The following is a 115343-nucleotide window of genomic DNA, read 5'->3' on the forward strand; positions in this document are numbered from 1 at the left end:
CAGTGCATCATCAAGCATGACGCCAAAACCGCCTCTAACCCGTTCATCAAAAAAACGGATAGGCCAGGGTTTTAAAATATCAAACAGGCGAAATAACAAAAAACCGGCAATAATCCAGTAAGTCCCCACAGGGACCGCGATCATGGTGAGTAAAAACCCAACGACCTCATCCCAGACGATGCCGCCAAAGTCCTTAACACCCAACTCTTTCGAGACGATATCGCTGACCCAGACGCCAAGAATAAAAGCGAGGACGGTAAACCCCAAATAAAACCCCAACGGTGATGCGGCGATAAGCAGGTAAACGGGAATGGCCGCCAACGTTCCCCAGGTTCCCGGAGCGACAGGCATAAGACCGCTACCGAAACCAAACGCGATAAAATAAGCGGGATTCTGCCAGACTTTATTGCCAAGTTCGATTCTATCCATGCGCTTTTCCTTAAAAGTGACTATAGCCGCGGGGCGTTAATTCCCTGAGTTGACCCTCGTCATTTGTGTAGAGGCCCTCACCTTCCTCAATGACACCAATGGGGAAGCAGGCAAGGCCCGCTTGTTTAAGGGCCTGGGTGAACTCCGTTTCATTCTTCCTGGGAATGGTGAAACAGAGTTCGTAATCGTCGCCGCCGCCAATAGCAAAATCAATGGCCTTGTCCTGTTGATACTTTACTACCAAAGGATGCACGGGTATAGCATCCAGATTAAGTAAGGCACGGACACCGCTTTGGACACAGATGTGATTTAAATCGGCACTTAAACCATCAGAAATATCAATGGCTGCCGACGCATGGGTTCGTAACAGGGGTGCCAGATCGACACGGGGTCGGGGGTGCATCAGGAGACGCATCATCGTCTGCTTATCCTGGCTATCGATGCCCTCATGATGTAAGAAGGCAACCGCCTGCGCGGCAGCACCAAGGGCGCCGCTGACAAAAATCCGATCGCCAGGTTTAGCCCCCGAGCGTTTAACCGCCTTGCCTTTTTCGACTAAACCGTGAATGGTTAAGGTCATGCTGAGCGGCCCATGGGTGGTATCGCCGCCAATCAGCATGATGTTGTATTGTTTTAATGAATCATGAAACCCTTGGGAAAAACGCGTCAACCACTGCTCATCCAGTGACGGCAACGTTAAGGCAAGACTCATCCAGCAGGGCTCTGCTCCCATGGCCGCCATGTCGCTGACATTGACCATCACCGCCTTGCAGGCGATATCATAAGCATCCCATTCGCTTAAAAAATGAACCTCGGCAACCAGGGTGTCAGTACTGACCAGCAACTGGCAATGATGAGGAATCTCCATGCAGGCGGCATCGTCGCCAATACCGATTATCACCTCTGGCCGCTGAATGGCTGGCTGTTTAAAATAGACATCGATGAGGGAAAATTCATTCATTGCCAGCGTTAATTTCAATGGCTCTGGCTTGCCGTGCCAGATTATTCAGCACGCCGTTGACATAACGGTGACCATCCTGGGAACCAAACTCCCTGGCTAGGGAAATGGCTTCATCCAGTACAACCTTGTAAGGAATTTCGAGGCAATACAGCAACTCAAAGGCGCCCAGACGCAAAACCGCGAGTTCAACCGGGTTTAGTGTGGTAATGGGCCTATCCAATAAAGGTTCAATCCCGGATTCTATCGCGGTGATTTTTTCAGGAATGCCGTATAAAAGACGGCAAAAATAATCACTGTCCACCTTGTCCATGTTATTCGCCACACGGAATTGAGTTTCTATTTCCGAGAGCTCATGACCCGACATGGACCATTGATACAAGGCCTGCACCGCTAATTTACGGGCACGCCGCTTACCGCTTATTGATTGTTTTTCCACAGCTACCTCATGACGAGTGGTCGTCTTTCATTTCATCAATGGTTTGTCTGAAATCACTGACGTCTTTAAAACGTTTGTACACGGAAGCAAATCGGACATAAGCAACATGATCAAGACGATACAGCTGTTTCATGACCCATTCACCGACCTGACGGGAGTCGATCTCCCGCTCCCCGCTGCGGCGGATATCCTGCATGATGCTTTCTACCGCCTCGTCCAGCGCATCAACACTGACTGGTCTTTTTTCCAGTGCCCTGAGCATTCCTGAGCGCAGATTATTGATATTGAAAGGTTCACGCCGCCCATCGCGCTTGACAATCAACGGCATAATTAATTCCGCCGTCTCAAAGGTCGTGAAGCGTTCGTGACACTCGAGACACTGACGCCGTCTTCGGACCTGAGCGCCTTCGGCGATCAGGCGCGAATCGATCACTTTGGTTTCTTCTGCCTGGCAAAATGGACAATACATGATTAACGATACACCGGGAATTCATGGCATAAATGAATCACTTTGGATTTCACCAGCGAAATTAAGTTTTCATTCTGAATGTCGTCGAGAATATCACAAATCCATTCTGACAATACTTTGATTTCCCTTTCTTTAAATCCTCGAGTCGTTACTGCCGGGGTGCCCAAACGCAGGCCGCTGGTCACAAACGGTGAGCGCGGATCATTGGGGACTGCGTTTTTGTTCACCGTGATGTTGGCACGACCCAACGCGGCATCGGCCTCCTTCCCTGTGATGCCCTTGTCAATCAGGTTCACAAGAAGCAAGTGGTTCTCCGTGCCGCCCGACACAATAGGGTAACCACGGCTCGTTAGTACTTCCGCCATGGCTCTGGCATTGGCTAAAACCTGTTCCTGATACGCTTTGAATTCAGGCTGCAAAGCCTCGGCAAATGCAACCGCCTTGGCCGAAATCACATGCATCAGGGGGCCACCCTGCATACCCGGGAAAACAGACGAATTCAGTTTCTTTTCAATGTCTTCATTGGCACGGGCTAAAATCATGCCACCGCGGGGACCGCGCAGGGTTTTATGGGTTGTCGTGGTCACCACGTCGGCAAAAGGAACAGGCGAGGGATAAAGACCTACCGCAATGAGTCCCGCCACGTGAGCGACATCGGCCATCAGGTAAGCACCGACTTTGTCAGCAATGGCTCTGAAACGAGCCCAATCAAGGATCCGTGAGTAAGCCGAAAAACCGGCTATGATCATTTTGGGTTTATGGGTCAGCGCGAGCTGTTCCAGCGCATCGTAATCAATTAAACCGGTATTGACATCAACACCGTAACCAATCGCTTCATAAAGTTTGCCGGAAAAATTGACTTTGGAGCCATGCGTCAAGTGGCCGCCATGAGGCAGGGACATGCCTAAAATCACATCGCCCGGGTTAAGCAGCGCCATCATTACGGCCGCATTGGCCTGAGAACCGGAATGAGGCTGCACGTTAACATAATCGGCGCCGAACAACTTCCTGGCTCGAGTAATAGCTAAATTTTCCGCCACGTCTACCCATTCACACCCGCCATAATACCGTTTGCCCGGATAACCTTCAGCGTATTTGTTAGTAAGCACAGAGCCTTGCGCTTCAAGAACACGCGGGCTGGCATAATTCTCCGAGGCAATCAGCTCAATGTGATCTTCCTGACGCTGCTTTTCCGCCTGGATGGCCTGCCACAGTTCGTCATCAAATCCTGCGATAGTAAACTGGTTATCAAACATTCGTTGTCCTCAATATTAATGATTAGACTATTATAGCCGCTGTTTTTTAAAGCACCTATGCCTCATCCACTGCATGAGTATTTTTACTCATTTGAGACTGAATTTACGACAAACCCTACTAACCGTTATCTGACGATGATATCGTTTCGTACATGCCTGACGCCATTTAAACTGTCAGCAATCTGGCCTGCGCGCAGTTTAATGCGCTGACTGTCAACGAACCCGCTCAGCTGCACTTCATCCTTAAAGGTTTTCACCTGAATCGAAAAGCCTTTGGTTCCCAATTCATCAATCAGGCTGGCCTTGACTTTGGCCGTCAATGCCGAGCTGTCCAAGTATTCGCCGGTGCTTTCACTGCCTGGTGTCGAAGAACAGGCGACAATCATTGCTGCAGAGAAAACCAGAACCAGTTGCTTTGCTGTCTTAAACATCCATTCCTCCATTGCTTTTACAATACAAAAGAGTACCACACGGCAATGAACTAGTCATGGCCGTAAATGGTATTTACCCGATTGTCATTTGCAGGGGTAACAACGGCCTCGCCAGCTTGCCCCTGAGCCGTGTTTGCGGCTTGCGGCTGGTAGCTTCCGTACGGATTCCACGCCCTGCCGCGGGAACTTCGCATACCGCCCTGAGCGGGGTGGCCGTGGGTATTGTCCGCCTGATTCTGGCTTGGGTGACCGTGCGTGTTGCCACCTTGATTTTCAGCAGGGTGGCCATGGGTGTTACCAGCCTGATTTTGGCTGGGATGGCCATGGGTATTGCCAGCCTGATTTTGGCTGGGATAACCATGGGTGTTACCGCCTGGCTGTCCCTGACTGGAATGACCATGCACATTGGCAGGTCCACTCGGACGGTAATTGCGCGGCGTTTGTACAATAACGGGATTATTATTGCCATAGTGTCCATGATAACGGCGATAACTGCTTTGATGACCGTGGTAATGGCCAGCCCCCGACTCGTAGGGAGCCGAATAATACGGTGTTTCCACACGGGCCTGCGGCGGATAACGATAATCATTCATGTAATAATCATCTTCTATGCCGCATGAGCTCAGCACGGGCAACGCCAGTAACAACCAAAATGAACGCTTCATAAAACCCCCTGCTTTAAAAAAAGAAAGGCACGATTGAATTAATCATGCCTTTCCGATACAACATCTGAACCTCAGCTTACTTGGCGCTGACTTCAGCTTTGATTTGATCCTTGAGATAAGGAACCACGTGGATTGTTCTGTTGACTGGCGTGTAGCCGGCGTAAACAGAATAGCCGCTGAATGTCTTGATATACAGGTTCATCCAGGCATGGCAGTAACCATAATAATACAGACTCACGTAGTGAGGCGCATCAAAACGGTAAATGTTGAAGCTGTTCATATAACTGCCATCATCGAACTGCCCAAACACAGAAAGATTGTCGTAACTGTCATTGATGATCTCAATTTCACAATAACCGGGAACCATCGCGTTTTTCGCGCCGGCAACGGCTTTTACATCAGCAGGCTTGGCTTGCGGATGAACATGGCGGTTTTGAGCAAAGGCAGAAGACAACAAACCCAAACAACAAACGAACAGCAATGACTTTAACTTCATGGTAACTCCATTCATGGATTGGAGAGCAAATGGTAACAAAGGATTCTATTTAGTCAACAGGTTTTTTAAATGTTCACGAGCCGCGCCGCTCAAACAGCAATAAACGCATTATAACGGCTTCTCTCTATTGCCATTTTTTCCCGACGGGGAGAGAATTGATCGTTTCCACAGGTAACGCCATGACTACAATCACAGGCTTCATCAACATCGAGCTTCAGGGGACACCGCATGAAAAAACGCATGACCATAATGATCACTGCCCTCGTCATTGTTTTCGGAGGCATCGTTGCGTTTAATCTGTTTAAAAATTTCATGATTAAACGCTTTTTCGCTACCTATGAACCCCCTGCAGTCAGCGTGTCCTCTGTCACGGCTGTTAAACGCGAATGGCGCCCCACTCTTCCTGCTGTCGGTAATTTTGTGGCGACCAACGGGGTGGAAGTCAACTCGGAAGCCTCAGGAAATGTGGTTAAAATCCATTTTGAATCGGGACAATACGTTTCGGAAGGCAGCAAACTTATTGATATTGATGACAGCGTCGACCAGGCAACCCTTAAATTCAACAAGGCGCAGCTGGCACTGCGGCAGCTCAGTTACCAACGTCAGGTGGATTTGAATAAAAAAGGGGCCGCTCCTGTTTCCAATGTGGATGAGGCAAAGGCCAATCTCGAGCAAAGTGAAGCCGACGTTGAAAAAACCGAGGCGCAAATCCGGCAGAAACACATCACCGCCCCCTTTGCCGGTAAACTCGGTATCCGCCAGGTTAATCTCGGCCAATACATCACACCAGGACAGACCTCGATCGTCACCTTGCAATCCCTGGATCCCCTTTATCTGCAATTCTATCTGCCTGAGCAATACTATAAACGGTTGCACATCAATCAGGGCATTGAGTTTAATGTGGAAGAATTCGAAGGACTGGCTTTCCAGGCCAAGATCACGGCCATCAACGCCAAAGTCGACCCCAACACCCACAATGTGCTGGTTCAGGCGACCTTGCCCAATTGCCCTTCCGAAGCATTAAGCGATTTGAAAAAGACCACGTTGGTAAAAACGTCAAAGGATATCGATACCGGGAAAACCATTGTCACCTGCAGCACAAAGGACAATTTAAAAAACCACATTTCGCATTTTGTCTTCATCCCCGGGATGTTCGCTTCCATCGCGGTTGAGCAACCGGCGATCTCAGAGGTGATTGTTCTCCCCTCCACTGCCATTTCTTACAGTCTGTATGGTCATTCTGTTTACCTCATTGAGAAAGGCACCAAAGGGGAAAAGGATGAAAACGGCAAAGATAAACTCTATGTCAAGCGAGTGTTTGTCAATACAGGAGAACAATCCGGTAATTTCACTGTCATTAATTCCGGCGTCAAGGAAGGTGATATTGTCGTCAGTTCCGGTGAGCTTAAACTGCAGAACGGGACGCGCGTGGTGATTAATAACAGCGTCAAGCTCAATGCCGTCAGCAATCCTGACACCATGGGACAATAATACTGGTTTTGTGTGAAGCGGCCTTCGTGCGGGCTTCACACGCATTGCAATCGTCAGCAGGTATATTATGAAATTTACTGATATTTTCATTAAGCGGCCCGTTTTGGCCACTGTCGTCAGTCTGTTAATTTTCCTCTTTGGTCTTAATTCCATAATGACCATGCAAATCCGGCAGTATCCTAAAATGGACAATACGGTGATTACCATCACCACGGCCTACCCCGGCGCGGATGCCAACCTGATTGCAGGATTTATCACCACCCCGCTTGAAGCCGCGGTGGCCAGTGCGGAAGGGATTGACTACATGACGTCGTCCAGTACGCAAAGTGTCAGTACCATTACCCTGACCATCAAACTCAATTTTGATCCGCAGGTCGCTTTTACCGATGTGATGAGCAAGGTTCAGCAAACATTAAACCAGTTGCCCCCGGAATCACAACAACCCGTGATTGTCAAAAGCTCAGACACTTCCACACCGTTGATGTACATCAGCCTCGACAGTACGGCCATGACACCGCAGCAGATCACCGACTACGCTGTGCGTGTCGTGCAGCCCCAGCTTGAAACCGTGGACGGCGTGGCCAAGGCCGAACTGTTGGGCGGGGCAACTTATTCCATGCGCATATTTCTAGATCCCATCAAAATGGCGGCATTGAAAATCACCCCGGCCGATGTGTCTGCCGTGCTGGCCCGTAACAACTTCTTAACAGCAGCAGGCAGCACCAAGAGTGAATACGTAGCCATCAACATGACAGCGAAAACGGATTTGAATAATGCCGAGGAATTCAGCCGCCTGATTGTTCGCAGCAACAACAATTCCATTATCCGCCTGCGCGACATTGGCAAGGTCATTTTAGGCTCCCAGGATTACAACACCACAGTCACCTTTAACGGAAAAAAGGCCGTTTTTCTGGCGATCACACCCACGCCAACCGCCAACCCGCTGACCGTGATCACCGACGTCAGAAAACTGTTTCCTTCAGTCCAGCGCGAATTCCCACCTTCCCTGACCGGCACCATTGTGTATGATGCCACCGACTTTATCCGCGCCTCCATTAATGAGGTCATTACCACCATCATTGAAGCGGCATTGATCGTTATTGTTGTCATTTTCCTTTTCCTGGGCTCTGTGCGGTCAGTCATTATTCCCGTGGTAACCATACCCTTGTCGTTGATCGGGGTCTGTACCCTGATGATGGCGCTGGGCTATTCTATCAATCTGCTGACCCTGCTTGCTTTTGTGCTTGCCATTGGCCTGGTGGTGGATGATGCCATCGTCGTGGTGGAGAATGTGCACCGGCATCTTGAGGAAGGCAAAACACCGTTTCAGGCAGCGCTTATCGGCGCGCGCGAAATTGCCCTGCCAGTTATCGCCATGACCATTACACTGGCGGCAGTGTATGCCCCCATTGGTTTCATGGGTGGACTCACCGGCGCCCTGTTTAAGGAATTCGCCTTTACTTTGGCGTCTGCCGTTATTATTTCGGGGATTATCGCGTTGACCTTAAGCCCCATGATGTGCTCCAAAATCCTGAGTGCAGACACCAACAGCAGCCGCTTTGTCCGATTTCTCGATGACAAATTCGCCAAGCTTAAGGATCGGTACAAACGAAGTCTCCACAGTTTGCTGAATACCCGCAGCATCATGCTTGTCTTTTCTGCCGTAGTTCTGTTGATGCTTCCTTACCTCTACAGCACGACACCCACCGAAACAGCGCCGGAAGAGGATCAGGGCTTTTTCTTTGTCATTGCAACAGCGCCTCAGTATGCCACCATCAACTACATTGAAGCATTTACCAATGAATTTAACAAAATTTATCGAAGTTTCCCGGAAACCGAATACTATTTTGCCATCAACGCCAGCACGCCAATGTCGGGGATGGTATTAAAGCCCTGGGATGAGCGCGAGGGAAGCCAATTTAAAATGAAAGAACCCTTGCAGAAAAAACTCGACATGGTCACAGGCCTTTCTGCTTTTGCAGTGATACCGCCGCCGCTACCGGGCGGAGGCTCAGGAACACCCATTCAATTCGTGGTCAAAACCACCAATGACTTCCAGACCCTGTTTGATGTTTCTAACCAGCTTATCGAAAAGGCCAGGCAAAGCGGGCTGTTTATTTTCCTCGACAACAGCCTTAAATTTAACCAACCGGAAGTGGAATTCCAAATTAACCGCTCCAAGGCATCCGACTTGGGCCTCGATATGCAAGCCATAGGCAGCAGCCTCACCAGCGCCTTGTCAGGCAATTATGTCAATTACTTTAACCTGCAGGGCCGAAGCTATGAAGTCATTCCGCAACTTGACCGGCGTTACCGCCTCACCCCGGAACAGCTCGGTGAAATTTATGTGCGAACCGCCAGTAACGACATGGTTCCTCTTTCCACTGTGGTGACTGCCAAAGAGGTGACGCAGCCGAATGCGGTCTCTCACTTCCAACAGCTCAATTCCGCCACCATTCAGGGAGTAATGATGCCTGGCGTAACCTTGGGACAAGGGATTGCTTACCTTCAGCAGCAGGCCGATGAATTGTTGCCGCGTGGCTTTACTTATGACTATGGCGGCCAGTCGCGTCAGTTTATTCAGGAAGGGAATGCGCTGATTTTTGCCTTCTTCCTGGCGGTTATCGTGATTTTCCTGGTGCTTGCCGCACAATATGAAAGTTTCAGGGATCCGCTCATCGTGTTAATCAGTGTGCCCATGTCGATTTGCGGTGCCTTGATTCCTTTAAATCTGGGAGCCGCTTCCATCAATATTTACACGCAGGTGGGGTTAATTACTTTAATTGGCTTAATCAGTAAACACGGCATTCTTATTGTGGACTTTGCCAATCAGTTGCAACGCGAAAAAGGGCTAGACCGACGAGCCGCGGTGGAGGAAGCCGCCTCCATTCGCCTTCGCCCCATTCTGATGACGACGGCTGCCATGGTGTTTGGGGTCTTTCCTCTCCTTATCGCTACCGGTGCCGGGGCTGTCAGCCGCTTTGATATCGGTTTGGTGATTTCAGCCGGTCTGCTCGTGGGGACCTGCTTTACCTTGTTCGTGGTACCAACAATGTACACCTACATTGCCGCGGACCATCGGCATGACCGGGACAATCAATTGGCTGAAGCAGACGAAGAAGAACAGGCATCCAGACCGCATTAGAAAAGGATCTCTTCAAGGCGGCCCATGCCGCCTTGAAATCAAAGCAGACTGGCTAAAGCCTTATCCAGGGCATCCACTAGCATATCCGCTTGTGCACAGCCAAACACCAACGGCGGTTTTATTTTTAATACATTGTGGTGAGGGCCGTCACGGCTTAATAACACGCCAAGATCTTTCATTCGGTTGACAAGTATTCCCGTGAATTCCCCGTCAGGTTCAACACCGCCGTTTTTTGTCAGTTCCACACCTAAAAACAGACCCAGGCCGCGCACATCGGCAATGCAATTATACCGCTTTTTAAGACCCAGCAATTGTTGTTTTAAGTACTGACCGGTTGACCAGGCCTTCACCTGCAGGGCTTCCTCCTCAAGCACATCAAGCACCGAAAGGCCAATGGCGCAAGAGACTGGATTACCGCCGAAGGTACTGAAATACTCCATGCCATTATTGAACGAGGCGGCAATCGCCCGCGTGGTGACCACCGCGCCCAGGGGATGACCATTGCCCAGGGGTTTTCCCATGGTCACAATATCCGGTACCACCCCCTGTGTTTCAAATCCCCAGACATGGGAACCAACCCGCCCCAACCCCACCTGAATCTCATCGGCGATGCACACGCCGCCTGTGGAGCGTATGGCTGTGTAAATCGAGTCGAGATAGCCGGGCGGCAACTCAATCTGTCCGCCGCAACTGAGCAGAGATTCGGCAATGAATACCGTGGGTTCTGCCGGCAGAGAAAACAGAGGATTCATGGGACCGCGCAAGGGATCGGGCATGGGGAGAACAGTGACCCAATCCGGTTTTCCCCCTCCTCCTCTCTGCTTGAATTTATAGGGACTGATGTTGATTAACGTGGTGGTATTGCCGTGATAAGCCTGATCAATCACCCAGGTTTTTTGGCTTCGGGTATGGGTATAGGCCAGCCGTAATGCCAGTTCATTGGCTTCACTCCCGGATGAGACAAAAAAGCAAACGTCAAGCGGCAAGGGCAAGGTGGCCAGCAGGCGTTGCGCGTAATCCAGCAGATACCGATGCAAGTAGCGGGTATTGGTATTCAATAACGCCATTTGCTGCTGGCCCGCCCGCACCACGCGGGGATGGCAATGGCCCACATGGCATACGTTATTAACACAATCGAGGTAGGGCCGCCCCGTCTCATCATAAAGGTAAGCCCCTTCACCGCGAACAATTTCCAGGGGTGGGCGATAAGACAGACCGACATTGTCGGCGATGACTTTTTTGCGAAGCAATAACAACGCTTCTTTATCGGATAAGTGCTTGTCGATAAAACCGCACGCCTGTCTGAAACACAGCAAAGCCCATTGAGGATCGATGCTCCGCCACTGTTTTAACAGGTGCCAGGCGGGTTGTTCTGAAACAGTCAGGTAAGTGTTGTCCGGGTGTTCCTTTTTGCGCAAAGCCGAATTCACCACACTGACACAAAGCCTCATGGCCACGAGAGAATAAAGAACGTCCATTTCCCGCTCTTCCAAAGGAAAGACGCGGTGATAGCTACGAATCATTTCCATGGCCGCCGCCAACGCATCGGCTCGATGCATCAGCGTGTAAGCCAGGGCAATCGCCAATTCGCAGACAGTGGCCGTTTGCAGTAAATCACCAAAATCAATAAAACCGATCTGACGAGGTTGAACAACGATGTTGTAATCGTTCAAATCGCCATGAATGATACTCTGACGTAAATCAGGTAACAGCGGCGCCGTATGCCGCTTAAACTCGGCCAGACAATCCAGGACAAGGCGCCGGTCATCCGGATGGTCAATGGCCTGCACGTCGCTTTCAATCCATTCAGCCTGCCTTAAATCCCATTTCAATCGCCGGACGGCGGCCGCATGCCTGAACCCCGCAAGTGCCTGGGTCAAATGCCCGGCCGCACGCCCCAACTGATGCAAAAGCGCCGTCGAACAGGGTGTATTTGCCAACAGCTGGCCTTGAACAAACGTAAACAGCCGAAGGTGGCAAAGTTCGCCCTGGGACGAAAACACACGGCCTGTCTCTTCACCTTCTGCCAAAGGCACGAGTTGCGGAAACCCAAAGGGCCGTGGACAACGCTGCAAGCACGCCAACGCGCTGTTCTGCAATGCGATGACCGCTTCCTGGTCCTTTGCTCTCGATATTTTTAAAAGGTACTCGTCCCCTGCATCGGTCTTGATATGAAAATTACAATCACTCTCACCGGGCAACGGGGTGGCGACGGCATGCAGGCGGTAGTACTCGAGGAGCAGCAGTTGAGCATCAGAGGGAGTAAACATGCTTTTCCTTTTTATCCTTAAAAGGCGTTTACGATACCACTGCCTTCTCAGCATGGGTAGCCTTAAGTCTTCATTTCCCGATGGACTATGTTAAAATCCATGATTTTATCAGTAACAGGCAAAAGCAATGGATAAGACGTATTCCCCCCAGGCGATCGAGCAGGCTTGCTATGAGAAATGGGAAAGCCACCATTATTTCAAACCCCAGGGAGACGGGAAGAGTTATTGCATCATGTTGCCTCCGCCCAATGTTACCGGCAGTTTGCACATGGGCCATGGCTTTCAACACACGTTGATGGATACCCTGACCCGCTATCAACGCATGCGGGGAGCAAAAACCCTGTGGCAACCGGGGACGGATCACGCTGGCATTTCCACCCAGTTGGTGGTAGAGCGGCAATTGGAAAGCCAGGGGCTTTCCCGCAAAGACATGACCCGGGAGCAATTCCTTGAAAAAGTCTGGCAATGGAAAGAAGAATCCGGCAGCCAGATTACCCGGCAAATGCGCCGCATCGGCTCCTCCGTGGATTGGACACGCGAACGTTTTACTATGGACGAAGGCTTGTCTGCCGCTGTGCAAAAAGTATTTATTCAATTGCATGACGAAGGATTGATTTATCGCGGCACCCGCTTGGTCAACTGGGATCCCAAACTGGGCACTGCCGTGTCGGATCTTGAAGTGCTTTCTGAAGAGGAAGATGGCTTTTTGTGGCATATCCGCTACCCTGTAGTCAACTCCAACGAATCCTTAGTCGTTGCCACAACCCGCCCGGAAACCCTGTTGGGAGATGCCGCCGTGGCTGTTCATCCTGACGATGAACGCTACCGTCACCTAATCGGTCAATCCGTGCATTTACCCCTGTGCGGTCGAGACATTCCTGTTATCGCCGACGACTACGTGGAAAAGGACTTTGGCAGCGGCTGTGTAAAAATCACCCCTGCTCATGATTTTAACGATCATGAAGTCGGCAAACGCCATGATCTGCCCTTAATTAACATTTTCACCCGCAAAGCGACCATTAATAAAAATGCACCGATCGCTTATCAGGGCATGGACCGTTTTGTCGCCCGCGAACAAATCATCAAGGACTTGCAGGAAGCGGGTTTATTAGTAAAAACAGAACCGCATAAACTCAAGGTTCCGCGCGGTGAGAAATCAGGCGTCATTATTGAACCCCTGCTAACCGATCAATGGTATGTCAAAACCAAACCCCTGGCTGAGCCCGCCATCGAAGTGGTGAAACGCGGTGAAATCCGTTTTGTGCCTGAGGCTTGGAATAAAACCTACTTCCAGTGGATGGAGAACATCGAAGACTGGTGCATCAGCCGCCAGCTTTGGTGGGGGCACCGTATTCCAGCCTGGTACGACAGCCATGGCCATGTGTATGTGGGTTACAGTGAGAATGATGTTCGTTTTAAATACAAAATCGATGAATCCATGCCCTTGAAACAGGATGAAGACGTCCTGGATACCTGGTTTTCATCCGCCCTTTGGCCTTTTTCAACCCTAGGCTGGCCGGAGCGCACGACCGAGTTTGAACAATTTTACCCCACCTCGGTCTTAGTCACCGGATTTGACATCATTTTCTTCTGGGTAGCCCGCATGATCATGATGGGCTTAAAGTTCACCGGCAAAGTTCCCTTTAAGGATGTCATCATCACCGGTTTAATTCGCGACAGCGAAGGCAAGAAAATGTCCAAATCCAAGGGTAATGTTCTCGATCCAATCGATATCATCGACGGCATCGATTTGGAAAGCCTGGTTGCCAAGCGCACGTCCAACATGATGCTCCCGTCCCTGCGCGATAAAATCGCCAGGGCGACCCGTAAGGAATTCCCGGAGGGCATAAGCGCCTACGGCACTGATGCGCTGCGCTTCACCTTCTGTTCACTGGCTTCTACGGGACGTAATGTGCGTTTTGATATGGGTCGCGTGGAAGGGTATCGTAATTTCTGCAATAAACTATGGAATGCCGCGCGCTACGTGCTGCTTAATACGGATGAAGATCAGATTGATCTCGGTGACGGCGCGTTTCAATACAGCCCGGCCGACTTATGGATTTTGTCCCGCCTGCAACGCACCATTGCAGAGACGAATCACTATTATGAAACCTTCCGTTTCGATTTGCTGGCCAATACCCTGTATGAATTTGTCTGGCACGAATACTGCGATTGGTATCTGGAATTATCCAAGCCCGTGCTCTATGCAGAACAGGCTTTGGCAGCCATGAAACGCGGCACCCGCCGTACCTTGATTCATGTTCTGGATCAGATCCTTCGATTGCTGCATCCCATCATGCCTTTTATTACTGAAGAAATATGGCAGCGCACCAGCAAATTAATCAGTCAAAACGGTGAAAATGGCGAAAGCCTGATGCTGAGCGCATACCCGCAGGTGGTAGAAAGCTACATCAACGACGAACTGGAAGCAGAACTGGACTGGCTTAAAGAAGTCATCCAATCGATTCGGACCATTCGCAGCGAAATGGCGATTTCACCGGCTAAATTAATTTCACTGCATTTAAAAAATGCGGATGAACAGGTCAAGGGCCGAATTGAAAAATACACCTCCATTCTTCTTTCTTTAGGTAAACTGACGAACATTCATTTTTTAAGTGACAAGGAACCGGTTCCTGCGTCTGCCTCCGCAGTCGTCGGTAACCTGGAATTGCTAATCCCCATGGCCGGGTTGATTGATAAAAACGCGGAATTGTCGCGCCTGCAAAAAGAAATCACCAAGCTGGACAAGGACATTCATCTTGCTGAGAGCAAGCTTAATAATCCCAATTTTGCAGACAAGGCACCAGCTGACATCATTGCCAAGGAAAAGGAAAAGCTCAGTCAGGCAAAAATGGCGAAAGACAAGCTGCTCGCTCATCAAAAGACAATAGAAACCTTATAGTGGATTCTTTCAGGTTCACGCCTTGAGACATACCTCTGCAAGGCGTGAACCCTAAAACCGTACAAAGGTAATTCGCCCACCGCCTTCAAGATAGGCACGTTTGATTTGATTAAGATCATCGGAATGGAGCTGGCTTCGCAATTCACTTAAGAGATCTTCTCTGGTGATGTGCATGCGCTGCAATTCTTTTTCACACAATTCGCCCTGCTCAATTAATAAGCGCGGTCTTCCCTTAAAGAAGCGTTCCAGGTTAGTGGAGTAACAAGTCACCACGGCAATGAGACGATGTAACAAAATGAGGGTGAATAACGCGGTCAATGTTGATATTAACGCCGGGGAACCATTAATGCCCCGGCTGATAATCCCTCCCAGGATAATGATTAGCAGATAATCAAACGTGGTGCGCAGGCTATATCGCCTGTTACCATAACGGATAATGAGAATGCCCGATAGGAATAAAATAATGGTTCGGCCTATCACATAAATAAACGCAGGATTGGTATTGAGGTTATCCATCAGCTGTGCAACTGTCATCCTTAATTCCTTTTAACGAAAAATCATCTTATTTTATAGTGAGTATTGAGCGTAATAAAAGCGAAAAGTTAGCTCATTTCACCGTGTCTTAACCCGTTTTTGACAAAAGTATTTGTACTTTTTTTGGACAAAATTAATCCCATAGGCTATACTTAAACTGAGGAATACGCGAGACTTCGTGTCTTGGCGAGACTCAACAAAAGCCACTCCGTGTGGCTTTTGTCTTATTAACAAAGGCTATTTATTCAAGCGCTTACCTGAAAGGTTGCTGTTATTTCACTAAAAATCTTAAAAGAAATAACAGAAAAAAACAGGAGATAATCATGGATAATTTTTTGGTGCTGATTGCCAATGCCTCGAAAGCCAATTTTTATGCACTGAAATTGCAGAATTCCGACACGACTTTTACATTAAGGGATGTGTTTGTGCATCCGGAAAGTCAGGAAAAACGAAGCGAATTAATTGCCGATCGCTCCGGGCAATATCAAAGCGAGCATGGGGTAGGAGGCGCGTATGAATTCAGAAGCGATCCCAAAAAGATAGAGAAAAATAAATTTGCTCAGGAATTGGGCCATTACATTAATGAAACGGTTCACAATGGCATAAAATTAATCATTATCGTCCCATCCACGTTCTGGGGCATGCTCGATAAAGTGTTAAATAAAACCGCCTTAAACGCCCTCTTTCGTCTGATACAAAAGGATTATACCCAATTCAGCGAACAGGAGCTTAAAGAACTTGTCCTTCATTCGGTCAAAACACCAGCCTTATAACAACAGGAGAAACACATGGATCAGTGTATTGTTTGCGGTAACCATTATCACAATTGCTTTGAGATTCGCCATAAAGGCACCAGTTACCTGTTTGACTCCTTTGAATGTGCCATTCAAAAACTAGCCCCGGTGTGTTCGCATTGTTCCTGCCGCATCATCGGCCATGGCATAGAAGCGGAAGGTGACTATTATTGTTGTGGCCATTGTGCGCATGAGAGCGGCGTGACCGAGGCCCAGGATCACGTGGCGGAACACGAAGACTCGCATTAATGGTCATTGAATTCTGCAAACGCATTGCGGGCTGAATGGCGTGGGGTTCAGCAGTAATTCTTCGCCCGTAAGCATTCAGCCAGCAATTGCCCGTCACAGGGCCTAAGGTCAGAAGAAGGATCCTTTCTCCGCGTTATGCATGGGTAGCCTCGTGTACCACAAGCGGCAATGAGTGCAAGGCGCAGCACAAACAATCAAACGCATCCGTTACGGACTATACAATCGCCATTTTTAAATTATAGGCTTTACCTTCAGCGTGAAGTCAACAAAGAGGACTTGCAGGCATTTTATTCATTCATGGTGAATTTAACGGGCAAATTGTTTAAAATACCGTCTTTTAAATCGAGTCCCTTATGCAAGACAAGCAAGAAGAAGAAACAGAAGGTCTATCACCCCTCGTTTATGCACCGGCTGCCTTTTTAACCTTTTCATTGGCCGCATACAGTTCCATGCGAAAAGGGAATTATCGTTTTGCGCTTGAGTTTTACAAACGCGGTGGCGGTGGCTTGAATTTTTATCAGGGCAGGAAACGCCTGGCGGGAGTGGATTACCATCCGTTCTGGGATAAAAAATCAGGCGAACTGGTGACCCGTTTGCATTATCATCGCGGCGAAGGGGACGAGATTAAAAAACACCGTCCCTTCGATGGCTGGTAAAGGGATTACCTGTCTCCACTGGCGATGTACCTCTGATTTAATTTAATCACCAGCGAACTGATGAGGATAAGGATTACGCCAATAAGGATTAAAGTGATTGGCCAACCCAGCGTGTCGGGGAAATGCTTGCCGGTAAAATAACCGATGTACAATAAAGTCACCAGGGTGGCAATGACCAACAGCGTGCGGTTTTTAGCGGCTATGGCCAGAAAAATCATGGCACAGGTTAGCCCCAAATAGAAAATTTCGTAGGGCTGATTTCTAACAATATCGAACGTCACCGTAAAAAAGGCCAGTGAAGCAATAAAAAACAGCAAGGACGCAATGGCCTGATACGGCGAGTGATTAATAACCCAGGTAACACAAAGCAGTGAAACACTGAGCACCACCCAGGCTGTTCGGTAAGGGACGTCCAGCAAGTCAAAAGCAGCTACGAAAAAACTCAGGGCGAATAACACGATAGTGAATAACAGCACGGTTTTTCTCGTGGCTAAAAAAACCAACCCCTGTTGCAGCATGAAAATCAGGCTGATAATCAACACCCCTTTGGATGGGTTATCCACCCTGGCGTATTCGCTTAAAAAAACGGCCATCCCGATGGGTTGAAGTAAAGCGGCAATTAAAAACAGGGGGGTAGACGCTCGTTCATAATGGGCGTAACGCGTGCAGGTAATGCCCATGATAAACAGGCAAAAACCAACCCCTAAGGTCAGCATGATGCGGCTTGGGACAGAGATGTCCGTCCATTTCATGGCGATAAAAATGCAAATCCCGGCAAAGATTAAAATCCCGCCTAAATAACCGAGCATGTTTTTAAGCAGTTGGCTGGATGCTTCTTCCCTTTGTTGAGTGGGCGGCGCGTTAAAGGCCGCGGCTATCTCATCTGGCGTTAAGTGATGGCGTTTGGCCATCGTTACAATTTCAACCAAGGCCTCGTCACGGTTCATGGTATGACCCACCCAATAAACTGCACATAGCCGGGGTAATAATACCCGCGGTTATCATTGCCCATGAGTTTAATGCACTGGCTGCCTTTACGAAGACAGGCCTGGTTATTGTAACTGCCTCCCCATAGTAGCTGCCCAAATAACCCGCCTGAATTGGAATAGCCGCGATAAGACAATTGATAACCGTCGGGTGATTCCAGAGTCGTATCCAGTTTCATTCCCCTTGTTGCTTCAACGGGTTGTTCCACCATGCCCTGCATGGTTCCTGAGTCACTGGGGAAAGCGAATGGCAGTTCGCGTACTTTCTGAGTTTTTGCCTCATACAGGTACAGTTTTTTCCAGCCATAGGCATTGACGTTAGGGTTTTTGGTGTATTGTGCTGTGAGAACCCCCTGCTTAACCACCAGGTTCACATTGACGGGTGCGGCAACACTGGAGGAATAATCCTGAATGGCGAAAACCATGTCGTAACGGGGCGGATTGCTGATAACCGTTGGAATCAGGGTTGACAGCATAAAGACCAGCATCAGCAAGACTGGCAACACCAGACCAATGATTAACAAAAGATTGTGTTTAACCCATTCGCCGCGGTTGGCCATGTCATTATCCTGGCTGTCCTTACCAAATTACTATCAGTATATGATCAAATCCCTTATTCTGCTTTTGCATCATGGTTTTTGCTGACAACCCGATGCTGTATCCACCAGGCCAACAGCAAGCTTGACACCATCCCAAGCAGCACGCCATAGCTTTGCCAACCGTCACTGACAACACTTAGAGCATCGGGCGTATGGAGTATGGAGAATGGAACGGCTAAAAGCACATCGACTAAAGCAGAACCGGCCACCAACCCGCAGGCAATCAGAACGCCCGTTTGTTTACGCTGACTTCGCTCTTCGCCGACAAAGGCCTTTCTGGTTAATTGCCAGCGTACAAAAAGTGCGATCATTCCGCCCAAAAACAGGGGAAACGACGAAGCAATGGGTAAATACATACCAATCGCCACGCCCAGAATGGAAATGCGGATAAACCGTTCCAGACGTAACACCCGGTTAATGACGATGAGGAACAGGATAATGGCGGCACCGACAAACATCATCGTCCATGGCAGCGTGTTACGAAACACCGCCTCGGTAATCGCGGCCATCAGTGCAGCAGTAGGTGCTGGCAAGGATTGACTGGGATCCATGCCTTCATGAGGCATCACCCCGGCAATGCCGTACACGTCAAAAAGGATTTGCATCACCGGCGGGATGACCAATGACGAAATGACCACCCCCAATAATAACATCACCTGTTGCCGCCAGGGCGTCGCACCAACCAGTTGGCCGACTTTTAAATCCTGCGTATTGTCATTGGCGATGGCTGCAATCCCTGTCACCACCGAACCAATAATGATGGTAATGGCTTCCGCCGCCCGAATTTGCCCATTAGTGAGCGGCAAAGGCAGTGTATGGTTGACGATGGTTAACAGCAACCAGGCTGCAAAAAGCATCCCCGCAATCACCACTGAACTCCCGGGACTCGCCGTCACACCGACCATGCCGGAAAAATACCCGGTAATCACTGAAAACAAAAAACCGATGACCAGGACATAAATCACCGCTGCAAAAACCAGTGTCGGAGCAAAATCACTGTCAAGACCCGCTTCTCCCAAAGGAAAAATAAACTGGAAAAACAAAAACAGCACAGCGGCCATAATGAGGATGCCGATTAAAATATAAGGCATGGGGATATCACGATCCGTTCGCGGCAATTGGGATTCCGCGTGACTTTTGGCCATGAAGGCACGGAAAGAAATGCGCATGCTTTTCGCCAAGGGCTTAATTAACTTAAGAAAAGTCCAGGTGCCTGCAAACAGCATGGCGCCAATACCCATGTAACGCATCTCGCTGTTCCACAACATAACAGCGGCCTTCTGCGCCGGGTAATGTGCCACGAATTGCGGATAAAACTGGCTGGCAATGGGTAAAGCCACCAGCCAGGAAATAATGGCGCCGAGGAAAATACAAATGGCCATTTCATGGCCTACCAGGTAGCCGGCACCAATCATTGTCGCTGAAAACCCGGCACCGAACCCAAACAGCGACCGCTTGGCGACGAACCAGAAACTCCAACTGCTGGCAATGATTTTGAACCCGATTTGCAAGAGCTCCAGCAAGCCGCCAATGGCCCCGCCTATAAAGATGTCTTTGATGCCTGAGCGCTCGGCGGATGATTTCAAGACTTCCGCAATGGCACGGCCTTCAGGAAATCGCAAGACGGGCTCATTGACCAATACCCGTCGAAGAGGAATTGAAAACAGCACACCGAGTATGCCGCCGCAGACAGCGATAAAAAAATTAGTCAGGTAATCAAACCCTTGCCAGTACTGGATAATAATCAACGCCGGAATCGTATAAACAATGCCGCCAGCCACCGCCTCGCCGGCCGAAGCGGCCGTTTGCACGGCATTGTTTTCCAGGATAGTGGCATTTTTAAACAGGCGCAAAATGCCCATGGAAATAATGGCCGCAGGAATGGATGCCGAAGTTAAAATACCCAATTTTAATGCAAGATAGGCATTTGACATCGCCAGAAGCACCGTTAGGACGATGGCCAGAATGACGCTGCGTAACGTCAATTCAGCAATTTTTTCATCAGCACGGATATACGGTCCATTTGTTGTCATTAATTACCCCACACCGCTTTAATTACATCCGAACGCAGGGCATCTTGAATAACCGCCCGAGGAATGGTAACTGTTTGTGGTCCATACACATAGGCGGCTACCTGATAGGGATCAAACACGATAGAAATACCCTTTGAACTGAAATACCAGTTTTTATAATTCTCTGCTGTCGCTTTGGTGCCCTCCCTTAGCCACTGCTCGTCGTCATTGATGGCCTTCTTTTTAATCGCTTCATAAGAAAAATCAGCCATCTTTTGCAAGGCATTGGTATTGTCTTTAAACAATTCAGCCACTGTCACAGGCTTGCCGTTAATGAAATTCAAGGTTTGAGCGGTATTGTTGGGGTGAGCCGCGCCACGACGATAGGCTGAAACATTGAACAGGACGCTAACAGCCTGTTGGTTGTCAAACATTACTTTATAGGTAATGGTTAATCCATCTTTGCCGGGAACATCCGCGGGCAGATTTTGTGCATCCGGATCGGCTTTGTCAAAGGATTGCCTGATGGATTGAATTAAATGTTCAATGGTCTGATTAATCTGTGGATTGGCGAACCCCTGAGGATACTGGATATCAATGACCTGTTTGGCATTTTCATTTTTTATAGTCACTGCTTTCAATGTTACTCCATGCAGGTGTTGGGAAGCAGCGCCTGCCGTGCCTGCGGCTAACAACGCAATAAGAATAAATTTTTTCATGCTTAAAGCTCCTGTGTCGTTGTTGAATCGGTCAGCCACGTTCCCGCAATCATGGTTCGTTGCGGTACAGGAAAACCAAAATGATAACATAAAACGGCGCTGTCATTGACGGACCATTGCACCAGATCTGCCTGCAAGCCGATTTGAATACTGCCAAGCTCATCGGCCAGGCCGAGAGCTCGGGCCGCCTGATACGTCACCCCGGCCAGCGCCTCCTGCACCGTCAGGGAAAAAAACCGGCAGGCCATGCTTAACATGAGCAGCAGCGACGTCGTCGGCGACGAGCCCGGGTTGCAATCAGTGGCCACGGCCAGGCCTACACCAGCCTGCCGCAGAAGGTCCACTGGCGGGGCCTTTTTTTCGCCGAGAAAATAGTAGGCTCCCGGCAGCAAAACCGCCACCGTACCCTGACGCGCCAGAGCCACCGCACCGTCCTTATCCAGGTATTCGAGATGATCACAGGACAACGCGCCCATGTTGGCCGCCAGTTGGCTGGCGCCAAGCCGGGACAATTGTTCGGCATGGCATTTAATGGGCAATGCCAATTGCTGAGCTTTTAAGTAAATCTGCTCGGTCTGTTGCAGCGTAAAGCCAATGGTTTCACAAAACACGTCGACGGCATCCACCAGACCCGACTCCACCGCCGCAGGCAATACGCGATTGATGAGGTAATCCACGTACCCCTGAGCATTCCCTTTGTATTCGACAGGAACGGCATGAGCGCCTAAAAACGTTGTCTTTACCCTCACGCCGGTCAATTGCCCAAGGCGGCGTGCCACCCGCAACATTTTCAGTTCATTGTCCAAATCAAGTCCATAACCGGACTTGATTTCCACCGTGGTTACTCCTTGCTGCTGCATGGCCAAAAGACGCGGCAGGGATTGCTCAAGCAATTCCATTTCAGAGACCGCGCGGGTTTGCCTAACCGTTGACACAATGCCGCCGCCGGCTGCCGCAATGTCGGCATAGGTTGCGCCCTGCAGGCGTTTTTTAAATTCATCCGCTCGATTTCCGGCGTAAACCAGATGAGTATGGCAATCGATTAAACCCGGCGTGATCAGTTGCCCCTGACAATCCTCAACCTGCCTTGCCTTAAGGTAGTGGGCAGGCAAGGTGTCTGCGGCACCGCACCAGCGTATGCGCCCATCGGCAATGGCAATGGCCTGAGCCGCCTGCTCTTCGCCGGCGGTGTTAATCGTTGTAGCATTCATTAACAGGGTATCGCAGGTCATTGGTTATTCCCACTCAGGCACATGATGCGGTGCAAACAGCCAGGACGGATGATGGGATTTATCGTAGATATCCCACTCCTGTGAAGCATACGTGCGGGGATTGACTTCAAGCAACAGCCAGGCGAGAAACGCAGCGGCTGTTTCCACAGAAACCAGCCGATTCTGCTGGTGCAGGTTTTTAAAGAATGCGACTTTGTCGCTTTCCATGAATTGCGATTCGCGAATGAGTCGCTGCATGTCCGTGTCAATGATGCCGGGCATGACACTTGCAAACGCCGTTTTTTCACATTCAAGCTGCCAGCAGCGCGTTAACATGGAAAGCCCGGCTTTGGAAACACAATACGCTGCCCAGCCGCTCACCGGAAAGTAAGCCACGCCTGAGCCAATGTGTAAAACCCGTCCGCCCTGAAGTTTATGCAGCAAGGCCTGACTTAGAAAAAGCGGCGCGTTGAGGTTAGTCGCCATGGTTTGCTCCCACGCGGCTTCATCAATGACCGACATCGGCATGATGGGATCAATAATACCGGCATTATGAACAAGGCCCTCAATCAGCGGCACCTGATTTAAAGCAGCGACAATACGGCCACGGCCCTCACGGGTTGACACATCAGCCGTACAACCGATAATCAGAGAGGAAAACTGCGCCGTTTCGGATAGCTGCTGCTCTCGCCGGCCTATCGCCAAAACCGATTTGCCACGACTGGCCAATTCCCAGGCCAGGGCACGACCAATGCCGCTGCTGGCCCCTGTTATGACAAACATGGTCCTCTCCAGAGGTAAGTAAATTGCAGATGATACCAGACCTGGTGTGGCTAAGCACGAATTCCCTCGTCTTTTAAAGCGGCAATTTAAAAAAAAAAACAGACCCGTTATGATGGGGGAAACACGGCGTTTAAGGAGAACGGATGTTAGCCGGCATTTCCCATTATCTACCCCCCAATCCATCCCTCTGGCGGGGACGTGAGGACAGTTTACCCAACGAACGCTTTTTTCAGCACGTGACCTGCATTGACATTCAGTCGCAACCGCTTTCCGACCAGGGGTCCGGTACGGTAATTACCGGTTTTGCCAGTGACGAAGGCATTCGCAGGAACCTTGGACGCACGGGAGCAGCCACCGGTCCTCAAGCACTTCGTCAGGAACTGGCTAAACTGGCCTGTCACTTTTCCGCCTCACTCATCGACATCGGCGACATTGTCCCCAATGACGCACTGGAACAGGGCCAGGAAGAATTGGCGACTGTGCTTGATCATTGCCATCAACGGGGTTTTAAAACCTTGGTTTTCGGGGGCGGCCATGAAATAGCCTGGGGACATTACCTTGGCTTGAGCCAGCGCTACCCCCGGCTGGGCATCATTAATTTCGACGCCCATTTTGATTTGCGCTTTCCCCACCAGGGCAGCACGTCCGGCACGCCCTTTCAGCAAATAGCAGAATTTTGTCAGCAAAAACAACGTTCATTTGATTATTGCTGTCTCGGCATTCAATCCTCCTCGAATACGGAAAGCTTGTTTAGCCTGGCCAATAAGTATAAAGTTTCCTATCTGACGGCGGCACAGATGAATCAAAACAGTTTCGCCTGGCAAACGGCTTTTCTGGATGACTTTATGCTGAATCATGAAGCGATTTATTTGACCGTTTGTCTTGATGTGTTTGCCGAAAGTTTTGCTCCCGGGGTCAGTGCGCCTCAGGCCCTGGGTTTAACCCCATGGCAAGTTTTACCCCTGTTGAAATACATTACGCAAACTGGCAAAGTGGTAAGTATCGACATAGCCGAATTATCGCCCCCGCTTGATCAGGGACAAAAAACGGCCCGATTGGCCGCAGCACTTGCGGCTCAGCTTCTCGAATTTAATTAATGCAAGGAGTGTTACGAATGAAAAAATCCATGCTGTGTGCAGGATTACTGACTATTTTAGGCGCCTCGGATTACGTGAATGCGGCCGATCCCGCTGCCGTCACCACGACGACGCCGGTCCAGGGCTCCAGTACACCCACTGAAGGGACAACTCAACCCAATACTAACATCACGCAACCCACAAGCTCCGGCGTCCCGCAACCGACTACTCCGGGCGCTACCCAGCCCACCACCTCGGGAACCCAACAGCCCCTGCCGACTCAGGCCACGCAACCAACCACATCAGGCACGCCACAACCCACAACCCCAGGTGCTACGCAACCGACCACCTCGGGTTATCCCCAATCCACGACTCAGCCAGCGGCCCAGCCCAACAATCAAAACACAACAACGCAGCCTGTGACAGTGACTCAACCGTCGGCCGCTGTAGCGCCAACCAATCTGGACTGCAATTATAAAATTCCAGCGACGACAACCACCATTGAAGAAGCGCTGGTATCCAAATGGGCTGAAAACGCGGCGGAACAGGCGTTTGATTTTGATTTCAATACCATTGACACGCAATTGTCAGCACTCAAAAACTGTTTCACTGACCAGGGATGGCAAAGTTTCAATGATGCCCTGCAAAAATCCGGCAACCTCAATGCCATCAAAACAGAAAAACTGACCGTCAGCAGCATGGTGGATGGAACCCCCACAGTGACTGCGATTAAAGACAATCAATGGAAGGTGACACTGCCTTTACAGGTCGTTTATCAAAATGAGAAAGAGAAGCTTAATCAACCGCTGACCTTGAGTCTCATCGTAGGCCGTAAAATCACCGGCGACCTTGGCATTATGCAGATGATTGCCATGCCGCGCCAGCCGATGACCAATGCACCAACCAACACGGCCACGGATGCCGCCACCCCGGCGCCTCAGCCTGCTCAAACCACTAATCCAAGCCCTAATCAATAAAGGTAATCTCGAGGCGCATTCCGGATGAATGCGCTTCCCTTTTTATGAGATCATTATGCGCTATCCAATCATTACTGTTTGTTGTTTAGCCAGTTTCAGTGCTCATGCCAACGTGTTGCAATATTTTGCCGGCATCAGCTACAGCAATCCTGCGGAATTGTTCAAAGTCAAAAAAAATGAGGTGATTATAGGCGGCAGCGGCTTTTATATCGATGCCCGCTTTTCAGGAAGCGTGTTAAATTTTAATACTTTTCAATATGGCAGTGGCAGCAGTGACTCCAAACGGGTCAGTCTTCTCCCCTATGGCCGTATTGCCAAGCGTGTCGACAGTAAAATGGTTTTTGCGGTGGATATCACCGAACCCTTCCATTCCAATCTGGTTTGGGGCGCCCGCGACTTTACCCGCTATGCCTCCACTGAAACACTGATGACCGATGTTGATGTCAGTCCCCGTTTTTCTTACAGCATTACCCCCAAACTGTATGCAGGCGGGGGCTTGAACTTCAATTTCCTGAAAAACAATGAAACCAACTGGGCACTGCCCATTAGCCCCACCCAATCCAGCACCCTGATTAACCGTACCGCCGGTTTTGGGGTCGGTTATAACACTGGCCTGTATTACATGATTAACCAGACCAATTTCTTTGGTCTTGCCTATTACGCATCGATTAAACAAAAAACCAAAGGCGAGAGTTTGCTGAATGGCATGGTTAATCCCAACCTGCAATTTAATTTCCGCATGCCGGCGACGACCATTATTAATTACGTGCACATTTTCAATCCCAAATGGCTGGTGAGTTTGCAGGCTTTTCGTACGGAATGGAATGCGAATCAGTTTGCGAAAATACGCAATACCGCCGCCCCGCCGCCGATAGGCCCTGATTTCACCTTTGTCATGAAATACGATCCCTCCTGGGCTTTTGCCGGTGCACTGCGTCGTCAGATGTCTGAAAAACTGGGTTTAACGTTCATTGCCATTCAGGATAACGGGCCCGAACAGGATCGCCTGCGGACCATTAATTTTCCCTCAGATACCATTTATTTTGGCGGATTAGCCGCCGATTACCGAATTGGTAAAAATGCAACGGTGGAATTGTTGTATGCCCGGGTCTTTTCCAAAACCCTGTTCAATAATACGGTCAACGTGAATAACCAACCCATCCCCTTTACGACCGGACGGGTCCGTATCCACGCTGACGTGCTGGATTTAAGACTGAAAATTCAGGCTTAATTTACTTTTTTCTCATCTTCATCGGCATACGGTAGAATAGTAACCTGTGTGCCGATGGTCATAAATTGCTCATTCAACCATTTGGCTGCACTGGGAAATACACGAACGCAACCATGGCTGGAGTTGCCATAGGGGACTTCATAAGCCGCATGCACAGTGTAACCCTGATAGAAGTACATGCAATAAGGCATTTTTGCCCCACCTTTGGTATCCACCGGGTATTCACCGGAACGGCATTCAAGACCGCGCTTATTGTAAACCCGGAAAGTTCCTGTCACCGTACGGCAAGGCTCACCCACATCTTCACAGAAATCCTGACCACCCGAAGCGGCTCCTGTCATCACCCGGTTGCCCTCTTCATCATAAGCAGCCCAGGCATACGCTTTTGGGTCAAAAATAAATTGTTTTTTGCCGGTAGCCGGCGCTTTTAAAGGAAAATAATCACGGCCGCGCTTATCCCTTAAATAATGAATGGTGCGATGCACATAGCCATTATCATCGGTGATCAAAGTGGACTCATCCATTTCCACGCACCCGGTGAGTGCCACAGAGGCAACAGACAAGCCTGCCCAAAACAACTTATTCATGGTAAACGACTCCCGCTTGGAATCGGGCCTGCTTTTCAGGCCCGGTTAGACTAATTTTTATTATTTCACTGTCAGGCACTTAAACGACGGTACTTGATACGGGTGGGTCTGGCAGCCTCATCACCCAGGCGACGCTTTCTATCCGCTTCGTAGTCACTGTAATTGCCTTCAAAAAAGACAACCTGGGAATCCCCTTCGAATGCCATCAGGTGAGTGCAGATCCTGTCCAGGAACCAGCGATCGTGAGACACGACAATCGCACATCCCGGGAAATTTAAAATGGCTTCTTCCAGCGAACGCAGGGTTTCCACATCCAAATCGTTACTGGGCTCGTCAAGCAGGAGCACATTGCCGCCGCTCTTGAGCAATTTAGCCAAATGCACCCGATTTCGTTCCCCTCCGGAAAGCTGGAACATTTTTTTCTGCTGATCGGCGCCTTTGAAATTAAAGCGCCCCACGTAGGCTCGTGACGGCATCTGGAAACTGCCAATCTGCATGATGTCGTGACCATTGGAGATCTCTTCCCAGACTGTCTTGTTGTCATCCAGGTGATCACGCATCTGATCGACGTAAGCAAGATTCACCGTTTCACCTACGATGATTTCACCGCTGTCGGGGCTTTCTCTGCCGGTGAGCATTTTTAAAAAGGTGGATTTACCGGCGCCATTGGGACCGATGATACCTAAAATACCGCCTTTGGGCAGTTTGAAATTCAAATCGTCAATCAACAACCGATCGCCAAAGGCTTTACGAACGTGGCTCGCTTCGATAACCAGTTCGCCCAAGCGTTCCCCCGGGGGAATATACAACTCGTTGGTTTCGTTACGCTTCTGAAATTCCTTGGAATTCATTTCCTCAAATCGGGCCAGTCGCGCTTTGTTTTTGGCATGGCGGCCTTTGGGTGAGGTACGAACCCATTTCAGTTCGGCTTTGATGGCGCGCTCATGAGCTGCCTGCTGTTTTTCTTCCATGGCCAGACGGGCTTCTTTCTGCTCAAGCCAGGCGGTGTAATTGCCTTTGTAAGGAATACCTTCCCCTCTATCCAGCTCAAGAATCCATTCCGCCGCATTATCGAGGAAATAGCGATCGTGGGTGATGGCCACGACAGTGCCAGGAAATTCTTCAAGGTAACGCTCAAGCCAGGCCACGCTTTCTGCGTCAAGGTGGTTGGTCGGCTCATCGAGAAGCAGCATGTCGGGATTGGATAACAACAATCGGCAAAGGGCCACGCGGCGCCGCTCCCCTCCGGACAGTTTATCGATGACTGCACTCCAGTCCGGCAGACGTAACGCGTCGGCAGCCACATCAAGACGTCGGTCTAAATCCCAGCCACCGTGCGTTTCAATGTAATTCTGCAAGTCGCCCTGCTTAGCCAGCAGATCATTCATTTCGTCATCGCTCATGGGTTCGGCAAAACGCATGCTGATTTCATCAAACTGACGCAATTTTTCCTTGATCTCGCCCACACCCTCTTCCACGATTTCACGCACGGTTTTGGTTAAATCAAGTTCTGGTTCCTGGGCCAGGTAACCAATTTTAGTGCCGGGTTTTGGCCGTGCTTCACCATTAAACTGGGTATCGACCCCGGCCATGATGCGCAACAAGGTGGATTTACCAGAGCCGTTTAATCCAAGGACACCAATCTTGGCACCTGGGAAAAAACTCAAGGAAATGTCCTTGAGAATAACCCGCTGGTTATCAACGACTTTGGTGACCCGATTCATTGTATAAATATAATCCGACATTCATTCCCCGCTTATTATCAAACGCTGGCCCGCACGTTAAACCAAAAACCCTAATTACTCAAGCCATACACCGGTGAATGGCTTAATTCCAGTCCAGGATGACTTTGCCCGATTGGCCTGACGCCATAATCTGGAATGCATCCTGGTATTGGTCCACATGGAAGTGATGGGTAATCACCGGTGCAATGTTCAAACCGCTTTGCAGCATGGCAATCATTTTGTACCAGGTTTCAAACATTTCACGACCATAAATACCCTTCATCACCAGACCTTTAAAAATCACCTGATTCCAGTCAATGGGTGTTTCCTGCGGCGGTATACCCAGGATCGCCACATGCCCGCCATGGTTCATGGCGCGAACCATGTCATTTAAAGCCATGGGATTGCCTGACATTTCAAGGCCGACATCAAACCCTTCGGTCATGCCAAGCTCCTCCATTACATCCTTGATGTTCTGGTATTTCACATTGACAGCTCGCGTGGCCCCCATTTTGCGAGCCAATTCCAGACGATGATCATTCACGTCGGTAATCACCACGTGACGCGCCCCAATGTGGCGAGCGATGGCGACCGCCATAATACCAATAGGACCCGCGCCGGTGATCAATACATCTTCGCCAACCATGTCAAACGCCAGAGCGCAATGGGTGGCATTGCCGAACGGGTCGAGGATGGCCGCCTGATCGCCCGTGATATTATCCGGCAGAACCAGCACGTTGCTGGCAGGCAGGGAAAGGTATTCGGCAAAACACCCGGGGCGATTGACACCGACGCCCAGGGTATTGCGGCAAAGGTGACGCTTGCCCGCACGGCAATTACGGCACATGCCGCAGGTAATGTGGCCTTCACCGGAGACACGCTGTCCCACCTTCAAGCCTTTGACTTCTGAACCAACTTCAGCGATTACCCCATAAAATTCATGGCCTACCGTCATGGGGACAGGGATAGTGGCCTGTGCCCATTCATCCCAGGAATAAATATGAATATCGGTACCGCAAATGGCTGTTTTTTCAATTTTGATTAACACGTCATTGACGCCATACTCCGGCACAGGTACATCTTCCATCCAGATACCGGGTTCTCTTTTTGCCTTCACTAATGATTTCATCGACTTCACCTAATGCGTTAACAACACAAACTGATTAAATAACCCCTAATTCCTTACCCACTTTTCCAAAGGCTTCGATGGCTTTATCCAGATGCGCGATGTCATGGGCTGCGGACATTTGGGTGCGGATTCTTGCTTTGCCTTTCGGCACGACCGGGTAGGAAAAGCCGACGACATAAATGCCTTCCTTAAGCAGGCGCGCAGCCATCTCACCCGCCAGGGCAGCATCGCCCAGCATGACCGGGATAATGGGGTGTTCGCCGGGTACCAGGGTAAAACCAAGCTGACTCATTCCGTCGCGGAAATAACGGGCGTTGCGTTTTAGCTTGTTGGCCAAATCCTGATTGGCCGAAAGCAGTTCCAGCACCTTGATGGACGTGTCGGCAATGACTGGCGCCAGGGTATTGGAAAACAGGTAGGGTCGTGAACGCTGACGCAGCCAGTCGACAATGACGGCATTCGCGCTGGTGTAGCCGCCGGACGCGCCGCCCAAGGCTTTTCCGAGCGTACCGGTGACAATGTCAATGCGGTCAGCCACGCCGCAATACTCCGGCGTGCCGCGTCCAGTCTCGCCCATGAAACCGACGGCATGGGAATCGTCGACCATCACCATGGCATCGTAACGATCCGCCAATTCACAGATGGCCTGCAGATTCGCAATAATGCCATCCATTGAAAAGACCCCGTCGGTCGCAATCAGACGGAAACGTGCGTTTTGGGCCTCAATCAGTTTGGCTTCCAGATCACGCATATCGTTGTTTTCATAGCGGTAACGGGCGGCCTTGCATAAACGAATGCCATCAATGATGCTGGCATGATTCAATGCGTCGCTGATAATGGCATCTTCCGGGCCAAGCAGGGTTTCAAACAACCCGGTATTGGCATCAAAACAGGACGAGTAAAGAATAGTGTCTTCCTTGCCAAGGAACCGGCTGATGGCATGCTCAAGTTGTTTATGCGGGGTTTGGGTGCCGCAGATAAAACGCACGGAGGCCATGCCATAGCCGTATTTTTCCAAGGCCTTTTGACCTTCGGCTATCAAATGCGGATGATTGGCCAACCCCAGGTAATTGTTGGCACATAAGTTAATGACTTCTCTGTCTTGTACTTCAACGGCTGCCTGCTGCTGACTGCTGATCACACGTTCTGATTTGTACAAACCTTCTTTTTTAAGCGTATCAAGCTCGGATTGCAGGTATTCAGTAAATTGTTCAAGCACAACACTCTCCCAAGTTTAAAAAATTGAGAAATGATAGCAAATTTTAGACAAACTCACCATGAAATCAAGCGGAATTTGTTCACAAACAACACGCATACTACTGAAGGCGCTGAGCTTAAACCCTCTGGCTCAGGCTGTTTAGCCGTCTTGTCCAATCGGGCCGTACTCTGCGGTCTATTAAAATGAAGAGTCCTTCATTCGGTCATTTTGCCGTTTCATTTTTATTTCAATAGTATAACGGCAGGCAAATGCCAGTTTAATGTCAAAAACTACTTAATAATTCAAATAGACACTTGAACCATCGCACCTTGCCGCAATTCTTGCTAAAATGTCTGCAACGCTTTAACCTAAACAGCTAAGGTAATGGTAAGTACTGATGAGCAGCCAAAACGCACGAATTAATATGGTCAAACAGCAGCTTCGTACAGGCGACGTCCTTGAAGAAGCCATTCTCGATCTTTTTGACATGTTTTCGCGACACGAGTTCGTGCCGCCAGCCATGAAAGAATTCGCCTATTCCGATATGCAGATACCGCTGGCTCACGGGCAAAAAATGATGACCCCGCTGGAAGAGGGTACTCTGCTGCAGGCATTAGCCCTCGATGGCCACGAAACCGTCCTGGAAGTGGGAACGGGTTCCGGATACCTCACAGCCCTGCTAAGCCGCCTTTGCCAAAAGGTCATTAGTGTGGATTATTATGCCGATTTGACTAACGACGCCCGCGCAAAACTTGAAAAGTACCATTGCCATAATGTTGAGCTCATCACCGGCGATGGCAGCCGCGGCTGGTTGGATAAAGCCCCGTATGATGTTGTCCTGCTGACCGGTGCAGTTGACGCGGTGACCGAAACACATCGCCTCCAGGTGTTACCGGGCGGCAAACTCTTTGCCATTGTTGGCCGGGCTCCGGTCATGCAGGGCCGTCTGTACACGCTGGATCATCAGGGCAACTGGTCGGATCGATTATTGTTTGAAACCAATCTTCCGCCATTAATTGACAAATTAAAACCCAAAGAATTTGTTTTCTAGGACGCTGAACGCATGAAGAAAAAATTACTTTTATGCTTGACGTTGGTTACCGGTATCACTCAAACCGTTTACGCCACGGATTTGATGGATATCTACCAGCAGGCTCTGGAGAATGATCCAACCTTTAAAGAAGCATACAGTACTTACATGTCCAGCAGCGAGGCCATTCCGCAGGCACGCGCCGCGCTGTATCCTCAGGTGACCGTTGGCGGCACAACGGGCCGAAACGTTCAGGATGTGACGACCGTGACCCGCATTCAGGAAACCTTTAACAGCAATCAATGGACGGTAACCGCCTCCCAGGCGGTATTCAATTATCAGGCCTGGTCGCGTGTGCAGCAGGCCAAAGCGTCTGTTAAAGCAGCGCAGGCCACGTTTAATGATGCAGCTCAAGACCTGATTGTACGTACGGCCAAAGCCTATTTTGATGTTCTGTTTGCCAAGGACACGCTGAATTTTGCTGAAGCCAAAAAACGCGCCAACAAACGCCAGCTTGAGCAGGCGGAGCAACGGTTTAAAGTCGGTCTCGATGCCATTACCTCCGTCTATGAAGCGAAAGCCGCTTACGACCAATCCGTCGCCGAAGTCATTTCCGCACGCAACAATCAGATCAATCAGAACGAGAATCTACGAAAATTAACCAACCACGTGTACGAATTTTTAGCCCCTCTGCGTGACAGCCGTATTCCATTAATAAGACCGGAACCGGACAATGTGGATGAATGGGTGGATACCGGCCTCAAACAGAATTACCGGCTCTTTTCTGCCAAATTCGGCCTACAGGCTGCCCATGAAAACATTCGGGCCAATGCAGCAGGCGCCTGGCCTACGCTCGCAATTCAGAGCAATGCCCTTCAAACCCATAACAGCGGCGGTTCAACGTCTTTCTTTGTGCCGCAACGCCAAACGACAGCCAATGTCGCCCTGGCACTGAATTTTCCAGTTTTTCAAGGTGGTCTTGTTCAATCGCAAACCCGTCAGGCTCAATACGATTATCAAACCTCGAGTGAGCAACTGGAGCAGACTTACCGTGACGTGGTGGTCAACAGCCGCATTGCTTTTAACACCATCGTCGATGGCATCAGCAAAGTGAAGGCTGACCGCCAGACTGTGATCTCTCAACAAAATTCGCTGGAAAGCACCGAAGCCCAATTCCAGGTAGGAACACGAACCATGGTGGACGTTGTTAACGCTCAACAACGCCTGTTTGAGGCTCAGGAGCAATTAGCCCGGGATCAATACAATCTGATTAATGCCATGCTGCAGCTTAAGTACCTGGCTGGCACGCTGAATGTAAATGATCTGGAGGAAATCAATTCCTGGCTCTCCACTCCCCGTGTTGCCGGCTTCCCACCGTCACAAACGGTTCCAGATACCCACCATTAGTTTATGATTAGGTTGTTAAATGATGTCCTCCACTCCGTCTCAAGTTGAAAAAAAATTATTGCATTACACAGGCAAGGCTATTGCTGATTTTAATATGATCCAACGCGGTGATCGCGTGATGGTCTGCCTGTCAGGCGGTAAGGATTCCTTCACGCTGCTGACCCTGCTGCATACCCTGCGCAAACGCTCAAACAATAAATTTGATGTCTTTGCTTTTACCCTTGATCAGGCCCAGCCTGGCTGGGATGACAGCCGCCTGCGCCAATGGCTTGCTGACAGGAACATTCCGCACGAAATCCTTACCCGCGACACGTACAGCATCGTCAAGGAAAAAATACCTGAAGGGAAAACCTATTGTTCACTGTGTTCGCGTTTAAGACGAGGAATTATTTACCGTTACGCGGAAGAGCAGGGTTACACCAAAATTGCGCTCGGCCATCATCGTGATGATTTAATCCGCACGTTGCTGATGTCCATTCTTTACAATGGCGATACACGCTCCATGCCGCCCAAATTGTTAAGCGACAATAAAAAGCACATTGTTATCCGCCCCCTTTGTTATGTGCAGGAACGCGACATCATCACCTTTGCCAAAGAGCAGGCTTACCCCATTATCCCCTGCAACCTGTGCGGTTCTCAGGAAAATTTAATGCGCAAGCGGGTAGGCAGGCTGATTGATGAGCTGGCTGAAGAAAATCCCAAAGTACCCAGTAATATTCTGCACGCCTTGCAAAGCATCAAGCCCAGCCAACTGATGGATCAGGATTTGTGGCAGTTTAAACACCTGGAGAAAGAATTAGTCACTGGCGCGGCAAGAGACACAGAGGCTGTTTTTTCTCATGATGAACTCCCGAGCGAAGAAGAGGTTGAAACGGCGCTTTAAGCATGACAACCGTTGTTTTTCCCTGTAACCTTGTTTGTTGAAGTGTTATTCTTGTGTAAAGAAATTTTTCTTTACTGTAAAGTTCTTTAATCATACACTTCGGATTATTTTGAGCTAATTTGACGAGGTTTAAGCATATGACTGACGCAATGACAAACGGCCTGCGCAAGTTACGCGTATACAAAAGCAGACATCTCAAGTTTGATTTTGTTGCAGCAATTGTTGTCTTTCTGGTCGCTGTTCCTTTATGTCTTGGGATTGCTCTGGCTTCAGGAGCCCCTCTTTTTTCCGGTATTTTAAGCGGTATCATCGGCGGCATTGTCGTAGGCTCTTTAAGCGGCTCGCAGGTCAGTGTCAGCGGGCCGGCCGCCGGTATGGCTGCTGTCGTGTTGACCGCTATTTCGCAACTGGGCGATTTTAATACCTTTCTCCTGGCCCTGACCTTGGCCGGGATTTTACAAATCATCGTTGGCGGCCTGCGCGCGGGGCTTGTCGCGGATTATGTGCCGTCCAATGTCGTGCAGGGCTTATTGTGTGCCATTGGTATTCTGCTCATCATCAAGCAACTGCCCTTAACCTTTACCCACTCCACGGACTTGACTGAGTTAAAGGCACACTTGCTTGAAACTACCGAAGGCTTTAACTTAAATCCGTTTTACGATTTGTCGTATCATATTAATTACGGAGCCTGTCTGATTTCCTTAATTTCCTTTGCCATTCTGATTTTTTTCGATAAGACAAAACTTAAGTTACTGCAAAATGTACCCGCACCGATTATTGTCGTGGCCGCCGGCATCCTCATCAATGAATTGTTCAATCTGACCCAGTCATCCCTGGTGCAAGATAACCCGCACCTGGTTAACATTCCTCATACCAACGGCTACACGAACCTCTTTAGCCAGTTTACTTTTCCTGACTGGACGTCCTGGAAAAACCCCAAAGTCTACCTGTATGCCTTTGTCATCGCCATTGTCGCGTCTTTAGAAAGTCTTTTGAACGTCAAGGCGGGGGAAAGGCTGGATAAAAAACACCGTTATTGCTCCAAGGATCAGGAATTGATTGCTCAGGGTGCGGGTAATTTAGTTGCAGGCCTGGTGGGCGGCATCCCCGTTACTTCGGTTATTGTCAGAACGTCGGTTAACATTCAAGCGGGCGCCCGCTCGAAATTGTCCACCATTTTTCACGGTTTTTTTCTTCTTTTTGCAGTGGTGTTAATCCCTGAATTACTCAACAAAATCCCCTTGTCATCCCTCGCTGTCATTCTGATTTTCACCGGTTATAAATTAACCAAGCCGGCCATCTACCGTCAGATTTATGCTCAAGGAATGGACCGATTCATTCCATTTATTGCCACCGTGTTCAGCATTGTGGTGTTCAACCTGTTGGCCGGCATCATGATCGGCTTGGCAGTGAGCCTTTATTACATTCTCAAATCCAACAGCCAGGCACGCCTTGACATCGTCAAGGAATTTTATCCCAATGGCGTCACCAGCCGTCTTATCCTGCCCCAGCAGATAAGCTTCCTTAACAAAGCCTCGCTGATTGCCGAATTAGACTCCATCCCACGCAATTCACAATTGATTATTGATGCACGTCATTCCACCTACATCGACAAGGAAATCATTGAGCTCATCAAGGAATTTCAACAGGAACAGGCTCCTTTGAAGCAAATCTCCCTGAATTTGACTGGCTTTAAAGATCATTACGACATTCATAATTACATTGACTTTATTAATGTCACGACCTATGACGTGCAAAGCAACCTTTCACCCGCCGAAGTGCTGGTGGTGTTGCGGGAAGGCAATCAGCGTTTCTTAAGCGATACCCGCATCCATCGTACCACCAAGATTGACATTCAATACACAGCCAAGACCCAGCACCCCATTGCCGTCGTTCTAGGCTGCATTGATTCACGTGTTCCCGTGGAAACCATTTTTGACATGAGCTTTGGCGACTTATTCTGTATTCGCATTGCCGGCAATGTCATTAATAATGATATTTTAGCCAGCATGGAATACGCCTGTAATGTCGTGGGTGCGAAACTCATTGTTGTCCTGGGCCACACCCGCTGCGGGGCAATTCAGTCCGCCTGCGATGGTGTTAAGAAAGGCCATATTACGGAATTACTCGATAAAATTAAACCCGCTGTGGAGGCAGAGTCGGGTACCAGCGAACACCGAAACGGCCAAAACAGTGAATTCGTAAGGCACGTGACGACGTTAAACATCGCCAATACCCTGCAACAGGTCTACACGCGCAGCGACATCCTGCGCGGCATGATTGATGAAGACAGCATTGCTCTGATTGGCGCTGTGTATGATGTCGAAAGTGGCCGAGTCCAGTTTGACGATTTTGGTACTGAGTTATTGCAGCTCAGCCACAAGTCAGGTCCCGTCCTTGGTGAGAAAATTAAACAATTACTTCACGATGCGGACACTGCCCATGCTAGAGAAACGCAGGAACATCACGCGTCATCGCCTCAACCCACGACTTAATCTTGGGCTGCAAAAAGCGGCCCGGATGATAATAAAGAAAGACTGCAATAATGGGCAGCCTCTGCTCAGGCAATACCTCAAGCAACTGCCCTTCTGCCAACTGTTGAGCCACTTGATAATGATGCAAAAACGCAAGACCCATCCCGCTCACGGCTAAAGCCGCCATGGTGGCCGCGTCATTAACGTACACAGCCGGTTCAAAAACCACGGTTTCGCCACCGGGAAAAGTCCAACTGCCATTCGGCGTCCTCATTTTATGAGTAATAAAACGATGCGGCTTTAAATCCTCAATCCGCTTCGGATGACCGTATTGCTGTAAGTAATGCGGTGAAGCGCACAACACATAGCGTGTGGTGGTGATTTTTTTCTGCACCGCATTGGAGGCCACGGCAGTTGACATGCCAAACACCACATCCAGACCTTCCTGAAGAAGATGCGGTACTTCTTCCGCAATCTGCAAATCAAGGCGTACGTTGGGGTATTGCTGACTAAAGGAGGGCATACGGGGTAAAATGATGTGCTCAGCAAAATAGCGCGAACTCATGACCCGCAATAACCCCTCGGGTTGTGATTTGTATCCGGCAATCAGGTTATTTGATTGCTCAAGCGCCAGAAGAACAGCCTGTGCCTCGCCATAATAGGCTTCCCCGATGACCGTTAAGGCCACTTTACGCGTGGTTCGTTCAAACAGAGTCACCCCCAGGGTGTCTTCGAGCGAGGTAATCTGTTTACTGACTGCCGCCGGTGAAATACCCAGCGCATTGGCCGCCGCATGGAAGCTGCGGTATTCGGCCACCTTGCAAAAAGTCTGCATTAGCAGTAGGGTGTTCATTCATTTTCTCCGTGGCTAGGGTTATTGCCTGTGGGAGTATATAATGACCGTTTTTAAATTAATCGTCATCAGGAGTTGCTATGCGTGTGTCGCAATGGTATTTAAACACCCTAAGGGAAACCCCGAACGATGCAGAAATTGTCTCTCATCAACTAATGCTTAGAGCCGGCCTCATCCGCAAACTGGGATCAGGACTCTACACCTGGATGCCGCTTGGTTTAAAGGTCATGCGCAAAGTTGAACAAATTGTGCGTGAAGAAATGAATCGCAGCAACGCCATGGAAGTATTGATGCCCGCCATTCAACCCGCCGAACTCTGGCAGGAAACCGGGCGATGGGATACCTTTGGCGGCCTGTTGTTAACCATGACAGACAGCAACGGTCGGGATTATTGCTATGGCCCGACACACGAAGAAGTCATCACCGACATCATGCGCAACGAATTGCGCTCTTACAAGCAGTTACCGGTCAATTTTTACCAGATTCAAACCAAATTCCGCGATGAAATCAGGCCGCGATTCGGGGTGATGCGCGCGCGCGAATTCATTATGAAGGATGCTTATTCATTCCACTTGACGCAGGAATCTCTACAACAGACTTACGATGACATGTATTTTGCCTATTGCCGAATTTTTGATCGGCTTGGTTTGAAGTATCGCGCGGTTGAAGCTGACACTGGCGCCATTGGCGGCTCCGCGTCGCACGAATTTCAGGTGCTTGCGGATTCCGGTGAAGATTTAATTTTTTACAGTGATCAGAGCGACTATGCGGCCAACGTCGAACAAGCGACCAGTTTAATACCCGACCCTGTACGGCATCCACACTCGGAAGCCCTTCGTCTGGTGGATACCGTGGGCAAAAAGACCATTGACGAGGTGGCGACCCTGCTTGGCATTCAACCGGAAGACATGGTAAAAACTTTAATTGTTGAAGGCCATGACCATCCGCTGGTGGCCCTGGTGCTGCGCGGCAATGATGAATTGAATGAAATCAAAGCGGCCAAGCACCCCCTGGTTAAATCGCCGCTTCGCTTTGCTGATGATGAAACCATTAAAAAACAATTGAAAGCCCCGGTTGGATCTTTGGGACCGATTAATCTATCCATCCCCGTCATTGTGGATCATCACGCGTTTGCCCTGCCCTCGTTTGCCTGTGGTGCGAATCATGCCGACAAGCATTACCTCAATGCCTCCTGGGCGCGTGATGCCGAGTCGATTGAAACGTTTGATTTGCGCAACGTCAAAGAAGGCGATTTAAGTCCCGATGGTAAAGGCCGCCTGCGCGCCTGCCGCGGCATTGAAGTCGGTCATGTGTTCCAGTTGGGTGACAAATACGCGAAAGCGATGAAAGCAGCGGTATTGAATGAAGAAGGGCAATTACAGACCATGATCATGGGCTGTTACGGACTTGGCGTGTCCCGTGTAGTCGCCGCTGCCATCGAACAACACCATGACGAACGCGGTATCATTTGGCCGCCCTCCATGGCCCCTTTTCAACTGGTCCTTATCCCGGTCAATGCTAACCGATCTGAACAGGTTCGTGAAACTGCGGAGAAATTGTACGAGGAGTTTAAAGCAAAAGGGGTTGATGTCTTACTGGATGACCGCAACGAGCGACCCGGCGTTTTGTTTGCCGACAGCGACTTAATGGGTATTCCACACCGTTTAGTCATCAGTGAACGTCACCTGCAGGACGAATCGGTGGAATACAAGGCCCGCAACAGTGAAACCATTTCCACCATTAAATTGCAGGATTTGCCTGCGTTCATTACGCAATTAATCAGTCACTGATTACCCTGCCGTACCGAACTCCCGGTACGGCTTGATGTTTTATTTTCATTTTTTTGGGGCTTATTTTACACTATTGATTCATCATCCGGGTTTAAATTCTCATATACTTTAACTAACCCTATTACTACCTTAAGAGCAACCATGCCACCCCGCTTGCATCCGCTTTTCCCAACACTTGATGAAGTAGAGAAAAATCCGGACCTTGCTTACTCGGATCATCTACCCATCCTGACCCAGGTTCCATTGGCCAGAGGCAAAAAACCCTTGACTATGATCTCGCTTAATATTCTTGGGACTTCAGCGTGTTCGGGTATTCATGCCAAAAACACGAAAGAAGATACAGCCAAACGTCATCAGCGGATTATTACCGGTTTAGCCAAGGGGATAAAAAAGCACAAGGCGGAGGTTCTATTCCTGCAGGAAGCCGGTGAGTCGGTTGTCGAGGATTTACGCGCAGCACTTGGGGACGACTGGGAGATCAAGGCTGAGTTTAACACCGGGCTGGTCACATGCTACTCCAAAAAACGTTTTGAAGAACTGTCGACTCAATTGGATCGTAAAATGAGAATACGTTCAGTGAGAGTTAAAGATAAGGATAACAAAGGGTTAACCCTTGATTTTCACAATACCTGGGGTATTTACAGTGCTTTTCCTGACGGTCACGAGAAGGCATACGGCACGCTGTTAACGGATACAAAAAGTGAGGTGTCCATTATTCTCGGTGACACCAACTCTCGTCTAGCCCCCCTTGATGATGCCCCACGCAATATCATAACCGGCGTGATACCCAACGAACTGAATCAACCTTATGGGCTACCGCCCGATGCCCAGAATGGGGACCATCCAGACGGTGGATTCTATCGCGATGCCACCGGTATCCATCAATTAGAAACCCACGTGCTTGATTTTGAATCAGGCAATGTGGTTGTCGATTCGCGCCCTATCGACGAAATCAAGCCTCATCTTGAATTCCGCATGATCATGTGTCTCGATGACAGCTACAAAAAGAGTAAGGAAATCAATGATGAAACGATCTTTGACTATGAACAGAACTTACGCCAGCAATTAGGAAAACCAGACATTTTAGTGCGTATGGCCGCTGACACATTCAATCACAAAGCCATTGCCATTCGTTTTCCTCGATACACTGTCGGTCAGCAATCCTTGCCTTGCAACGATTTTACCTTTATTAAAACCACACTGCCTGACTGTCAATTCCAAACCATTGAAGATCAAGGGCAGCGTTTTGACTGTGTCTTTGTGCCTCTCGCTCAGGCCGATACCCTTCATGCAACGATACAGGCCATTTCTCTTCCGGCCCAAACTAAAAAAATGGAAGCACTGGAAGCCATAAGCAGACGGATCGCTGAACTTGGTCAGTGGCATCAGCACCTCTTGCTGGATCCCTCGGCCAAGATTGAAAGCTTAAACGCCTTGCATACCAAAATTCAAAACGCAGACATTACCTCTCTGGATGGCATTCGCGGCCTGGTTGAGCAATGGGAAAAAGAAAAGTCCACGTTAGAAATAAATGGCAAAAAAATAGACAATGGTGCGTTGATGAGCATGCATCGTAATCGCTTTTTCTCGTCTCATCGCCCGGATACCAGCACCAAAAGCGCCGAATTATTGCAAAGCATTAAGAAATGATCGGTTTCCGGTAGAAGTGGTGACTGCTTCAATGCCTCTTAACACTTTAAATCTGCAACACACTGGCTAACAATTGCCGCGTATACGCCTGCTGTGGGTGCTTAAAGATCGCTTCGCAGGATCCTTCTTCCACGCAGCGGCCCTTACGCATGACCATGACGTCATCGGCCATGTAGGACACCACGGCCATGTTATGAGTAATAAACAAATAAGCCATGCCCAACTCCTGCTGCAACTCTTTGAGCAGATTTAAAATCTGAGCCTGAACTGAGACATCGAGCGCACTGGTAGGCTCGTCACAGATGACAATGTCAGGTTCAGTGGCTAATGCGCGGGCGATGCAGATGCGTTGCCGCTGACCGCCTGAAAATTGATGAGGGTAACGATCCAGACTTTGTTGCGGTAAATTCACCCGCTCCAGTAACCAATGCTGCCTCTCTGCAATTCGTTTAGCCGCCATCCCCTGAGCCTGCATGCCCTCGGCAATAATTTCCCCGACCGTCATGCGCGGGTTCATGGACGAAAACGGATCCTGAAAGACTATCTGTACCTTTTTACGGTAATCGCGTAACGCCTTGCCCCGCAGCGTCCTGATATTCTGATCACGGTAAACGATTTCCCCTGATGTAATCGGCAACAGTCGCAACAAGGCACGGCTCGCCGTTGTTTTACCGCAACCGGATTCACCCACCAAGGCCAGGGTTTTACCGCGGCGCAAGGTCAGTGACAGATCATCGACAGCATGAAGCACCTGACCTTTATGAAAAAGGCGCTTGCCCAGAATAAAGTCGACACGGAGATTTTCAGCCCGAAGAATCACCTCATCAGTCACCGCCTGTTTTTCCCAGCGTTGTCGCACCTCCTGAAGCGGCGGCGGCTCATGGTGCTCAGGATACAGGTGGCAACGCACCAATCGCTGATCCACTTCCTGCAGGACAGGTTCAATGGCATCACAAGGGGCAAAACGATGAGCACAACGCGGGTGAAAACGGCAGCCGGCGGGCATGGCATCGAGAGTCGGTACACTTCCCGCAATCGTCTGTAACCGATGCCCCCGCTTATTAAACTCCGGTAAAGAAGCAAACAACTGCTGCGAATAAGGGTGTTTAATCTGGCTAAAAAACTCATCAACCGTGGCTTGTTCAACCAATTGCCCCGCATACATCACACTCACACGATCCGCCACGGCCTTCACCACGCTCAAATCGTGGGTGATGAGCAGCATGCTCATCTGATGCTCCTGTTGAAGTTTTTTAAGCAATTGCAGGATCTGCGCCTGGATAGTGACATCAAGCGCGGTTGTGGGTTCGTCAGCGATCAGGATTTCAGGATGATTAGCCAGTGCCATGGCAATGACAACCCGTTGCTTTTGTCCGCCCGACAATTGATGAGGGTATTGGTTTAAGCGTAACTCGGGTTCTGGAATTTCGACTTCTTTTAACAGGGACACCATGCGTTTTTGCAAGGACGCATGGTTTAATTTTTTATTACTTTGCGCAAGGGCTTCAGCCAATTGTTCCCCTATTTTCAGTACCGGATTTAACGCCGTCATCGGTTCCTGAAAAATGATCGCCAATCGTCGCCCCCGTAACTGCCGCATCATGGATTCCGGCAGCCTTAGCAAATCCTCTCCCTGAACCTGCACCTCGCTGTCCTGACCATACACCCCATAAGACGGCAACAGGCGCATAAGTGCCAGCGACGTTAAGGATTTGCCGCAACCTGACTCACCAAGCAGAGCCATGGTCTCGCCCGGCATTAAATTAAAACTGATGTCATCGACCGCCGTTATGGTCGTTTCAGCCGTCTCAAAACCAACACGAAGATGTTTAATTTCAGCAGTTTGCGACATAGAAAATCAGCATAGAAAGAGAGCTTCCACTCTAGCAAGAGAATGTGTCAGACAGCAACAGGTCTTTTAAAAAATCACGGGCGCTCAAACGGCAGGAGAGTGGCCATTCGGTCATGAATCACCTCTGCCATGGCCACAAGGCAACGCCGCTTGGCGCTACTGCCGCGCCAGAATAACGCAATGCAGCGAGACGCGGTGGGGTTGGCGAAAGGCAGAATTTTTAATTCGTTCTCGGCAACACCCCGCACCGCCAGCGCCGGCATCAGGGTGACGCCCCGGCCTGCCTGCACCATGAGCCGCAGGGTTTCAAGGCTTGTGGCGGTAAAATCAACCGTGGTTTCTGCTTTGACGGTCTGGCAAATCGACATGGCCTGCTCACGCAGGCAATGCCCTTCTTCAAGAAGCATGATGGGCTGTCCGGCCAATTGCTCAAGTTGGACAGGCCGTCCGGCGGGTAAAGGGTAATCGGGGGAACAGGCAAAATAAAAGGGTTCCTCGAAAAGCACATGATGCTCGAAATCCCCAGGCACTGGCAAAGCCATGATGGCGGCATCCAGCGTCCCTTCCTGCAGGCGTTGTACTAAATGATGGGTTTTATCCTCAATCAGCCAGATTTTTAATTTAGGGAAATGGCTTTGAATACCCGGCATAATAAGCGGCAACAGGTAAGGCGCCACTGTAGGAATAGCGCCCAGATGCAATTCACCGGCGAAGGGGTCGCGTGCGGCATTAGCCATCTCTTTCATTTCGGCAACCTGCGAGAGAATAGCCTTAGCCCGCCCAAGCAGCGAACGGCCAGAATCGGTGAGCATTACCCGCTTGTTATCGCGTTCAAACAACTGCACGCCCAACTCGTCCTCCAGCTTCTTAATCTGCATGCTTAACGTCGGCTGGCTGACAAAACATTGCCTTGCGGCTTCGCCAAAATGCTCAATTTTGGCTAAAACCACAAAATACTGCAGATCACGTAAGTTCATATTTCCTCGTAAACATTGCTCGATGCCAAGTTAGGGGGTATATTCAGCACTTTTTTAATCTGAATTGAGATTAATGTCTTCTCTTAGTATACCGCTTTCCCTCTCGACCCGGCGCATTTTAATCTGGCTGGTAGGGGTTTCCTTTGTATTGTTTCAATTTTTTCTGCAATTGTCATCGGGGGTCATCATCGGTGCCATCATGGTGGAAATGAAGCTCTCCGCCCTCATGGCCGGTTTCTTGAGCAGTTCGTTTTACTATGTTTACACCAGCCTGCAGATACCGGTCGGCATTCTTTTTGACCGGGCTAACCCTCGCTTCCTTTTAACCGTCAATGCCCTGCTCTGCAGCCTTGGGTGCTTTCTTTTCGCTCATAGCGAACATTTATGGGCACTGGTTTTGAGCCGTCTGATGATTGGCGCCGGCTCTTCCTTTGCTTTTGTGGGGCTTTCCCATTTGCTGCGCGAGCATTTCCCAATCCGGCAATTTGCCTTCATGATTGGCCTTTCAGAAACCTTGGGCTTTTTAATGACCATGCTTGGCATGATCTGCCTTGGGGGACTGATTACGCATTGGGGCTGGCGCTTTTTTGTTAACTGCGCAGGCACTGGCGGGATAGTGATTGCATTCTGCTGCTGGCAGCTTATTCCACCGAAACCTCGGCAAGCCATGCGGTTGTCCCAACTGAAACCGCTGCTTTTCATTCTTAAATCACCCAAAGCCTGGTTTAATGGGTTGTTTGTCGGGTTAAGCTTTACGGTCATCACTGTTTTTGGAGCATTGTGGGCTATTCCGTTTTTACAAATTAAATTGAATCTAACCCTTAAGGAAGCCAGTCTGGTTGATGCTTTTGTTTTTCTTGGCGCGGCGGTGAGCTGCCCGCTTTTCGGCTACCTGGCCGGTTATTTTCATCGCCGAACCCCCCTCATGTTGTTTTCCTGCCTGTCAACCGCCGTCTTTTTACTCATTGCCCTGTTCATGCCCATTCAGTCTTCAGTGAGCATGGCATGGCTTCTGTTTTTGATTGGTGTCTGCTGCGGCGCTTACATGCTGTCTTATTCGATTGCCAATGAATTGGCCCCACAGAACACCTTATCCACCTGCACAGGCTTTACCAATACCCTGGCGATGTTAACTGCGCCCTTACTGCAACCGCTGGTGGGGTATTTTCTTGATTTTCTCCGCGGCAGCCGCGAGACCTACACCCTGGCTGATTATCAATGGGCCTTGGTCATTGTACCCTTCGGCCTAATCATAGCCGCAGGACTTTCGTTGTTACTCCCGGATAAAAACGGGGTCTAAGCCGTTTTTTGAGGAAGTGAGGCCGGGATTTGCCCGATATCTTGCAGGCTGATAGCGCAAAAGCCAGGTTTTACCCCTTTCACCAGACCAGCCACCAATTGATGGCGATTATCGAGTTGCTCCAGCATGTCCTTCAGCGTTAAAGTCAGCTTTGGCGAAGGAATATGAATAACCCATAAGCCGCTTTTGTCTTTTTTGACTGTCACAAATTGCGACACCGGCACGGCAGCGCCTTCTTCATTGCGAAAACCAGCCACTGCACCGCGCAGGGCATCGGCTTCTTTCAGATTGACCGCGTAAAATCCGCCGCCGTCATTGAATTCACACAACACCGCGGTCATGGGATGGCCAAGGGTTTGCGGCTTACTAACCCACACTTGCCTGAACCAGGCTTTTTTCGCCGTGACGAACTGTTCCTGATTGTTTTCACCGGTTTGTAAATGACCGTTTAAACGACCTGTCTGATTAATCAGCAATTCAATGCCGTTACGAATATCTTGTTGCCTGGAATAATTGGTACCGGAAAGCCCCAGCATGTCCACTTTGAAATTAAAGCCTCTGTCTTTCCCCTTGACCCCGAAAATCCAGCTGTTATTGATGGCATTAAAGCGCAGAAACGCCTTGCCTACCCGCCATTGGCTGCTTTCAGGCTCGTCAATTACGCTGTCGCTTTGCTCATGCAGCACCAGTTCGCCAGTCTGGGCATCGACTAAAATCGCCTGGGCATGGAATTGCTGGTCATTACGTTGCAACTCAAAGTAGTAATTGTAGCGATCGCCGCTTTCATTGGTCACGGCGCCGGAAAACACCCAGTCAGCCTGTTTGGCGCTTAAGGAGAGAATATTGGCCACCGGCGCCTCGGGCGCTGCGGCTTCCTCCGGCTTGGGTGCGGCCGTCTTGTCGCTTGGGAATGCGGCGGTCATGAATAACCCAAGAAGCAGGAATCCATAAAATTTAACATGTCTCATGTGGAAATTAACCCTTTTAATTGTTCTTGTGACCACAAGGCTTGCCAGAATATATCAGGTAAGGTGGCTTCAACCGGTAAGACATACCAGCCTTCCCTTGCGAAAGAATGGCATTTCACCGCATCCTTTTCAGTCATAATGACCGATGATTCGGAGAATTGTAGCTCATTTGCGGTAAAAAAGTGATGATCAGGGAAAGAATATTGCTGAAAAATCAAGCCCATTTGTTGCAGAGTCGAAAAGAAGCGCTGCGGGTTGCCAATGGCGGCCATGGCGGCGATGGGCAGGGTGAGCTCCTCTTTTGCAACGGGCCGTCTGGAAACCAGGTGGGTTAAGGCACCGGGCGTCAGCGTCATGGGGTAGGCATCAGGCCAGCTTCCCTGATTAACGACCACAAGCTGGGCTTTCTTGAGTCGGCCTGGCGGCTCACGCAAAGGCCCTGCCGGCAGACACCAGCCGTTACCCAAACCGCGCTGGCCATCGATGACTGCGATTTCAATGGCGCGCCCCATGGCATAATGCTGCAAACCGTCATCGCTTACAATCACCTGCGGGTGGTGGTGTTGCAGCAGGTAACGAACGGCTTCAACCCGTTTCGGGGCAATCACGACAGGACACCCGGCTTTTTGTCGAATGAGCAGGGGCTCATCCCCTACCTCTGCCGCTGTGTTGTTGGGTGTCACTTCATGAGGGAAAGCAGTCAGGCGAGCACCGTAACCGCGACTGACAATGCCGACTTTGATGCCTTTGTCCTGTAATTGCCGGGCTATGGCAATCACTAACGGGGTTTTACCTACGCCCCCGACGGAAAGATTCCCCACAACGATGACAGGAACCTGAAACCGCTGCTGGCGAAACCGTTGCAAAAAAAAGCGGCGGCAGGCACTGGCCGCTTGATAAAGCCAGGCGAAGGGAACCAGTAACCAGTAGGCTCTGTAGCCTCCATACCACAGTTTTTCAAGCATGGCCGGCATTAAGTCACCCTGTCTTCGTGCGCATGATGCAATGTCTGCGCACGATAGAGTTGCGCATAATGACCATTGCGTTCGAGCAGTTCCTGGTGCGTCCCCTGTTCCACAATACGGCCTTTATCCAATACCACGATTTTGTGCGCACGCTGAATGGTGGACAGGCGATGGGCGATAACCAGCGTGGTGCGGTTTTTCATGACATGCTCCAGCGCGGACTGAATCGCCTGCTCCGACTGGCTGTCGAGCGCGGAAGTAGCCTCATCAAGAATGAGTATGGGCGCGTTTTTTAAAATGGCCCGGGCAATGGCCAGACGCTGACGCTGGCCGCCTGAAAGCAGAAAGCCATTTTCGCCCACCCGCGTGTCATACCCGTCCGGCAGGCGCTGAATAAATTCATCGGCAAAGGCCAGTCTGGCCGCCGCCACAATGTCATCACGGCTCACATCAAAACGGCCGTAGGCAATGTTATTGGCCAGGGTGTCGTTGAATAAGGTCACATGCTGGCTGACCAGAGCCATCTGCTCACGCAGGCTGCTCAGCTTCAACTGATGGATGGGTTCGCCATCCAGGCAGATCTGTCCCTCTGTCACTTCATAAAAGCGAGGCAGGAGGCTCGCCAACGTGGTTTTACCGCTGCCGGAATGACCCACCAGCGCCACGGTCTGGCCCGCCGGGATAAGGAGATTGATGTTATTGAGAATCACCTGCCCCTGGCGGTAGGCAAAACCCACCTTCTCAAACCGTATTTCACCCTGTGCTCTTGACGTCAATGCCCTGCCTTGCTCTGTCTCAACCGGACTGTCTAACATGGCAAAGACGCTCTCAGCACCGGCGAGTCCCTTTTGAATGGTGGCATTGAGCGTGGTCAGGGTTTTCATCGGCTTGATTAATTGCAGCATGGCCGCGATTATCGCCACAAACGAGCCCGCAGAAATGGGGATAACCGCCGCCAGATGAATGGCTGTATACAGAATGGCAGTAATGCCAATCGCCAGCACAAATTGCACACCCGACACATTGATGGCCTTGCTGACGGCCACTTTCATGTCATTGACCCGTGAGGCTTCGGTGGCACGATTGAATTTGGCCATTTCATACGCTTCACCGCCAAAAATACGCACCACCCGATACCCGTCAATCGCCTCACTGGCAATTTCAGTCACTTCCCCCATGGATTTCTGCACTCTGTGACTGATACGCCTGACCCGCTTGTTGGTGTAATTGACAATCAGCCCCACAAAAGGCACGGTGAGCAGGAACATCAGGGAAAATTGCCAGCAAATGACCATCATCACGGTTAAAAGCCCGACGACTAAAAACGCGTTTTGAATAAAATCAGTGAGCGCATCGGCACTGACCTGGGCCACCTGCTCGACATTGTAGAGAATTTTGGATAGAAGCTGACCCGAGGTGGCTTCATCGTAATAATCAGCCGGCAAACGGATAATATGAGCAAATACCCGCTGCCTTAAGACCTGCACGACGGATCGGGATACCCAGGTCATGCAATAGCTGCCAAGCGAACTGACCACGGCCCGTGATAAAACCCCCAGCAGAACGAGTAGAGGGATTTTTTGAACAAACGCCATATCCACATTGATAAAACTTTTATCAAGGAAAGGACGCATGAGGTAGGTAAAGGTGGCGTCGATGCCTGAGTATAAAATGTTTGCAATAATCCCCAGCGCCAACACCATCCAATAGGGTTTAACATAAGTCAGGAGGCGGCGGTACAAGGCTTTGGAACTGGCAGGCGCTTGATTATTCATGGAGATGGGCTGTTTTTGACCTTAAAAAAGCCAAATTGTACCCTTAAACCCGAGCCTGCGCCAAGTATTCCACGGTTTTATCGCCATTAGCCCCTTTTTTTCAAGCGATTATGGATATCCGTTGCCGCAATGGCTCCTTGTCCTTGCGCGACCACCAGTTGATTTAAACCGGCCGTAATATCCCCTGCTGCATACAAGCCCGGAACAGCAGTCTGCTGGTGCCGGTTGACCAGCAGATCACCTTTGTCTTCACGTGCACCGAGCTCAAGGGCCAGTTTATTCTGCTGAATGGTGCCCAGGGCCGCGTAGAGCGTGTCAATATGGAGGATTTGTTCCGCTTGAATCGCAATGGAACGGCGCTCGAAATCAAAATGAATGTCAGGCTGAGACAACAGCCGGATACCTGCCTGCCTCATGCGCCGTTTGTCGTAGTCTGTCAGTACGGCGTTTTTTTGCGTGAGCACCAGCACGTCGGACGAGTAATGACGCACAAACAGGGCTTCGTTCAATCCTTTCCTATCCCGAACAATCACACCAATGCGTTTGTTTTTGACTTCATAGGCATCGCAAACAGGGCAATAGCGCAATAATCCTTCGGCAATGGCTTTTTCCGTATGCGGCAAATCAGGGCTGATATCGATAACCCCGGTCGCTAAAAGAACTGTGCTGGCGAGGTAGCAGGCACTGTCTGTAAAGACCTCAAATGACCCGGCCTTCTTTTTGAGTTGCCTCACTTTGTCGGTTGTAACCGTGGTTTCATAGCAGGCCAGTTGCGCTTTCAATAACGCCAGTAAGCTGACGCCCGCTACCCCCCCTGCAAACGCCGGGTAGTTATGAGAAACAGGAATCAGGGCCGCCCGGCTTTCGCCGCTGTCAAACAGTTTAAAATGCCGGCGAAAGCGGGCTAAATAGAGTGCTGCCGTTAAACCCGCCGGCCCGCCGCCTATGATTACGCAATCATAACAATCCCTGTTTTGTTTCACGATGGCTATCCTCGTTATTGTATGAGTATAGCCCCCATACAAGGCTATTCCCAGCCGGGAGCTCCATGCGCCTGCTCCATACCGATGGTGAGCGTGTCCAGTTCAAAATAACAGCCGGCAACCAGAAGATGGACCTTGAGATTGGTGATATAGCCAAGATCCTTTTCGCGGCAGGCCTGACTTTCCTTACGTTCGCGTCCATCGATTAACACCACCGTGCCCTGGCCGTGACACCAGGCTTTTCCATTGTCTAACAGCAGTGCCGTGTTTTCTTCAAGTCCTATCCCGATGTCATTGGCATTGCCACTCACCGCATGCGCCAAACGGGCAAAACGTCCTCGCTGGATGAAATGGGTATCAATGATGCACCCATTCATGAAATCCAGGCCGTCAGCCAGTTTCAGGTATTCATCCACCTGTGCCTCAGAATTACTCCCCTCCTTGATCATTTTTTCAGGCAGCATCATCGCACCTGCACTGGTACCAATAACCAGGAATTCGCGTTTGGTTTTGCAGCTTTTTTTAATCTCATTAATCAGGGGCGTACGCTGTAAAATTTCGATTATTTTAGCTTGATCTCCGCCAGAAAAAAACACGCTTTCAGCAGATTTTATTCGTTCAATATTTTCATTATTTTCAGCATCATCCCTGTTCTCAATAATCATAAAATCAGCATGCAAATCGGGGAATTTTTTAAAAATATCCTGGTATTTTTTAATGGTTTCATCAAAATCTTTCCCGCCCGCAATAATGAATTCAAGACGATTTGGCTTGTTCTGACAAATGACATCTGTCAGTAGATGGTAATTATCAGACTCGAGAATTCCCGGCTTTTTTTCTTCATGAGTCTCCGCTCCGCCCAAAATTAAAATTCGTCCATTTGGCTTCATGATCCTTCCTTATATTTTCATAACCAGTTAAAAACAATAATAAAAAAAAGTAAATATGAAATAATTTTATTTTTTCAAAAATAACATTGCTATATTTAATTTAATGAATTAAATTTTTTCTATCTCAAATTAGTCAAACAAGGAGCGTTTATGACTATTAATTTCATTGATTTTCTTGATGAACCTGGATGCCCCCTCGACAAACAAGCGTTTACCTGGAAAGAGTTGGCCGGAAAAACCATCAGTAAACTGGATGATGATGCCTTTACCCGTGTCCGTGTCATTTTAATGAATGGCATTGAGCTCGACGCGTTAAGGCTCAAACATTTTCTGGCCCGCTGTAAAAAGGAGTTGCAGTTGCCCCTGGCTGAAATCCGTCGTGTCGAACAACATCAAGCGACGCAAATCAACTGGCTGCTGTCTGCCGATCATTCCCCGCTTGAAACCACCATTGCCTATGAGCAGGTGGCGATTGAAGTCACCGCCGCCGTGGCTCAGAACGAGCCGGATCCCTATCAGGCCCAGACTTATCGCTTTGGACTGCTTGAAGATTTCGATCACCTCTATCGCTATGCGGCGATGCTTGATCGGCTGGAAGGCAAGGACGCTAATAATATTCTGCAGGGGTATACTGACATTGTTCCCGGCCGACCGACCTCAGTCCACCATCGAGCACCCCGCAGCGATTTGCGCAACCACTATGACAAAAACAAGGCCGAACTCATCACCAAAATCCATGCGGCGATGATAACCGGGGCAGAATACCAGACGCATGATTATTACATGAACATCGGTCCCCTGTTTGCCGATCCCTTAGCCCGCCAACTCTATGCTGAAATTGCGTCGGTGGAAGAGCAGCATGTGACCCAATACGAGTCATTGATGGATCCGTCAGAAAGTCTGATTGAACGCTGGATAGTCCATGAAACGGTGGAAATCTACACTTACTTAAGTTGCGTTCAGCAGGAAACCAATCCTTTTGTCAAAGCCATCTGGCAACGCTTCCTGGAATATGAAATTGGCCATTTGCAGGTCGCCTGCGAATGCTTTAGAAAATATGAAAACCGCGATCCTGAGGAAATTCTGCAAGGCAAAATCCCTGAGATGATCCGGTTTAAAAGCCAGCGCCCCTTTGTTCGCAAAGTGCTTGAAGAAGAAGTCGATCTTCGCACGGACGGGGTCAATTATGTTCCCAAAGACGAGGAGGATGCCGAGTCCTTGCTCTACCGCGACCAGATGAATGCAGAAGGCATCCCGGCTGAAATTGTTTCTGCTGGATACCAATGGCAACCGGGTACCGAACTCAACCGCATTTAAAAGGATTTGATCATGAATAAAAACGAACCCATGCACAACGTCACCGGCGGGCAATTAATACCGCAGGACATTGAGGCGATGCTCGAAGCCACCGAACGTTTTCCTGCTGACGTACCCGGGGATGAACAAAAACTTGCCTTTGAGCGCAGCAAAATGGTTAACGAAGTTGACCCCATCGGCACAATCCCACCGATGACGGAAGCGCAAAAGGATGAATTAAAAACAGCCTCCGCCACCAAAAACATGACTTTATTGATTGACAAGCTCGGGGAGCGTCTTGCCTTTGAGCGATCCGGCGTTCGCCTGTATGAAGCCGCCATTGCCAAGGCCAAAGGCTTTAATCTGCCGTCGGTCTTCCTCAACCGTCTGCAACACATTCGCGAGGAAGAAGCTGAGCACATGGCCATCGTTAAAACCGTGATGGATCAATTAGGCGCCGATGCGACCGCAATCACCCCCTGTGCCGACGCGACCAGCGTCGCGGGTATGGGTCTCATTCAGGTGATGACTGATCCACGTACCGATGCCGCGCAATTGCTGAATACCCTGCTCATTGCCGAATTGACGGATAATGCCGGATGGGAACTGCTGATTGATCTGGCCATGAAGCAAGGCCAGGACGTGGTTGCTGAATGTTTTCGAACACCGCTGAGACAAGAGCAGGAACACCTGTTGATGATTAAAAGCCTGTTAAAAGAAACCCTTGAGCTCGATACCGAACAGGGGAGCTGTTATTACCTTGGTGAAGACGAACGCGGATGGGTGATTAAAAAAGACGGCGCAGGTCGTGCAATACGGCATTTTGATAACAAGGAAGAAGCCATTACCGCCGCCTTGAAAATGAGTGAAAACGCCAAAGGCAAGCTGGTTATCCGTCATTAGAATCAGAAAGTATCCGCATTAAAACCATGGGGCTGATTCAGCCCCGTTTGGTTTTGATGTTGCGATTTTCTTCAGCCGCTTTATCACGTTTCCGATCTTCAATTTCACTGCCTGCGAGGCGGCTTTTTTGTTTGTCGTCGGTTTTGTCCTTGCGATCAACGGCATAAGGCTGAGGATTGCTGGTATGGCGGGTCATGAGAGCCTCCGTTTGTTTTTCCCTTCTCCTTAAGTGTAGCAGTTGCCCTAAGCGTCCAGGGCGGTCGTCAGACGACTGATCAAACCAGGACCCTGATAAATCAAACCGGTGTAAACCTGTAACAACGAAGCCCCCGCCGCCAGTTTCTCCCGCGCTATTTCACCGCTGTCGATGCCGCCCACACCAATCAAACAGACGTCTTTGCCGACTACTTCGTTTAAAAGGCGTAAACAGGCGGTCGAACGCGAAGCCAGGGGCTGCCCGCTCAAGCCGCCTGTCTCCTGACCATAGGGTAAGGAAGCCACTGCCTCTCGCCCAGAGGTCGTATTGGTGGCGATGATGCCATTCATTCCCTGACTGACTACCACATGAGCCATCTGTTTCAATGCGTCGTCGCTTTCATCCGGAGAAACTTTCACCAGCAGCGGCACGGTGCGCTGGTATTGATCTTCCAAACGCTTGCGTTCGTCGGTCAACTGCGTCAGCAAATCAATAAAAAAATCGCCGCGCTGCAGGAGGCGTAAATCAGGCGTATTGGGGGATGAGATGTTAATGGTCACATAGGAGGCCTGCTTAAACACCTTTTGCAGACAGTACCGGTAATCTTCGGCGGCGTGGGTCAGAGGCGTGTCTTTATTTTTACCAATATTGATGCCGAGTATGCCTTGATAGCGCGCCCGGGCGACATGCCCCACCAAGGCATCCACCCCCTGGTTATTAAACCCCATGCGGTTAATGATGGCATTGGCTTTAGGCAGGCGAAAAAGACGGGGTTTCGGGTTGCCCGGTTGTGGCCTGGGCGTTACCGTGCCCAATTCAATAAAGGAAAAGCCCAGTTTAGCCAGTGCATCGAGGTGTTCGCCATTTTTATCAAATCCGGCCGCCAAACCAATGGGATGAGGGAAATCAAGACCCAAGGCCTTAACAGGCCTCTGTTTTGGCTTTTCGAAACAGGCCGAAGGCAGCCAGCGCAGGGCATGCAGGGCCAGCGCATGCGCACGCTCAGTGTCCAGTTTAAACAACAGTGGACGAAGCAGAGAATACATTTAATCAAACTCCAGTCATTCAATCGAAGGCAAAACGAGGTAATATAATACCCCCTTTAACGCCACGCCAGAAACCCTGGCTTAAAAACAGGATACCCATGATTACGATTGATCCCACCCAACTCAATGCTGCGGGTAAAAAATTGCTTTTTGATTTAATGACTCAAGCCGCGGATACTGAAATCGCCGCTGGGAAACACGTGTTGTCTTATGGGGAAAATACCGAAGCGATTTTCCTGCTGCACCCGCTGCTCATTACTAAAAAAACCGCCACCAGCATTCATGCGGAAGTATTGGACGCCCCGTTTGAAAACGGCAGTTATGGGTCAGTCATGTTAAGCCTTGGCAAGATTAAAAGCGAAAACGACATGTCGTTTAAGGAACGCACGCCTGAAAAGCAACAAGTCATCAAATGCATCGCCCTAAGCCAGATGCCCGAAAAGCGGATTCATAAAGAAGCGCTGCGTACGCAGCTTGGCAATGAGTCTTTACACTGTAAAGAACCGGTATTCAGTAAGACGTTTGGATTTCTGCGCATGCGAAAGGCGGGTGAGATGGACTTATTTAAACTGCAAAGGCGTCTTATCAAGAGCAAAATTGAATTAAGCCTGCTTCAATACCTGGAGCTGTCGTTAGCGATTGTCAAAGCCGTGGATGAACTCCATGCGAAAGGGCGTATTCATCGGGATATTAAACCAGAAAACATCATGGTTTCCCTCTCGCCCCTGACGGTCAAATTAATTGATTTTGCCTTTTCCTGCCCCAGCAGTAAAACCCAGGGTAAACGCATCAAAGGCACCCTCCCCTTTCTACCGCCAGAGGTATTCTTTAAGATGAAAATCAGTACAGCGGGTGATATTTTTTCACTGGGCATGACTCTGGCTGATTTTTGGGGCGACAGCTCCATGGACCACCTCAATGAAAGAATGGCTGACAGTTTTGAAAAATACTACGGGCACCGTAAGCAACAGAAGCTTAAACTCTTTACCGGGATGACCGTGCCGTCAGAGATAGCCAAACCCTTAAACGAGGTGCTGCATGGCATGATCCGCTTTAATCCAGACGAACGGACACCCCTCAATCGTGTCATGAGCACTCTGGCGAATCTCATTGAACTGGAAAAGCAATACCTGGCGCAATTGTCAGACAGTGAGGACGGAGACGAAACGCCTGGTCCTGAATTGCCCGTACGAGTCGGTTAAACAGGGCATTCCTGCGCCCAGACGCGAAGCATGGCATTGCCGCTGGGTTGCAGGTGATAATTGACGCTGCGGACCTCCACGCCAAAGTTGTGCTGCTGCAGTTCAAGCAGTACGGGCCCAAGCAAAGGCGAAGGCTGGCCGTGGCGGTCAATTAAAGGGAAAATACGCACTTCTTTGGCAACTCGCGCCAGTTCCTGAATGGCCTGGACATGAAACGCCACATCCTGATTGTCCAGTTCGGCGAAAAGATAGTGCGAACTTAAAGCATAGTCGAAGGTAAAATCGTTAAAGGGCAACCGGATTTCGGTGATGCCGATGTAGCGTTTTTCTTCTTTGCCTCGCAGATAATCCGCGAAAAAAGCAGACAGACCGCTTCGCCTTTTTTCAATCAGTTCTTCGAGATTGTTTTCATAACGGCTGAAATCAAACTTTTCCTTTTCCTCTGTCACCTTGTTAAGCATGTCAGCAAAAATCAACGTCACTTTGGAATTAAGTGTATCCATGTCCAGGCTAAAAAGGGGATCGCAGCTGACGCATTGTTTGGCTTTTCCTGTCAATTCAGCGTTGATCGCACTGGGGCCGCAACCAAATTCCAGGATTTTCCCTGAAAGATCCGTGTCAGTTAAATCAAACATTTCCCTGTATTCATCGACATGATGGCCCCAGATTACCAGCTTGTTCATAACTCCCGCCCCTTAATGCACAATGCCTGCTAAAAATGAAGTTGCAACTTGAATTTGATTGGGTATAGTCTAGCCTATTTGTTTAAGTAACAGGAAGTCAACTATGCATACTGGATTACACCACGCCCTTGGCGAGACTTATGATCTGTTACGCGACAGCGTTTATCAGTTCGCGCAACATGAAATTGCCCCCATTGCCGCGCAGATTGACGCGGAAAACACCTTTCCCAACCACCTCTGGCGGAAACTGGGCGAGATGGGACTGCTAGGCATTACGGTCAGTGAGGAATACGGCGGAGCGAACATGGGTTATCTGGCCCACGCCATTGCCATGGAAGAAATTTCGCGCGCCTCAGCCTCGGTCGGCTTAAGTTACGGCGCTCATTCCAACCTCTGCGTCAACCAGATTTATCTGAACGGCAACCACGAGCAAAAGCGTCAATATTTGCCTAAACTTATTAGTGGAGAGTTTATTGGCGCGCTGGCCATGAGTGAGTCCAACTCCGGTTCTGATGTCGTCAGCATGCAGTTGCAGGCCCAGTCTCAAGGTGATCATTTTATTCTCAATGGCACTAAAATGTGGATTACCAATGGCCCGGATGCCGATGTTTTGGTGGTTTATGCCAAAACAGACAAGCAGGCCGGCAGCAAAGGCATTACCGCCTTTCTGATTGAGAAAGGCATGCAAGGATTCAAAACAGCGCAAAAACTCGATAAATTGGGAATGCGGGGTTCCAACACCTGCGAACTGGTGTTTGAAGATTGCCGGGTACCGGCTGAAAATATTCTTGGCGAACTGAATAAGGGCGCCAAAGTGCTGATGAGCGGTCTTGATTATGAGCGTACCATCCTGGCGGCGGGACCCGTGGGCATCATGCAGGCCTGCCTGGATGTGGTCATCCCCTACGTTCATGAACGTAAACAATTTGGCCAGCCGATTGGCGAATTCCAGTTTATTCAGGGTAAACTGGCAGACATGTATACGGAATTAAGCGCCTCGCGATCCTACCTTTATGCCGTAGCAAAGGCCTGTGATCAAGGGTTGGTCAACCGCATCGATGCCGCCGGTGTTATCCTTTATACTGCCGAGAAGGCCACACAAACGGCACTGCAGGCTATTCAAACTCTGGGCGGGAATGGCTATATTAATGAATACCCCACGGGGCGTTTGTTGCGGGATGCCAAATTGTACGAAATTGGCGCAGGTACCTCCGAGATACGGCGCATGCTGATTGGCCGTGAACTATTTAAAGAAACTTCATAAGGAAAAGGAAAATGAGTATGGATCAGAATGATATCGTCATCGTTGCTGCCAAACGCACCCCCATGGGTAGCATGCTGGGCGCTCTGTCAGCATTGACAGCACCGGAATTAGGGGCCATTGCTCATCGCGCAGCACTCGAACAGGCTGGCATTTCTCCCTCTGATATTGATGAAGTCATCACCGGCTGCGTATTACAGGCAGGCATCGGACAGGCGCCTGGACGCCAGGCCGCCATTGGCGCCGGCATCCCTGATTCCACGGGCGCAACCACCATTAATAAAATGTGCGGCTCTGGCATGAAAGCGGTGATGCTGGGTCATGATTTAATCAAAGCCGGTTCCGCCAATGTCGTGCTGGCCAGCGGCATGGAAAGCATGAGCAATGCACCTTACCTGCTTGATAAAGCCCGCTCCGGCTATCGTCTTGGCCATGGTCAGCTTAAAGATCACATGTTCCTCGACGGGCTGGAAGATGCCTATGAGCGTGGCCAGTTAATGGGTTGTTTTGCTGAGCAGACAGCTGAACATTTTGGCTTTACCCGGGCTCAGCAGGATGAATACGCATCCCGTTCATTGACTCGTGCCCTGCAGGCGCAACAGGACAATGGTTTTGCTGACGAAATCGTACCCGTCACCATCAAAGACCGTAAAGGCGAAATCACCGTATCCAAAGATGAAAGCCCCGACGCCGGCAAATTAAACAAGATTGCCACGCTGCGTCCGGCGTTTAAAGCGGATGGCACAGTGACTGCCGCCAACTCAAGCTCCATCTCCGATGGCGCAGCAAGCCTTATCCTCATGACCGCCGAACAGGCTAAAAAACGCGGCATAAAGCCCCTGGCCCGTATTCTTGCTCACGCAACCCATGCTCAGGCACCAGAGTGGTTTACTACGGCCCCAGTGGATGCAATTCGTAAAGTCATGAGCAAAGCCGGCTGGACTAAAAATGAAGTGGATCTTTTTGAGATCAACGAAGCCTTTGCGGTAGTCGCCATGGCGGCCATTAGCCAGCTTGAACTGGATGACAATAAGGTCAATATCCACGGCGGCGCCTGCGCTTTGGGCCACCCCATCGGGGCATCCGGTGCGCGCATTTTAGTCACGCTCATCCATGCGCTGAAACAACGCCAGAAAACTCGCGGCATTGCTGCTCTCTGCATTGGCGGCGGAGAAGCAACGGCCATGGCCATTGAACTGGTTTAGCCGCTGTCCTAATCCACTGGGCGATGCCCGCATCGGTTGACGGTTGCGGGCATCGTCAACATAAAAATAACAAAGGATGTACATGCTTCGTCAAAGTCTTATCTATCTTGCTTTAAGCATTCTGGTCATTGTCTTTGCCAAATACGCCCATCTGCTGATTGTGTATATCGACATGTTTTATGCCTACGTGAATCTCAAGCTCGCCGCGGTGTTTAGCCACACTGGCATCGGTTTATTGATTCGCAAGGTGATTCTGCTGACCTTGATTCCTATCCTTTTAGCCTCAGTCCCAGCACTCATTTACCGCCCGATTCGAGGCAAACCCATGCCCTATCTGCTGGAGCTGACCTGGTGTCTCTGGTTAATTATTGTATTGAGCAACCTACTGATTCATTAAGGATTATCATGGCAAAAATTGTCAGTCAGATTAATACGGCAAGCACCGAATTTAAACAAAACGCGGCCGCCATGGAGGCCCAGGTTTTGCAGTTACGCGATCTTGTTGAACAAATCGCCCGGGGCGGCGATGACAATGCGCGCGCCAGGCATTTGAAGCATGGCAAGCTGCTGCCACGCGAGAGGCTGCAACAATTGCTGGACCCCGGCAGCCCATTTCTGGAGTTATCGCAGCTTGCAGCCTATCAGGTTTATGACGACGTTGTCCCTGCAGCCGGCATCATTACCGGCATTGGGCGAATCAATGGCACCGAATGCATCATTGTGGTCAATGATGCCACTGTAAAAGGCGGCACCTATTATCCGCTCACGGTTAAAAAGCATTTAAGGGCTCAGGACATCGCACGCAGCAATCACCTGCCCTGCGTTTATCTGGTGGATTCCGGTGGCGCCTTTTTACCGCGACAGGATGAAGTGTTCCCTGATCGCGATCATTTTGGCCGCATTTTTTATAATCAGGCCACGCTGTCTGCCGAAAACATCCCGCAGATTGCCGTGGTGATGGGTTCGTGTACCGCAGGCGGCGCTTACGTCCCTGCCATGGCCGATGAATCCATCATGGTCCGCAATCAGGCCACCATTTTTTTAGGCGGGCCGCCGCTGGTCAAAGCGGCGACCGGTGAAGTGATCAGCGCTGAAGAATTGGGCGGCGCCGATGTCCATTGCCGTCAATCCGGTGTGGCTGATCATTACGCTGAAAACGATGCCCATGCCCTGTTTCTGGCGCGTCAAACCATTGCTTTTTTGAATCGCAAAAAGCCGGAGCAGCTAACCCGCATTGACAGCCGCGAACCGCTGTATGCCGCCCACGAACTCAATGGCATCGTCCCTGTAGACCCCCGCAAACCTTTTGATATCCGTGAAATCATTGCCCGTCTCGTCGATGCCTCTGAATTTGATGAATTCAAAGCTTTGTACGGCACCACCCTGGTTTGCGGTTTTGCCCATCTGTATGGTTACCCTATCGGCATTGTGGCCAATAATGGCATTTTATTCGGTGAAAGCGCATTAAAAGGCACTCATTTTATCGAACTGTGTGTCCAGCGCCGCATTCCCCTGCTGTTTTTACAGAACATCACCGGTTTTATGGTAGGCAGCAAATACGAAGCCGGTGGCATCGCCAAACACGGGGCCAAAATGGTCACTGCCGTTGCCAATGCCAATGTGCCCAAATTCACCGTCCTTGTCGGCGGCAGTTTTGGCGCCGGCAACTACGCCATGTGCGGACGCGCCTACGAGCCGCGGTTTTTATGGAGCTGGCCCAATGCCCGCATCTCAGTCATGGGTGGCGAGCAAGCCGCCAATGTGCTGGCGCAAGTGAATCGCGACAAGCACACCAAACAAGGCACCCACTGGTCGGAAGAAGCTGAAGAAGCGTTTAAAGCAGAACTTCGCGCCCAGTATGAAACCCAGGGCCATCCCTATTATGCCAGCGCCCGCTTATGGGATGACGGGGTCATTGCGCCTGAAGACACCCGTATGGTGTTGGGATTAAGTCTGTCCGCGGCATTGAATGCCCCCATTTCAGCGACACGCTTTGGCGTTTTTCGCATGTAAGGATTAAAACCATGAGCCACCTGTTGCATGAATGGCACGATCACGTGTCAGTGATCACCTTAAACCGGGTCGAGAAACACAATGCGTTTGATGACACGCTGCTTCATGATTTGCAAAAAACCCTGGATGAGGCCATCGCCCACCCAGACACCAAAGCCCTTATTTTAAAGGCCAAGGGCAAGCATTTTTCAGCCGGTGCCGATGCCCATTGGATGCAGCGAATGGCCCATTACAGCGAAGAGGAAAACGTCAAGGATGCCCTGGTGCTTGCCCGGGTGATGAATACCCTCTACACCAGCAACAAACCCACCATCGCCATGGTCCAGGGATCCGCTTTTGGCGGCGGTGCCGGGTTAGTGGCGGCCTGTGATATTGCGATCGCCGCGCAGTCCGCGCGCTTTTGCTTTTCCGAGGTTAAGCTTGGCCTGGTCCCCGCGGTCATTAGCCCTTATGTGGTCAATGCCGTCGGCGCACGCGTGGCCAAATGGTTGTTCATGAGTGCCGAAATGATCGATGCCGAGCGCGCCAAACAGCTTAATCTGGTCCATCATTGTATTGATGAGGATCAATTATGGGAGTATACCCTGACTTATGCACAAAAGATGACAACGCTTGCCCCGCAGGCTGTCTCGGAATGCAAAACACTGGTTGACTGCGTTGACGGCAAACCCATCGATGAGGCATTAATCGAAAAAACAGCCGCGATCATTGCAAAAAAACGGGTTTCTGCGGAAGGTCAGCGCGGGCTTCGCGCCTTCCTTAACAAAGAAACCCCCAACTGGAATTAAGGATTTTCATGTTTAACCGAATTCTTATCGCTAACCGCGGCGAAATTGCCTGCCGGGTGATTCGAACCGCTAAAAAAATGGGCATTGAAACCATTTCCGTTTATTCGCTTGCCGATCAAAACAGCCCGTTTGTGCGCCTCGCGGATAAAGCCTACTGTGTGGGGGAAGCCAGCGCCAAAAGCAGTTATTTGAATATCAATGCCATTCTGGACGCAGCCAAGGCATCGGGGGCTGAAGCCATTCATCCCGGTTACGGTTTTCTATCAGAAAATCCGCAATTTGCCCGTGCCTGCGAACAGGCCGGTATTGTGTTCATTGGCCCAAGCGTTTCGGCTATGGAAGCCATGGCATCAAAACAGCTGGCCAAGCAGTTACTGGAAAAAACCTCCGTGCCGCTGACACCGGGCTATCACGGCAACGAGCAAAGCGATGCACACCTGCTGAACGAAGCCCGACGCATTGGTTTTCCGGTATTGCTTAAGGCCGCAAGCGGCGGCGGCGGCAAGGGCATGCGTGCCGTGCATCAGGACACTGATTTTCTGCAGGCCCTGGCCGGCGCCCGCCGCGAAGCCATGGCCAGTTTTGCCGACGACACGATGATCATCGAAAAGCTGGTATTAAACCCGCGTCACGTGGAAGTGCAGGTCATGGCCGACAATCATGGTGGGGTCGTGCATCTTTTTGAGCGCGATTGCTCCATTCAAAGGCGTCATCAGAAAATCATTGAAGAAGCTCCGGCCCCCCGTTTAAATGATGACTTGCGTCAACGCCTCGCGACAGCAGCCTGTGAGGTGGCGCGTTCCATTGATTACCGCGGCGCAGGGACTGTTGAATTCCTGGTGGATGGCGACAGCGATTTTTATTTTATGGAAATGAATACCCGCCTGCAGGTGGAACATCCAGTCACCGAGAAAATCACCGGTTTTGATCTGGTGGAATGGCAGATTAAAATTGCCGCCAATGCACCGCTTCCAGCGACTCAGGACACCATTCGCCACTCGGGTCATGCGCTGGAATGCCGCATCTATGCGGAAGATCCGCATCAGGGTTTTATTCCCTCCATCGGCGACATTCATTTTCTAAAAGAGCCTGAGGGGGACAACATCCGTATCGATAGCGGTGTGACCTGCGGGTCCGGCATTACCATGTATTACGACCCCATGATTGCCAAATTAATTACCTGGGGGAACACGCGCGATGAAGCCATTCAACACATGCAGCGGGCATTAAGCGATTATGCCATTGGCGGCGTTAAGACCAACATCCCCTTTCTGCAGGCCATTGTTGCCAATGAAGCATTTATTGCTGCCAACCTGAGCACGGATTTCCTGCAACAGCAAGCCATCCATCTGACCGCCCCAGACAAAAAACAGGCTTTGCTCATGGCGGCCGCCTATGACTATCTGCAATTGCATCGCCATCAAGACCTTTTACTTCGTCAAAGCGTTGCCTGGCAATCCAATTTACGCAGCCACTGGTACTGCCGCTATGTGACAGGCGAGCAAGCGTATTGCCTTAAAATCGACGCCGTGAATGAAAGGCAGTTTCAGGTGACTCTGGAAAATGAACCCACTCTGACGTTAACCGCAGGCCTTGATGGTGACTGGTTAACACTCGATGACGGCAGGCAGCAGCAATCCGCCCGGGTTAATTATTTTCAAGGTAAATTGTATTGCTACATCAACGGCGGTCCGGTGATTGTCAGTCCCTACCATTGGGACGATTTAGGCCAGCAGGCCGGTCCCAAGGGGGAACTGACTGCCCCCATGCCCGCAACGGTAGTTGCCATTCTTAAAAACAAGGGTGACAAGGTGAAAGAAGGCGAACGCCTGATTGTGCTTGAAGCCATGAAAATGGAGCACACCATTCATGCACCCAAAAATGGCACTCTGGCGGAATTGTACTATGAAGTCGGTTCCCAGGTGCAGGAAGGCGCACAGTTACTGGCACTACAGGATTAATCAGGCATTTACAGGTCGGTTCGCTTCACTCAAAATGAAATGAACCGAGTTCATCATGCCTACAAACCGGAATCAGCATGAACTACCCAAACCAAGTGACCCTCGTTGAGGTAGGTCCACGCGATGGACTGCAGAATGAAATTACCTTTGTGTCGACACGAAAAAAAATTGAATTGATTAACCAGCTCAGTCAAAGCGGCTTAAAACGGATTGAGGTCACCAGTTTTGTCTCGCCCAAAGCCATTCCACAACTGTCTGACAACCTTGAAGTCTATGCCGGCATCGATAAACCCGCCGGCGTGCAATTTTCCGCGCTGGTTCCAAATACCCGGGGGCTGCAACGTGCGATCGAGGCAGGAGTAACAGAAATTGCAGTCTTTACCGCCGCCAGTGAAGAATTTAATCGCCGCAACATCAATTGCTCCATCGCAGAAAGCCTTGCGCGCATTGCCGAGATAATTCCCTTGGCTCAGGCCCATCAAATCAAAATCCGGGGGTATGTGTCCTGCGTTGTGGGTTGCCCCTATGAAGGAGCCATTGCTCCTGAAAAAGTGCTGGACGTCGCCCGCGAATTGGCGCAGCTGGGTATTTATGAAATCAGTCTGGGCGACACCATTGGTGTGGGCACCCCCAGACAAACCTCGCTGCTGCTTGAGAAGATTTTAAACTATCTGCCCGCAAAGCAAATCGCCATGCATTTTCATGATACCTACGGTCAGGCCATTGCCAACATCCATGCGTCACTGCAATGCGGCATTACCTGTTTTGACAGCTCGGTCGCCGGCCTCGGCGGCTGCCCCTATGCCCGCGGTGCCAGCGGCAATGTGGCGACAGAAGACGTGCTTTACCTGATGCACGGACTTGGCATTGAAACCGGTGTTGACATTTACAAAATCGTCCATGCCGGCGACATGATTTGCAAAGCCATGTCAAGAAAAAATCAGTCCAAGGTTGCCAATGCCCTTTTAGCCAATCCCTGTTAAAAAAACGACCCAGCGACAAACAGCGTCTATAATCAGGCTTATCGTCAAAGTGAACGACCTGAAGGCAAAAAACGCCGATTGGTTATTCAATAAACTTTTTTTTTATTCTAATATACCTCGTCTGGACGATGAAAAACGACGCAACAAACAACCGGCGCTTCGCTTGACGCTCCACGCCGCCCCTCTTTGAACTATCTATCGGTGAGACATGATGACGAGTAACACATTGACAATTGGTTTGGTACAGGAAAAATGGTATGAAAATCCAGACGAACACCGCGACCGTCTTGCTTCAGGGATCATCACGGCAGCCAAAAAAGGGGCCGAACTGGTTTGCCTGCAGGAACTAACCCTGTCGCCTTATTTCTGTACCCGCAACGACGTGGATGGCAAACCGTACATGGAAGACATTCACACAGGCCCCACCGCGCAGTTTGTCAGCGACATGGCTAAAACAGCCGGTGTTTGCATTACCGCCTCACTGTTTGAACAAGCCGGTTACAATACCGCGGTGGCCTTCAATGAGCAGGGTAAGCTTATCGCCGTCACCCGCAAGCAACACATTCCCAGCGGTGAAAAATACCATGAAGATTATTATTTTAAACCGGGTGATTCCGATTACCCTGTTCATACCATCGCCGGGCATCGTTTTGGTTTGCCCACCTGCTACGATCAATGGTTCCCAGAATTATCGAGAATTTACGGCTTAAAAGGCGCAGAGGTGCTGGTTTATCCTACTGCCATCGGTGGCGAACCCACAGCTCCGGGATTTGACAGCCAGCCCATGTGGCAAAAAGTCATGGTGGCTCAGGGAATCATGGCCAATACCTTTATGGTGGCTGTCAACCGCATCGGCTGTGAAAACGAGTTGGAATTTTATGGCAGCAGTTTCATCAGTAATCCGCTGGGCGAGATCCTGGTACAGGCCCCCCGCAATGAGCCGGCTGTACTGGTTGCGCCACTCGATTTCAATCAGCGCGACCTGTGGGGCCGCCTGTTTCCTTTTCCCAATCAACGTGAACCAAACACTTACCATGCGCTTGCCAAGCCCCGCGGCTTTTTCAAAGGAGAATTAACCTGATGACACACCAAACCTCAACGGGCAGCAATTTTTATAATATTTCACATTGGGGTGAAGGTTATTTCACAGTCAATCAGCAGGGTAATATCGAAATCAGTAAACACCCGGAAGAAACCGGGGTTGAACTGAAAGCGATCGTGAATGCAGCGAATCGAGCCGGCCTGCAGTTGCCGCTGCTGATTCGCTTTACAGACATTCTCCACGATCGCGTGGCAAAAATTTATGAAGCATTCACACAGGCGATTGAAGAAATTGATTACCAGGGACGCTACACGCTGGTTTATCCCATCAAGGTCAATCAGGAATGTTCTGTCGTTAAGGAGCTGCTTAAAGCCCCCGATCATGAGGTGGGACTTGAGGCCGGCAGCAAACCTGAACTGGTAGCAGTCATCGGCCTGTTAGGCGAAACACCGTCCACGATCATCTGCAACGGCTACAAAGACGCCTGTTACATCCGCACCGCCCTGATTGCCCAACAGATGGGCCATCAGGTTTTTATCGTGATTGAAAAGCAGTCCGAACTGGAAACCATTCTGAAAGAATCCGCCAAAATGGGCATTCGCCCAAGGATCGGTATCCGCATCCGCCTGGTGACCAAAGGCGCCGGTAAATGGGAAAACACCGGGGGTGCGAAGTCCAAGTTCGGTTTGAATGCGGAACAGGTTTTAACCATTGTCAATCAGTTAAAAGACCGCGGTTACCTCGATTGCCTGCAATTAATGCATTGCCATCTGGGCTCACAGATTGCCAACATCCTCGATATTCGCCAGTGCATGCTGGAGGTGGCGCGATATTATGTCGAATTGCGGCGAATGGGCGCCTCCATTGACACCGTTGACGTGGGCGGCGGCCTGAGTGTGGATTACGAAGGCACGCGATCCAGCACCGGCTGCTCGATGAACTACAGTCTCAAGGAATACGCGACCAACATTCTTTTAGCCATGCGTCATCTTTGCGAAGAAAGCGGCATGCCAGAACCTCACATCATTTCCGAATCAGGCCGTGCATTGACCGCTCACCACGCCACCCTGGTCACCAACATCACCGATGTGGAACAGATTAAGCGGAAACCGACACTGCCGCGTATTGCTCCCGATGACTCTCACGTCATTCACGACATCTGGAATACTTACCTCTCCATTGCCGACAGCACGCCAAGCGAAGTGTTTAACTATGCCTCTCATTCGCTCGATGAAGCGCACTCCATGTTCAAACACGGGGTCATGACGCTTGAAGAAAAGGCAAAAGTCGAAGAACTGTTCACTGCCATCTGTCTTGAAATCCAACAACAGCCGCTCGACGAAAATACCCCCGCCGACAGCGAATTGCTGGAAATGATTAATGAACGGTTGGCGGCAAAAATTTTCTGCAACCTGTCTTTCTTCCAATCAATGCCAGATGCCTGGGCCATAGGACAAATCTTCCCGGTGACGCCAATTTCGCACCTTAACGAAGAACCAAGCATGCACAGCATTCTGCAGGATTTAACCTGTGACTCTGACGGCACCTTAAAGCAATACACGGGACGCGACTGGATCTATACCACCCTGATGCTTCCGCCTTATGATCCCAATAATCCCTATGCCATTGCCTTTTTCCTGGTAGGCGCTTATCAGGAAATTTTAGGAAATCTTCATAATTTGTTCGGCGATACCAATTCGCTGGACGTTAAACTAACCGGCAATGGTCAATTTGAGATCAAAGATTTAGTCAGCGGCGACACCGTAACCAACGTGCTTCATTACGCGCATTTTGACACCAAAAAACTGCTGCTGTCTTATGAAAAACAATTACTGAATACTGACCTGCCGGACGAGATAATTCAATTGTATTTGAATGAATTACGCAGTATTTTTACCCAGCAAACGTATCTCGATGGCAATAAAAACAAAGGATAATTATGTCGACTCCAAAACATGATGGTTTCATGATGCCGCCTGAATGGTATCCTCATGCCGGATGCTGGATGGCTTGGCCCTGCCACCTTCAAACCTGGGAAACGATAGGTCTTGAACGCGCCCGTCACGCTTATGCCCGAGTCGCCAATGCCATTGCCGCGTTTGAACCGCTGACAATGATTGTTAATCCCGGTGATGAAGCCGGGGCAAGAGCCCTTTGTGATAAAAAAATACATTTGATGACCTTACCCATCAATGACTCCTGGACGCGCGATACCGGACCGACCTTCCTGCTGGATGGCAATTACCAATTGGCCGGTGTGGACTGGATTCACAATGCCTGGGGCGGCAATTACAATGACTATGCCCTGGATAACCGCATTGCCGGCGCCATCATCAACGCGACAACCGCGCGCTCATTTAAAGCACCCTTCGTCATGGAAGGCGGCTCGTTTCATGTCGATGGCGAAGGAACGGTGCTTACCACCCGTGAATGCCTGCTCAACACCAATCGCAATCCGCATTTAAGCGAACAGGAAATCGAATCGTATCTCCATGAATACCTGGGTACCCAAAAAGCCATTTGGCTCAACAAGGGCCTTGTCGGCGATGAGACTGATGGTCATGTGGATGAGATCGCCTGCTTTATTGCGCCCGGAAAAGTACTGTGTCTGATTACTCACGACCGCAATGATGAAAATTATCACATCCTGCATGACAATCTGGAAACACTAAAAACAGCGGTTGACGCGCAAGGACGCCGCCTGGACGTCTACACCGTGGAACAACCCCCGGCCACCTGGATGAACGGTGAGCGCCTGACCTTGTCCTACATCAATTTTTATTTAGCGAATGGCGGCATTGTCATGCCGGCGTTTGGCCATGAAAAGCAGGATAAGGCAGCCTTTCGGCTTTTTAGGGAACTGTTCCCCAACCATCGTATCAGCCAGATTGACGCGCTCGATGTTTTTGCCGGCGGCGGTGGAATCCATTGCATTACCCAGCAGCAACCGCGCAGTCAATAATTTGGTCGAGAGGTCAGGAGTATCGTACCATGTTACTTCTGGCCTTGAGGACTTTACGAAAGGAAATCGAACATGAGCAGCATCGTCTGGCAGCCTAAACACCCTGAATCAAGCCGCCTGTGGCATTTCATGCGCTTTGCCGAAAAAAAGCATCAACAGCCCTTTAGCGATTACCAGGCGCTTCACCACTGGTCCATCACAGAACCGGCCCTGTTCTGGCCAACGCTGTGTGATTTTTTGGGGCTTGCGTTTAATACGCAGGCCACAGAAACAGTGAATAACTACGACCAATTCCTCGATGCCCGCTGGTTTGAAGGCGCAACCTTTAATTTTGCAGAAAAACTGCTGCAACGTCGCGACAATCATCCCGCCTTGGTCAGCCTGAATGAACAGGGTGAGCGGCAAGTCATCAGCTATCGGCAACTTTATGATGCCGTCGCCCGCTGTGCCGCCGGCTTAAGACAAGCCGGCATCAAAACCGGGGATCGGGTCGCTGCCATCATGCCCAATGTGCCCATGACGATTATTGCCATGCTGGCTTCGGCCTCCTTAGGCGCCATCTGGTCGTCCTGCTCACCTGATTTTGGCGCTCAGGCCGCCATCGATCGTTTGGGCCAGGTGGAACCCCGTGTGTTATTTATAAGCGACGGCCATCAGTACATGGGTAAACAGCATGACGCCTCCGATAAAATCAAGGCTGTCTGCGATGCAATTCCTTCGCTTGAGCAAGTCATCCTCTGCCCTGTTATCGGCAGCCAGCCTGTCGTTGAGACAATGGTTCCAATTGTGAGCTGGGATGATTTTTTAGTGGAAAGCGAGCGTTGTGACTTTGTTTCCCTGCCCTTTGCCCACCCCTTGTATATTCTTTTTTCATCAGGCACAACCGGCAAACCCAAATGCATTGTGCATGGCGCAGGCGGAACGTTATTGCAACACATGAAAGAATTGGCCCTGCATTGCAATCTCGATGAAAACAGCAACCTGTGTTTTTACACCACCTGCGGCTGGATGATGTGGAACTGGATGGTGTCGGTACTGGCGCTTGGCGCGACCCTGACCCTGTATGAAGGGGCACCGTCCTACCCCAGCCCCTACCGTCTGTTCGAACTGATTTCTGAGGAAGAAATCACTGCCTTTGGTACCAGCGCCAAATTTTTATCCGCAGTGGAAAAAGCAGATGCCCAGCCCAATCAACACCTGAAATTCCCCGCCTTGCAACTGATTCTGTCGACAGGCTCCCCCCTGTTGCCGAAAAATTATGATTTCGTGTATGAGTACATCAAAGCAGACGTACAACTTTGCTCCATTTCCGGCGGCACGGACATTGTCTCCTGCTTTGCTCTGGGCAATCCGTTGTTACCCGTTCATCGCGGTGAATTGCAATGCATTGGTTTAGGCATGGCGGTTTCCGTATTCGATGAAAACGGACAGGCCGTCACTGGCGAGCGCGGTGAACTGGTCTGCACCAGGCCATTCCCCTCCATGCCGATTTATTTTTGGAATGACCAAGACAAAAAAGCCTATCGGCATGCCTATTTTGATCGCTTTGACAATGTCTGGGCGCATGGTGACTTCGCTGAAATAACCTCGCACCACGGGTTGATCATTTATGGGCGCTCTGATGCCGTATTAAATCCCGGCGGTGTTCGCATTGGTACCGCAGAAATTTACCGTCAGGTCGAGCGCATCCCCGAAGTCGTCGACAGCATTGTCATTGGCCAGAACTGGGAAGATGATGTGCGTATCGTCCTGTTCGTCAAATTAAGGGAGGGTCTGGCGCTGGATGAGGCACTGCAGGCTAAAATCAAACAAACCATTCGCCACCATGCCTCCCCGCGTCACGTCCCGGCGGTGATTCTTCAAGTCCCTGATATACCGAGAACCATGAGCGGTAAAATTGTGGAAGTGGCAGTCAGGCAAGTGGTGCATGGCCAGACTGTTAATAACCTGCAGTCATTGGCCAATCCTGACGCCTTAAACTATTTTAAAAACCGGCCTGAGCTGAGTTAATCAGCCAGGACCCTTGTGGTTAATTTTTCATCAACATGCTACCATTGTTTAATACGCCCTCAAGCAGAGACCTCTAATGCCTGAACTTCACTACAAGGGAAAAGCCGTGGTTGTGGCCAATGAGGAAACCACGGAAGCCGATTGGGTCAGCGACATTCCACCCCGGGAACTTTTTATTTCAAATGCCAATAAACAGGGTCAACGATTCGCTTTCAGCCTAGCTGAAATTGAGGCGTACATGAGGGAGCATAATCAACTGGTTAATTTTTACAATACACCCCGGTCTGCCTTTTCGGTCGGTGAAATGCGTGAACTCATTCAGCGAAGTGCGGTTATCGCCAGGTTTATTGAGAACTTCGTTCATGAAAGCCAACAGCCAGCCTCATTAATCAGCGAGGAAACCATTCAACACATGGCATTCCTGGTCAACCACAGCGCCCAGGTCATTGAGGATCCCCTCTTCATCAGGGAAATCAAACAAAAATACACCGAAGAAGAGTTAGCGGATTTACAGGACAATGGCATCAGTATCCATGATTTAGGGCGGGGAATGGCTTTCCAGCAATTTAAAAGCCATTACCAAAGCATATCCGCTGGAGAGCAACAGGCCATTGATCAATTTCCAGGCGTTCCTCAGCAATTGCAGCACTACGGTCTTAAAGACAGCTTAAGGACCCTTTTTCAGCTGCAGGGCGAGGCCTGCCTTGGCGGCTCTGCCGGTATCTGCCGCGAAATCATTGAGCGGGCTAAAGAGGCTCTAATGCAAATGACTCCTTCGGACGAGGTAAAGGACAGCGAGGCTGAGGGTACGATTCGCTACCGGAATGCGTTCTAATTGTTTGGCAGTTCATCTGTTAAGACCTGTCCAATGAAATGGCAATGGGGATTTTTTTTAAATAGTCATGGTCTTAAGGCTCCCTTAATGTCTTTAATTTACAATTTAAGCACTTGCATTCAAAACCTGGAATTTCCTCCTTATGGCCACTTACAATGCTCCAAAACCTCGATACAGTGGTTTGACCTGGGTTAAGTTTATTGCTGCCCGTCTTCTGTTCCCTCCTGTTCTTTTGTGGGACCCATTAAAATACGGAATTAATAAGGCTCTGGGTGAATGGGTTAGTACAATAGTACTGCCCGCTCAAAATATGAAATTTTCGCAGACATTGGTGACGGATGAGAATGTTAGTCACTATAACTATAATGATAACGATATCAAGCTCACCTGTAAAAAGCATACGGTCATTACTCATGATAACGCCCAGTTAGATACGTTTGAAATAAAGCATAATGCTCAGAAAGACACTGCTCCTCAATACCAGAAGTACATTATTAATCTCTTAGGAAATGGGATGTGTTATGAAGAAATCATTGGCGAAATGCGGGAAGATGCCCAAGCGCTTCAAGCGAATGTTGTCGGCTTTAATCTTCGCGGTGTGAGACAAAGCCAGGGCAAGCCCAAGTCAAAAAATGATTTGGTAACCGATGGCATTGCCCAGGTCCAACGGCTGTTGGATCAGGGTGTTTCACCCCAAAACATTACCCTGAAAGGTCATTCTCTGGGTGCAGGCATCGCCTCTTTGGTAGCCCAACATTTTCATCAACTGGGGCAACCCATCAACGTGTTCAATAGCCGTTCGTTTTCGTCCATTACCAATTTTGTCATAGGGCAACTCCGTTTAAAACGGGATGAAAGTGGTAACGCAGAATGGTCATACCGAGACCACGGGTATGAAGGTAGCGGGATGGTTTGCTAAACCTTTCATTAAATTTGGCATTGCTTTGGTTAAATGGGAAATGGATGCGGGGAGTGCGTTCAAAAGCATTCCTGAAGCGTACAAAGATTATATCGTTGTGAGAACGCGAAAAGGAAAAGACAAACGCGATAAAAGTATCGACGATACGGTGATTCCTCATTACGCATCCATCCATAAAGAGTTGAGTGCAGAACGCCGCAAGAAAAAAGTCGAGATTGATAAAGAAATTGAAAACCTCGATACCCTTATTGAGACAAGCGATCCACTCGCCAAGCCAGGGTTGATCAGTGCAAAAGAAGGGTTGGTTGAAGCCAGAGAACGGATTAAAAGTGATCGGAAAATGGAGACTTCCCCACGTCAAAATGGTCATAATGCAGGATGGGATGATTTGACAAATCGCTCAGGTAAAACAGCAACGACTTTTTTTAGAGAGTTTGTTGAACGCACGACAAAAGATCATGCTGTAAAGCCTGTATCACTTCAACATTAACCGATGGTCAGCATCCCCACCGTACGAGCAGGGATGCTGTTTGATAAGCTCCGCTGCCGCTGACTTATTTTGCAAACACTTTAAATCCCTTGCCCAGCTCACAGCGCATTTGAAATTCCCGGATTTTGCTGTAGTCGGCAGCACGCAGCAGTGTGATTTTGACCGTGGCAGCGCCGCTGGCATGGATTTCAAACTTACTGTAACCGAACACTGCTTCGCCCGGCAAAGAAGGATCGTTGATAGTAAAATGCCGATCCGAGGCGGTGACTTTGCTGCCATTCACCAGCATGACCGCATTAGGAGTAATCGCGGTAGTAACATCGGCTGAAGGAATATCCGATTCGCAGGCATTTAATGCTGTTACAAAACTCAAGGCCTTCCCCTGCTTCACTGCCTCAGCCACCTCCGCAAAGGAAGACAAATCCGAAGCCTCGGCAGAAAAAGCCAATAAGGCGGCAGCCAATCCTGTTGCTGTTTTCATAAGTCATTCTCCCTGTCACTTAAAGGGTCCTAGACTGCCAAAAAGCCGTAGTGCTGTCAAACATTGAAAGACGAATGCTGTTCCTGACAATGGGCGTCCTCGTCAAAGGGTTCAGGCGACACAGACGGGGTGTCCATTCCGGCAGAGGCACCTCGTTCAGATCCTTTTAATTCATTTAACAAATCTTTAACCATGGTTTTTCCAATCGTGGGCAATCCATTTAACAACGGAATAACCTCTGCTATTCCCAGCCTGTTTTCAGGGTAGGGATTTAACAGGCCGGCAATGATTTTACGCATCAGCAACGGGACATTGTTATTCACAAAGAGGTTTTGCAGTTCCTGTTTGATGCGCTGATGAAGCACATCCAGAAAGGAGGATAAATCCTTTGGAAAATGCAGTTCCCCACCCCAGTATATGACATTGCCCGGGTAGGCGGATCTCAACATATAATCCAGCGTTTGAGAGCCCTCCAGAAAGGCGGACAGAAGCATCCCCAAACGCCAGGCATCAATGGAGCGGCTGGCATTGACATCGCCGAGATCGGTGTCCTTTTGGAATAATTCGGGTGCAAGCGGTTTCGATAATACCGAACTTTTATAACAATCCTGAAATCCATAATGGATAGCACAACCAAAATCCGTTAATAGCACCTCTGCCTTGCGGGTTAATAACACATTTTTAAGCTGGACATCGCGGTGATAAATCCCGCGTGCGTGCAGGGTCGATAAGGTGCTGGTTAACTCCCTGGCAATGTAAATCAGCAGCAGGTTACTCATTTTCAAACGGAGATTCTGATGAGATGTCAAGCGGATTTCTGCCTGACAGCCTCGCTCTATCCAGGCGTCTTCAGTATGGGGATTAAAAAGCGAGGTTGGGCGCGACTCGCTGAATAATTTGATCAGGTTCTCAGGCAGTTCATATTCCGTGACGTTAATGTCGGGCGATGCTTTATTAAAGCCGACGACGGGGGTGTTTGACAATTTTACCGGGTTAGCTTGATAATCGCAGCTTAGCAGTTCAGCCTGCAGAAAATGGAGTAAAGGACAACGTCCTGGTTTATAGAGGCGCTCCGTGAGATTTTCAGCATCGCCCAAATCGGCAAGCGGCATGATGCTGACAATCACCTCGTCGCCCGTTTTATCATTCACGAGAAAAGTTTCCACAGGAAAAATAACCCCCTCAACGCCCTGCAGGTGCTCAATCAAATGATTCTCAAGCTTGGCAATTTCCATGACATTAAATTTGGACGGAGCACCGCCATAGCCCTTTTTCATCTTTTTAATGACAAGATACCTGCCTTCTTGATCACAAACTAACCGAACCCGCCCAAATGATCCGCGCCCCAACTCCACCTTTCCCGTTTCTTCCAAGCCTGTCTGTCGGTGTAGCTGCCGCGCCTCTTCCGCATCGAGGGTGCCCATGAATTCATAACGCTTGCCGGCAGGCGTTATGAAACAGGTATGACGCATGCCGTCGTGCAGTCTTTTATCAAGACGCTCGCCTCGCTTAAGTGCGGGACAGGGCGTAAAAAATGTTCCTTTTTTCATTAAGCTTAACCATAAAACATGCCTCCATGGAAACCCCACTTGGCAAGATAGAAACCATTATGATCAAGTTGTATCACTGTATTGATTGGATTTAAAGAGCCCGGGAACAAAAACTCTAAACAGGTTTTAAGTTTGCCTGCTTCCTGAGAAAGCATGTCTGCCTCCGTCGCAATACTGCGTTTAAAGGGGTCGAAATATTTGTTTAATAATTTCAGCGGAACGCCGAATTTTTTTATTAATCGAATAAAATTTTCCTTGCTTCTCTCTGTTTATACTGCTTTCCCAGTGATCTCAGTGCCATGGCATCCTGTTCCAGCTGGATTTATGCGTGCACTTTCAATTTTTCCTGTTTTTTACGTTATCGTAAAAAACGCGGTTCCTCACGTCATAAAGGAGATGATTCGGCAGCACACGCATTCACAGGCCAATAATCGTTGCCTCTGCCCATTACAAAGACTCTCATTAACAAATTTCAGCCTGCTGCAGTATTTGGATAATCTGATTTTTTGACAAGGTCCTTTTGAGTGACTCTTCCAGTTTATTTTTCATCTTAAGAAAATACCCTTCTACCGTTCGATGAGAAATATTGACCTCTTTTGCGATTTGCTTGGAGGTGTAGCCTTTAACCAACAGCGAGGCACATAAACCTTGTTTGCGGGTTAGGTAAAGATCCTGAGATTCATTGAATAGAAAGTACCGATCCACCCTGGTCTCTTCAAGAAATTGTGCTCGCGCTTTATCAGAGAGACTGAGGTAATTGATTTTGTTGGGACTGATGGATTGCTGCTCAGGGAGTATTATTCGATTTTTAGACGCTTCATCAATTAGTGGTTTTGCCTTATCGTTAAAGTAATGGATGAATCGTTGTAATAAGTCTATGTTGGCGATGTAAAAATTATTCATGCCGTATTGTGCGGGTGTGGAAGCAAAAATATAGATGTAAGTGGCCTTGGCGGTTTTAGACACAAAACTGATGCCGTTATCAATATTAAAATCCCTGCCCTGGAAATAAGCCGGATCCTTCTTATCCAACTCCGTCCACAAATAGAACCCCTTGGGTAAAAGATGTTCTATATTTACAATGCTGGAGGATTGAAACAGGGCATTTTCATAGAAATGCTTAATCCATGGCGCATGACTCGCCAGCAATTCACGCGAGCAGTCGTCATTGTAAACTTTAATGTAATTAAAATACGATACGCCTAACAATTTAAGGGCTGGACTACAAATTTCTTGTACATTATGTGCACTTTGCAACGCATGATGCCGCTCTAAATTGATCCCCTTCATATATCTTCCTATTTTACAGATTAAGTCATTTGGATAACGATGAAATCTAACGTCTATTCATGAAGTGCCACTCCACTATAGAAGCTCGACCCTATTTTTATCATCTACTTGCTCCCTGCAGTCTTAGGACCTTGTTGAGGCAACTGGCCTTTGGAGCTGTGTATTAGCCATTTACCGTAAGTTTTGAAATCAAACGTATACTGAATTCAATAAAGATAAACTCTCCATGTTATGAAGAGGGGATAATTCCCAAACCGGCCAATTACACAAAAGTAAAGTAATGTTAAATTTTTTTACTTTAAAGTAAACTATAAGGTAATTTTTGTTTTTACGAAGTAGAAAATATAATTAAATAGTTCATAAGTATTATTATTGATCTAATTAGTGAAATAATAGTAAATAAATATTACGTGAGGTCTATAATGCTTTTCAGAAAGAGTCTCTTATGCAAGAATAACCAGTTTAAAAGCCTTCACTACTTATATGACTAATACCCTAAAGGATAAAAATAAATCTTCACAGTCAAATTTTTTATCTAAAAATTTATCTAAACTCTTAGATTCACACCAAGTATCAGAATATGACTTAGCTAAAAATTTAAACATCCCTTACAACACAATTAATAGAATCATTAATGGAACCACTACTGATCCAAGGCTTTCTACACTTCAACAAATTGCTGATTTTTTTGGGGTAAACCTCGATTTTCTGGTTGGTACAAATGAACAAAGTAAAAATATTTCTATTCCACTTATGTCTTGGGATTTTGTTTCGAAACCAAATTTCACCCTGGCTTTCGATAAAATCACATGGGAAAAATGGGTTCCGGTAGGTAATCTACTTGATAATATTCATTCAACTGATCTCATATTTGCTCTTGAAAGCACCAAATCAATGCATACAAGATTCCCAGTAGGTACTTTATTTGTTCTACAAACGAACCTACTACCTATCGATGGAGACTTGGTTTTAATCAAATTCAAGACAGATAATTCAATCTCGTTACGGGAACTAACCATAGACTCACCTAATTGGTTACTTAATCCAATTGTAACTGGTTCTCAATTGCTTACATTTAATCAGATGGAACATGAAATTATTGCTATAGTCATTCTGACACTCACTCAGACAAGAACAATTTAATAAAACTTACAACTGTTTTCTTGTTTGGATTCAATTAACTTTTGCGGATTGGTTTCGGTCATAAAAATGCTCTTCTTCGGGCCCAAAAATTGAATGATTCCGTCTATAGTCATATTTTCTACAGCTTCAATTTGTTGGTATAAAAGATTTATTTGATCTTCAAGAGGCTCCAGGGGATTAAAAGAAAACCCGCCGGTGGGCATAAACCATAATGTGTGACCTAAACTCATGTATTTTTCAAGACGTTGCTTAATAGAGCCGATCCTTGAAGGTTCCAAGTTATAATCCCATTCAATGATTATTACATCTTTGGGAATTAATTGACCAAGGTTATCAAATGAATTTTCATATAACCATGGTATTGTGAAAGTTAGTTGCTGGCATTGAGGAAGCTCTTTCGAAATCAGTAAATGCAGTTCGCTTTGAAACTCTAGGTAACTTTCAATAAAAAACTCTCTATGAAGTTCTACATTATTGGGATTTAATAACTTTTTATATCTAATAAAATATTTATCTTTACATTGAGTGCAACCACAAGGATATGCAGATTCAGGTGGATGCAACGCGAGCCCATCAATGATATCTCCAAAAGTATGGACTAGCTCTGCTACTATATCTTTGGCATAAGCACGGGAAATTTCTTTATTATGACATAATACGCCATATCCAACTTGAGCGGCCCCTTCTTTTTTTGCCATTTTTCCTTTCCGTATATGAGCAGGAAAAGGCACTAAAGTATCTTCAATCGATAAATCACTAAGTAATACTTCAATTTTTGATGACTCATTTAATTCAGCAAATTTTCCAGAATGTCCTGTTGTAGTCAATACAGCAATTATTTTTAGACCTCTTTCTTTAGCATATAGCAATAATTCACTTAAAAACTCTTTGTTACAATTTAAATGGGAAGGATCAACTAATTCCGGGTGAGATTTGCTTCTATAGGGTAATGTATGACCATTGAGATAAATCATTAAGGTATTAGAGTCTAACTCTATGATTTCATTTATAAATTTTTTCCAATCATCTAAATTCCATTCTGATACCCATTCTTTAGTTTTATAGGTAGAAGGATGGTAATCCCCATTTCAAAAAAATATAATAACCTGTTTTCATTATAAGACCTATTTTACTAACTTAAGGTAAAGTTTTTGTTTGGGTTTAAAATTTTTCACATTTAATTCAGGAGCACCAGATAAATAACCAATGTAAAGAGCCTGTGAGCTTGAAAATTTTCCTAGCATCAATTTATTTTTATAGATTTCTATTGGAGCCTTTAAAAATTCAATAATGTTTTTGTATCTTCAATTACCACCTTTTTATCTCTAGTAATTCCCAAAATATTTAACTCCCCAGACTGAAATATTAAATCTAAATCTCCTTCTCTTCCTTTGTCATCTTTGAACGTAAAAATATTTTCATTTCCATGAAATTGACCATAATAATATCCAATGTTAGCTGCATCTATAGGACCTAATTTATCAATGATTTCTCTATTATAAAACGCATGAAAAAGAGATATCTCTATAACCACTCTAGTTCCTTTATAATATATAATCGCCTTGCTTCTATCTGTGTCAATTTCTTCAAGAACATACATAAAACCTTTGGCATTCCAAGCCAACAAAAAGAGATTTTTTAATAGTCTAATTGGTCTTTTAAATTCCAATGCTGTTTTAGATGAGCTTCTTTTATGGGTTAAATTGTAAACTATTATTGATGCCGGCCAAATTGCTACAAATGAAATTATTGTTTTTACAACAAAGCAACAGCCAATCATATAAATAAGATTATCCAGGCTTAGTTTGCTATAATTCGCTATAATCATAGAAATGCCGGTCACTAAAAATTCTCCTGCTGTCGAAGCAAGAAAACTCCTCACTGCAAAACATTTTCCTCCGGAAAATTCACTGAATTTACTTAATAAAACAATGTTTATTTTTGAGCCAATCCAAATACTTATAGAACTAGCAAGAGCAAAATTTAAATATGGACTAAAGACCAAAGCATATAATTCTTTGTTTTGAAGAAAATAAGGTGCAGGAGTATGAATAACGATACAAGCATAGATAGCAAAAATAAATTGGCATACTATGCCATAACGAACTAGTTTTCCAGCAAGCTCACTACCGTAAATTTCAGTAATTATGTCGCTGATAATGAACGAGATGGGGAAAATAAATATTCCCCCAGACTGAGTAAGAGAACCCAAACTTATATATCTATACCCTACTGCTAAATTGGCCAAAAGAGAAGTAACGTAGAGTACGGATAATAAACTGATAACTGTATCTGGTCTTTCCTTAAATTTTATTTTTTTCATCAGCAATCTCATAGACGAATTAAATATTCTCGTTTGATATTCAATTAGCCATCTAATTGAATATCAATTTTAACTCACAGCATTAACAATTAATCCCATCTCTTAATACTGATATGAAAAGCCTGGGCACGAAGAAGCTTTCAAAATAATTCTCACACTGTTACCCCTGATATTGAGGGCTTAGACTCCTCGGAACGACAGGGCCCCATTACTATGCCATTGATTGAAGCTTGCTATTGGTATCACATGACTGAATATCCATCGTAATCTCAGAATATCGAGTTTGTTAAACACGAGACAATGATAAATAAAAAGCCAATGTGGTAGGTATACCTCTCAGCGACAACTATGCCAACAGAGCTAAATTGATGATAAATCATACGAGAAGACCCTATTTAGAAGAGCTAATGATTGACCTAATAAAAATTTCCTGTCAGCAAAAAATACCTGCACCTTATACTGCATCAGGCCACACAAATAAAGCGAAATGTCCGCAATATTTTGCCTCCTCCCCCAACTCATGGTATCATCACGAATCGCGCCGATTTGAATAACTCAGCTTGCGGGCGCTCAAAAGTTAAAGTAGTACTTCAATTTTTGTAAACACGGCTAAAGCGGGCTTCAGTATACCCCCTTAGCATCCCCCGCTGCGCTATGTCGTTAGGTTATATAAATGATTGAATTAGTTGGATTAAATAAATCCTATGCGGACACCATCGCGCTACGTGATATTAATCTTTTTATCCAGGAAGGCGAAATTTTTGGCATTATTGGCCGAAGCGGGGCTGGAAAATCGACCCTGTTGCGAACCATTAATTTACTGGAACGACCCGATCAGGGTGAGGTCATCATCGATAATCAAACGCTGACTAACCTTAACAATGCGCAATTACGTCAGGCGCGTCATAAAATGGCGATGATTTTTCAGCATTTCAATCTTCTGCAATCCAAAACCGTCTATGACAACATTGCCTTGCCCATGCGTGTTCAAGGCATGGATGAAGATCAAATCCGCAATAAAATAGAGGAGTTGTTGCCTTTAGTGGAATTGCAGGACAAAAAGGAGGCTTACCCTTCTCAATTAAGCGGCGGACAAAAACAACGGGTGGCCATTGCCAGAGCCTTAAGCTGCTCCCCGAAAATCCTGTTATGCGATGAAGCGACCTCCGCGCTGGATCCGGAAACCACCGATGCCATTCTCGAATTACTTAAAAAAATCAACAAACATTATGGCATCACCGTTGTCCTTATCACCCATGAAATGGAGGTGGTTAAACGCATTTGCCATCGCCTCGCGGTTATGGAAGGGGGCCAGATCATCGAGATAACCAGCTTGAATGAGGTCTTCAATAATCCTTTAAGCCAGGCGAGAAAAATGCTTTACGCCCAGTTAAGTCCCCCATTGCCCGCCTGCTTAACCAGCCATTTAAGCGCGGTGGAAGGCGACAAGCCCGTTATTCGTTTATTTTTTCATGGTGAGAGCGCCACGGTGCCTTTCATCAGTAAAACCAGCCGTGAGTTGCACATCGACATTAATATTCTGCTCGCCAATATTGACCGCTTCGATGCCGTCACCTGCGGCGTTCTGATTGTTGAATTGCATGCCAATCAGAGTCTGCTTCAGCAGTTTATTCAGCGATGCAATGACGCCAATTTAACCGTGGAGATTCTGGGTTATGTCACTGACACTATTTTATGATTTAATGCAAGCGAGTCTGGAAACCCTCTACATGGTGGCCATCAGCACCTTACTGGCTTTTGCCTTGGGGCTTCCCTTGGGAACCCTGCTGTTCAGCAGCAGTAAAATCAAACCGCACCCTCTACTACATAAAAGCATCAGCGGCCTGATTAACATGAGCCGTTCCATTCCGTTCATTATCTTACTGGTGGCCTTAATTCCATTCACCCGTTTACTGGTGGGCACCTCCATCGGCATGAACGCCGCCATTGTACCCCTGACCTTGGGGGCAACGCCTTTTTTTGCCAGACTGGTTGAGAATGTGTATCAGAATCTTCCCGCTGGCCTCATTGAAACCGGTTTTTCCATGGGAGCAACAACCTGGCAAATGATTCGTCATATCCTGATTCCAGAAGCCTTACCTGCCTTAATTCAGGCCATTACGGTGACTGCCATCGCCCTGGTCAATTATTCCGCCATGGCTGGTACGGTTGGCGGCGGCGGTTTGGGTGATTTGGCTATTCGATATGGTTATCAACGATTTAATGTGGGAATTATGTTGGCGACTGTCATCATTCTGATTATGATTGTGCAACTGTTGCAAATGGGCGGTGACAAACTGGCCCGCCATCTCTCGCATCAATAGGTTTAAAGTATTTTAGGGAGTATTGTCATGCGTTTATTGAGTATTCTGATTCTGGCCGTGGGTTTAGCCGCCTGCAACAAACCCTCACCCAACACCTTAACCATTGGCACCATTGCCGGACCGGAAACCGATCTGGTTGACGTGGCCAAAGAGCAGGCGCTTAAGGATTATGGCCTGACCATTAAAATTGTAGAATTTAATGACTATAACCTGCCTAATGAGGCCCTGCAGGACGGCAGTCTCGATGCCAACGTGTACCAGCATTTACCTTATCTGCAGGCTGCCATCAAAGCGCACGGTTATAACCTGGAAGCAATTGGCAAAACCTTTGTTTACCCCACGGGCATCTATTCGTCCAAATACAAGTCATTGAAAAAACTGCCCAAGAATGCCATTATCGCCATTCCCAACGATCCCAGCAACGAGGCCCGTGCGTTAATCCTTCTGCAAAAAGCCAGGCTGATTACGCTGAAACATACCGCCACGGCAACCACCGATGACATTGCTTCCAATCCCAAACACCTGCAAATCAAAGAACTGGATGCGGCGCAATTGCCTCGCGTCCTGAGTGATGTCGATGCCGCCGTGATCAATACCAATTTTGCAGTTCCCGCCGGTCTTAGTCCGTCGCGTGATGCCCTCTTTCTGGAAAGCGAGGATTCTCCTTACGCCAACCTGATTGTCATCCGCCGTGACAGCGACAAACGAAACCAATTGGAACAATTTGTCAAAGCCATGAACTCCAATGCAGTCAAGGAAAAAGCCAGGGAATTGTTTGGTGATGCGGCGATCCCAGCCTGGGATGAAAAAAATTAATCATCAGTTAAGCTTTAACTGATATAATTTTTATATGGATTAAAACGCGGAAGAGATTATGCCATTGCCGACCTTTGTTCCTTTTGGAAAATTGCGCAATTACCTGAATGCTGAAAAAGAGCTTGTCAAGCATTTCGGACCACGCGCTGAAGAAGTCTATTTTGAAATGTACAGCGATAGCGTCAACTTCAATGCCGGATTAACCGGCATTGGCGCTTTTGATGCATTTTCCCAGTCCAGAATGCAAAAAGTCACGGACTTTGGCAAACTCAAATTACCCAACGGCTCCACGCTGGATGAAAAACTGAATGCCGCAACACCCGAAGTGACTGCGGTTAAAACGCAACTCGAAGACGCACTCAAAGCAGACCAGAACCTGTCCGACGCCATCAAGGCATTTAACCGCCAAGCCAAGGCACTTAATGCCATTGTCACGGACAATCTTCCCAAGAATCTGGCAAAAAACAATGCCCAATCTGCCAGTTTTAACCCCGAAGCCGTGGGCTCTGAATTGCATAAACTGCAAAGCGAGGCGACCAAAGCCATTAAAGCGCAGCATCAGCTGGAATTGAACAGGCTTGAAGCCCTTTTTAAAGACGATACCTTTGTCAATAATTTAAAAACAAGCCTGGCTATAACGGATGTCGACCTTCCTGACGTTCAAAAAGAGATGACTGACGCCCTTAAAAAGCGCCAGGGAGAGGATCTCGATAAATTTGAAAAAGCGGTCAAAGGGGATATGGACAAGCTCTATAAAGCCTCTCAGGATGAATATTTCCGCATTTCCTTTTTAGCCGACCTGTACCGCAACAAGCAAAATAAGGCTGCCATCGACGCTCTGGCAGAAAAAAACCGTAAAACTCAGGAAGCCACCGCCATTCACGTCGGTATTGATGCCAACAAGGGCCTGGCAACGTTTAAAAACGTGCGCGTGGAAGATTTAAAGGGCTTTTTAAGTTATACCGGTCGTCAAATTAACATTGAAGAACAAAAAGGCAAAGACAACAAATCTGAAACCGTACTGACAATGACTTTACCCAAGTGGGGGTTGACTTATTACTACGGTTCCGAGGACAAAGTACTTGGCGACATGACCACCATTGCCGCGGCCGTACGGGCCTGCGGTCACGATTCCATTGTCATGGATGTCAATTATAAATCCTATCAAACCAACAGCAAAGGCGAGCCGGACAATAAACACGTGATGGATCTCGCCCGCAAAGCTTACGAAGGCGCGCTCAAAGCCGGTTTTCCGCCGGATAAAATCACTATCAATGTCAATGGCGAAGCGAAAAAAGCGAATGAATTGTTCGCTGAGTATCCTAACCGCTTGAAGCGGATGGAGGATAAAGCCGTTACCGACAATCAACGCCGTGAAGAGTACGTTAAACGCGCATCCGGCCCGGAAGCTACACGCGACTTCAAAGACAGAATAACTAAAATTGCCGAAGCGCAGGAACGAGCAGAAGCCCAGCAGCAGCAACAACAGCAGCAACAGCTCCTTGCCCCCTGACAACGGGTGTTGACTAAAAAATTCCACTGTTCCTGGCAGTGGAATTCTGTTACTTTGTTTCTGATGCCTTACTCGTCATAAATGGATTCGGTTGTCTTCTGTGTCCAGTCTCTGGATTACCTCTCCTAGACAATCACACTCAGCAATGGAGAATGCAATGAGTTCACAAACTTTTGATGATTTTGAGACCGAGGTAGACGATTTCAGTGATAATCCTGATGCTATCCTTATTGAAAGCAGTCCCAGTACCAAATTGGAAAGACGTCGCCGTATTGAGGAATTGGCTGAAGAAAAGCGCCTGCGGGAAGAATTGGCCGAGTACAATTACGTTTGACAGTACCCCTCTCTCTCCGATGAGAGAGAGGTATTGCACTGCGATTACCCCAGGAAGCCACACCCCCTAATCTCAGCCTTAGGTTAGGGCAAATAAATATCAAACCGTACCGTTTTACCTTCAATGCGCCGAGAAGGCTTGGCCAACGGCTCAGCATGCTGCGGCCACTTGACCACCACCCGCTGCCTGACCCTGCGTTTTGCCAGAGTCAATAAAGCCAGGGCGTCGTTATCTTCTCCTATCAGTTGCTGCAAAATCTGCATGTCTTTTTTGACCAACGCCGATTTGTCGCGCGGCGGGTGCATGGGATCCATGTAAATAACGTCGGGGTACTCCGATTCTGTCAATTCATTCAGATACTGATGAGCATCCTGATGCTGAATGTGCAAATGCAACACCTCTCGAGAGCGCGGATCACGACGCGCCAAGGCATCCATCAGCAAAGCAGCCATCACGGCATTGCGCTCCAGCATGTAGACGTCAGCGCCAAAACTCGCCAATATGGCCGCGTCACGCCCCCATCCTGCGGTCACATCAAGCAGGCGCATGCCCGCAACAGGTTTGCAGGCTTTCACCAATCCCTGTTGCTTACCGGCATCCCGCCGTCTCTGCCAAAACCTGCTGCTGAAATCCGCATACTGGGGTTTAAAACCCTGAATGCGCAATTCCAGTCGCTCAGGAGTGAGCACCAACCGATTGGAAGCTTGATTATCAAGGGGTAAATGCAATGACGCCGCCAGCGCCTGCGCCTGCACAAGCAAGGTCTCTTCCTCGTAGCCTATGGCGAGGTTATGCATGGGATTGGACAAGGAATTCATCCACAAAAGCCGCCAGCGAAGGGTACACAGGAACCTCCGGGTACTGCATTAACAACGCACGATCTGTCATGGGCGACAGGACCATGATAGGCGTCGCACCCACTGCTTGCGCGGCCTGAATATCCGACACCCGATCACCGACAAATACTAAATCATCAGGCCTGCATTGGAAATAATCGGCCAGTTTCAGCAACATACCCGGTTGGGGCTTGCGGCAACTGCAGCCGGAATCAGGCAGGTGGATGCAGTATTCAATCGCCAGAATGTCCCCGCCCGCCTCACGTACTGCCGTCACCATTTTGGCGTGGATGGCCAGTAACTCCTCTTGGCTGTAGTAGCCGCGCGACACACCCGATTGATTGGTGGCCACACCGATTTGATACCCTGCCCGTGTTAAACGGGCAATGGCATTCAGGCTTTCCGGGATAGGAATAAATTCATTCACCGACTTGATGTAGTGCAGTGAATCCAGGTTAATGATGCCATCCCTGTCCAAAATGATGCGTTTCTTCATGCGTTGCTGCTGCCAGGCAATTGCAACAGTGAAATATCGGCAACGCCTTGTAACACCGTTTGCAGTTGTTTTAACAGATGCAGGCGATTCATGCGGATTTGCTTATCCTCAACCATCACCATAACCTGATCAAAAAAGGCATCGACCGGTTCCCGCAAGCGAGCGAGCTGATTCAGAATGGCACTGTAATCGCCCTGCTGATACAGTGGCTTAATCTGGTCTTCAATCTGATTCAAATGGCTGTAAAGCGCTTGCTCAGCGCCATCTTCCAACAAGGCAATCGTCAGCGTCATGTCGGCTGTCATGGGTTCTGCCTGTTGCAGTATGTTATTCACTCGCTTGCACGCAGCACTCAACACGGACGCTTCCGGCCGGGTGACAAAATCAGCCAAGGCCGTGACACGGCGATCAAAATCATACAACCAGTCATCCTGACGTGTCTTCACCGCCTGCACCAAATCGGCAGAAATACCCATGCCTTGATAAAAGGATTGCAGACGCTCGAGAATAAAGCCTTTGATTTCATTGAGGCTTTCTTCATCCTGGTTAATCACATCCCCATACGCCTCTTTGCTTTGGTTGATTGATTCCTGCAGGGAAATGCGTGCAGGCGTAGACAGCAACAGACGAACGACAGCCAGGGCATGGCGGCGTAATTTAAATGGATCTTTGACGCCCGAGGGCTTTTGTCCAATGGCAAAAATACCTATCAACGTGTCCAGACGATCAGCAAGCGACAAGGCAAGACCCAGGGGTGTGGCCGGTAAGGCATCCCCCGAGAAACGCGGCAGGTATTGTTCGTTTAAAGCCACGGCCACGTCACGATCTTCGCCATCATGCAAAGCGTAATAATACCCCATTAATCCCTGCAATTCCGGAAATTCACCGACCATGCCTGTCATTAAATCGCATTTACTGAGTTCGGCTGCTCGATGAGCCTGCGACTCATTTAACTGCAATGGCGTAATGAGATTGTTTATCAGCAACTGAATGCGCTGCGCCTTGTCAGCCAGCGTACCCAAGCGTGCCTGAAAAACGACTTTTTCCGTTGCCGCCCTGCGCTGACTCAAGGCCTGCTTTTTATCCTGCTCGAAAAAGAATGCCGCATCGCTTAAGCGGGCACGCATGACTTTTTCATTACCGGCTATCACCTGCGAGGGATTACTGCTGTTGATATTGGCGACCGCAACAAAGTGCGGCAACAGTTTCCCCGTGTTGTCTGCCAGAGCAAAGCATTTCTGATGCGATTGCATCGATGCAATCAAGGCTTCCGGCGGCACCTGTAAAAACTCAGGAGCAAAGCTGGCCAACAAGGGCATAGGCCATTCGACAATGGCAGCCACTTCATCCAGCAGCGAATCCGACATGATGGCTTTAGCCTCAAGTTTTGTCGCCAGCGCCTCGACGTCGGTCTTGATCTGCTGGCGCCGTTTTTCAGGGTCCACAATAACCAGAGCCTTAGCCAGTGTTTCTTCGTAGGTATCTGGCTTCGTTAACTGAATGGCTTCAGGGTGATGGAAACGGTGACCGTAAGTCGTTTGTCCCGCCGGCACACCCAATACAGTGCAAGGAATCACCTCGTCACCAAAAAGCATGACTATCCAATGGACTGGTCGTGCAAATTCCACCTCGCCATCCCCCCAGCGCATGGGTTTGGCGATGGGCAGTGCGGCAACAGCCTGGTTTATTAATTCCGGCAACAGGTCTTTGGTTTTAGCCCCTTTGACGACGGTGTCATGCACCAACCATTCACCTTTGTCGGTTTTAAGCACAGTCAACTCACTGACATCCACACCACAGAATTTAGCAAAACCCAACAGGGCTTTGGTCGGCTGCCCCTGATTGTCGTAGGCAGCGCTGAGGGCAGGTCCGCGACGCGATAACTGTTGTTCCGGTTGCTCTTGCGGCAATTGGGTAATGAGCAACGCCAGACGCCGGGGACTGGCAAAGGGATGGATCGCTTGATACGTCAGCTGCGCCTTATCGCAAGCCGCCTTGACGTTATCAGCCAGCGCAGAGGCCAGATTTTTAACCGCTGCAAAGGGTAATTCTTCACACCCTATTTCAAATAAAAAATCATTCAACTTCATGTGACACCTTCAGCATGGGGAAACCCAGGGTTTCGCGCGCCTGATAATAAGCCTGGGCTACCGCTCTGGAAAGTTGCCTCACCCGTAAAATGTAACGTTGCCTTTCCGTCACCGAAATGGCGCGCCGCGCATCGAGAAGATTAAAGGCATGCGAGGCTTTCATCACCATTTCATAGGCAGGCAACGGTAAATTCAGAGCAATCAGTTTTTCGGCTTCCTGTTCATAATAATCAAATTGTTGAAACAACGCGTCCACGTTGGCATGCTCAAAGTTGAACGCCGACATTTCCACTTCATTCTGATGAAACACGTCACCGTAGGTGACAAGCCCTTGTGCGGTATGTGCCCAGGGCAAATCAAAAAGATTATCGACCCCTAACACGTACATGGCCAAACGTTCGAGACCATAAGTCAACTCGCCGGTCACAGGCTTGCAGGGGAGTCCTCCCACCTGTTGAAAATAGGTAAACTGCGACACTTCCATGCCGTTTTGCCAGACCTCCCAACCGAGACCCCAGGCCCCGAGCGTTGGCGATTCCCAGTTGTCCTCGACAAAACGGATATCATCAGCCAGAGGATCAACCCCGAGAGCTCGCAGGGAATCAAGGTATTTGTCCTGAATATCCAACGGCGATGGTTTTAAAATCACTTGAAACTGGTAGTAATGTTGTACCCGATTTGGATTTTCGCCATAGCGCCCATCCGCAGGCCGCCGCGACGGTTGCACATACGCTGCAGACCAGGGTTCAGGTCCAATCGCCCGAAGAAAGGTCGCGGGATGAAAGGTTCCGGCACCGACTTCCATGTCCAGGGGTTGCAATATTACGCAGCCTCTTGCTGCCCAGAATTGTTGCAACGTCAGAATAATATCCTGGAAAGTACTGGGTTTTGTCATAGTGTTCTCAACTAACTGATTGGCATCCTGAAATTCCGATGGCACTGAGTGGACGAAGGATTTCCGGCAGACTGTCAGGCAATCTGCCGGAAAAAAGCATTAACTGGAAGAGGCTTTTTTAATCAGATCCTGCAGCGCCTGTTCGCTGGCAGCACCCGGGATAAACGCCGGCGTGGTTCCGGTTTTGAATTGACCCGCCGGTGTTGACGCAATAATGAACGCAGGCGTACCCATGAGTCGCAGTTTTTCAGCCAGATCACGGTTCGCACTCAAGGCGTCTTTGACAGCCTCACTGTCCATGTCCTTTTTAAATTTGGTCATGTCCAGGCCGACGGATTTCGCCGTGTCCATAATGATTTTCTCATTCAGACGGCCTTCCTGCTTGAGCAGCGCTTCATGCATGGGTTGGTATTTGCCCTGCAAAGCGGCTGCCAGTGCCGCGCGTGAAGCCATGTCGGAACTGCTGCCGAAAATGGGGAATTCCTTGAACACCACGCGCAGGTTGCTGTCTTTCTTAATCAGGCCGGCAACAATGGGCGCCATTTTTTTACAGTGAATGCACTGGTAATCAAAAAACTCAACCAGTGTCACATTGCCTTTTGGATTGCCTAAAACAGTCATTTTATCGCTGAATAACTGCGAGGCATTTTCAAGGATAGCGGCCTGAGCCTGTTGCTGCATGCTGGCCTGTTGTTTTTCCTGTAAGGCTTTAGACGCTTCCAGCAACACTTCGGGATTATTGACCAGATAATCATGCACCACTTTTTCAATGGCTTTTTTCTGGTCATCTGACATGGTGTTATCAGCGGCCATTACAACGGGTGATGCGACTGCAGCCAGGAGTGCACCGGCAGTCATTAGACTTTTAAGCTTCACGTAATTCCCCTTAATTGATGTAATAAACTCAAAACCCAGGCGACGTCATTTATTTTTCGCCACACGAACCGTAGCATCGGATGGCCTGAAATTCAAGCCCAGGGATGCATCCGTGCATCATTCTCCTGTAAACCTAAAAAGAACAATTTTCAGTAAGGGTTAAATTGGCATAGGCTAATACCAGCCATTTCACGCCGTGATCGGCAAATTTAATCTGCACGCGCGTATGCGCGCCGCTGCCCTCCACAGACACCACAACCCCTTGACCGAATTTCGCATGCGAAACATTCTGCCCGAGTTTCAATCCCGCCTCATTGGCCGCTACCGCTGCAACGGAAGACGACTTGGGTGATGCGGAGGGCGCAGACTGGTAATGAGCCTTCACCCTGACTTCATCCAGCAATTCAGCGGGCAGCTCGCGGAGAAAACGGGATGGGCGATGGTATTCTTCCCGCCCATACTGACGCCGGACTTCCGCATAGGAAAGCATGAGTTTCTCCATGGCGCGCGTCATTCCGACATAACACAGGCGGCGCTCCTCTTCCAGACGGCCGGGCTCTTCGATGGATTGCTTGCCGGGAAATACCCCTTCTTCCATGCCAGCGAGAAACACCATGGGAAATTCCAGCCCCTTGGCAGCATGCAGGGTCATTAAGTGCACGTAACGCTCATGTTCTGCCGCCTGCATTTCGCCGGCCTCCAGCGAAGCATGGGCCAGGAAAGCAACCAGCACAGGGAATTCTTCATCGACATCCTGCTCATAACGAAACTGTTTGGCCGCGTTAATCAATTCCTGCAGGTTGTCGAGACGCGATTCGGATTTATCGCCCTTGATTTTGGAGAAATGCGCGTACAAACCACTGCCGTTAATCACGTCGGCAATCTGCTCATCCAGCTCCAGGTATTGTATTTTAGCCTGTAAGCCACGGATTAGATGCATGAATTTTTCCAAAGCCGATGCGGCTCGTTGCGGCAATCCACCCTGAGCCAGCAATTCGCCCGCTGCCTGCCAGAGCGACCCTTGACGGCTTCTGGCCAGCTGCCGCAACTCATCCAGCGTCTTTTCACCAATGCCCCGCGTGGGGAAATTCACTACGCGTTCAAAGGCGGTATCGTCATCCGGGTTTGCCAGTAAGCGCAGGTAAGCCAGGGTGTCTTTAATTTCTGCCCGCTCAAAAAAGCGCACGCCGCCATAAATACGATAAGCAATTCCCGCCCTTAACAAGGCTTCCTCAATGACTCGCGACTGGGCATTGGAACGATAGAGGATGGCAATCTCGTCCGCGCTGCGCCCATCGTGAATAGCCATCTGAATGCGCTCGCTGATAAACCGGGCTTCGTCCAGTTCGTTAAACGCGGCATAGACCATGATTTTTTCGCCGGCGCTGCCTTCGGTCCATAATTCCTTGCCCATGCGGGACAGGTTATTGTTAATCAACGCATTGGCGGCATCAAGGATAGTGGCGGTTGAGCGGTAATTCTGTTCGAGACGAACAACCAGCGTGTCGTGAAAGTCCTGTGAGAATTGCTGAATGTTTTCAACTTTGGCACCCCGCCAGCCGTAAATGGATTGGTCATCATCTCCCACGGCCATGACGGAGGCGCCCTGCCCTGCCAGCAGACGGATCCAGGCGTATTGAATGGTGTTGGTATCCTGAAATTCATCCACCAGAATGGCGCGGAAACGGTGCTGATAGTGTTGCAAAATGTGCGGGTTGTCGCGCAGAAGCTCATGCGTACGCAGAAGCAATTCGGCAAAATCCACCACGCCGGCCGTCTGGCAGGCCTGCTCATAGGCCTGATAAATCTGGATTAAGGTACGTGTAGGTCCGAATGATTGCGCATGGATGTGCTGCGGGCGAAGTCCCTCGTCTTTCCTGCTGTTGATGAATGCCTGGGCCTGCTTGACAGGCCATTGATCGTCATCGAGATTCAGCGCGGCGATAACTCGTTTAATCACACGCGCCTGGTCTTCACTGTCAAGAATATGAAACTCAGCAGGCAAACGGGCATCCTGATGATGCCGGCGCAAAATCCGGTGACACAACCCATGGAACGTTCCGACCCAGAATCCCGCCAGAGACACCGGCAGCAAATGGCTTAAACGCGCCTTCATTTCCCCAGCGGCCTTGTTGGTAAAGGTAACCGCCAGGATGGAATGGGGAGAGAAATGATGTTCCTGAATGAGCCAGGCTATGCGACTGACCAGGACCCGCGTTTTACCGCTCCCGGCACCGGCGAGTACCAGAGTATTACCCAAAGGCGCAACAACCGCCTGTCGTTGTCTGTCATTCAGGCCTTTCAGTAAAGCATCCACGGTCATTGATTTCACTTCCAACAAAAGAAAGGCGTTATTATGTTAAATTTAGCAGTCAAACGCCAGCTTGGACGGCAAACGGGCCTACGGCAAATAAATTCCCTGCGAATCTTTGCCAAGTGGCAAAGCTGAGGTATAAGATTAATAAAAATACCCGAGTCGTCTATGCATACTTTATATCCAGCAATACAACCCTACAAACGGCATGAACTGGCCGTTAACTCCCGTCATACCCTGTACCTTGAAGAAACCGGCAACCCCGAAGGGTTACCCGTGATGGTGCTTCACCCCGGTCCAGGCGCCGGTGGAAGTGCCTACTTACGCCGTTTTTTTGATCCACAGGTTTATCGCATCATTATTTTTGACCAGCGCGGTTGCGGACGTTCCGCGCCGCATTCTGAAATCAGGGACAACACCACTCAGGACCTGCTGGATGACATCGATACAATCCGCACCCATTTGGGCATTAACCGCTTTATGCTCTTTGGCGGCGGCTGGGGCGCTCTGCTGGCGCTGCTTTATGCCGAGCTTTACCCTCAGCAAATCGGCGGTTTACTGCTGCATCGTATTTTTTTAGGCCGGCCCCGCGACGTGGCCTGGTTTTATCAACAAGGTGCCAGCCTCATTTATCCCGACTACTGGCAAGAGTTCCTAAGCATCGTGCCCATAGACAGGCGCTCGGAAATTCCCCAGTATTATGCGGAATGCCTCCAAGGCAATAATGAACTGGCGCGCATGAGCGCGGCTAAAAACTGGGCCTTGTGGCAAGCGCGCTGCAGCAGCCTGCAGCCGCATCTAAGCGTCATCGATCAATACAGCGAACCGCATTTTGCCCTCGCGTTGGCAACCTTGGAGTCGCACTACATTGTCAACCACTATTTTATCGAAGAAAATCAGGTGTTAAACAACGCCCATAAAATCCGCCATGTCCCCACCTATCTTGTCCACGGCCGTTACGACATGGTCTGCCCATTGGCCGGCGCCTGGGATTTACATCGCGCACTGCCGACGTCCAATTTAAGCATTGTCAGGGATGCGGGGCATTCCGATCGCGAGGCAGGCATCATTGATGCGCTGGTTTGCGCCGCCAAGGAAATGGCTCGTCAGGGGTCTGATGCATGCTGACCGTCATTCAACGCGTGAAGGAAGCCCGGGTAGATGTCAACAACGCCACTGTCGGTGCCATCAATCACGGCCTGCTCATCCTGTGTGGATTTGAAAACACCGACAGCCTGACCACCTTATCGGTGATGCTTGAGAAATGCCTTAACTACCGCCTGTTCAGTGACGAGCAGGGCAAAATGAATTTAAACCTTCGCCAGGTGGAAGGCGGCTTGCTGCTGGTACCCCAATTTACTTTAGTCGCCGACACCCGTAAGGGATTGCGACCCAGTTTTTCCAAAGCCGCGCCTCCCTCACAGGGGCAGATGCTGTTTGAAGAATTACTCATCCTGGCGAGACAACATTATTCCCTTATCGCCAGCGGCCAGTTTGGAGCAGACATGCAGGTTCACCTGTGCAACGACGGACCAGTGACCTTTGTCATGCAATTTTAATTTTGAGGTGGTCTACACCCTGATTCTGGTGTAACATCAGATTTACTCCCTCAAAAAACCGTTAAATTATGCGTTTCATTGCGAGTCTCACCACACTGGCAAGTGCTTTACTGCTGTCAGGCTGCTTTCATAAAGGTCCCAATCCAGATGACCCTTATGAATCGCTTAACCGCAAAATTTATCGTTTTAATAATGCGTTTGACGCCACCATTTTAAAGCCGCCAGCCCGCCTTTATAAAGCCGTCCTGCCTGATCCGGTAAGAGCCAGCATCAATAATGCCTACAATAACATCAATATGATTCCTACGGTGGCCAATGACGTGCTCCAATGGGAGTGGCGTTATGCGATCAAGGACACCTGGCGTTTTATCGTAAACTCCACCTTTGGTATTGGCGGGTTATTTGATGTGGCTGACAAACGCTTTGGTTTGCCGCCCCACAGCAATGATCTGGGGCTCACGTTCGCCAAGTGGGGCGATAAAAAATCACCATTCATCATGATTCCGTTGATGGGACCAAGCACCATTCGCGATGGCATGGGCATGCTGTTTGAATACACCGTGATAACCCCCTACCCCTACATCGGCAATGACGCGGTGATTTATGGTTTAATTGGCCTGCGTTATGTTGATTTACGCTCACAACTCTTTGAAACCGAACGCCTGATGAATGAAGCGCTCGATCCTTACGCTTTCCTGCGTGATGCTTACCTGCAGCATCGTCATTACCGAATTACCGGCCAACAGGGGGCAGCTCTGGCGGCAAACGGCGATGACAGCAATGACGGCAGTGATTACGTGGATGATGACGAAGGCGGCGACGGGGTTCTGGGTGCTGATTACGTGGATGAAAACGAGGCTTGAGGCGTTATGGCGTTGCATGTTGTTCTGTACCAACCGGAAATTCCTCCCAACACCGGCAACATTATTCGACTTTGCGCTAATTCTGGCGCGCAATTGCATTTGATTCACCCCTTGGGTTTTACGTTAGATGACAAGCGCATGCGACGTGCCGGCCTCGACTACCACGAGTGGGCTAAGGTCATTCATTATGCCAATGACGCTGAATTCATGGAAAAAAATCAGCATCGACGTATTTTTGCCTGCTCCACCAAAGGCACAGCGGGGTATCATGAGATTCATTATCAGCACGACGACATGCTCCTTTTCGGTCCCGAAACCCGTGGGCTCCCGGAGCAGGTACGCGAACGCTACACCGTGATCCGCATTCCCATGCAACCGAACAGCCGCAGTTTGAATTTGTCCAATTCAGTCGCCATCATCCTCTTTGAAGCGTTAAGACAACTCAACTTCAGCTAAGTGAACAAGGCATAGCAAACACCATTTGCATTATTTTTAATCAATTCATTCTTGACTCTCTTTAGACGCCATCTACACTTAAATAGCCTAAAATATGTTCTAGTTGATGGGGTATAACACATGAGTACAGTCATCCACCCTTCTGCGATCGTCAATGAAAAAGCCATCCTGGGTCAGCATGTTACCATTGGACCTTACAGCATTATTGGTCCGGATGTGACCTTGGGCGATCATGTTCACATTGATTCCCACGTGGTCATCAAAGGCCATACCCAAATTGGCAGCCACACCTGCGTGCATCCCTTCGCCTGCTTAGGCGATGTGCCGCAGGTAAGAAATTACACCGAAGAAGACTCCCTGTTGGTTATCGGTGAGCACAACTACATCGGTCAGTATGTCACCATGGATGGCGGCACGTCCAAGGATCAGGGCGTCACACGCATTGGCGATCACAACATGTTCATGGCTTGCGCGCATATCGCCCATGACTGTCAGATAGGGAATCATGTCACGCTGGCCAATGCCGTCTTGTTGGCAGGACACGTCCATATCGATGATTACGCGGTTCTGGGAGGCGCTTCCGTGGTTGCACAATACGTTCACATCGGTAAGGCCGCCATGCTTTCCGGTGCATCGTCCATTGCCAATGATCTCATTCCTTATGGGTATGCGGAAGGTTTTCGCGCCGCGCTCGACTCCATTAACATCATCGGCATGAAACGTTTGGGAGTCGACAGAAGCGAAATTCACGCGATGCTGTATTTTTTCAAAACCGTGTTTTTCCGAAAACACGACAACCATGAGTCATTCCTTGATCGTCTGGAACGATACAAAACAGAGGACGCGATGCATTGGGACAGCATCATGGATGTTCTCCGTTTCATCGAGCATCGTTCTAAAAAATCACTGTGCATGCCTTCCGGTTCAGCGCATTAGCCTAAACTTTTTGTAAGAACACGGCCTGTCTCAGACAGGCCGTGCGTTAATTCAGTTTCTGTTTGATCTCAGCTAAACAACGCAGGTAATCGCCGGTGATGTCTTCTGAGGTTTCCGCCATGATTTCGCGGGCACAGGTGGGGCTGGTCACATTGATTTCGGTTAAATAATCACCAATCACATCGATGCCGACAAAATAAAGTCCCTTGGCTTTAAGCGTGGGAGCAATCTGTTCACATAACCAGCGATCCCTCGCCGTAATCGCAACCACTTCACCGCGGGCACCGGCCGCAAGATTACCCCGCAACTCACCCTTGGCAGGAATACGAGCCAACGCGTAAGCTGCTGGTTCGCCATTGATCAGCAAAATGCGTTTATCGCCGCCGGTGACAATGTCAGGAATGTACTGTTGTGCCATGATCATGGTGCTTTGCGAGTGGGTTAACACTTCGAGGATGACTGATAAATTTTTTCCGTGTTCATCGACATGAAAGATGGAATTGCCCCCCATGCCCTCCAGGGGTTTGTAAATCACATCCCGGTGTTGCTCCCAAAACTGACGCAAAATGCTTATGTCGCGGCTGACTAAGGTCGGCGGACAACATTGCGGAAAATGGAGGGTGAAGAATTTCTCATTGGCGTCACGCAGGCTTTGCGGTTTATTCGCCACAAGGACCCCGGTTTTTTCTGCCAATTCCAGAGCATAGGTGGCATAGATGTATTCCATGTCAAAAGGGGGATCTTTTCGCATCAGAATCACATCAAACTCAGCAAGCGGTTTTTCCCCCAATGGGGTGACTGTGGCCCAATCCGATTTGGTGTCGTCATCAGCCACCGCAATGGAGGAGACCCGCGCATAGGCCTGTCCTTCACGGCAAAGCAAATCCTTAAGCGTAAAATAAACACAAGACCAGCCCAATTGCTGGGCACTGCGAATCATGCCGACTGTTGTGTCTTTATACGGCTTTAATAGATGGGGCGCATCCATGACCACAGCCAACTTCATTATTCACCTCCAACAGCAGCAATTTCACGGGCAGCCGCCAGTGCCGCCAGACGGGCAATGACACCGTAGGCATAAAAACGGTTGGGACATTCCACGGGATCCAGATCATCCCTTGGCATATTACAGGCCTGCGCGAAGGCCAAAGGTTCAAAATGCATGCCAGGCGCATTTAAATTTTCATCACTGCCCCGCCCCTGGTGCACCCGATAAAAACCGCCGACCACAAAGGGGCCAATCATGTACACCACCGGTTCAGCGACAGCTCCGTCCGGCATGGCTTCAAAACTGTAAACGCCTTCCTGAATGATCACTCGGTCCACTTTCTGGCTGCCTTTGCTCGCAGCCATTTTCGTGCGTTGCTTGCGATTTAATTGCCGCAATTGCTCCGCATCATGCACCATCATCACGCTCATGCCGTACGTGCCATTATCCGCCTTAACCACCACGAACGGTTTTTCTTCAATCCCATACGTGGTGTATTTATCCTGAATGACTTTCAGCAATTGCTCCGTCTCATTGGCCAGGTTATCAACCCCTTCCTGCGCCATAAAATCAATGCGGTCCACCGCTTTGAAGTAGGGATTAATAAACCAGGGATCAAGATTAACCAGGTGTGAAAACTCCTGCGCAACTTCTTCAAAAAAGGTGAAATGGCTTGATTTAAGGCGACTCGACCATCCCAATTTCGCCGTAGGAACAATGCGCTGTTCCAAGCCCTTTAAACTATCCGGCACACCGGTGGATAAATCATTATTCAACACCAGCAGGCAGGGATTGAAATCATGCAATCCAAGACGATTGTTAAGGCGGATGACGGGTTCAATTAACAGCTTCACCCCATGGTCGGTTACTATTTCCTGCGGCATAGTCACTTCCGGATCCAGGCTGCCAATACGGACAACAAAGCCCGACTTTACCAGAATATCACGTAGCACACTCAGGCTTTGCATGTAAAAACGATTGCGCGTGTGGTTTTCAGGCAGCAATAAAATTTGCCGGCATTCAGGCTGATAATCCACCAGGGTGGCCTGAGCAGCCTGAATGCAAAGCGGCAGAAAATCGCGGTTTAAATTATTAAATCCAGCCGGGAATAAATTGGTATCCACCGGAGCCAGTTTAAAACCGGCATGGCGCAAATCCACCGAAGAAGTAAGTGATGGCGGTGTGAGTTGCCACTGCTGGCGAAACCAGGATTCAATGGCCGCTACCTGGCTTAAAATGACTTTTTCAACATGGTACAGGGGGCCGCAATGGGCGGTGGTTAAATGAGGCACTGGGACATCGTGTGGGTGCATACTTTCTTCCTCGATCATGATGTGGGGGTAGACGATAGTAACGTAAGTGCGCGGCAGAATGAAGAATAGTCAGCCCCCGCCAAAAATGGCATAATGGTACTCTTTGGCCATTGGCAGGCTTGTCAGAACACCTGAACAAGGCTTGTTGACTATAGCTTTTTACGCATAGCAACGCAAATTACTGCCAATCGGATGTCAGACTCATTAGACTGAAGGATTCAATGAAATCATTTAATTCCCTGAAAGCCCTGATGCTGCTCATTTTACTGGGATTCATCTGGGGTTCAGGCTATAGCCTTGCGCGCTACGCCATGACCCATGACGTCCCGCCCTTGGGCTATTCATTCTGGCAAGCGCTGGGACCCGCGATCATTCTGACCTTAAGCGGCCTGTTCACTAAAAAAAACCCATTGTGGCAAGGGCAGCATTGGCCCTATTTTTTTGTCTGTGGTCTTTCAGGCATCGCCATTCCCAATACCAACATGTATTTTATTGCCAGTCATCTGCCGGCAGGCCTGCTCGCCGTCTTAGTCAACACCGTTCCGCTGCTGGTCTATCCCCTGGCGCTCGTCACCCGCCAGGAGCGTTTTGATACCTGGCGGATTCTAGCCTTGCTGATGGGTGTGGCCGGCATCGTCATGATCATCGCCCCCGGCAGCAGCGGCCTGATGTCCGGCTGGACACTGCTGGCTTTAATCAGTCCTTTAGGCTTTGCCCTCTGCTCCATTTACATTGGTGTGAAACAACCCGCAAACCTTAATGCCATTCAGGCAGCGAGCGGCATGTTGCTGGCGGCGTCCCTGCTGTTAACACCCTTGGTAATTCAACAGCACGCGTTTTATTCTCTGACGCCACCGTTTACAACGGCAAAGCAAGTGATTATTCTTGAAATTCTGCTTTCAAGCGCCGGCTATTTTATTTTCTTTAAACTCATTCGCCTCGCAGGCCCCGTTTTTTACAGTTTAACCGGCGGCGTCGTAGCCCTGACCGGGCTCTTCTGGGGCTTTGTCATTTTCGCAGAAGTACCGAATGCCGTACAGCAGCTGGCCATGCTCTGTGTCATCGCCGCTATTTTTCTGCTGTCATGGCGGCAATCAAGACAAACCCGGGAGGTCAGGCATGCTAAATGAATGGGCGCAGCAGTACAGTAATCAGATAGAAACCCTTCAATACCTGCTGTTGATTATCAATGCCCTGCTGCATCTTTTCTTCGCCGGTGCTGTGGCACGTGATGCAGGCAACCTTTACAAGCTCGGGCAGCGCACAGCGCTGGTTTCAGCCGGAACCTGGGCTTTTGCAACGTTATTGGGCGGGGTAGTGACTGCCGCCATTTACTGGTTCATCCACCACTCCACCTTGACAAGACCGACACTCAACTACAACAGGGAAATGCCATGACCGACAATCCGATAAAAACCATCAGCAGCCATGAATTGAAAAAGCGCTGGGACAATAACTCTTCGCTGTGTGTCATTGATGTGCGGGAACTGGATGAATGGCAGGAAGTCCACATTCCTGGCGCGCACCACATTCCAAAAGATGAAATTGCCAGTCGCATCAAAGACGTAGCACCCGATCTTGATTCCCCGGTTTATCTGCATTGCAAAGGCGGCGTGCGTTCGTTAACCGCTGCCCAAACGCTCAAAGACTTAGGCTACACAGCGCTTTATTCGCTGGATGGCGGGATTATGGATTGGATGAAAGCGGGGTATCCGGTTGACAAATAAAAAAACACCCCTCTCTGGAGGGGTGTCTTGGGCTTATCAGCTGTTGCTTGGTTGTTGTGGATTCAAATCGGCTACTTCTTCGGCCTTCTCTTGTTTATCTGCTTTGGTGTTTGCACCCCAAATGAAAGAAGACAGACCATTTTTTACTGATTGCATCATACTCGGGTGTTTTTCTCTCTCAGCTCGTTTCAGTTCTTCAGCCTCTGCCTGAAGTTCTTTTTCTGTTTTTGTATGGGCTGAGCTAAATACTGTCTGACTATAACGCTCTTTCAATGTGACCATGTGGCCATGGTATTTATTTATGTCAAGGCCATCTACTTTAAAAGCATGCTCTTTGCGCACCTTCTCACTGGATTTTCCATTTTCATAAACGACGCTATTAAAGAACTGCCATGCCGCTAAAACCATGGAATCCGCAGAGCCTGCATCCAACAGGTTTTCAGTCTGGCCTTTTTCAAGGGTATCGCCTTTTTCTGTTTCACCAATCATGCTTTTTAAAAGACGGCTTAAATAACCTCCTTGCTCACCTGCTTTTTTAATTTCTTCACGGAGGATATGTACAAAGCCAGTTATTATCTTTGCTCGACGTGTTGGGTCGATCTTTTCATTTTTTTCAATTTCGGAAAAGACATTTTCGATCACTTCCAATTGAACTTGGCGATGCTTACGGTTCGAGGGCAAATGATGTATATCGGTGGCTGCATGATGCGCACAGTAAAGACGTTTCGTTTCTGTCCAGGCCTCTTTCAATTCCGGATATGATTTGTATTGAAAACCCATCTTCTTTCTCCTTAAACTCCATTAATAGGTTTCGGTGTCAAGATCGCACCGAAAAGTTAGTGTATACGAATTAAACCAATTCGTCATGGCTTTTCTTTAAACGTCTTAATCAATTTACAACCTGCTGATATAATGCGAAATCCCGCTGTAATTTGCATTTTTTAAAAGCAGAGTGGACGGTTATTTTCCCAGATTTGAATCCAGAACAATGCTTTTAAGCGCTCCCCTTCTTCGTTTTGAAGTAATAAAACCTCTTTACCCCTTAACCAATCTCCTTTACGATGCGGCAAGCTTTATTGCAGAAAGGATTGACCATGAAGAAACTCATTGCCGCCCTGTTGTTGCTCCCCCTGCCCCTGATTGCGGCCCCCAAACCGCCCCGGCTGATTGTTCAGCTGGTTGTTGATCAATTACGCGGTGACTTATTGCACCAGTACAGCAAGGATTTTGGCGACGGCGGTTTTCATTATTTATTGACGCACAGCTTAGACTACCAGAACGCCCACCATCCACACGCCCATACCGTCACCTGCGTGGGGCATGCGACCATTGCCACCGGGGCTTACCCCACCTTGCACGGGGTGGTGGCGAATGACTGGTTTGATCCGGCACTTAAAAAAAGCGTTTACTGCATGGAAGACCCGGAAAGCCGTATTTTACCAACGCCGCATACCACCAAAACCGTTGACGGGCGCTCGCCCCGCAACCTGTTGGCGTCAACCTTAAGTGACGAGCTGGTTTTATCACAAAAGGGACGTGCCTTCGGCGTTTCGTTTAAAGATCGCGCCGCCATCACTCTGGCCGGACACGCGGGTAAAGCCTTTTGGTTTGACAAGGAAAACGGTGGCTTTGTCACCAGTCAGCATTATTATTCAGCTTACCCGGGCTGGGTTGCCGATTGGAACAGCCGTTATCAACCCAAACAACAAATCTGGACTTTAAGCAAACGCATTGAGCAATACCATTATGCTAAGGCCCCCGGGCTGACTCATCGTTTCCCTGCGTATGGTTATCACTTCCCGCATGACTTGGGCGAACCGAACTCTGAAAGTTACTACAAATTCCTGTCCATGAGTCCCTATGCGGATGAGTTGACAGGCGATTTCGCCATTCAACTCTTAAAAAAGGAAAAACTGGGAACCCGCCGGAATCAAGTTGATTATTTAGGCATCAGTTTTTCTGCAGTCGATGCAGTTGGCCACCAATTCGGCCCCAACAGCCTCGAATCGGAAGACAATTTGCTGCGCTTAAATCAAACACTGGGCCATTTGCTTAAGGCCATTGATGAGCAGGTCGGTCTTGAAAATACGCTGATTGTTTTAACTGCCGATCATGGCGTCAGCGACTCCCCCGCCTTCCTGGCGAGTCATCAGATGAAGGAAAACCCGCGTCTTGATGTGGCCGGCGTCAAACAACAGATAACACAGGCACTGGTCAAGCACTTCCAATTGCCCGCCACGACATTGCTTGAAGTGGACGGCCCCTATGTTTACCTCGATCATCAACTCATCCATGATCATGAGCTCAGCGTCAATACCGTCAGCACCTACCTCGCAGAATTACTGCGTCAGCGTCGGGATATTTTCCAGGCTTACCCGCTGCCTCTGCGTGGCACGGAATACGACTGGTTAAGCGCTAAAGTCGATAAAATGGCTTTCCCCGGCCGCGCAGGCGATTTGTACCTGGTTCCACCGCCCTATCAGGCCATGGAAAATAATGCAGAAGCCCGTGTGGATCATGGATCACCCTGGAATTATGACAGTTATGTGCCCCTGCTGTTTGTCAATCCGGGATTTAAGCCTCAACACCTGACCCGTCCGGTAGAAACCATTGACATAGCGCCAACCCTGGCTGCCTTGCTGCTCATAAAAGCACCCTCGGCCACCATTGGACACCGCCTGGAAGAAGTGACCAAAGCCTATGAAAATGACGCTTGAAAGCGGTGAAAATTAAACTAACCTGAAAGATAAATGCTGTTGGGGAGAATACAATGAATAACATTAAAACATTTATTTTACTGGCAGCCTTAACCGCCGTGTTGATGATCATTGGGAGGCTGCTTGGCGGTCAGGTCGGCATGATGATAGCCCTGGTACTGGCTCTTGTCATGAACATGGGCGCTTATTGGTATTCGGATAAAATTGTACTGCGCATGTACAATGCCCAACCCCTTGATCCCTCCCACCCGGTGTACACCATCGTGTCGCAACTGGCGAAAAAAGCGCAGATACCTATGCCCCGGGTTTATCTCATCAATAATCCAACGCCCAACGCCTTCGCCACGGGCCGTAATCCTGAACATGCCAGCATTGCCGTCACCAGCGGCATTTTGACGCGAATGACCCCGGAGGAATTAACCGGCGTTCTCGCCCATGAGATGGCTCACGTGGTTCATCGGGACACGCTCATCAGCGCCATTGCCGCAACACTGGCCGGTGCCATTGGCAGTATCGCCAACATGTTCATGTGGACCTCGGTTGCCAACCATAACAGCGACAATGAAAACACGCATCCCGTGGTCGGATTGCTGATGATGATTCTGGCGCCCTTGGCTGCTGGATTGATTCAAATGGCCGTCTCCCGTTCGCGGGAATATGAAGCCGATGCGTTTGGCGCTGAGCTTACTGGCCATCCTTTATGGCTTGCCAGTGCGTTGGCCAAATTGGAAACTGCCAGTCAACAGGAAGATTTTACCGAGGCCGATGCGCACCCTAATACGGCGCATATGTTTATCGTCAACCCCCTGAGTGGTCAGAAAATAGCCGAATTATTTTCTACCCATCCCATTACTGCCGAACGAATCAAACGTTTGCAGGCCATGGCGGCAGGTAATTAACAAGATGCCTTGCGTTATGCAGGCATTCTAAGGATAATTTGCTATTTTTAGATGAGACGGGTAAAGCATGGGACAGTTCAAAACGTTTATTATTCATCATTGGGCCATGGTGACAGCCCTGATTGTCGTCCTGATCATGATCTTTGTTAATGAACTGAAGGCACAGCGTAGCCGCGGCAAAGAACTGCCTCCACAGGCAGCGATTAAATTAATTAACGATGACAATGCTGTCGTCATCGATCTACGCGATGCCGAAAATTACCGTAAAGGCCACATCATCGATTCCATTCGCGCCACCGAGGACGATTTTGAGCAGAATAAAATGGACAAGTACAAAGACAAACCCATCATTCTTGTTTGTGGACGCGGTTTGCAATCAGCGGCCCTGGCTGCTAAATTGCGTACACAAGGATTTGTCAATCCGGTGGTGCTGGCCGGCGGCATCAGTGCCTGGCAGGCTGCCGACTTGCCTTTAGTAAAAGGAAAATAACAGATGACCACCATTGTCGTTTACAGCACCGGCTATTGCCCCTACTGTTCTCGCGCCAAGCAGCTGCTGGACAGCAAAGGCGTACATTATGACGAAATTCGCGTTGACGATAATCCCGCGCTTCGCGATGAAATGATTCACAAGAGCGGACGCCGCACCGTGCCGCAGATTTTTATCAATGGCCAGCATGTCGGTGGCTGTGATGATTTGTATGCCCTTGAACAACAGGGGCGTTTGGATAAACTTTTAAAAGGCTGACAACTATGACTGAACAGGCAAATCAACCGCAACACGCTGAAGCGCAATTTATGATTCAGCGCATTTACATGAAAGATTCGTCCTTTGAGACCCCAAACACGCCGGCTGTTTTTCAGCAAAAATGGGAACCGGAACTGACGCTCGATTTAAATACAGCGAGCAGTCAACTTGAAAATAACATTTATGAAGTGGTTTTGACCGTCACCGCGACAGTTAAAAATCAAAATGCCGTGGCTTTTCTGGCGGAAGTCAAGCAAGCCGGTATTTTTACGATTGAAGGCGCGCCCAAAGAGCAACTGGATCATCTGCTTGGCAGTTTTTGCCCCAACATCCTGTTCCCTTACGCACGCGAAACCATTACTGCTCACGTGATTCGCGGCAGTTTCCCGCAGCTGGTGTTAGCGCCCATCAATTTTGACGCGCTGTACATGCAGCAATTACAGGAAAAACAAAAAACAGGCCAATCCGAGACAGAATCTGCACACTAATCATGACTGAAAAGACGATTGCCATTCTGGGAGCCGGCTCCTGGGGAACCGCAGTAGCCATTCATTTAGCCCGGCATGGCAATCGGGTTCTGCTTTGGGGACAAAACAGCCAATACATGGCAACAATGCAGAGCGACCGCTGCAATTCGCGCTACCTTCCTGATACATCCTTTCCCACACCATTAGAAGCCACAGCCGATTTAGCGGCTTGTCAACAGCGCGCGGACGAAGTGATTATCGCCGTTCCTTCGCATGCCTTTGCCGCGTTGCTGGCTAAATTGCAGAGGCCTGAACGGGGCATCGCCTGGTTAACCAAAGGCATCGATCCGGCGAGTAATCGCCTGCTCTCTGAGTTAGTCACAGAACACTGGGGGGCAAACTACCCTCTTGCTATCCTTTCAGGCCCTTCGTTTGCCAAAGAGCTTGCCCAGGGATTACCCACGGCAGTGACGTTGGCAGGCAATCATGGCAAGTATCAAAAAAGCCTGCAGCAGGCTCTGCATCATGACAATCTGCGCGTTTATCTCGGCAATGACATCATTGGTGTGCAACTTTGTGGCGCAGTTAAAAATGTTCTGGCCATCGCCTGCGGTATCAGTGATGGTTTGGGGTTTGGTGCCAATGCCAAAGCGGCATTGATTACCCGTGGTTTAGCGGAAATGCGGCGTTTGGGATTGGCGCTTGGCGCGCGGGAAGAAACCTTTATGGGGCTTGCCGGGGTGGGTGATCTGGTGTTGACCTGTACAGACAATCAATCCCGTAACCGACGCTTCGGTTTATATCTTGGCGAGGGCATGGATCTTGCCACAGCGGAGGCCACGATTGGCCAAGTGGTCGAAGGCAGGCACAATGCGGCTCAGGTCTGCAAATTAGCGAGCGATCATCAAGTCGACATGCCCATTTGCACCCAGATTAATACTCTCCTGCAATCGAAAATAACCCCTCGACAGGCCGTTACCAACCTCATGAGCCGACGCGTAGGAGAAGAATGACAATCAAGTCTTGGAGCGGGTGATGGGAATCGAACCCACGCCGTCAGCTTGGGAAGCTGAAGTTCTACCATTGAACTACACCCGCATGAGGGAGGCCTTCTAATGTATAGTAATCCAACGTGATTTGAAATGTTTTTTTTCAATTTTAATTGCTCACACAATGGCAAATTGAACGGCTAATTCTTCAAATCATAATTTAAATCTATCCTCGTTATCAATTCAATCGATTTTTCTTATTTGACTGTTATTTTTATAATCACTCTGTTCTTGTTTAGAATTGGAGGGGATCATGAAAACGAAAGCAGAAGCAATACAACGCGAGTTTAACAAGCGAGGAATTGTGCTGACAGAGTCGGTGACTGAGGCAAAATCCCATGCTTTTGAAGGTGGGATAACCAATCAGTTTTTAATCGTGAGCGATAGGAGCAACAAGCGTTATTTAATTCGTATTAATGGTAAATTATGGCCTCCCTTTAGTCGCGAGAGTGAACACCACAACCTTGAGCAATTACAGAACCAGGGATTTGATACCGCGTTAGTAGCCAATAAACCTGAGGAGGGATTTCAAATCTGCGATTGGCAGGATGAAACAACGAATTTTACTCGCATCAATGCCAATGGTTCCCGAATAAGCACGATCCAGGCTGTGGCCAAAACAATACAGCAGTATCATCAGCGGGTGCATTTTAAAAACCATTATTCCTTTCAACACACCTTAAGCACCGCCAGCCGCCGCTTAAGAAACAGTGGAAACATGGAAATGACTGCAATCTATCGTGTGGTTGTCAGTATTTTTTCTTTAGTCACTCAAGAGGATAAAGAGTTTGTCGCCTCCCATAATGATCTGCTGCCCTCCAGTATTTATGTCAATGATCGCAAGACGGTGATTGTGGATTGGGAATATTCCGGCAAAAATCATCGCAGTTACGATCTGGCGTTGTTTTCCCTCAAATCCTCTCTCTCCCCTGTTGAAGAGGCCCATTTGATAAAAAACTATGATCCGGATGGCGATAACCGCATGGAGTACTGGTTACCGCTCATGAAAGCGGGAGTCAACTACTTGTTGCTTCTCTGGGAGCTTAATTCCAGCCGTGATGAAAGGGTTCCAAACGCCCTGTTCCTCTTTAAAACCCTGCAAAGCAACTTGCAGGAGGCTTTTATTCAGCAATCCGCCAAATCATTATTTAAAGAAAACCACTCTTTATTTTTTAAGCCGGAACATAAGGAAACCAAAAAACCCGCATTAACAAACGGCAGTCACGAAAATACCGGCTTGAACAATGACGGTTTGGTTTCTTTGCTCAGTTCATCATAAAATTCCTTGGGGAGTAATGCCTCCAGGGATGCCGCATCCCATGGCGTTTTACGATGAGGATTAACATGCCATTTTATTTTCCCGAGACGGTTAACATAAAACGCACCCAGAATTTCTTCTGATGAAACCGTGCCGACGATGTTGACTTCTTTCTTATTCCCTGACAATTTAGCCGAGCTGCTTTTATCTCTTAATTTAAACGTGGCCTCCAGATCAATGGCTGTCTTTCCTTTAAAATCAATGACGTAAATAAACGATTCAGCCCAAACAGGCTTGGTAGCCAGGATCACCTCATTGCGGATAACAAGAGTTGGCAACGCATAATTTTTTGCGACCTGAAAAGATTTGGTGGTGGATACTCCAATCGCCCCATTCATATCCTGAATGTAATCCTCGAGATACTCCGATGGGGTGCTTTCTATTATTCCGTATTGAAAGCAATGGGCGGTAGACTCTGCCGAACCCCTGAATAAAATTCCCTGATAATAGACAATCGGATTTGGATCAAAGGATTTCCATTCCTTTTCCCAATCCTCCGGAGACTCTATTTTATAGAGTTCATCCAGCAGGTAATGATTGAATGAATAATTATTCCATTTATTCTTCTTATCCATAAAGTGAAGTTTGATAATGCCTTTGGCTGCCTCGTCATCCGCTTCGGCTAATTTTTTTTGTAATTCCTGCACGGCCGGATACACGGTTTGACTGTGTCGAAAGAACCCTAAAAAATCGCTTTGATAAATACGCTTTTCATTTGATTGAAACGAATAATGGGTACGTTTGCTTTGGTTGAGGTAATTGGATAATGCGTTTTTAAACGGAATCAGGTACTTATTTGGCATGGGATCAACTGGTGTAAACTTTAATGGATGACAAAAGCCAGAATCGAATTCAATCCCTAATTTTCTCTTGGAGTTATGTTATCATATCAAATTTTAAGTGTTAAAAACAGACGTAAAAGACACGCTTAAAACAAGCAGCTAATTTATGTACCATTTTATTGATCACTAGACTTAATATTGAACATACACTGTGGGATACACTATGGTAAAACATGACATTGTACAGGTTAAAAATCCAAAGACGGAGCGCTATGTAAAAATTGACCGTACCGAAGGGAAAATTATCTCTCACAAGCAAAGCCCTGGGCCTTATAAGGGTGTACCCGTTGGCAGAAAGCTTAAATGATTATATATAATCCCTTGGATGGGAACGCGTTAACGTCATCGGTTCCAGGCAAGCCCCGTCATTGTTTCCTAATGACACGACTTGGCCATCCAGTCGATAAGGACCGACCATTATGAAACAGTCTCTGATCAGCTAGAGCGCAATCCCGTTCTTGCCATTGATTCTTAAAAAGGGCTTTTTTAATTACTGGGAATGAGAAGCTACGAATTAAAGCACACAATTTATTAGATGCGCCGGGGTTAAAAGACAGGGCGAAAAACAGTGTTGAAATACTAGCGGCCGCTTTTTAATCGATTGGTGCCCAGGGCCGGAGTCGAACCGGCACGGGATTTAACTCCCGAGGGATTTTAAGTCCCTTGCGTCTACCTGTTTCGCCACCTGGGCATTTTTTTGGAGGCTGAGGCCGGAATCGAACCGGCGTACACGGCTTTGCAGGCCGCTGCATAACCACTCTGCCACACAGCCAGTGTTTTGCAGAAAAAAAAAGCGACGTTGGGTCGCTTTAATTTGGAGCGGGAAACGAGACTCGAACTCGCGACCCCAACCTTGGCAAGGTTGTGCTCTACCAACTGAGCTATTCCCGCATCTCTTGAGGTGGCATTCTACCTCAAATTCACTTCCTGTCAACTCATTCAATTAACTTTTTTTGTGAGTTCAGGCCAGGCAATGGACAAATAAATAACCATTGACCAAATCGTTAAAATCGCAGCCACATAGAGGAGCACAAAGCCTAAAACACCCCACCAGGATTGGGCAGGGTAAAAGGCAATCAGTAACACCAGGGCAACCATTTGCACGGTGGTTTTTATCTTCCCGATGTAGCTCACGGTCACACTGGCCCGGCGCCCAATCTCAGCCATCCATTCGCGCAGGGCAGAAATAACGATCTCGCGACCGACGATGACAATGGCAGGCAAGGTAATGTAATCAATGTCCCTGGCCCCGACCAGCAGCAACAACGAACTGGCCACCAGTAATTTATCCGCAACGGGATCCAGAAAAGCCCCGAAAGGCGACATTTGTTTTAATCGTCTTGCCAGATAACCATCCAGCCAGTCGGTAAAGCTCGCTAACGCAAAAATGGCCGCCGCCAGGCCATGAGCCACCGGGGAAGGCAAATAAAACGTCACAATAAAAACCGGGATTAACACGATTCGGGCCAGGGTAAGAAGATTAGGCAGGCTGGTTAACGTGGTCATAACTCGCTTTTCCTTGAAAACTCCGGTAAGTGGATAAATTCGGCGAATAACTGAAAGTCGTCGAACACGCAAAGCGCACCCGCGCCTTCCAGGGCCTCGCGTTGCTGGTGATAAAAATCAACGCCCACCGCATCCATGCCAATGCTTTTCGCCATTTCAATGTCCGTGACTGAATCCCCAACCATGATCGCGTCTTTCGGTGTCAGAGAGAATTCATCTAAAATTTCTTCAAGCATCTGCGGACAGGGCTTGGGCGGTGTCTGTCCCGCCGAACGAGTGACTTTAATCAGGGCATCAAGCCCGGAAAGCTGCAAAGCCCGCTGCAGAGACTGTTGGCCCTTATTGGTGGCAATCGCCACATCCACACCGGCGGCCGTGAGCCGTTCAACGATTAATTTAGCTCCGGGAATCAAGTAAACATCCGCATGCCGCGACACCAGGGATTGCTGAACCGCCTGCAATAATTGTTGATGCTGCTGCAGATTCAGGTGGGGAAAAACAATTTTCATGGCCTTCACCAACCCCAACTCCACGGATTGGCGGGCCAGTTGTTCATCCAGTTCCCCAAAATTTAAACGGCGCGCTTCGACGGCCACATTGTTTAAAATTTGTCCGAGCGTATCACCTAAGGTTCCTTCCCAATCGAAAACTACCAAGCGGTATCGCTTACTCATGAGATAAAAAGCTCCTTGAGCGTAAATTTTTCAACGTGTTGGCAAAGCGTTCATCAAGAGTGGCTTCAAACACGTGCTTAATGCCATTTAGGTTAAATTGAATTGCCCGCGCATGCAAATATAGCCGGCTTTGATCCAATTCTACATCGCCTGTGCTGATGACTTCACCATATTTTTCATCACCAACGATGGGATGGCCAAGATGCGCACTGTGCACACGGATTTGATGGGTTCGTCCCGTCTTGGGAGATGCCTCTACCCAACAGGCGCACGTGTAATTTTCAAGCAGTTTAAACAGAGTCTGTGAGGCTTTGCCTTCCTCGTTGACCGTCACCATCCGCTCGCCGGATTTAAGTCTGTTTTTCTCAAGCGCGGCTTCAACAACCTGATTTTTTTTACCCGACCAGGGATGCGCCAGCAAAGCCCAGTAGGTTTTGGTCACCTCCCTTGCTTCCAGCAAGGCCTGGATTGCGCGCAAAACACTGCGTTTTTTAGCCAGCAGCAGGCAGCCTGAGGTTTCGCGATCCAGACGGTGAACCAGTTCAAGATAGGCCAGATCAGGACGCATTTTGCGCAATGCTTCAATCACACCCAGGCTTAAGCCGCTGCCGCCATGCACGGCGATTCCTGCTGGTTTATTAATGACCAACAGGCGCTCGTCTTCAAAGATCACGCTGTCTTTCAGGCGTTGCTCCAGCTTTAGGCCAACAAAAACCGGTTTATCCTGCGTTGTACGAACCGGTGGAATTCGCACCCTGTCCCCCGCGGCCAGACGGGTTGACACTTGGGCTCTTTTTTTATTGACCCGGACCTCCCCGCCGCGGATAATGCGGTAGATGTGGCTTTTTGGCACGCCCTTAAGCACGCGCATCAGGTAGTTATCAAGACGCTGCCCTGCTTCCTCAGCCTGGATTTCGGTGTATTTTACATCACTCATTCTGCTTAAACCTATTTGCTGTAGCCGATTTTTTTGCTATCATTAATGACTGCGGGGAATAATTTTTCCGCGACCGAATTATAACGCATAAACGAATAAAAATATTCAGCAGCCGATGGTATCCACGCGGCTGTTTTAGGATTCACGAGTTTTTGTTGTTGAATTCTATAATTAAAACGCGCTTCCCTCAGGCTAAGACAGAAGGAAGCAACCCAATACAGAGCCAAATTGAAGACAAACTCATTCAGATACCCGCGCATGCCAGACATGCCTGACATTAGACATTACTTACCATGCAATCAACCCGCCAGGGATCACGACTGTACAAAACAGCGCGTGATGCCCTTGTTTTTTGCAGAACCAGTAATGACTGATGATACCCATCAGCATGCACCGTACTACGAGTCGGTCGTATGCACGCGGTCTGTCCTTCGTATTGGGGTGCTTAAAGAACTGGTTTGTGATGTAAGTCAGACGGCAGAACAGTAAAGGTTTCGACTTGAACATTACTGTATTATTTGTTCCATGACCCTGTTATGGGCAAGCCTGTCATGTGACGTTGTCGACTGTCACACAAACCTGAGGCCTTTGAACTGTCTTAACCTGTGTGGGTTGCGCCCTGATTGGGGTAACCGATGGAAAAAATGTTAATCAATGCAACGCAGGCCGAAGAGGTACGTGTTGCTCTTGTGAAAGACAATCATCTCTATGATTTGGATATTGATTGTCCTTCTGAAATTAAGAAAAAAGGCAATATTTACAAAGCCGTGGTCACGCGGCGCGAACCCAGCCTTGATGCGGTATTCGTTGAATACGGCGCCAAGCGTCAGGGCTTCCTTCCTTTAAAAGAAATTGCGCCAGAATACTTAAGCAAAAATTTAAACGACTACACCGACGACAACAAACCGCCGATTACTTCGCTGATTCGCGAAGGGCAGGAGCTTCTCATTCAGGTGGACAAGGAAGAACGCGGTAATAAAGGCGCCGCCCTGACAACGTTTATTACCCTGGCCGGTTGCTATTTGGTTCTGATGCCGAATAATCCCAATTCCGGGGGTATTTCACGCCGCATTGAAGGGGATGATCGGGATGAATTAAAAGAAACCTTAAACGCCCTGCAGCTTCCCGACGACATGGGCCTCATCATTCGCACGGCCGGCGTTGGCAAAAACCTCGATGAGTTACAAAGCGATCTGGATATGCTGTGCAACCAGTGGCAGGCAATACGCCAGGCGTATACGACGCAACTCGCCCCCTGCCTGATTCATCAGGAAGGCGATGTCATTATCCGCTCCATTCGCGATAATCTGCGCAAGTCCATTGGCGAAATCATCATTGATGATCAAATTTCTTATGTCAAAGCCAAGCAATACATTGAGCAGGTCAAGCCTGATTTTCTGCCTAACCTGAAGTTGTACAACAGCACGGTACCGCTGTTTAATTTTTATCAGATTGAAAGTCAAATCGAAACCGCTTACCAACGCGAAGTGATGCTGCCTTCCGGTGGTGCCCTGGTGATCGACAGAACCGAAGCCCTGGTGTCCATTGACGTGAACTCAGCCAAAGCCACCAGCGGTTCTGACATTGAAACCACCGCGCTGAATACCAACCTGGAAGCCGCGGATGAGATCGCAAGGCAACTTCGTCTGCGCGATTTGGGCGGCCTGGTCGTCATTGATTTTATTGACATGAGCTCCAGTAAAAATCAGCGCGATGTTGAAAACCGTTTAAAAGAAGCCTTAAAGGCGGATCGAGCCCGCATTCAAGTAGGGCGCATTTCCCGCTTCGGTCTTCTGGAAATGTCACGCCAACGTTTAAGATTGTCGTTAGGCGAAACGGCACAGGAAGTTTGTCCGCGCTGTGAAGGCCGCGGCACTGTCCGTAATATTCAGTCTCATGGATTGTCTCTTGTCCGTCTTATTGAAGAAGAAGCCTTAAAGGAAAAAACCGCGGAAGTGCAGGTGCAACTGCCGGTTGAAATGGCCACTTTCATTATTAATGAGAAACGCGATTTTTTACTGAATATTGAAAAACGACATGGCGTTCAAGTTTTAATCATCGCCAACCCCTACATGCAGACGCCGCAATATGAAATTACCCGGCTGAAAGAAGACAATGTCGGTAAAAACAAAAAGCCAAGCTATACCCTGATTCAGCCGCCTGAACTGTCATTAGTCCGCACGGAGCAAGACAATGTTAAAGCGGATGAACCAGCCGTGAAATCATTCACCTCACACAAAGTCACCAAGGCGAATCAAAACGGGTTTATCAAACGTTTGTGGAAGAGTTTGTTTGGCGGCGAAGAAGTCGCTCCAGCCACCAGTCATCGTACTGAAAAGCAACCTCACAGCGGTCAACCTCGCCATCAGCACACCCTGCATAGCGGAGAGCGCCGAAGCCACAATCAAAGCAATCGCCGCCGACGCCCCGCGGGGAATACGCAGCGAAACGCGCAACCGCAACAGCAGCAGCAACGCAAGAAAAATGCGAGTGGCGGCCATCAAAATCAAAACGGACGGGTCCTGCCCATGAAGCAGGAAGCAGCAAAAAAAAAAGAAGCAGTTAACCGGGAGTCAACAGACAATTGATTAACGCTTTGGCCATGGCGTGCGCCATGGCCATTTTTTTGCCGCCACTAACCCGCAGCATGTTCAGTCAACCTGCCCCGCAATGGGAGCCTCTCAGAACTCCTGATGCCAATCCGCACGTTTTATCCCTTAACATTAAGGCTCAACGTCTTAACGTTATTCTTCTTCAACAGTCTGCTCTTTTAATCTTCCCTTAATACTCAAGGCCTATTCTAGGCTTACCTAAATTGGGAGATTTAATATTATGGTTAAACCGGTTGCATTTCTTGATGTGGATCATACCCTTATTTTTCCTGATCCAAACAGTGATGACGGCGGCGCGATTTATAACGACACACTTATCGAGGCTTTAGTAAAAAAAGCATTAAAGACGTCTACCTGTTCACCGACATGGTCTTTAGGAACTCTTCCATTCGGGAGCGAAGGGAACTGATTCAACACCTTCAAAACAAAGGGCTTACTGTCCATGGTGTACTGACCCCTGCGATATTCTGTGGTCGCAATTAAGCGGTGACGAAGCGAAAAAGCTCGACAGGGCCCTGTTGGAAACTAAACTGTCAACCTATTCTGGTGCGGCATTTACTAAAGCAATTAGTGATCAACAATTCATAAGTAAAAACCCTTTCGTCACTGGATTGCAACAGTATTCTCCTGAAAAGAACCGCCCTGGATGCAGCTATGACGAAGCCAACAAGGCGTTTGATCCCAATGCCTCCTCACTCGCTGACAATTTAGAGACCAGAAGCACCATGGTAAAGGTTTTTACTGATTATCTGGCGGAGAACAATGGTTATGTTGATCTGGGCAAAAAATCCGGCGAACAGCAAGGCCATACCAAGTCGCTGATGCTCGATTTCTTTCTGCATCACAAACCGGATTGGGTCAGCAGCATTTTAATTGTCGATGACAACATTAATGTCATTCAAGGGGTCGACATGTACAAGGCGACCCACAATCCTGGGCTCCCTATTGGTACATTGTATATTCAAAAAATGGAATCCGAAGAGGTGTATACAGCGGCTATGGAAACGCATGGGAAACACCTCGAGATACAACAATTACTCGACAGTCACATCAAGCACTTAAGCGCGACTCGATACAACCCGTTCTTAAGCAGTCCGCAAGCAAAAATTGAAGCCTTACAACTATTAAAAGAAGAAATTCTGAAGGCGTTCAATACGGCTGAGGATGTGAATATTCCATTGATCATCAACAACTGGCAAAACGCGGAGAAATTCAAAAGCGCGTCGAGCGACGTCATCGTGCCGGTCTCCAAAGTCCTTAGCCAGCACCGCAATCTCTTCTTCGTTGAGGATCGCGACAAGCCGACCTCAACTCAGTTGCTTATTGAACAGCTTAAATCGCGATTCAAACCTCAAAACAGCAAAGAAGAGGTCTTGATTCCAGCGTCTTCCTATACGATTAATTGACCTGATGACCTGCCTGGGCGTCAACAAGCCCCGGCAA

108 protein-coding genes and 4 tRNA genes (1 of these 112 only partly in view) are annotated in these 115343 nt (G+C 48.9%); 58 read left to right on the plus strand and 54 right to left on the minus strand.

Translation table 11 applies throughout. From position 1 onward, the window contains the following. The 8 genes from GH742_RS11115 to GH742_RS11150 form a co-directional block, all read right to left on the minus strand. On the minus strand, positions 1-429 hold the 5' portion of the coding sequence (locus GH742_RS11115; RefSeq protein WP_203455024.1) for a phosphatidylglycerophosphatase A. It extends 57 nt beyond the left edge of the window; 429 of the gene's 486 nt are visible here — the first part of the coding sequence; it begins with the start codon at positions 427-429; its stop codon lies off the left edge, out of view. Between the two features lie 10 nt (positions 430-439). Then, positions 440-1390, minus strand: a complete 951-nt coding sequence (thiL, locus tag GH742_RS11120) for a thiamine-phosphate kinase (RefSeq protein ID WP_203455025.1) — start codon at positions 1388-1390, stop codon at positions 440-442. After that, entirely contained in the window at positions 1383-1826 is a 444-nt protein-coding gene (gene nusB, locus GH742_RS11125; RefSeq protein ID WP_108290437.1) for a transcription antitermination factor NusB, read from the minus strand. Before nusB ends, thiL begins: the two co-directional genes overlap by 8 nt. Positions 1827-1833: 7 nt before the next feature. Further along, the gene (nrdR, locus tag GH742_RS11130) at positions 1834-2295 is read right to left on the minus strand and encodes a transcriptional regulator NrdR (RefSeq protein ID WP_058531164.1); all 462 of its coding nucleotides are present in this window, start codon (positions 2293-2295) and stop codon (positions 1834-1836) included. 2 nt (positions 2296-2297) lie between these two features. Next, positions 2298-3551 carry a serine hydroxymethyltransferase gene (gene glyA, locus GH742_RS11135; protein WP_203455026.1) on the minus strand — a complete coding sequence of 418 codons (1254 nt, stop codon included), beginning with the start codon at positions 3549-3551 and terminating at the stop codon, positions 2298-2300. A 125-nt stretch (positions 3552-3676) separates the two neighbouring features. Continuing rightward, positions 3677-3982, minus strand: a complete 306-nt coding sequence (locus GH742_RS11140; RefSeq protein ID WP_203455027.1) for a BON domain-containing protein — start codon at positions 3980-3982, stop codon at positions 3677-3679. A gap of 50 nt (positions 3983-4032) precedes the next feature. Next, positions 4033-4647 (minus strand): hypothetical protein, encoded by a 615-nt coding sequence (locus GH742_RS11145; RefSeq protein ID WP_203455028.1) that lies wholly within the window; start codon positions 4645-4647, stop codon positions 4033-4035. A 76-nt stretch (positions 4648-4723) separates the two neighbouring features. Next, positions 4724-5143 carry a hypothetical protein gene (locus GH742_RS11150; protein ID WP_108290749.1) on the minus strand — a complete coding sequence of 140 codons (420 nt, stop codon included), beginning with the start codon at positions 5141-5143 and terminating at the stop codon, positions 4724-4726. Between the two features lie 228 nt (positions 5144-5371). Here GH742_RS11150 and GH742_RS11155 point away from each other — a divergent pair, with 228 nt between their 5' ends. After that, a complete protein-coding gene (locus tag GH742_RS11155) occupies positions 5372-6634 on the plus strand; it encodes an efflux RND transporter periplasmic adaptor subunit (protein WP_203455029.1) in 1263 nt (420 codons plus the stop codon). A 67-nt stretch (positions 6635-6701) separates the two neighbouring features. Then, positions 6702-9779: an efflux RND transporter permease subunit gene (locus tag GH742_RS11160; protein ID WP_203455030.1), complete on the plus strand. Its 3078-nt coding sequence runs from the start codon at positions 6702-6704 to the stop codon at positions 9777-9779. A 38-nt stretch (positions 9780-9817) separates the two neighbouring features. Here the strand turns inward: GH742_RS11160 and GH742_RS11165 are convergent, their stop codons facing one another. Next, positions 9818-12049: an aminotransferase class III-fold pyridoxal phosphate-dependent enzyme gene (locus tag GH742_RS11165; protein WP_203455031.1), complete on the minus strand. Its 2232-nt coding sequence runs from the start codon at positions 12047-12049 to the stop codon at positions 9818-9820. A gap of 127 nt (positions 12050-12176) precedes the next feature. On the opposite strand from GH742_RS11165, the gene GH742_RS11170 reads away from it, so the two are divergent. Beyond that, positions 12177-14951, plus strand: coding sequence for a valine--tRNA ligase (locus GH742_RS11170; protein ID WP_203455032.1), 2775 nt, complete (start codon positions 12177-12179; stop codon positions 14949-14951). Positions 14952-15002: 51 nt separating this feature from the next. Here GH742_RS11170 and GH742_RS11175 read toward each other — a convergent pair whose 3' ends face one another. Continuing rightward, positions 15003-15485, minus strand: coding sequence for a DUF421 domain-containing protein (locus GH742_RS11175; protein WP_203455033.1), 483 nt, complete (start codon positions 15483-15485; stop codon positions 15003-15005). Between the two features lie 323 nt (positions 15486-15808). Here GH742_RS11175 and GH742_RS11180 point away from each other — a divergent pair, with 323 nt between their 5' ends. The 3 genes from GH742_RS11180 to GH742_RS11190 all read left to right on the plus strand — a co-directional run bounded on the left by GH742_RS11180 (position 15809) and on the right by GH742_RS11190 (position 17184). Next, the gene (locus GH742_RS11180; RefSeq protein WP_203455034.1) at positions 15809-16258 is read left to right on the plus strand and encodes a host attachment protein; all 450 of its coding nucleotides are present in this window, start codon (positions 15809-15811) and stop codon (positions 16256-16258) included. Positions 16259-16273: 15 nt separating this feature from the next. Next, positions 16274-16528, plus strand: coding sequence for a hypothetical protein (locus tag GH742_RS11185; RefSeq protein WP_203455035.1), 255 nt, complete (start codon positions 16274-16276; stop codon positions 16526-16528). Between the two features lie 353 nt (positions 16529-16881). Then, on the plus strand, positions 16882-17184 hold the full coding sequence (locus GH742_RS11190; RefSeq protein ID WP_203455036.1) for a hypothetical protein: 303 nt from the start codon (positions 16882-16884) through the stop codon (positions 17182-17184). Between the two features lie 5 nt (positions 17185-17189). Here GH742_RS11190 and GH742_RS11195 read toward each other — a convergent pair whose 3' ends face one another. From GH742_RS11195 to GH742_RS11220, 6 genes are read right to left on the minus strand one after another with little or no spacing between them, the layout of a single operon-like run. Continuing rightward, complete coding sequence (locus tag GH742_RS11195; protein WP_239005207.1) at positions 17190-18143, minus strand: hypothetical protein; 954 nt, start codon at positions 18141-18143, stop codon at positions 17190-17192. Continuing rightward, positions 18128-18730 (minus strand): hypothetical protein, encoded by a 603-nt coding sequence (locus GH742_RS11200; RefSeq protein ID WP_203455037.1) that lies wholly within the window; start codon positions 18728-18730, stop codon positions 18128-18130. Before GH742_RS11200 ends, GH742_RS11195 begins: the two co-directional genes overlap by 16 nt. A 53-nt stretch (positions 18731-18783) precedes the next feature. Next, positions 18784-20802: an OPT family oligopeptide transporter gene (locus tag GH742_RS11205; protein WP_203455038.1), complete on the minus strand. Its 2019-nt coding sequence runs from the start codon at positions 20800-20802 to the stop codon at positions 18784-18786. Then, positions 20802-21500: a DUF3298 and DUF4163 domain-containing protein gene (locus GH742_RS11210; RefSeq protein ID WP_203455039.1), complete on the minus strand. Its 699-nt coding sequence runs from the start codon at positions 21498-21500 to the stop codon at positions 20802-20804. Before GH742_RS11210 ends, GH742_RS11205 begins: the two co-directional genes overlap by 1 nt. Positions 21501-21502: 2 nt before the next feature. Further along, positions 21503-22732, minus strand: a complete 1230-nt coding sequence (gene hutI / locus GH742_RS11215; protein ID WP_203455040.1) for an imidazolonepropionase — start codon at positions 22730-22732, stop codon at positions 21503-21505. A 3-nt stretch (positions 22733-22735) separates the two neighbouring features. Continuing rightward, entirely contained in the window at positions 22736-23494 is a 759-nt protein-coding gene (locus tag GH742_RS11220) for an SDR family NAD(P)-dependent oxidoreductase (protein WP_203455041.1), read from the minus strand. Between the two features lie 143 nt (positions 23495-23637). Between GH742_RS11220 and hutG the strand changes: the two genes are divergently transcribed. From hutG to GH742_RS11235, 3 genes are read left to right on the plus strand one after another with little or no spacing between them, the layout of a single operon-like run. Then, positions 23638-24591 (plus strand): formimidoylglutamase, encoded by a 954-nt coding sequence (gene hutG, locus GH742_RS11225; protein WP_203455042.1) that lies wholly within the window; start codon positions 23638-23640, stop codon positions 24589-24591. 17 nt (positions 24592-24608) lie between these two features. Next, on the plus strand, positions 24609-25547 hold the full coding sequence (locus tag GH742_RS11230; RefSeq protein ID WP_239005208.1) for a DotI/IcmL/TraM family protein: 939 nt from the start codon (positions 24609-24611) through the stop codon (positions 25545-25547). Positions 25548-25602: 55 nt separating this feature from the next. Beyond that, positions 25603-26778 carry an OmpP1/FadL family transporter gene (locus GH742_RS11235; RefSeq protein WP_203455043.1) on the plus strand — a complete coding sequence of 392 codons (1176 nt, stop codon included), beginning with the start codon at positions 25603-25605 and terminating at the stop codon, positions 26776-26778. On the opposite strand, the gene GH742_RS11240 is transcribed toward GH742_RS11235, so the two are convergent. The 4 genes from GH742_RS11240 to GH742_RS11255 form a co-directional block, all read right to left on the minus strand. Further along, a complete protein-coding gene (locus tag GH742_RS11240; RefSeq protein WP_108290479.1) occupies positions 26775-27365 on the minus strand; it encodes a L,D-transpeptidase in 591 nt (196 codons plus the stop codon). The genes GH742_RS11235 and GH742_RS11240 overlap by 4 nt on opposite strands. Positions 27366-27436: 71 nt before the next feature. Continuing rightward, entirely contained in the window at positions 27437-29110 is a 1674-nt protein-coding gene (ettA, locus tag GH742_RS11245) for an energy-dependent translational throttle protein EttA (protein ID WP_203455044.1), read from the minus strand. A gap of 82 nt (positions 29111-29192) precedes the next feature. Further along, positions 29193-30218 (minus strand): L-threonine 3-dehydrogenase, encoded by a 1026-nt coding sequence (gene tdh / locus GH742_RS11250; RefSeq protein WP_203455045.1) that lies wholly within the window; start codon positions 30216-30218, stop codon positions 29193-29195. Positions 30219-30252: 34 nt separating this feature from the next. Then, a complete protein-coding gene (locus GH742_RS11255) occupies positions 30253-31437 on the minus strand; it encodes a glycine C-acetyltransferase (protein WP_203455046.1) in 1185 nt (394 codons plus the stop codon). 376 nt (positions 31438-31813) lie between these two features. Here GH742_RS11255 and GH742_RS11260 point away from each other — a divergent pair, with 376 nt between their 5' ends. From GH742_RS11260 to GH742_RS11275, 4 genes are all read left to right on the plus strand, one after another. Continuing rightward, positions 31814-32467 carry a protein-L-isoaspartate O-methyltransferase gene (locus tag GH742_RS11260; RefSeq protein WP_203455047.1) on the plus strand — a complete coding sequence of 218 codons (654 nt, stop codon included), beginning with the start codon at positions 31814-31816 and terminating at the stop codon, positions 32465-32467. Positions 32468-32479: 12 nt separating this feature from the next. Then, a complete protein-coding gene (locus tag GH742_RS11265) occupies positions 32480-33853 on the plus strand; it encodes a TolC family outer membrane protein (RefSeq protein ID WP_203455048.1) in 1374 nt (457 codons plus the stop codon). Positions 33854-33875: 22 nt separating this feature from the next. After that, positions 33876-34736 (plus strand): tRNA 2-thiocytidine(32) synthetase TtcA, encoded by an 861-nt coding sequence (gene ttcA, locus GH742_RS11270; RefSeq protein WP_203456928.1) that lies wholly within the window; start codon positions 33876-33878, stop codon positions 34734-34736. Positions 34737-34873: 137 nt separating this feature from the next. After that, positions 34874-37231, plus strand: a complete 2358-nt coding sequence (locus GH742_RS11275) for a bifunctional SulP family inorganic anion transporter/carbonic anhydrase (protein ID WP_203455049.1) — start codon at positions 34874-34876, stop codon at positions 37229-37231. Here GH742_RS11275 and GH742_RS11280 read toward each other — a convergent pair. Beyond that, positions 37182-38063: a LysR family transcriptional regulator gene (locus GH742_RS11280; protein ID WP_203455050.1), complete on the minus strand. Its 882-nt coding sequence runs from the start codon at positions 38061-38063 to the stop codon at positions 37182-37184. The two genes, GH742_RS11275 and GH742_RS11280, sit on opposite strands and share 50 nt — an antisense overlap. Positions 38064-38143: 80 nt before the next feature. Here GH742_RS11280 and GH742_RS11285 point away from each other — a divergent pair, with 80 nt between their 5' ends. Together GH742_RS11285 and GH742_RS11290 are read left to right on the plus strand one after the other, a co-directional pair. After that, positions 38144-39853, plus strand: a complete 1710-nt coding sequence (locus tag GH742_RS11285) for a proline--tRNA ligase (protein WP_203455051.1) — start codon at positions 38144-38146, stop codon at positions 39851-39853. Between the two features lie 141 nt (positions 39854-39994). Further along, positions 39995-41503, plus strand: coding sequence for an endonuclease/exonuclease/phosphatase family protein (locus tag GH742_RS11290; RefSeq protein WP_203455052.1), 1509 nt, complete (start codon positions 39995-39997; stop codon positions 41501-41503). 46 nt (positions 41504-41549) lie between these two features. On the opposite strand, the gene GH742_RS11295 is transcribed toward GH742_RS11290, so the two are convergent. Together GH742_RS11295 and GH742_RS11300 are read right to left on the minus strand one after the other, a co-directional pair. Further along, a complete protein-coding gene (locus GH742_RS11295) occupies positions 41550-43355 on the minus strand; it encodes an ABC transporter ATP-binding protein (protein WP_203455053.1) in 1806 nt (601 codons plus the stop codon). A gap of 74 nt (positions 43356-43429) precedes the next feature. Further along, a complete protein-coding gene (locus GH742_RS11300; protein WP_203455054.1) occupies positions 43430-44332 on the minus strand; it encodes a LysR substrate-binding domain-containing protein in 903 nt (300 codons plus the stop codon). Positions 44333-44405: 73 nt separating this feature from the next. Between GH742_RS11300 and GH742_RS11305 the strand changes: the two genes are divergently transcribed. Continuing rightward, on the plus strand, positions 44406-45632 hold the full coding sequence (locus tag GH742_RS11305) for an MFS transporter (RefSeq protein ID WP_203455055.1): 1227 nt from the start codon (positions 44406-44408) through the stop codon (positions 45630-45632). On the opposite strand, the gene GH742_RS11310 is transcribed toward GH742_RS11305, so the two are convergent. The 5 genes from GH742_RS11310 to GH742_RS11330 all read right to left on the minus strand — a co-directional run bounded on the left by GH742_RS11310 (position 45629) and on the right by GH742_RS11330 (position 51213). Beyond that, positions 45629-46600: a hypothetical protein gene (locus tag GH742_RS11310; protein WP_203455056.1), complete on the minus strand. Its 972-nt coding sequence runs from the start codon at positions 46598-46600 to the stop codon at positions 45629-45631. The genes GH742_RS11305 and GH742_RS11310 overlap by 4 nt on opposite strands. Continuing rightward, on the minus strand, positions 46597-47574 hold the full coding sequence (gene lpxK, locus GH742_RS11315) for a tetraacyldisaccharide 4'-kinase (protein ID WP_203455057.1): 978 nt from the start codon (positions 47572-47574) through the stop codon (positions 46597-46599). The genes GH742_RS11310 and lpxK overlap by 4 nt, the downstream gene beginning before the upstream one ends. Beyond that, the gene (msbA, locus tag GH742_RS11320) at positions 47574-49340 is read right to left on the minus strand and encodes a lipid A export permease/ATP-binding protein MsbA (RefSeq protein ID WP_203455058.1); all 1767 of its coding nucleotides are present in this window, start codon (positions 49338-49340) and stop codon (positions 47574-47576) included. The genes lpxK and msbA overlap by 1 nt, the downstream gene beginning before the upstream one ends. 86 nt (positions 49341-49426) lie before the next feature. Next, positions 49427-50323: an NAD(P)/FAD-dependent oxidoreductase gene (locus tag GH742_RS11325; RefSeq protein WP_203455059.1), complete on the minus strand. Its 897-nt coding sequence runs from the start codon at positions 50321-50323 to the stop codon at positions 49427-49429. Between the two features lie 44 nt (positions 50324-50367). Beyond that, positions 50368-51213: a cyanophycinase gene (locus GH742_RS11330; RefSeq protein ID WP_203455060.1), complete on the minus strand. Its 846-nt coding sequence runs from the start codon at positions 51211-51213 to the stop codon at positions 50368-50370. 150 nt (positions 51214-51363) lie between these two features. On the opposite strand from GH742_RS11330, the gene GH742_RS11335 reads away from it, so the two are divergent. Next, on the plus strand, positions 51364-52530 hold the full coding sequence (locus GH742_RS11335; protein ID WP_203455061.1) for a hypothetical protein: 1167 nt from the start codon (positions 51364-51366) through the stop codon (positions 52528-52530). A gap of 12 nt (positions 52531-52542) precedes the next feature. Further along, positions 52543-53412 (plus strand): DUF2188 domain-containing protein, encoded by an 870-nt coding sequence (locus tag GH742_RS11340; protein ID WP_203455062.1) that lies wholly within the window; start codon positions 52543-52545, stop codon positions 53410-53412. Positions 53413-53449: 37 nt separating this feature from the next. On the opposite strand, the gene GH742_RS11345 is transcribed toward GH742_RS11340, so the two are convergent. Together GH742_RS11345 and GH742_RS11350 are read right to left on the minus strand one after the other, a co-directional pair. Next, positions 53450-53608, minus strand: a complete 159-nt coding sequence (locus GH742_RS11345; RefSeq protein WP_203455063.1) for a hypothetical protein — start codon at positions 53606-53608, stop codon at positions 53450-53452. A 47-nt stretch (positions 53609-53655) separates the two neighbouring features. Then, positions 53656-54654 carry a quinone-dependent dihydroorotate dehydrogenase gene (locus tag GH742_RS11350; RefSeq protein WP_203455064.1) on the minus strand — a complete coding sequence of 333 codons (999 nt, stop codon included), beginning with the start codon at positions 54652-54654 and terminating at the stop codon, positions 53656-53658. Between the two features lie 98 nt (positions 54655-54752). Between GH742_RS11350 and GH742_RS11355 the strand changes: the two genes are divergently transcribed. Continuing rightward, the gene (locus GH742_RS11355) at positions 54753-55856 is read left to right on the plus strand and encodes a protein kinase (RefSeq protein WP_203455065.1); all 1104 of its coding nucleotides are present in this window, start codon (positions 54753-54755) and stop codon (positions 55854-55856) included. Here the strand turns inward: GH742_RS11355 and GH742_RS11360 are convergent. Beyond that, complete coding sequence (locus tag GH742_RS11360) at positions 55853-56539, minus strand: hypothetical protein (protein ID WP_203455066.1); 687 nt, start codon at positions 56537-56539, stop codon at positions 55853-55855. The two genes, GH742_RS11355 and GH742_RS11360, sit on opposite strands and share 4 nt — an antisense overlap. Positions 56540-56642: 103 nt before the next feature. Between GH742_RS11360 and GH742_RS11365 the strand changes: the two genes are divergently transcribed. The 14 genes from GH742_RS11365 to GH742_RS15790 all read left to right on the plus strand — a co-directional run bounded on the left by GH742_RS11365 (position 56643) and on the right by GH742_RS15790 (position 73008). Next, positions 56643-57803 carry an isovaleryl-CoA dehydrogenase gene (locus GH742_RS11365; protein WP_203455067.1) on the plus strand — a complete coding sequence of 387 codons (1161 nt, stop codon included), beginning with the start codon at positions 56643-56645 and terminating at the stop codon, positions 57801-57803. 17 nt (positions 57804-57820) lie between these two features. Continuing rightward, positions 57821-59005: an acetyl-CoA C-acyltransferase gene (locus GH742_RS11370; protein WP_203455068.1), complete on the plus strand. Its 1185-nt coding sequence runs from the start codon at positions 57821-57823 to the stop codon at positions 59003-59005. 82 nt (positions 59006-59087) lie between these two features. Further along, positions 59088-59402, plus strand: a complete 315-nt coding sequence (locus tag GH742_RS11375) for a hypothetical protein (RefSeq protein WP_203455069.1) — start codon at positions 59088-59090, stop codon at positions 59400-59402. Positions 59403-59410: 8 nt separating this feature from the next. Further along, positions 59411-61018 carry a carboxyl transferase domain-containing protein gene (locus tag GH742_RS11380; RefSeq protein ID WP_203455070.1) on the plus strand — a complete coding sequence of 536 codons (1608 nt, stop codon included), beginning with the start codon at positions 59411-59413 and terminating at the stop codon, positions 61016-61018. An 11-nt stretch (positions 61019-61029) separates the two neighbouring features. Continuing rightward, positions 61030-61806, plus strand: coding sequence for an enoyl-CoA hydratase-related protein (locus tag GH742_RS11385; RefSeq protein ID WP_203455071.1), 777 nt, complete (start codon positions 61030-61032; stop codon positions 61804-61806). Positions 61807-61814: 8 nt separating this feature from the next. Then, positions 61815-63767, plus strand: a complete 1953-nt coding sequence (locus tag GH742_RS11390) for an acetyl/propionyl/methylcrotonyl-CoA carboxylase subunit alpha (protein ID WP_203455072.1) — start codon at positions 61815-61817, stop codon at positions 63765-63767. 77 nt (positions 63768-63844) lie between these two features. Further along, positions 63845-64750 (plus strand): hydroxymethylglutaryl-CoA lyase, encoded by a 906-nt coding sequence (locus GH742_RS11395; RefSeq protein WP_203455073.1) that lies wholly within the window; start codon positions 63845-63847, stop codon positions 64748-64750. Positions 64751-64961: 211 nt separating this feature from the next. Then, positions 64962-65831 carry a carbon-nitrogen hydrolase gene (locus GH742_RS11400; RefSeq protein WP_203456929.1) on the plus strand — a complete coding sequence of 290 codons (870 nt, stop codon included), beginning with the start codon at positions 64962-64964 and terminating at the stop codon, positions 65829-65831. After that, a complete protein-coding gene (gene speA, locus GH742_RS11405) occupies positions 65831-67729 on the plus strand; it encodes a biosynthetic arginine decarboxylase (protein WP_203455074.1) in 1899 nt (632 codons plus the stop codon). Before GH742_RS11400 ends, speA begins: the two co-directional genes overlap by 1 nt. Continuing rightward, complete coding sequence (locus GH742_RS11410) at positions 67726-68754, plus strand: agmatine/peptidylarginine deiminase (RefSeq protein ID WP_203456930.1); 1029 nt, start codon at positions 67726-67728, stop codon at positions 68752-68754. The genes speA and GH742_RS11410 overlap by 4 nt, the downstream gene beginning before the upstream one ends. Positions 68755-68826: 72 nt before the next feature. Beyond that, positions 68827-70764, plus strand: coding sequence for an acetoacetate--CoA ligase (locus GH742_RS11415; protein WP_203455075.1), 1938 nt, complete (start codon positions 68827-68829; stop codon positions 70762-70764). A 76-nt stretch (positions 70765-70840) separates the two neighbouring features. Next, positions 70841-71599 (plus strand): hypothetical protein, encoded by a 759-nt coding sequence (locus GH742_RS11420; protein ID WP_203455076.1) that lies wholly within the window; start codon positions 70841-70843, stop codon positions 71597-71599. Between the two features lie 142 nt (positions 71600-71741). Then, positions 71742-72518 carry an alpha/beta fold hydrolase gene (locus tag GH742_RS15785; protein ID WP_304607458.1) on the plus strand — a complete coding sequence of 259 codons (777 nt, stop codon included), beginning with the start codon at positions 71742-71744 and terminating at the stop codon, positions 72516-72518. Further along, the gene (locus tag GH742_RS15790) at positions 72493-73008 is read left to right on the plus strand and encodes a hypothetical protein (protein WP_304607460.1); all 516 of its coding nucleotides are present in this window, start codon (positions 72493-72495) and stop codon (positions 73006-73008) included. Before GH742_RS15785 ends, GH742_RS15790 begins: the two co-directional genes overlap by 26 nt. 64 nt (positions 73009-73072) lie before the next feature. On the opposite strand, the gene GH742_RS11430 is transcribed toward GH742_RS15790, so the two are convergent. The 4 genes from GH742_RS11430 to GH742_RS11445 form a co-directional block, all read right to left on the minus strand. After that, positions 73073-73489 carry a VirK family protein gene (locus GH742_RS11430; protein ID WP_203455077.1) on the minus strand — a complete coding sequence of 139 codons (417 nt, stop codon included), beginning with the start codon at positions 73487-73489 and terminating at the stop codon, positions 73073-73075. Between the two features lie 56 nt (positions 73490-73545). Beyond that, positions 73546-75039: a protein kinase gene (locus tag GH742_RS11435; protein ID WP_203455078.1), complete on the minus strand. Its 1494-nt coding sequence runs from the start codon at positions 75037-75039 to the stop codon at positions 73546-73548. Between the two features lie 5 nt (positions 75040-75044). Then, the gene (locus GH742_RS11440) at positions 75045-75194 is read right to left on the minus strand and encodes a hypothetical protein (RefSeq protein ID WP_203455079.1); all 150 of its coding nucleotides are present in this window, start codon (positions 75192-75194) and stop codon (positions 75045-75047) included. 307 nt (positions 75195-75501) lie between these two features. After that, a complete protein-coding gene (locus GH742_RS11445) occupies positions 75502-76329 on the minus strand; it encodes a LuxR C-terminal-related transcriptional regulator (RefSeq protein ID WP_203455080.1) in 828 nt (275 codons plus the stop codon). A 483-nt stretch (positions 76330-76812) separates the two neighbouring features. Here GH742_RS11445 and GH742_RS11450 point away from each other — a divergent pair, with 483 nt between their 5' ends. Continuing rightward, on the plus strand, positions 76813-77472 hold the full coding sequence (locus tag GH742_RS11450; protein WP_203455081.1) for a helix-turn-helix transcriptional regulator: 660 nt from the start codon (positions 76813-76815) through the stop codon (positions 77470-77472). Here GH742_RS11450 and GH742_RS11455 read toward each other — a convergent pair. Continuing rightward, on the minus strand, positions 77469-78446 hold the full coding sequence (locus tag GH742_RS11455) for a hypothetical protein (protein WP_203455082.1): 978 nt from the start codon (positions 78444-78446) through the stop codon (positions 77469-77471). The genes GH742_RS11450 and GH742_RS11455 overlap by 4 nt on opposite strands. 302 nt (positions 78447-78748) lie before the next feature. Next, positions 78749-79795, minus strand: coding sequence for a queuosine precursor transporter (locus GH742_RS11460; RefSeq protein WP_203455083.1), 1047 nt, complete (start codon positions 79793-79795; stop codon positions 78749-78751). A 673-nt stretch (positions 79796-80468) separates the two neighbouring features. On the opposite strand from GH742_RS11460, the gene GH742_RS11465 reads away from it, so the two are divergent. From GH742_RS11465 to GH742_RS11485, 5 genes are all read left to right on the plus strand, one after another. After that, the gene (locus tag GH742_RS11465) at positions 80469-81494 is read left to right on the plus strand and encodes a methionine ABC transporter ATP-binding protein (protein ID WP_203455084.1); all 1026 of its coding nucleotides are present in this window, start codon (positions 80469-80471) and stop codon (positions 81492-81494) included. After that, positions 81472-82119 (plus strand): methionine ABC transporter permease, encoded by a 648-nt coding sequence (locus tag GH742_RS11470; protein ID WP_203455085.1) that lies wholly within the window; start codon positions 81472-81474, stop codon positions 82117-82119. The genes GH742_RS11465 and GH742_RS11470 overlap by 23 nt, the downstream gene beginning before the upstream one ends. 27 nt (positions 82120-82146) lie before the next feature. Continuing rightward, positions 82147-82935 (plus strand): MetQ/NlpA family ABC transporter substrate-binding protein, encoded by a 789-nt coding sequence (locus tag GH742_RS11475; protein WP_203455086.1) that lies wholly within the window; start codon positions 82147-82149, stop codon positions 82933-82935. A 58-nt stretch (positions 82936-82993) separates the two neighbouring features. Further along, positions 82994-84448, plus strand: coding sequence for a hypothetical protein (locus GH742_RS11480; protein ID WP_203455087.1), 1455 nt, complete (start codon positions 82994-82996; stop codon positions 84446-84448). A gap of 157 nt (positions 84449-84605) precedes the next feature. Next, positions 84606-84782, plus strand: coding sequence for a PA3496 family putative envelope integrity protein (locus GH742_RS11485; RefSeq protein WP_164480554.1), 177 nt, complete (start codon positions 84606-84608; stop codon positions 84780-84782). Between the two features lie 83 nt (positions 84783-84865). Here the strand turns inward: GH742_RS11485 and GH742_RS11490 are convergent, their stop codons facing one another. The 6 genes from GH742_RS11490 to uvrD all read right to left on the minus strand — a co-directional run bounded on the left by GH742_RS11490 (position 84866) and on the right by uvrD (position 92298). Further along, positions 84866-85600 (minus strand): class I SAM-dependent methyltransferase, encoded by a 735-nt coding sequence (locus GH742_RS11490; protein WP_370569481.1) that lies wholly within the window; start codon positions 85598-85600, stop codon positions 84866-84868. Beyond that, complete coding sequence (gene gmhB / locus GH742_RS11495; protein ID WP_203455088.1) at positions 85572-86114, minus strand: D-glycero-beta-D-manno-heptose 1,7-bisphosphate 7-phosphatase; 543 nt, start codon at positions 86112-86114, stop codon at positions 85572-85574. The genes GH742_RS11490 and gmhB overlap by 29 nt, the downstream gene beginning before the upstream one ends. Next, on the minus strand, positions 86111-88204 hold the full coding sequence (gene glyS, locus GH742_RS11500) for a glycine--tRNA ligase subunit beta (protein ID WP_203455089.1): 2094 nt from the start codon (positions 88202-88204) through the stop codon (positions 86111-86113). Before glyS ends, gmhB begins: the two co-directional genes overlap by 4 nt. Beyond that, a complete protein-coding gene (gene glyQ, locus GH742_RS11505; RefSeq protein ID WP_108290571.1) occupies positions 88191-89099 on the minus strand; it encodes a glycine--tRNA ligase subunit alpha in 909 nt (302 codons plus the stop codon). Before glyQ ends, glyS begins: the two co-directional genes overlap by 14 nt. A gap of 99 nt (positions 89100-89198) precedes the next feature. Then, positions 89199-89975, minus strand: coding sequence for a DsbA family protein (locus GH742_RS11510; protein ID WP_203455090.1), 777 nt, complete (start codon positions 89973-89975; stop codon positions 89199-89201). A gap of 133 nt (positions 89976-90108) precedes the next feature. Next, entirely contained in the window at positions 90109-92298 is a 2190-nt protein-coding gene (gene uvrD / locus GH742_RS11515) for a DNA helicase II (RefSeq protein WP_203456932.1), read from the minus strand. Positions 92299-92457: 159 nt separating this feature from the next. Between uvrD and pip the strand changes: the two genes are divergently transcribed. From pip to lpxA, 5 genes are all read left to right on the plus strand, one after another. Next, positions 92458-93417 (plus strand): prolyl aminopeptidase, encoded by a 960-nt coding sequence (gene pip, locus GH742_RS11520; RefSeq protein WP_203455091.1) that lies wholly within the window; start codon positions 92458-92460, stop codon positions 93415-93417. Beyond that, a complete protein-coding gene (gene dtd / locus GH742_RS11525) occupies positions 93411-93848 on the plus strand; it encodes a D-aminoacyl-tRNA deacylase (protein WP_203455092.1) in 438 nt (145 codons plus the stop codon). Before pip ends, dtd begins: the two co-directional genes overlap by 7 nt. A gap of 68 nt (positions 93849-93916) precedes the next feature. After that, positions 93917-94711: a VacJ family lipoprotein gene (locus tag GH742_RS11530; protein WP_203455093.1), complete on the plus strand. Its 795-nt coding sequence runs from the start codon at positions 93917-93919 to the stop codon at positions 94709-94711. A gap of 6 nt (positions 94712-94717) precedes the next feature. Then, complete coding sequence (gene trmL / locus GH742_RS11535; RefSeq protein ID WP_203455094.1) at positions 94718-95167, plus strand: tRNA (uridine(34)/cytosine(34)/5-carboxymethylaminomethyluridine(34)-2'-O)-methyltransferase TrmL; 450 nt, start codon at positions 94718-94720, stop codon at positions 95165-95167. A 120-nt stretch (positions 95168-95287) separates the two neighbouring features. Next, entirely contained in the window at positions 95288-96103 is an 816-nt protein-coding gene (gene lpxA, locus GH742_RS11540; protein ID WP_203455095.1) for an acyl-ACP--UDP-N-acetylglucosamine O-acyltransferase, read from the plus strand. A gap of 46 nt (positions 96104-96149) precedes the next feature. On the opposite strand, the gene gshB is transcribed toward lpxA, so the two are convergent. Both gshB and gshA read right to left on the minus strand, forming a co-directional pair. After that, entirely contained in the window at positions 96150-97109 is a 960-nt protein-coding gene (gene gshB, locus GH742_RS11545) for a glutathione synthase (RefSeq protein WP_203455096.1), read from the minus strand. Continuing rightward, positions 97109-98404: a glutamate--cysteine ligase gene (gshA, locus tag GH742_RS11550; protein ID WP_203455097.1), complete on the minus strand. Its 1296-nt coding sequence runs from the start codon at positions 98402-98404 to the stop codon at positions 97109-97111. Before gshA ends, gshB begins: the two co-directional genes overlap by 1 nt. A gap of 221 nt (positions 98405-98625) precedes the next feature. On the opposite strand from gshA, the gene GH742_RS11555 reads away from it, so the two are divergent. The 3 genes from GH742_RS11555 to GH742_RS11565 are packed head-to-tail and all read left to right on the plus strand — an operon-like array spanning position 98626 to position 100131. Then, the gene (locus tag GH742_RS11555) at positions 98626-99534 is read left to right on the plus strand and encodes a DMT family transporter (RefSeq protein ID WP_203455098.1); all 909 of its coding nucleotides are present in this window, start codon (positions 98626-98628) and stop codon (positions 99532-99534) included. After that, entirely contained in the window at positions 99524-99802 is a 279-nt protein-coding gene (locus GH742_RS11560) for a hypothetical protein (protein ID WP_108290593.1), read from the plus strand. The genes GH742_RS11555 and GH742_RS11560 overlap by 11 nt, the downstream gene beginning before the upstream one ends. Beyond that, entirely contained in the window at positions 99799-100131 is a 333-nt protein-coding gene (locus GH742_RS11565) for a rhodanese-like domain-containing protein (protein WP_203455099.1), read from the plus strand. The genes GH742_RS11560 and GH742_RS11565 overlap by 4 nt, the downstream gene beginning before the upstream one ends. A gap of 36 nt (positions 100132-100167) precedes the next feature. Here the strand turns inward: GH742_RS11565 and GH742_RS11570 are convergent, their stop codons facing one another. Continuing rightward, positions 100168-100911, minus strand: a complete 744-nt coding sequence (locus GH742_RS11570) for a hypothetical protein (RefSeq protein WP_203455100.1) — start codon at positions 100909-100911, stop codon at positions 100168-100170. A gap of 314 nt (positions 100912-101225) precedes the next feature. On the opposite strand from GH742_RS11570, the gene GH742_RS11575 reads away from it, so the two are divergent. The 6 genes from GH742_RS11575 to GH742_RS11600 all read left to right on the plus strand — a co-directional run bounded on the left by GH742_RS11575 (position 101226) and on the right by GH742_RS11600 (position 105975). Further along, positions 101226-102848, plus strand: coding sequence for an alkaline phosphatase family protein (locus GH742_RS11575; RefSeq protein WP_203455101.1), 1623 nt, complete (start codon positions 101226-101228; stop codon positions 102846-102848). A gap of 53 nt (positions 102849-102901) precedes the next feature. Next, positions 102902-103747, plus strand: a complete 846-nt coding sequence (gene htpX / locus GH742_RS11580; protein WP_203455102.1) for a zinc metalloprotease HtpX — start codon at positions 102902-102904, stop codon at positions 103745-103747. Between the two features lie 67 nt (positions 103748-103814). Further along, positions 103815-104237 carry a rhodanese-like domain-containing protein gene (locus GH742_RS11585; RefSeq protein WP_203455103.1) on the plus strand — a complete coding sequence of 141 codons (423 nt, stop codon included), beginning with the start codon at positions 103815-103817 and terminating at the stop codon, positions 104235-104237. A 3-nt stretch (positions 104238-104240) separates the two neighbouring features. Further along, positions 104241-104495 carry a glutaredoxin 3 gene (gene grxC, locus GH742_RS11590; protein ID WP_108290607.1) on the plus strand — a complete coding sequence of 85 codons (255 nt, stop codon included), beginning with the start codon at positions 104241-104243 and terminating at the stop codon, positions 104493-104495. Positions 104496-104500: 5 nt separating this feature from the next. Next, positions 104501-104983, plus strand: a complete 483-nt coding sequence (secB, locus tag GH742_RS11595) for a protein-export chaperone SecB (RefSeq protein ID WP_203455104.1) — start codon at positions 104501-104503, stop codon at positions 104981-104983. A gap of 2 nt (positions 104984-104985) precedes the next feature. After that, a complete protein-coding gene (locus GH742_RS11600) occupies positions 104986-105975 on the plus strand; it encodes an NAD(P)H-dependent glycerol-3-phosphate dehydrogenase (protein ID WP_203455105.1) in 990 nt (329 codons plus the stop codon). Positions 105976-105986: 11 nt separating this feature from the next. On the opposite strand, the gene GH742_RS11605 is transcribed toward GH742_RS11600, so the two are convergent. Further along, positions 105987-106060: transfer RNA gene (locus GH742_RS11605), tRNA-Gly, on the minus strand. A gap of 204 nt (positions 106061-106264) precedes the next feature. Between GH742_RS11605 and GH742_RS11610 the strand changes: the two genes are divergently transcribed. Further along, entirely contained in the window at positions 106265-107290 is a 1026-nt protein-coding gene (locus tag GH742_RS11610) for a phosphotransferase (protein ID WP_203455106.1), read from the plus strand. Here the strand turns inward: GH742_RS11610 and GH742_RS11615 are convergent. The 7 genes from GH742_RS11615 to GH742_RS11645 form a co-directional block, all read right to left on the minus strand. Then, positions 107233-108132, minus strand: a complete 900-nt coding sequence (locus GH742_RS11615; protein ID WP_203455107.1) for a hypothetical protein — start codon at positions 108130-108132, stop codon at positions 107233-107235. The genes GH742_RS11610 and GH742_RS11615 overlap by 58 nt on opposite strands. 641 nt (positions 108133-108773) lie before the next feature. Beyond that, positions 108774-108862 (minus strand) — tRNA-Leu (locus tag GH742_RS11620). A gap of 7 nt (positions 108863-108869) precedes the next feature. Continuing rightward, positions 108870-108943 (minus strand) — tRNA-Cys (locus tag GH742_RS11625). A gap of 43 nt (positions 108944-108986) precedes the next feature. After that, positions 108987-109062 (minus strand) — tRNA-Gly (locus GH742_RS11630). A 48-nt stretch (positions 109063-109110) separates the two neighbouring features. Further along, on the minus strand, positions 109111-109677 hold the full coding sequence (gene pgsA / locus GH742_RS11635) for a CDP-diacylglycerol--glycerol-3-phosphate 3-phosphatidyltransferase (protein ID WP_058531074.1): 567 nt from the start codon (positions 109675-109677) through the stop codon (positions 109111-109113). Continuing rightward, complete coding sequence (locus GH742_RS11640; RefSeq protein ID WP_203455108.1) at positions 109674-110351, minus strand: HAD-IIIA family hydrolase; 678 nt, start codon at positions 110349-110351, stop codon at positions 109674-109676. Before GH742_RS11640 ends, pgsA begins: the two co-directional genes overlap by 4 nt. After that, the gene (locus GH742_RS11645; RefSeq protein WP_203455109.1) at positions 110344-111288 is read right to left on the minus strand and encodes an RluA family pseudouridine synthase; all 945 of its coding nucleotides are present in this window, start codon (positions 111286-111288) and stop codon (positions 110344-110346) included. Before GH742_RS11645 ends, GH742_RS11640 begins: the two co-directional genes overlap by 8 nt. A gap of 366 nt (positions 111289-111654) precedes the next feature. Between GH742_RS11645 and GH742_RS15745 the strand changes: the two genes are divergently transcribed. From GH742_RS15745 to GH742_RS11660, 4 genes are all read left to right on the plus strand, one after another. Then, on the plus strand, positions 111655-111777 hold the full coding sequence (locus GH742_RS15745) for a hypothetical protein (protein ID WP_255536052.1): 123 nt from the start codon (positions 111655-111657) through the stop codon (positions 111775-111777). A 146-nt stretch (positions 111778-111923) separates the two neighbouring features. Then, entirely contained in the window at positions 111924-113876 is a 1953-nt protein-coding gene (locus tag GH742_RS11650) for an Rne/Rng family ribonuclease (protein ID WP_203455110.1), read from the plus strand. 244 nt (positions 113877-114120) lie between these two features. Next, positions 114121-114309 (plus strand): hypothetical protein, encoded by a 189-nt coding sequence (locus GH742_RS11655; RefSeq protein WP_203455111.1) that lies wholly within the window; start codon positions 114121-114123, stop codon positions 114307-114309. A gap of 109 nt (positions 114310-114418) precedes the next feature. Beyond that, positions 114419-115306, plus strand: a complete 888-nt coding sequence (locus GH742_RS11660; RefSeq protein WP_203455112.1) for a hypothetical protein — start codon at positions 114419-114421, stop codon at positions 115304-115306. Positions 115307-115343 lie beyond the last annotated feature (37 nt).

It is taken from the genome of Legionella sp. MW5194 (assembly GCF_016864235.1).
Taxonomy (GTDB): domain Bacteria; phylum Pseudomonadota; class Gammaproteobacteria; order Legionellales; family Legionellaceae; genus Legionella_C.

What these genes read in the sequence shown, in the direction of transcription:
- thiL (WP_203455025.1), bottom strand. Translation starts at nt 1,390, where the DNA reads ATGAATGAATTTTCCCTCATCGATGTCTATTTTAAACAGCCAGCCATT.
- nrdR (WP_058531164.1), bottom strand. Translation starts at nt 2,295, where the DNA reads ATGTATTGTCCATTTTGCCAGGCAGAAGAAACCAAAGTGATCGATTCG.
- glyA (WP_203455026.1), bottom strand. Translation starts at nt 3,551, where the DNA reads ATGTTTGATAACCAGTTTACTATCGCAGGATTTGATGACGAACTGTGG.
- GH742_RS11140 (WP_203455027.1), bottom strand. Translation starts at nt 3,982, where the DNA reads ATGTTTAAGACAGCAAAGCAACTGGTTCTGGTTTTCTCTGCAGCAATG.
- GH742_RS11145 (WP_203455028.1), bottom strand. Translation starts at nt 4,647, where the DNA reads ATGAAGCGTTCATTTTGGTTGTTACTGGCGTTGCCCGTGCTGAGCTCA.
- GH742_RS11150 (WP_108290749.1), bottom strand. Translation starts at nt 5,143, where the DNA reads ATGAAGTTAAAGTCATTGCTGTTCGTTTGTTGTTTGGGTTTGTTGTCT.
- GH742_RS11155 (WP_203455029.1), top strand. Translation starts at nt 5,372, where the DNA reads ATGAAAAAACGCATGACCATAATGATCACTGCCCTCGTCATTGTTTTC.
- GH742_RS11160 (WP_203455030.1), top strand. Translation starts at nt 6,702, where the DNA reads ATGAAATTTACTGATATTTTCATTAAGCGGCCCGTTTTGGCCACTGTC.
- GH742_RS11165 (WP_203455031.1), bottom strand. Translation starts at nt 12,049, where the DNA reads ATGTTTACTCCCTCTGATGCTCAACTGCTGCTCCTCGAGTACTACCGC.
- GH742_RS11170 (WP_203455032.1), top strand. Translation starts at nt 12,177, where the DNA reads ATGGATAAGACGTATTCCCCCCAGGCGATCGAGCAGGCTTGCTATGAG.
- GH742_RS11175 (WP_203455033.1), bottom strand. Translation starts at nt 15,485, where the DNA reads ATGACAGTTGCACAGCTGATGGATAACCTCAATACCAATCCTGCGTTT.
- GH742_RS11180 (WP_203455034.1), top strand. Translation starts at nt 15,809, where the DNA reads ATGGATAATTTTTTGGTGCTGATTGCCAATGCCTCGAAAGCCAATTTT.
- GH742_RS11185 (WP_203455035.1), top strand. Translation starts at nt 16,274, where the DNA reads ATGGATCAGTGTATTGTTTGCGGTAACCATTATCACAATTGCTTTGAG.
- GH742_RS11190 (WP_203455036.1), top strand. Translation starts at nt 16,882, where the DNA reads ATGCAAGACAAGCAAGAAGAAGAAACAGAAGGTCTATCACCCCTCGTT.
- GH742_RS11200 (WP_203455037.1), bottom strand. Translation starts at nt 18,730, where the DNA reads ATGGCCAACCGCGGCGAATGGGTTAAACACAATCTTTTGTTAATCATT.
- GH742_RS11205 (WP_203455038.1), bottom strand. Translation starts at nt 20,802, where the DNA reads ATGACAACAAATGGACCGTATATCCGTGCTGATGAAAAAATTGCTGAA.
- GH742_RS11210 (WP_203455039.1), bottom strand. Translation starts at nt 21,500, where the DNA reads ATGAAAAAATTTATTCTTATTGCGTTGTTAGCCGCAGGCACGGCAGGC.
- hutI (WP_203455040.1), bottom strand. Translation starts at nt 22,732, where the DNA reads ATGACCTGCGATACCCTGTTAATGAATGCTACAACGATTAACACCGCC.
- GH742_RS11220 (WP_203455041.1), bottom strand. Translation starts at nt 23,494, where the DNA reads ATGTTTGTCATAACAGGGGCCAGCAGCGGCATTGGTCGTGCCCTGGCC.
- hutG (WP_203455042.1), top strand. Translation starts at nt 23,638, where the DNA reads ATGTTAGCCGGCATTTCCCATTATCTACCCCCCAATCCATCCCTCTGG.
- GH742_RS11230 (WP_239005208.1), top strand. Translation starts at nt 24,609, where the DNA reads ATGAAAAAATCCATGCTGTGTGCAGGATTACTGACTATTTTAGGCGCC.
- GH742_RS11235 (WP_203455043.1), top strand. Translation starts at nt 25,603, where the DNA reads ATGCGCTATCCAATCATTACTGTTTGTTGTTTAGCCAGTTTCAGTGCT.
- GH742_RS11240 (WP_108290479.1), bottom strand. Translation starts at nt 27,365, where the DNA reads ATGAATAAGTTGTTTTGGGCAGGCTTGTCTGTTGCCTCTGTGGCACTC.
- ettA (WP_203455044.1), bottom strand. Translation starts at nt 29,110, where the DNA reads ATGTCGGATTATATTTATACAATGAATCGGGTCACCAAAGTCGTTGAT.
- tdh (WP_203455045.1), bottom strand. Translation starts at nt 30,218, where the DNA reads ATGAAATCATTAGTGAAGGCAAAAAGAGAACCCGGTATCTGGATGGAA.
- GH742_RS11260 (WP_203455047.1), top strand. Translation starts at nt 31,814, where the DNA reads ATGAGCAGCCAAAACGCACGAATTAATATGGTCAAACAGCAGCTTCGT.
- GH742_RS11265 (WP_203455048.1), top strand. Translation starts at nt 32,480, where the DNA reads ATGAAGAAAAAATTACTTTTATGCTTGACGTTGGTTACCGGTATCACT.
- ttcA (WP_203456928.1), top strand. Translation starts at nt 33,876, where the DNA reads ATGTCCTCCACTCCGTCTCAAGTTGAAAAAAAATTATTGCATTACACA.
- GH742_RS11275 (WP_203455049.1), top strand. Translation starts at nt 34,874, where the DNA reads ATGACTGACGCAATGACAAACGGCCTGCGCAAGTTACGCGTATACAAA.
- GH742_RS11280 (WP_203455050.1), bottom strand. Translation starts at nt 38,063, where the DNA reads ATGAACACCCTACTGCTAATGCAGACTTTTTGCAAGGTGGCCGAATAC.
- GH742_RS11285 (WP_203455051.1), top strand. Translation starts at nt 38,144, where the DNA reads ATGCGTGTGTCGCAATGGTATTTAAACACCCTAAGGGAAACCCCGAAC.
- GH742_RS11290 (WP_203455052.1), top strand. Translation starts at nt 39,995, where the DNA reads ATGCCACCCCGCTTGCATCCGCTTTTCCCAACACTTGATGAAGTAGAG.
- GH742_RS11295 (WP_203455053.1), bottom strand. Translation starts at nt 43,355, where the DNA reads ATGTCGCAAACTGCTGAAATTAAACATCTTCGTGTTGGTTTTGAGACG.
- GH742_RS11300 (WP_203455054.1), bottom strand. Translation starts at nt 44,332, where the DNA reads ATGAACTTACGTGATCTGCAGTATTTTGTGGTTTTAGCCAAAATTGAG.
- GH742_RS11305 (WP_203455055.1), top strand. Translation starts at nt 44,406, where the DNA reads ATGTCTTCTCTTAGTATACCGCTTTCCCTCTCGACCCGGCGCATTTTA.
- GH742_RS11310 (WP_203455056.1), bottom strand. Translation starts at nt 46,600, where the DNA reads ATGAGACATGTTAAATTTTATGGATTCCTGCTTCTTGGGTTATTCATG.
- lpxK (WP_203455057.1), bottom strand. Translation starts at nt 47,574, where the DNA reads ATGCCGGCCATGCTTGAAAAACTGTGGTATGGAGGCTACAGAGCCTAC.
- msbA (WP_203455058.1), bottom strand. Translation starts at nt 49,340, where the DNA reads ATGAATAATCAAGCGCCTGCCAGTTCCAAAGCCTTGTACCGCCGCCTC.
- GH742_RS11330 (WP_203455060.1), bottom strand. Translation starts at nt 51,213, where the DNA reads ATGAAGCCAAATGGACGAATTTTAATTTTGGGCGGAGCGGAGACTCAT.
- GH742_RS11335 (WP_203455061.1), top strand. Translation starts at nt 51,364, where the DNA reads ATGACTATTAATTTCATTGATTTTCTTGATGAACCTGGATGCCCCCTC.
- GH742_RS11340 (WP_203455062.1), top strand. Translation starts at nt 52,543, where the DNA reads ATGAATAAAAACGAACCCATGCACAACGTCACCGGCGGGCAATTAATA.
- GH742_RS11345 (WP_203455063.1), bottom strand. Translation starts at nt 53,608, where the DNA reads ATGACCCGCCATACCAGCAATCCTCAGCCTTATGCCGTTGATCGCAAG.
- GH742_RS11350 (WP_203455064.1), bottom strand. Translation starts at nt 54,654, where the DNA reads ATGTATTCTCTGCTTCGTCCACTGTTGTTTAAACTGGACACTGAGCGT.
- GH742_RS11355 (WP_203455065.1), top strand. Translation starts at nt 54,753, where the DNA reads ATGATTACGATTGATCCCACCCAACTCAATGCTGCGGGTAAAAAATTG.
- GH742_RS11360 (WP_203455066.1), bottom strand. Translation starts at nt 56,539, where the DNA reads ATGAACAAGCTGGTAATCTGGGGCCATCATGTCGATGAATACAGGGAA.
- GH742_RS11365 (WP_203455067.1), top strand. Translation starts at nt 56,643, where the DNA reads ATGCATACTGGATTACACCACGCCCTTGGCGAGACTTATGATCTGTTA.
- GH742_RS11370 (WP_203455068.1), top strand. Translation starts at nt 57,821, where the DNA reads ATGGATCAGAATGATATCGTCATCGTTGCTGCCAAACGCACCCCCATG.
- GH742_RS11375 (WP_203455069.1), top strand. Translation starts at nt 59,088, where the DNA reads ATGCTTCGTCAAAGTCTTATCTATCTTGCTTTAAGCATTCTGGTCATT.
- GH742_RS11380 (WP_203455070.1), top strand. Translation starts at nt 59,411, where the DNA reads ATGGCAAAAATTGTCAGTCAGATTAATACGGCAAGCACCGAATTTAAA.
- GH742_RS11385 (WP_203455071.1), top strand. Translation starts at nt 61,030, where the DNA reads ATGAGCCACCTGTTGCATGAATGGCACGATCACGTGTCAGTGATCACC.
- GH742_RS11390 (WP_203455072.1), top strand. Translation starts at nt 61,815, where the DNA reads ATGTTTAACCGAATTCTTATCGCTAACCGCGGCGAAATTGCCTGCCGG.
- GH742_RS11395 (WP_203455073.1), top strand. Translation starts at nt 63,845, where the DNA reads ATGAACTACCCAAACCAAGTGACCCTCGTTGAGGTAGGTCCACGCGAT.
- GH742_RS11400 (WP_203456929.1), top strand. Translation starts at nt 64,962, where the DNA reads ATGACGAGTAACACATTGACAATTGGTTTGGTACAGGAAAAATGGTAT.
- speA (WP_203455074.1), top strand. Translation starts at nt 65,831, where the DNA reads ATGACACACCAAACCTCAACGGGCAGCAATTTTTATAATATTTCACAT.
- GH742_RS11415 (WP_203455075.1), top strand. Translation starts at nt 68,827, where the DNA reads ATGAGCAGCATCGTCTGGCAGCCTAAACACCCTGAATCAAGCCGCCTG.
- GH742_RS11420 (WP_203455076.1), top strand. Translation starts at nt 70,841, where the DNA reads ATGCCTGAACTTCACTACAAGGGAAAAGCCGTGGTTGTGGCCAATGAG.
- GH742_RS15785 (WP_304607458.1), top strand. Translation starts at nt 71,742, where the DNA reads ATGGCCACTTACAATGCTCCAAAACCTCGATACAGTGGTTTGACCTGG.
- GH742_RS15790 (WP_304607460.1), top strand. Translation starts at nt 72,493, where the DNA reads ATGAAGGTAGCGGGATGGTTTGCTAAACCTTTCATTAAATTTGGCATT.
- GH742_RS11430 (WP_203455077.1), bottom strand. Translation starts at nt 73,489, where the DNA reads ATGAAAACAGCAACAGGATTGGCTGCCGCCTTATTGGCTTTTTCTGCC.
- GH742_RS11435 (WP_203455078.1), bottom strand. Translation starts at nt 75,039, where the DNA reads ATGAAAAAAGGAACATTTTTTACGCCCTGTCCCGCACTTAAGCGAGGC.
- GH742_RS11440 (WP_203455079.1), bottom strand. Translation starts at nt 75,194, where the DNA reads ATGCTTTCTCAGGAAGCAGGCAAACTTAAAACCTGTTTAGAGTTTTTG.
- GH742_RS11445 (WP_203455080.1), bottom strand. Translation starts at nt 76,329, where the DNA reads ATGAAGGGGATCAATTTAGAGCGGCATCATGCGTTGCAAAGTGCACAT.
- GH742_RS11450 (WP_203455081.1), top strand. Translation starts at nt 76,813, where the DNA reads ATGACTAATACCCTAAAGGATAAAAATAAATCTTCACAGTCAAATTTT.
- GH742_RS11455 (WP_203455082.1), bottom strand. Translation starts at nt 78,446, where the DNA reads ATGATTTATCTCAATGGTCATACATTACCCTATAGAAGCAAATCTCAC.
- GH742_RS11460 (WP_203455083.1), bottom strand. Translation starts at nt 79,795, where the DNA reads ATGAAAAAAATAAAATTTAAGGAAAGACCAGATACAGTTATCAGTTTA.
- GH742_RS11465 (WP_203455084.1), top strand. Translation starts at nt 80,469, where the DNA reads ATGATTGAATTAGTTGGATTAAATAAATCCTATGCGGACACCATCGCG.
- GH742_RS11470 (WP_203455085.1), top strand. Translation starts at nt 81,472, where the DNA reads ATGTCACTGACACTATTTTATGATTTAATGCAAGCGAGTCTGGAAACC.
- GH742_RS11475 (WP_203455086.1), top strand. Translation starts at nt 82,147, where the DNA reads ATGCGTTTATTGAGTATTCTGATTCTGGCCGTGGGTTTAGCCGCCTGC.
- GH742_RS11480 (WP_203455087.1), top strand. Translation starts at nt 82,994, where the DNA reads ATGCCATTGCCGACCTTTGTTCCTTTTGGAAAATTGCGCAATTACCTG.
- GH742_RS11485 (WP_164480554.1), top strand. Translation starts at nt 84,606, where the DNA reads ATGAGTTCACAAACTTTTGATGATTTTGAGACCGAGGTAGACGATTTC.
- GH742_RS11490 (WP_370569481.1), bottom strand. Translation starts at nt 85,600, where the DNA reads ATGAATTCCTTGTCCAATCCCATGCATAACCTCGCCATAGGCTACGAG.
- gmhB (WP_203455088.1), bottom strand. Translation starts at nt 86,114, where the DNA reads ATGAAGAAACGCATCATTTTGGACAGGGATGGCATCATTAACCTGGAT.
- glyS (WP_203455089.1), bottom strand. Translation starts at nt 88,204, where the DNA reads ATGAAGTTGAATGATTTTTTATTTGAAATAGGGTGTGAAGAATTACCC.
- glyQ (WP_108290571.1), bottom strand. Translation starts at nt 89,099, where the DNA reads ATGACAAAACCCAGTACTTTCCAGGATATTATTCTGACGTTGCAACAA.
- uvrD (WP_203456932.1), bottom strand. Translation starts at nt 92,298, where the DNA reads ATGACCGTGGATGCTTTACTGAAAGGCCTGAATGACAGACAACGACAG.
- pip (WP_203455091.1), top strand. Translation starts at nt 92,458, where the DNA reads ATGCATACTTTATATCCAGCAATACAACCCTACAAACGGCATGAACTG.
- dtd (WP_203455092.1), top strand. Translation starts at nt 93,411, where the DNA reads ATGCTGACCGTCATTCAACGCGTGAAGGAAGCCCGGGTAGATGTCAAC.
- GH742_RS11530 (WP_203455093.1), top strand. Translation starts at nt 93,917, where the DNA reads ATGCGTTTCATTGCGAGTCTCACCACACTGGCAAGTGCTTTACTGCTG.
- trmL (WP_203455094.1), top strand. Translation starts at nt 94,718, where the DNA reads ATGGCGTTGCATGTTGTTCTGTACCAACCGGAAATTCCTCCCAACACC.
- lpxA (WP_203455095.1), top strand. Translation starts at nt 95,288, where the DNA reads ATGAGTACAGTCATCCACCCTTCTGCGATCGTCAATGAAAAAGCCATC.
- gshB (WP_203455096.1), bottom strand. Translation starts at nt 97,109, where the DNA reads ATGAAGTTGGCTGTGGTCATGGATGCGCCCCATCTATTAAAGCCGTAT.
- gshA (WP_203455097.1), bottom strand. Translation starts at nt 98,404, where the DNA reads ATGCACCCACACGATGTCCCAGTGCCTCATTTAACCACCGCCCATTGC.
- GH742_RS11555 (WP_203455098.1), top strand. Translation starts at nt 98,626, where the DNA reads ATGAAATCATTTAATTCCCTGAAAGCCCTGATGCTGCTCATTTTACTG.
- GH742_RS11560 (WP_108290593.1), top strand. Translation starts at nt 99,524, where the DNA reads ATGCTAAATGAATGGGCGCAGCAGTACAGTAATCAGATAGAAACCCTT.
- GH742_RS11565 (WP_203455099.1), top strand. Translation starts at nt 99,799, where the DNA reads ATGACCGACAATCCGATAAAAACCATCAGCAGCCATGAATTGAAAAAG.
- GH742_RS11570 (WP_203455100.1), bottom strand. Translation starts at nt 100,911, where the DNA reads ATGGGTTTTCAATACAAATCATATCCGGAATTGAAAGAGGCCTGGACA.
- GH742_RS11575 (WP_203455101.1), top strand. Translation starts at nt 101,226, where the DNA reads ATGAAGAAACTCATTGCCGCCCTGTTGTTGCTCCCCCTGCCCCTGATT.
- htpX (WP_203455102.1), top strand. Translation starts at nt 102,902, where the DNA reads ATGAATAACATTAAAACATTTATTTTACTGGCAGCCTTAACCGCCGTG.
- GH742_RS11585 (WP_203455103.1), top strand. Translation starts at nt 103,815, where the DNA reads ATGGGACAGTTCAAAACGTTTATTATTCATCATTGGGCCATGGTGACA.
- grxC (WP_108290607.1), top strand. Translation starts at nt 104,241, where the DNA reads ATGACCACCATTGTCGTTTACAGCACCGGCTATTGCCCCTACTGTTCT.
- secB (WP_203455104.1), top strand. Translation starts at nt 104,501, where the DNA reads ATGACTGAACAGGCAAATCAACCGCAACACGCTGAAGCGCAATTTATG.
- GH742_RS11600 (WP_203455105.1), top strand. Translation starts at nt 104,986, where the DNA reads ATGACTGAAAAGACGATTGCCATTCTGGGAGCCGGCTCCTGGGGAACC.
- GH742_RS11610 (WP_203455106.1), top strand. Translation starts at nt 106,265, where the DNA reads ATGAAAACGAAAGCAGAAGCAATACAACGCGAGTTTAACAAGCGAGGA.
- GH742_RS11615 (WP_203455107.1), bottom strand. Translation starts at nt 108,132, where the DNA reads ATGCCAAATAAGTACCTGATTCCGTTTAAAAACGCATTATCCAATTAC.
- pgsA (WP_058531074.1), bottom strand. Translation starts at nt 109,677, where the DNA reads ATGACCACGTTAACCAGCCTGCCTAATCTTCTTACCCTGGCCCGAATC.
- GH742_RS11640 (WP_203455108.1), bottom strand. Translation starts at nt 110,351, where the DNA reads ATGAGTAAGCGATACCGCTTGGTAGTTTTCGATTGGGAAGGAACCTTA.
- GH742_RS11645 (WP_203455109.1), bottom strand. Translation starts at nt 111,288, where the DNA reads ATGAGTGATGTAAAATACACCGAAATCCAGGCTGAGGAAGCAGGGCAG.
- GH742_RS15745 (WP_255536052.1), top strand. Translation starts at nt 111,655, where the DNA reads ATGACTGATGATACCCATCAGCATGCACCGTACTACGAGTCGGTCGTA.
- GH742_RS11650 (WP_203455110.1), top strand. Translation starts at nt 111,924, where the DNA reads ATGGAAAAAATGTTAATCAATGCAACGCAGGCCGAAGAGGTACGTGTT.
- GH742_RS11655 (WP_203455111.1), top strand. Translation starts at nt 114,121, where the DNA reads ATGGTTAAACCGGTTGCATTTCTTGATGTGGATCATACCCTTATTTTT.